Origin of the sequence: Flavobacterium sp. W21_SRS_FM6, from assembly GCF_052119645.1 — a bacterium.
GTDB lineage: Bacteria > Pseudomonadota > Gammaproteobacteria > Enterobacterales > Alteromonadaceae > Paraglaciecola.
Genome location: NZ_JBGQOM010000014.1, coordinates 1 through 115,343, shown reverse-complemented (window position 1 = coordinate 115,343; position 115,343 = coordinate 1). Strand labels below are relative to the sequence as shown.

106 protein-coding genes are annotated in these 115,343 nt (G+C 42.8%); 48 read left to right on the top strand and 58 right to left on the bottom strand.

Annotated features, from left to right (window positions below):
• The first annotated feature begins 102 nt into the window (after positions 1-102).
• From ACEN2L_RS19065 to ACEN2L_RS19035, 7 genes are all read left to right on the top strand, one after another.
• A complete protein-coding gene (locus ACEN2L_RS19065; RefSeq protein ID WP_441745724.1) occupies positions 103-1,095 on the top strand; it encodes a 2-hydroxyacid dehydrogenase in 993 nt (330 codons plus the stop codon).
• A 17-nt stretch (positions 1,096-1,112) separates the two neighbouring features.
• Entirely contained in the window at positions 1,113-2,192 is a 1,080-nt protein-coding gene (locus ACEN2L_RS19060) for a 6-phosphofructokinase (RefSeq protein WP_306023357.1), read from the top strand.
• A gap of 87 nt (positions 2,193-2,279) precedes the next feature.
• The gene (locus ACEN2L_RS19055; protein WP_306023356.1) at positions 2,280-2,477 is read left to right on the top strand and encodes a hypothetical protein; all 198 of its coding nucleotides are present in this window, start codon (positions 2,280-2,282) and stop codon (positions 2,475-2,477) included.
• A gap of 13 nt (positions 2,478-2,490) precedes the next feature.
• On the top strand, positions 2,491-2,853 hold the full coding sequence (locus ACEN2L_RS19050) for a carboxymuconolactone decarboxylase family protein (protein WP_306023355.1): 363 nt from the start codon (positions 2,491-2,493) through the stop codon (positions 2,851-2,853).
• 216 nt (positions 2,854-3,069) lie between these two features.
• Positions 3,070-3,585 (top strand): hypothetical protein, encoded by a 516-nt coding sequence (locus ACEN2L_RS19045; protein ID WP_441745722.1) that lies wholly within the window; start codon positions 3,070-3,072, stop codon positions 3,583-3,585.
• Between the two features lie 224 nt (positions 3,586-3,809).
• Complete coding sequence (locus ACEN2L_RS19040; protein WP_441745720.1) at positions 3,810-4,541, top strand: rhamnogalacturonan acetylesterase; 732 nt, start codon at positions 3,810-3,812, stop codon at positions 4,539-4,541.
• Positions 4,542-5,027: 486 nt separating this feature from the next.
• A complete protein-coding gene (locus tag ACEN2L_RS19035) occupies positions 5,028-5,933 on the top strand; it encodes a universal stress protein (protein ID WP_441745718.1) in 906 nt (301 codons plus the stop codon).
• 415 nt (positions 5,934-6,348) lie between these two features.
• On the opposite strand, the gene ACEN2L_RS19030 is transcribed toward ACEN2L_RS19035, so the two are convergent.
• From ACEN2L_RS19030 to ACEN2L_RS18985, 10 genes are all read right to left on the bottom strand, one after another.
• A complete protein-coding gene (locus ACEN2L_RS19030) occupies positions 6,349-7,737 on the bottom strand; it encodes an FAD-binding oxidoreductase (RefSeq protein WP_441745716.1) in 1,389 nt (462 codons plus the stop codon).
• A gap of 53 nt (positions 7,738-7,790) precedes the next feature.
• Positions 7,791-8,696: a LysR family transcriptional regulator gene (locus tag ACEN2L_RS19025; RefSeq protein ID WP_306023350.1), complete on the bottom strand. Its 906-nt coding sequence runs from the start codon at positions 8,694-8,696 to the stop codon at positions 7,791-7,793.
• A gap of 92 nt (positions 8,697-8,788) precedes the next feature.
• Positions 8,789-10,228, bottom strand: coding sequence for an aldehyde dehydrogenase family protein (locus ACEN2L_RS19020; RefSeq protein WP_306023349.1), 1,440 nt, complete (start codon positions 10,226-10,228; stop codon positions 8,789-8,791).
• A gap of 1 nt (position 10,229) precedes the next feature.
• Positions 10,230-11,447 carry a 3-(3-hydroxy-phenyl)propionate transporter MhpT gene (mhpT, locus tag ACEN2L_RS19015; RefSeq protein ID WP_306023348.1) on the bottom strand — a complete coding sequence of 406 codons (1,218 nt, stop codon included), beginning with the start codon at positions 11,445-11,447 and terminating at the stop codon, positions 10,230-10,232.
• Positions 11,448-11,492: 45 nt separating this feature from the next.
• The gene (locus ACEN2L_RS19010) at positions 11,493-12,296 is read right to left on the bottom strand and encodes an HpcH/HpaI aldolase/citrate lyase family protein (protein ID WP_306023347.1); all 804 of its coding nucleotides are present in this window, start codon (positions 12,294-12,296) and stop codon (positions 11,493-11,495) included.
• A gap of 29 nt (positions 12,297-12,325) precedes the next feature.
• Positions 12,326-13,129 (bottom strand): 2-oxo-hept-4-ene-1,7-dioate hydratase, encoded by an 804-nt coding sequence (hpaH, locus tag ACEN2L_RS19005; RefSeq protein ID WP_441745713.1) that lies wholly within the window; start codon positions 13,127-13,129, stop codon positions 12,326-12,328.
• A gap of 41 nt (positions 13,130-13,170) precedes the next feature.
• Positions 13,171-14,118, bottom strand: coding sequence for a fumarylacetoacetate hydrolase family protein (locus ACEN2L_RS19000; protein ID WP_306023345.1), 948 nt, complete (start codon positions 14,116-14,118; stop codon positions 13,171-13,173).
• Between the two features lie 3 nt (positions 14,119-14,121).
• Positions 14,122-14,994, bottom strand: a complete 873-nt coding sequence (locus ACEN2L_RS18995; RefSeq protein WP_306023344.1) for a hypothetical protein — start codon at positions 14,992-14,994, stop codon at positions 14,122-14,124.
• 34 nt (positions 14,995-15,028) lie between these two features.
• On the bottom strand, positions 15,029-16,501 hold the full coding sequence (locus tag ACEN2L_RS18990) for an aldehyde dehydrogenase family protein (protein ID WP_441745710.1): 1,473 nt from the start codon (positions 16,499-16,501) through the stop codon (positions 15,029-15,031).
• 385 nt (positions 16,502-16,886) lie between these two features.
• Positions 16,887-17,918: an AraC family transcriptional regulator gene (locus tag ACEN2L_RS18985; protein WP_441745708.1), complete on the bottom strand. Its 1,032-nt coding sequence runs from the start codon at positions 17,916-17,918 to the stop codon at positions 16,887-16,889.
• An 83-nt stretch (positions 17,919-18,001) separates the two neighbouring features.
• Here ACEN2L_RS18985 and ACEN2L_RS18980 point away from each other — a divergent pair, with 83 nt between their 5' ends.
• From ACEN2L_RS18980 to ACEN2L_RS18970, 3 genes are read left to right on the top strand one after another with little or no spacing between them, the layout of a single operon-like run.
• On the top strand, positions 18,002-18,202 hold the full coding sequence (locus ACEN2L_RS18980; protein WP_441745706.1) for a hypothetical protein: 201 nt from the start codon (positions 18,002-18,004) through the stop codon (positions 18,200-18,202).
• Positions 18,177-18,302, top strand: coding sequence for a hypothetical protein (locus tag ACEN2L_RS18975; RefSeq protein WP_441745737.1), 126 nt, complete (start codon positions 18,177-18,179; stop codon positions 18,300-18,302). Before ACEN2L_RS18980 ends, ACEN2L_RS18975 begins: the two co-directional genes overlap by 26 nt.
• A gap of 51 nt (positions 18,303-18,353) precedes the next feature.
• On the top strand, positions 18,354-18,563 hold the full coding sequence (locus tag ACEN2L_RS18970; RefSeq protein ID WP_441745705.1) for a hypothetical protein: 210 nt from the start codon (positions 18,354-18,356) through the stop codon (positions 18,561-18,563).
• Between the two features lie 37 nt (positions 18,564-18,600).
• Here ACEN2L_RS18970 and ACEN2L_RS18965 read toward each other — a convergent pair whose 3' ends face one another.
• The 10 genes from ACEN2L_RS18965 to ACEN2L_RS18920 form a co-directional block, all read right to left on the bottom strand.
• Positions 18,601-19,353: a sulfite exporter TauE/SafE family protein gene (locus ACEN2L_RS18965; protein WP_441745703.1), complete on the bottom strand. Its 753-nt coding sequence runs from the start codon at positions 19,351-19,353 to the stop codon at positions 18,601-18,603.
• Between the two features lie 129 nt (positions 19,354-19,482).
• Complete coding sequence (pckA, locus tag ACEN2L_RS18960) at positions 19,483-21,123, bottom strand: phosphoenolpyruvate carboxykinase (ATP) (RefSeq protein WP_441745701.1); 1,641 nt, start codon at positions 21,121-21,123, stop codon at positions 19,483-19,485.
• 107 nt (positions 21,124-21,230) lie between these two features.
• A complete protein-coding gene (locus tag ACEN2L_RS18955; protein ID WP_441745699.1) occupies positions 21,231-22,217 on the bottom strand; it encodes an aldo/keto reductase in 987 nt (328 codons plus the stop codon).
• Between the two features lie 31 nt (positions 22,218-22,248).
• Positions 22,249-23,190, bottom strand: coding sequence for a Gfo/Idh/MocA family oxidoreductase (locus tag ACEN2L_RS18950; protein WP_306020592.1), 942 nt, complete (start codon positions 23,188-23,190; stop codon positions 22,249-22,251).
• Positions 23,191-23,196: 6 nt separating this feature from the next.
• Complete coding sequence (locus tag ACEN2L_RS18945) at positions 23,197-24,036, bottom strand: class III extradiol dioxygenase subunit beta (protein WP_306020591.1); 840 nt, start codon at positions 24,034-24,036, stop codon at positions 23,197-23,199.
• A complete protein-coding gene (ligA, locus tag ACEN2L_RS18940) occupies positions 24,036-24,422 on the bottom strand; it encodes a protocatechuate 4,5-dioxygenase subunit alpha (RefSeq protein WP_306020589.1) in 387 nt (128 codons plus the stop codon). The genes ACEN2L_RS18945 and ligA overlap by 1 nt, the downstream gene beginning before the upstream one ends.
• A 15-nt stretch (positions 24,423-24,437) precedes the next feature.
• Positions 24,438-25,328: an amidohydrolase family protein gene (locus ACEN2L_RS18935; RefSeq protein ID WP_306020588.1), complete on the bottom strand. Its 891-nt coding sequence runs from the start codon at positions 25,326-25,328 to the stop codon at positions 24,438-24,440.
• The gene (locus tag ACEN2L_RS18930) at positions 25,325-26,344 is read right to left on the bottom strand and encodes an amidohydrolase family protein (RefSeq protein WP_441745696.1); all 1,020 of its coding nucleotides are present in this window, start codon (positions 26,342-26,344) and stop codon (positions 25,325-25,327) included. The genes ACEN2L_RS18935 and ACEN2L_RS18930 overlap by 4 nt, the downstream gene beginning before the upstream one ends.
• 45 nt (positions 26,345-26,389) lie before the next feature.
• The gene (locus ACEN2L_RS18925) at positions 26,390-27,472 is read right to left on the bottom strand and encodes a 4-oxalomesaconate tautomerase (protein ID WP_441745694.1); all 1,083 of its coding nucleotides are present in this window, start codon (positions 27,470-27,472) and stop codon (positions 26,390-26,392) included.
• Entirely contained in the window at positions 27,473-28,162 is a 690-nt protein-coding gene (locus ACEN2L_RS18920) for a 4-carboxy-4-hydroxy-2-oxoadipate aldolase/oxaloacetate decarboxylase (RefSeq protein ID WP_441745692.1), read from the bottom strand.
• A gap of 137 nt (positions 28,163-28,299) precedes the next feature.
• Here ACEN2L_RS18920 and ACEN2L_RS18915 point away from each other — a divergent pair, with 137 nt between their 5' ends.
• Positions 28,300-29,493, top strand: a complete 1,194-nt coding sequence (locus ACEN2L_RS18915) for a LysR family transcriptional regulator (protein ID WP_441745691.1) — start codon at positions 28,300-28,302, stop codon at positions 29,491-29,493.
• 31 nt (positions 29,494-29,524) lie between these two features.
• Here ACEN2L_RS18915 and ACEN2L_RS18910 read toward each other — a convergent pair whose 3' ends face one another.
• Positions 29,525-30,301 (bottom strand): DUF1206 domain-containing protein, encoded by a 777-nt coding sequence (locus ACEN2L_RS18910; RefSeq protein WP_441745689.1) that lies wholly within the window; start codon positions 30,299-30,301, stop codon positions 29,525-29,527.
• Between the two features lie 390 nt (positions 30,302-30,691).
• Between ACEN2L_RS18910 and ACEN2L_RS18905 the strand changes: the two genes are divergently transcribed.
• Both ACEN2L_RS18905 and ACEN2L_RS18900 read left to right on the top strand, forming a co-directional pair.
• Positions 30,692-31,147 carry a DUF1294 domain-containing protein gene (locus tag ACEN2L_RS18905; RefSeq protein WP_441745687.1) on the top strand — a complete coding sequence of 152 codons (456 nt, stop codon included), beginning with the start codon at positions 30,692-30,694 and terminating at the stop codon, positions 31,145-31,147.
• 187 nt (positions 31,148-31,334) lie between these two features.
• Positions 31,335-31,607, top strand: coding sequence for a hypothetical protein (locus ACEN2L_RS18900; protein WP_306020579.1), 273 nt, complete (start codon positions 31,335-31,337; stop codon positions 31,605-31,607).
• A gap of 58 nt (positions 31,608-31,665) precedes the next feature.
• On the opposite strand, the gene ACEN2L_RS18895 is transcribed toward ACEN2L_RS18900, so the two are convergent.
• Positions 31,666-32,550: a helix-turn-helix domain-containing protein gene (locus tag ACEN2L_RS18895; protein ID WP_441745686.1), complete on the bottom strand. Its 885-nt coding sequence runs from the start codon at positions 32,548-32,550 to the stop codon at positions 31,666-31,668.
• 137 nt (positions 32,551-32,687) lie between these two features.
• Here ACEN2L_RS18895 and pobA point away from each other — a divergent pair, with 137 nt between their 5' ends.
• Positions 32,688-33,902 (top strand): 4-hydroxybenzoate 3-monooxygenase, encoded by a 1,215-nt coding sequence (pobA, locus tag ACEN2L_RS18890; protein ID WP_441745684.1) that lies wholly within the window; start codon positions 32,688-32,690, stop codon positions 33,900-33,902.
• Between the two features lie 138 nt (positions 33,903-34,040).
• Here the strand turns inward: pobA and glgC are convergent, their stop codons facing one another.
• Both glgC and ACEN2L_RS18880 read right to left on the bottom strand, forming a co-directional pair.
• On the bottom strand, positions 34,041-35,351 hold the full coding sequence (glgC, locus tag ACEN2L_RS18885) for a glucose-1-phosphate adenylyltransferase (protein ID WP_441745682.1): 1,311 nt from the start codon (positions 35,349-35,351) through the stop codon (positions 34,041-34,043).
• Between the two features lie 117 nt (positions 35,352-35,468).
• A complete protein-coding gene (locus ACEN2L_RS18880) occupies positions 35,469-35,891 on the bottom strand; it encodes a universal stress protein (RefSeq protein WP_441745680.1) in 423 nt (140 codons plus the stop codon).
• 271 nt (positions 35,892-36,162) lie between these two features.
• Between ACEN2L_RS18880 and ACEN2L_RS18875 the strand changes: the two genes are divergently transcribed.
• Positions 36,163-36,918, top strand: a complete 756-nt coding sequence (locus tag ACEN2L_RS18875; RefSeq protein ID WP_441745678.1) for an alpha/beta fold hydrolase — start codon at positions 36,163-36,165, stop codon at positions 36,916-36,918.
• 36 nt (positions 36,919-36,954) lie between these two features.
• Here ACEN2L_RS18875 and ACEN2L_RS18870 read toward each other — a convergent pair whose 3' ends face one another.
• Together ACEN2L_RS18870 and ACEN2L_RS18865 are read right to left on the bottom strand one after the other, a co-directional pair.
• The gene (locus tag ACEN2L_RS18870; RefSeq protein WP_441745676.1) at positions 36,955-38,271 is read right to left on the bottom strand and encodes a putative glycoside hydrolase; all 1,317 of its coding nucleotides are present in this window, start codon (positions 38,269-38,271) and stop codon (positions 36,955-36,957) included.
• A 665-nt stretch (positions 38,272-38,936) separates the two neighbouring features.
• Positions 38,937-41,051, bottom strand: a complete 2,115-nt coding sequence (locus ACEN2L_RS18865; RefSeq protein ID WP_306020569.1) for a TonB-dependent receptor — start codon at positions 41,049-41,051, stop codon at positions 38,937-38,939.
• 619 nt (positions 41,052-41,670) lie between these two features.
• Between ACEN2L_RS18865 and ACEN2L_RS18860 the strand changes: the two genes are divergently transcribed.
• The 3 genes from ACEN2L_RS18860 (at position 41,671) to bfr (ACEN2L_RS18850) (ending at position 44,319) form a co-directional block, all read left to right on the top strand.
• Positions 41,671-43,242: a cation:proton antiporter family protein gene (locus ACEN2L_RS18860; protein ID WP_306020567.1), complete on the top strand. Its 1,572-nt coding sequence runs from the start codon at positions 41,671-41,673 to the stop codon at positions 43,240-43,242.
• Positions 43,243-43,372: 130 nt separating this feature from the next.
• On the top strand, positions 43,373-43,849 hold the full coding sequence (bfr, locus tag ACEN2L_RS18855) for a bacterioferritin (RefSeq protein ID WP_306020566.1): 477 nt from the start codon (positions 43,373-43,375) through the stop codon (positions 43,847-43,849).
• A gap of 2 nt (positions 43,850-43,851) precedes the next feature.
• Positions 43,852-44,319, top strand: coding sequence for a bacterioferritin (gene bfr / locus ACEN2L_RS18850; protein WP_306020565.1), 468 nt, complete (start codon positions 43,852-43,854; stop codon positions 44,317-44,319).
• A gap of 35 nt (positions 44,320-44,354) precedes the next feature.
• On the opposite strand, the gene ACEN2L_RS18845 is transcribed toward bfr (ACEN2L_RS18850), so the two are convergent.
• A complete protein-coding gene (locus ACEN2L_RS18845; protein WP_306020564.1) occupies positions 44,355-44,828 on the bottom strand; it encodes a hypothetical protein in 474 nt (157 codons plus the stop codon).
• Positions 44,829-45,054: 226 nt separating this feature from the next.
• Between ACEN2L_RS18845 and ccoN the strand changes: the two genes are divergently transcribed.
• The 9 genes from ccoN to uspE all read left to right on the top strand — a co-directional run bounded on the left by ccoN (position 45,055) and on the right by uspE (position 53,094).
• Positions 45,055-46,488, top strand: coding sequence for a cytochrome-c oxidase, cbb3-type subunit I (ccoN, locus tag ACEN2L_RS18840; protein WP_306020563.1), 1,434 nt, complete (start codon positions 45,055-45,057; stop codon positions 46,486-46,488).
• A 12-nt stretch (positions 46,489-46,500) separates the two neighbouring features.
• Entirely contained in the window at positions 46,501-47,106 is a 606-nt protein-coding gene (ccoO, locus tag ACEN2L_RS18835) for a cytochrome-c oxidase, cbb3-type subunit II (RefSeq protein WP_306020562.1), read from the top strand.
• 1 nt (position 47,107) lies between these two features.
• Positions 47,108-47,281 carry a cbb3-type cytochrome oxidase subunit 3 gene (locus ACEN2L_RS18830; protein WP_306020561.1) on the top strand — a complete coding sequence of 58 codons (174 nt, stop codon included), beginning with the start codon at positions 47,108-47,110 and terminating at the stop codon, positions 47,279-47,281.
• On the top strand, positions 47,274-48,227 hold the full coding sequence (ccoP, locus tag ACEN2L_RS18825; protein ID WP_306020559.1) for a cytochrome-c oxidase, cbb3-type subunit III: 954 nt from the start codon (positions 47,274-47,276) through the stop codon (positions 48,225-48,227). Before ACEN2L_RS18830 ends, ccoP begins: the two co-directional genes overlap by 8 nt.
• Before the next feature lie 85 nt (positions 48,228-48,312).
• Positions 48,313-48,810: a FixH family protein gene (locus ACEN2L_RS18820; RefSeq protein WP_441745673.1), complete on the top strand. Its 498-nt coding sequence runs from the start codon at positions 48,313-48,315 to the stop codon at positions 48,808-48,810.
• Between the two features lie 3 nt (positions 48,811-48,813).
• Positions 48,814-51,183 carry a heavy metal translocating P-type ATPase gene (locus tag ACEN2L_RS18815; protein ID WP_441745671.1) on the top strand — a complete coding sequence of 790 codons (2,370 nt, stop codon included), beginning with the start codon at positions 48,814-48,816 and terminating at the stop codon, positions 51,181-51,183.
• 13 nt (positions 51,184-51,196) lie between these two features.
• Positions 51,197-51,403, top strand: coding sequence for a cbb3-type cytochrome oxidase assembly protein CcoS (gene ccoS, locus ACEN2L_RS18810; protein WP_441745669.1), 207 nt, complete (start codon positions 51,197-51,199; stop codon positions 51,401-51,403).
• Positions 51,396-52,070, top strand: coding sequence for a sulfite exporter TauE/SafE family protein (locus tag ACEN2L_RS18805; protein WP_306020554.1), 675 nt, complete (start codon positions 51,396-51,398; stop codon positions 52,068-52,070). Before ccoS ends, ACEN2L_RS18805 begins: the two co-directional genes overlap by 8 nt.
• Positions 52,071-52,164: 94 nt before the next feature.
• Positions 52,165-53,094, top strand: a complete 930-nt coding sequence (gene uspE, locus ACEN2L_RS18800) for a universal stress protein UspE (protein WP_441745667.1) — start codon at positions 52,165-52,167, stop codon at positions 53,092-53,094.
• 27 nt (positions 53,095-53,121) lie between these two features.
• Here the strand turns inward: uspE and ACEN2L_RS18795 are convergent, their stop codons facing one another.
• Both ACEN2L_RS18795 and ACEN2L_RS18790 read right to left on the bottom strand, forming a co-directional pair.
• Complete coding sequence (locus ACEN2L_RS18795) at positions 53,122-54,384, bottom strand: ABC transporter permease (protein WP_441745665.1); 1,263 nt, start codon at positions 54,382-54,384, stop codon at positions 53,122-53,124.
• Positions 54,385-54,397: 13 nt separating this feature from the next.
• Positions 54,398-55,060, bottom strand: a complete 663-nt coding sequence (locus tag ACEN2L_RS18790) for an ABC transporter ATP-binding protein (RefSeq protein ID WP_441745663.1) — start codon at positions 55,058-55,060, stop codon at positions 54,398-54,400.
• Positions 55,061-55,217: 157 nt separating this feature from the next.
• On the opposite strand from ACEN2L_RS18790, the gene ttcA reads away from it, so the two are divergent.
• Positions 55,218-56,129: a tRNA 2-thiocytidine(32) synthetase TtcA gene (ttcA, locus tag ACEN2L_RS18785; RefSeq protein ID WP_441745661.1), complete on the top strand. Its 912-nt coding sequence runs from the start codon at positions 55,218-55,220 to the stop codon at positions 56,127-56,129.
• A 24-nt stretch (positions 56,130-56,153) separates the two neighbouring features.
• Entirely contained in the window at positions 56,154-57,176 is a 1,023-nt protein-coding gene (locus ACEN2L_RS18780) for a patatin-like phospholipase family protein (protein ID WP_441745660.1), read from the top strand.
• Between the two features lie 91 nt (positions 57,177-57,267).
• Here the strand turns inward: ACEN2L_RS18780 and ACEN2L_RS18775 are convergent, their stop codons facing one another.
• From ACEN2L_RS18775 to cobB, 5 genes are read right to left on the bottom strand one after another with little or no spacing between them, the layout of a single operon-like run.
• Complete coding sequence (locus ACEN2L_RS18775; protein WP_441745659.1) at positions 57,268-57,900, bottom strand: DUF2987 domain-containing protein; 633 nt, start codon at positions 57,898-57,900, stop codon at positions 57,268-57,270.
• Complete coding sequence (locus ACEN2L_RS18770; RefSeq protein ID WP_306020546.1) at positions 57,897-58,754, bottom strand: glucosaminidase domain-containing protein; 858 nt, start codon at positions 58,752-58,754, stop codon at positions 57,897-57,899. The genes ACEN2L_RS18775 and ACEN2L_RS18770 overlap by 4 nt, the downstream gene beginning before the upstream one ends.
• Positions 58,747-59,496, bottom strand: a complete 750-nt coding sequence (locus ACEN2L_RS18765; RefSeq protein ID WP_306020544.1) for a hypothetical protein — start codon at positions 59,494-59,496, stop codon at positions 58,747-58,749. Before ACEN2L_RS18765 ends, ACEN2L_RS18770 begins: the two co-directional genes overlap by 8 nt.
• A gap of 35 nt (positions 59,497-59,531) precedes the next feature.
• Positions 59,532-60,176 carry a LysE family translocator gene (locus ACEN2L_RS18760; protein WP_306020543.1) on the bottom strand — a complete coding sequence of 215 codons (645 nt, stop codon included), beginning with the start codon at positions 60,174-60,176 and terminating at the stop codon, positions 59,532-59,534.
• A 10-nt stretch (positions 60,177-60,186) separates the two neighbouring features.
• Entirely contained in the window at positions 60,187-60,930 is a 744-nt protein-coding gene (cobB, locus tag ACEN2L_RS18755) for a Sir2 family NAD+-dependent deacetylase (RefSeq protein WP_441745656.1), read from the bottom strand.
• Between the two features lie 102 nt (positions 60,931-61,032).
• On the opposite strand from cobB, the gene ACEN2L_RS18750 reads away from it, so the two are divergent.
• The 7 genes from ACEN2L_RS18750 (at position 61,033) to ACEN2L_RS18720 (ending at position 69,397) form a co-directional block, all read left to right on the top strand.
• Positions 61,033-61,851, top strand: a complete 819-nt coding sequence (locus ACEN2L_RS18750) for a MurR/RpiR family transcriptional regulator (RefSeq protein WP_441745654.1) — start codon at positions 61,033-61,035, stop codon at positions 61,849-61,851.
• A 203-nt stretch (positions 61,852-62,054) separates the two neighbouring features.
• Positions 62,055-63,245: an amidase gene (locus ACEN2L_RS18745; RefSeq protein ID WP_441745652.1), complete on the top strand. Its 1,191-nt coding sequence runs from the start codon at positions 62,055-62,057 to the stop codon at positions 63,243-63,245.
• The gene (locus ACEN2L_RS18740; RefSeq protein ID WP_441745651.1) at positions 63,242-64,813 is read left to right on the top strand and encodes a gamma-glutamyltransferase family protein; all 1,572 of its coding nucleotides are present in this window, start codon (positions 63,242-63,244) and stop codon (positions 64,811-64,813) included. The genes ACEN2L_RS18745 and ACEN2L_RS18740 overlap by 4 nt, the downstream gene beginning before the upstream one ends.
• Before the next feature lie 12 nt (positions 64,814-64,825).
• Positions 64,826-65,647, top strand: a complete 822-nt coding sequence (locus ACEN2L_RS18735) for a sulfite exporter TauE/SafE family protein (protein ID WP_306020537.1) — start codon at positions 64,826-64,828, stop codon at positions 65,645-65,647.
• A 10-nt stretch (positions 65,648-65,657) separates the two neighbouring features.
• On the top strand, positions 65,658-66,881 hold the full coding sequence (locus ACEN2L_RS18730; protein WP_306020536.1) for a pyridoxal-phosphate-dependent aminotransferase family protein: 1,224 nt from the start codon (positions 65,658-65,660) through the stop codon (positions 66,879-66,881).
• Entirely contained in the window at positions 66,878-68,113 is a 1,236-nt protein-coding gene (locus ACEN2L_RS18725; protein WP_441745648.1) for an allantoate amidohydrolase, read from the top strand. The genes ACEN2L_RS18730 and ACEN2L_RS18725 overlap by 4 nt, the downstream gene beginning before the upstream one ends.
• A 363-nt stretch (positions 68,114-68,476) precedes the next feature.
• Complete coding sequence (locus ACEN2L_RS18720; RefSeq protein WP_306020534.1) at positions 68,477-69,397, top strand: GGDEF domain-containing response regulator; 921 nt, start codon at positions 68,477-68,479, stop codon at positions 69,395-69,397.
• Between the two features lie 53 nt (positions 69,398-69,450).
• Here ACEN2L_RS18720 and ACEN2L_RS18715 read toward each other — a convergent pair whose 3' ends face one another.
• A complete protein-coding gene (locus tag ACEN2L_RS18715) occupies positions 69,451-70,431 on the bottom strand; it encodes an NAD(P)H-quinone oxidoreductase (RefSeq protein WP_441745645.1) in 981 nt (326 codons plus the stop codon).
• A 74-nt stretch (positions 70,432-70,505) separates the two neighbouring features.
• Here ACEN2L_RS18715 and ACEN2L_RS18710 point away from each other — a divergent pair, with 74 nt between their 5' ends.
• Positions 70,506-71,693: a class I SAM-dependent rRNA methyltransferase gene (locus tag ACEN2L_RS18710; protein ID WP_441745643.1), complete on the top strand. Its 1,188-nt coding sequence runs from the start codon at positions 70,506-70,508 to the stop codon at positions 71,691-71,693.
• A 38-nt stretch (positions 71,694-71,731) separates the two neighbouring features.
• Here ACEN2L_RS18710 and ACEN2L_RS18705 read toward each other — a convergent pair whose 3' ends face one another.
• The 3 genes from ACEN2L_RS18705 to ACEN2L_RS18695 all read right to left on the bottom strand — a co-directional run bounded on the left by ACEN2L_RS18705 (position 71,732) and on the right by ACEN2L_RS18695 (position 76,500).
• On the bottom strand, positions 71,732-72,034 hold the full coding sequence (locus tag ACEN2L_RS18705; RefSeq protein WP_306020531.1) for a PilZ domain-containing protein: 303 nt from the start codon (positions 72,032-72,034) through the stop codon (positions 71,732-71,734).
• 74 nt (positions 72,035-72,108) lie between these two features.
• Positions 72,109-76,017 carry an ATP-dependent RNA helicase HrpA gene (hrpA, locus tag ACEN2L_RS18700; RefSeq protein WP_441745641.1) on the bottom strand — a complete coding sequence of 1,303 codons (3,909 nt, stop codon included), beginning with the start codon at positions 76,015-76,017 and terminating at the stop codon, positions 72,109-72,111.
• A 63-nt stretch (positions 76,018-76,080) separates the two neighbouring features.
• Positions 76,081-76,500, bottom strand: coding sequence for a CBS domain-containing protein (locus tag ACEN2L_RS18695; RefSeq protein WP_306020528.1), 420 nt, complete (start codon positions 76,498-76,500; stop codon positions 76,081-76,083).
• A gap of 146 nt (positions 76,501-76,646) precedes the next feature.
• Here ACEN2L_RS18695 and ACEN2L_RS18690 point away from each other — a divergent pair, with 146 nt between their 5' ends.
• The 3 genes from ACEN2L_RS18690 (at position 76,647) to ACEN2L_RS18680 (ending at position 80,731) form a co-directional block, all read left to right on the top strand.
• Complete coding sequence (locus tag ACEN2L_RS18690; protein ID WP_441745639.1) at positions 76,647-77,396, top strand: hypothetical protein; 750 nt, start codon at positions 76,647-76,649, stop codon at positions 77,394-77,396.
• A gap of 139 nt (positions 77,397-77,535) precedes the next feature.
• The gene (gene sbcB / locus ACEN2L_RS18685; protein ID WP_441745638.1) at positions 77,536-78,966 is read left to right on the top strand and encodes an exodeoxyribonuclease I; all 1,431 of its coding nucleotides are present in this window, start codon (positions 77,536-77,538) and stop codon (positions 78,964-78,966) included.
• A gap of 109 nt (positions 78,967-79,075) precedes the next feature.
• The gene (locus ACEN2L_RS18680) at positions 79,076-80,731 is read left to right on the top strand and encodes a DUF342 domain-containing protein (RefSeq protein WP_441745636.1); all 1,656 of its coding nucleotides are present in this window, start codon (positions 79,076-79,078) and stop codon (positions 80,729-80,731) included.
• A gap of 19 nt (positions 80,732-80,750) precedes the next feature.
• Here the strand turns inward: ACEN2L_RS18680 and ACEN2L_RS18675 are convergent, their stop codons facing one another.
• Positions 80,751-81,614, bottom strand: a complete 864-nt coding sequence (locus ACEN2L_RS18675) for an NAD(P)-dependent oxidoreductase (RefSeq protein ID WP_441745634.1) — start codon at positions 81,612-81,614, stop codon at positions 80,751-80,753.
• 74 nt (positions 81,615-81,688) lie between these two features.
• Here ACEN2L_RS18675 and ACEN2L_RS18670 point away from each other — a divergent pair, with 74 nt between their 5' ends.
• Positions 81,689-82,177, top strand: a complete 489-nt coding sequence (locus tag ACEN2L_RS18670) for a glutathione peroxidase (protein WP_441745632.1) — start codon at positions 81,689-81,691, stop codon at positions 82,175-82,177.
• Positions 82,178-82,253: 76 nt separating this feature from the next.
• Here the strand turns inward: ACEN2L_RS18670 and ACEN2L_RS18665 are convergent, their stop codons facing one another.
• The 5 genes from ACEN2L_RS18665 to thiI all read right to left on the bottom strand — a co-directional run bounded on the left by ACEN2L_RS18665 (position 82,254) and on the right by thiI (position 88,553).
• Positions 82,254-83,006 carry a methyltransferase gene (locus ACEN2L_RS18665; protein ID WP_441745630.1) on the bottom strand — a complete coding sequence of 251 codons (753 nt, stop codon included), beginning with the start codon at positions 83,004-83,006 and terminating at the stop codon, positions 82,254-82,256.
• A 9-nt stretch (positions 83,007-83,015) separates the two neighbouring features.
• On the bottom strand, positions 83,016-83,774 hold the full coding sequence (locus ACEN2L_RS18660) for a Nif3-like dinuclear metal center hexameric protein (protein WP_306020519.1): 759 nt from the start codon (positions 83,772-83,774) through the stop codon (positions 83,016-83,018).
• A 39-nt stretch (positions 83,775-83,813) separates the two neighbouring features.
• Positions 83,814-85,232: a cryptochrome/photolyase family protein gene (locus tag ACEN2L_RS18655; protein ID WP_441745628.1), complete on the bottom strand. Its 1,419-nt coding sequence runs from the start codon at positions 85,230-85,232 to the stop codon at positions 83,814-83,816.
• Between the two features lie 62 nt (positions 85,233-85,294).
• Positions 85,295-86,617: a 23S rRNA (uracil(1939)-C(5))-methyltransferase RlmD gene (gene rlmD, locus ACEN2L_RS18650; RefSeq protein ID WP_441745626.1), complete on the bottom strand. Its 1,323-nt coding sequence runs from the start codon at positions 86,615-86,617 to the stop codon at positions 85,295-85,297.
• Between the two features lie 481 nt (positions 86,618-87,098).
• The gene (gene thiI, locus ACEN2L_RS18645; protein ID WP_441745625.1) at positions 87,099-88,553 is read right to left on the bottom strand and encodes a tRNA uracil 4-sulfurtransferase ThiI; all 1,455 of its coding nucleotides are present in this window, start codon (positions 88,551-88,553) and stop codon (positions 87,099-87,101) included.
• Positions 88,554-88,960: 407 nt separating this feature from the next.
• Between thiI and ACEN2L_RS18640 the strand changes: the two genes are divergently transcribed.
• Entirely contained in the window at positions 88,961-90,133 is a 1,173-nt protein-coding gene (locus ACEN2L_RS18640; RefSeq protein ID WP_441745623.1) for a GAF domain-containing sensor histidine kinase, read from the top strand.
• 242 nt (positions 90,134-90,375) lie between these two features.
• Here the strand turns inward: ACEN2L_RS18640 and sohB are convergent, their stop codons facing one another.
• A complete protein-coding gene (sohB, locus tag ACEN2L_RS18635) occupies positions 90,376-91,398 on the bottom strand; it encodes a protease SohB (RefSeq protein WP_441745621.1) in 1,023 nt (340 codons plus the stop codon).
• A 100-nt stretch (positions 91,399-91,498) separates the two neighbouring features.
• Positions 91,499-94,084, bottom strand: coding sequence for a VolA/Pla-1 family phospholipase (locus tag ACEN2L_RS18630; RefSeq protein WP_441745619.1), 2,586 nt, complete (start codon positions 94,082-94,084; stop codon positions 91,499-91,501).
• A 260-nt stretch (positions 94,085-94,344) separates the two neighbouring features.
• On the opposite strand from ACEN2L_RS18630, the gene ACEN2L_RS18625 reads away from it, so the two are divergent.
• The gene (locus tag ACEN2L_RS18625; RefSeq protein ID WP_441745617.1) at positions 94,345-95,085 is read left to right on the top strand and encodes a YciK family oxidoreductase; all 741 of its coding nucleotides are present in this window, start codon (positions 94,345-94,347) and stop codon (positions 95,083-95,085) included.
• A gap of 77 nt (positions 95,086-95,162) precedes the next feature.
• Here ACEN2L_RS18625 and glnS read toward each other — a convergent pair whose 3' ends face one another.
• Positions 95,163-96,830: a glutamine--tRNA ligase gene (gene glnS / locus ACEN2L_RS18620; RefSeq protein WP_441745615.1), complete on the bottom strand. Its 1,668-nt coding sequence runs from the start codon at positions 96,828-96,830 to the stop codon at positions 95,163-95,165.
• A 274-nt stretch (positions 96,831-97,104) separates the two neighbouring features.
• Between glnS and ACEN2L_RS18615 the strand changes: the two genes are divergently transcribed.
• Positions 97,105-98,139, top strand: coding sequence for a LacI family DNA-binding transcriptional regulator (locus tag ACEN2L_RS18615; RefSeq protein WP_441745613.1), 1,035 nt, complete (start codon positions 97,105-97,107; stop codon positions 98,137-98,139).
• An 18-nt stretch (positions 98,140-98,157) separates the two neighbouring features.
• Here the strand turns inward: ACEN2L_RS18615 and ACEN2L_RS18610 are convergent, their stop codons facing one another.
• The 9 genes from ACEN2L_RS18610 to ACEN2L_RS18570 all read right to left on the bottom strand — a co-directional run bounded on the left by ACEN2L_RS18610 (position 98,158) and on the right by ACEN2L_RS18570 (position 107,753).
• Positions 98,158-99,849 (bottom strand): alpha-amylase family glycosyl hydrolase, encoded by a 1,692-nt coding sequence (locus ACEN2L_RS18610; RefSeq protein WP_441745611.1) that lies wholly within the window; start codon positions 99,847-99,849, stop codon positions 98,158-98,160.
• Positions 99,850-99,855: 6 nt separating this feature from the next.
• Positions 99,856-101,370 (bottom strand): MFS transporter, encoded by a 1,515-nt coding sequence (locus ACEN2L_RS18605; protein WP_441745609.1) that lies wholly within the window; start codon positions 101,368-101,370, stop codon positions 99,856-99,858.
• A 316-nt stretch (positions 101,371-101,686) separates the two neighbouring features.
• Positions 101,687-102,142: an acyl-CoA thioesterase gene (locus ACEN2L_RS18600; RefSeq protein WP_441745607.1), complete on the bottom strand. Its 456-nt coding sequence runs from the start codon at positions 102,140-102,142 to the stop codon at positions 101,687-101,689.
• A gap of 27 nt (positions 102,143-102,169) precedes the next feature.
• Positions 102,170-102,853, bottom strand: coding sequence for a rhomboid family intramembrane serine protease (locus tag ACEN2L_RS18595; protein ID WP_441745605.1), 684 nt, complete (start codon positions 102,851-102,853; stop codon positions 102,170-102,172).
• A gap of 90 nt (positions 102,854-102,943) precedes the next feature.
• Complete coding sequence (locus ACEN2L_RS18590) at positions 102,944-103,549, bottom strand: nucleotidyltransferase family protein (RefSeq protein ID WP_441745604.1); 606 nt, start codon at positions 103,547-103,549, stop codon at positions 102,944-102,946.
• A complete protein-coding gene (locus tag ACEN2L_RS18585) occupies positions 103,546-104,553 on the bottom strand; it encodes an XdhC family protein (protein WP_441745602.1) in 1,008 nt (335 codons plus the stop codon). Before ACEN2L_RS18585 ends, ACEN2L_RS18590 begins: the two co-directional genes overlap by 4 nt.
• Positions 104,554-104,566: 13 nt before the next feature.
• Complete coding sequence (locus tag ACEN2L_RS18580; protein WP_441745601.1) at positions 104,567-105,721, bottom strand: RDD family protein; 1,155 nt, start codon at positions 105,719-105,721, stop codon at positions 104,567-104,569.
• Positions 105,722-105,735: 14 nt separating this feature from the next.
• On the bottom strand, positions 105,736-106,917 hold the full coding sequence (locus ACEN2L_RS18575; RefSeq protein ID WP_306020495.1) for a vWA domain-containing protein: 1,182 nt from the start codon (positions 106,915-106,917) through the stop codon (positions 105,736-105,738).
• Positions 106,917-107,753 (bottom strand): AAA family ATPase, encoded by an 837-nt coding sequence (locus ACEN2L_RS18570; protein WP_306020493.1) that lies wholly within the window; start codon positions 107,751-107,753, stop codon positions 106,917-106,919. Before ACEN2L_RS18570 ends, ACEN2L_RS18575 begins: the two co-directional genes overlap by 1 nt.
• Before the next feature lie 186 nt (positions 107,754-107,939).
• Between ACEN2L_RS18570 and cysK the strand changes: the two genes are divergently transcribed.
• A complete protein-coding gene (gene cysK / locus ACEN2L_RS18565; RefSeq protein ID WP_306020492.1) occupies positions 107,940-108,902 on the top strand; it encodes a cysteine synthase A in 963 nt (320 codons plus the stop codon).
• Positions 108,903-109,004: 102 nt separating this feature from the next.
• On the top strand, positions 109,005-109,448 hold the full coding sequence (locus ACEN2L_RS18560; RefSeq protein ID WP_306020491.1) for a hypothetical protein: 444 nt from the start codon (positions 109,005-109,007) through the stop codon (positions 109,446-109,448).
• A 40-nt stretch (positions 109,449-109,488) separates the two neighbouring features.
• Here the strand turns inward: ACEN2L_RS18560 and ggt are convergent, their stop codons facing one another.
• Positions 109,489-111,192: a gamma-glutamyltransferase gene (gene ggt / locus ACEN2L_RS18555; RefSeq protein ID WP_441745598.1), complete on the bottom strand. Its 1,704-nt coding sequence runs from the start codon at positions 111,190-111,192 to the stop codon at positions 109,489-109,491.
• A gap of 219 nt (positions 111,193-111,411) precedes the next feature.
• Between ggt and rrtA the strand changes: the two genes are divergently transcribed.
• The gene (gene rrtA / locus ACEN2L_RS18550) at positions 111,412-112,020 is read left to right on the top strand and encodes a rhombosortase (protein ID WP_441745597.1); all 609 of its coding nucleotides are present in this window, start codon (positions 111,412-111,414) and stop codon (positions 112,018-112,020) included.
• A 13-nt stretch (positions 112,021-112,033) separates the two neighbouring features.
• On the opposite strand, the gene ACEN2L_RS18545 is transcribed toward rrtA, so the two are convergent.
• Positions 112,034-114,529 carry a prolyl oligopeptidase family serine peptidase gene (locus tag ACEN2L_RS18545; protein ID WP_441745595.1) on the bottom strand — a complete coding sequence of 832 codons (2,496 nt, stop codon included), beginning with the start codon at positions 114,527-114,529 and terminating at the stop codon, positions 112,034-112,036.
• 150 nt (positions 114,530-114,679) lie between these two features.
• Here ACEN2L_RS18545 and ACEN2L_RS18540 point away from each other — a divergent pair, with 150 nt between their 5' ends.
• Positions 114,680-115,219, top strand: a complete 540-nt coding sequence (locus ACEN2L_RS18540) for a glutathione peroxidase (protein ID WP_441745593.1) — start codon at positions 114,680-114,682, stop codon at positions 115,217-115,219.
• Positions 115,220-115,343: the final 124 nt, after the last annotated feature.

Sequence of the window (115,343 nt, the reverse complement as noted above, 5' to 3'; positions counted from 1 at the left end):
CCTCAACAATGTCGTATAGACTTGTCTTAAGTCAATGTTTAGTTAACTCTTTGCTCTACACTACCTTGCTAACGTTCATATCATTACTTGAGGGAATAAATTGTGAAAATTGCATTCTATAATACCAAGCCTTACGACCAGCGTTATTTTAATCAGGTCAATTTGACTCATGGTCATGACATTCACTACATTTCAGCTCATTTGAATCTAGAAACCGCCAAGCTCATTCAGGACGAAGAGGTCGTTTGTGCGTTTATTAATGACAAACTTGATGCCGACGTACTTACGACTTTAAAAAACCAAGGGGTAAGGTTAATTGCGCTGCGTTCGGCCGGATTCAATCACGTCGACCTTTCTGCTGCCAAAACCTTAGGTTTGCCAGTGGTTAGAGTGCCAACATATTCTCCTTACGCCGTTGCTGAGCACGCAGCTGGCTTACTACTTTGCTTAAACAGAAAAATTCACCGTGCGTTTAATCGAGTACGCGAAGGTGATTTTTCTTTGCATAACTTAATGGGCTTTGACCTACATGGTAAAACGGTAGGCGTTATTGGTACCGGTAAAATTGGGCAATGTTTCATTAATATTATGGTAGGTTTTGGCTGCAGAGTGCTTGCCTATGATGTGTGTGTAGACGAAGAATGTCAGGAGAAAGGCGTTGAATATGTCAGCCTAGAAAGCCTATTTGCGCAATCAAGTATTATTTCCTTGCACTGCCCTTTGAATGATGCGACCCAGCACCTGATTAATCATGAGTCACTTGAGCTGATGCAAGACGGAGTTACCATTATTAATACCAGTCGCGGTAAATTGATTGATACCAAAGCCATTATAAAAGCGCTTAAACAAGGCAAGGTTGGCTTGTTGGGCTTGGACGTTTACGAAGAAGAAGAAGCCTTATTTTTTGAAGACTTTTCTGACAGTGTAATCCAAGACGATCAGCTCTCTCGCCTATTAACCTTTCCAAATGTGATTGTCACCAGCCATCAGGCTTTTTTTACCGAAGAAGCCATGCAAAAAATTGCACAAGTGACCCTAACAAATATCACTGATTTTGCCCAGCAAGGTCTCATCCGAAACGAAGTCACACTATAAGTTAAGGAGACAAAAACATGCGTGTTGGTATTCTCACCGGCGGTGGAGATTGTCAGGGTTTAAATGCAGCCATCAGAGCGGTGGCCAAATCCTTGTTGCTGAATGAACAAGCCGAGATCGTAGGTATTGAAGATGGATTCGCTGGCTTAATTGAGCGCCGCGTAAGACCGCTTACCTACAGTGACTGTAGCGGTATTTTGTCCTTAGGCGGCACTATCTTAGGTACCAGCAATAAAGCGAGTCCCTTTAACTACAAGGGCAAAGATTGTTCAGTTGCTGTTGTTGAGTACTACCATGAGTTAGCACTAGATGCTGTTGTAGTCATTGGCGGTGATGGATCGATGTCTATTGCTTACGAGCTATCTAAACTCGGTATGAAAATAGTGGGTGTGCCAAAAACCATCGACAACGACCTAATGTGCACAGAACGAACCTTTGGTTTTGATACTGCAGTGTCGATTGTCACCGATGGACTTGATCGCTTGCGTACTACGGGACACTCTCACAAACGAGTTATGATCCTCGAAACCATGGGCCGGTATGCAGGCTGGATAGCCCTATATGCAGGCGTTGCGGGTGGAGCTGACGTGATTTTACTGCCTGAATTTCCCTATGAAATCGATGAAGTAGTGCGTGCATGCAAGTTACGAGCAAGCGATCAACAATACTCTATTATCGTGGTGGCTGAAGGCGCTACGGCTAAAGATGGCACCTTAAGCGTTCAGCAGCACGTTGAAAATAGCCCAGAGCCCATTAGACTCGGCGGCATTGGTGAACGATTAAAACAACAACTGGAGCAGCATTTACAAGCAGAGGTTCGCTCTACATCCTTGGGCCACATTCAAAGAGGCGGCTCACCTAACGCCAGTGACCGGATATTTGCCACGAATGTGGGGCGCTATGCGGCCGATTTAGTTGCTCAGCACAAATATGGGCGAGTGGTTGTGCAGCAAAACAATCGTTTAACCAGTGTATCGTTAGCGCAAGTGGCCAATCAAAGTAGAGGCCTTACTTTGTCTGATACCACCTTAAACAGTGCTCTGGCCTTGGGCATCAGTTTCGGTTGCCCCGGATTAAATCGCGAGGACAAGGCCTAAATTTATTGCCCCGACCTTTGATCTGTATCAAAGGTAAACACCATAGTTTAGGGCATGCTTGCCCTTCAATTTACTCAGGGCAAAGCAATGAACCTTAAACAAGTCAGTGAAATAGCAAAAGCCAAGGGGATCCCCCTTAAAAAACACAGCAAAACTCAACTTATCCACCTTATCCAACATAAAGAGGGTAACTTCCCTTGTGTTGCCAGTGCCACTCAGGGCTGTTGTGATCAAAGCGAGTGCCAGTGGCGCAAAGATTGTTTAAGCCCCCGCTCGACACATTAAGAGGCACACTGCAATGACCCCCAACGATCATATTAGTAGCTATGAAAAATTACGTAATCTTAGCGCCAAACTTATCACCGAGATCCCCGATACCATGGCAGGTTTTGGCCAATTACATGCCAGTGCGATTAGCAAGGGCGCTCTAGACACCAAAACCAAAGAGCTCATCGCCCTTAGTATCGCGATATCAGTGCATTGTAACGGCTGTATTGCGTTTCATGTGCATGATGCGTTAAAAGCAGGTGCCAGCCATCAAGAAATTGTCGAAACCATCGGCGTAGCCATATTAATGGGTGGCAGTCCGTCCATGGTGTATGGCTGTGAGGCACTTGAAGCCTTAGAACAATTCGAAAAAAATCAAGACCTACCTTTGTAATTTAAGCGCCAAATACCTTGGATAAGCAGCGACTGTAGCATGATTGACCCAGGAAGTTTTTTCGTCAATGCGCTTGCTTTACTTAAGCAGGGCGAGCGTCAACATGACAGGCTTAGTATTTAAATTCTGTAACATTTTCAAACTACTGATACACACATAAAAGCGGCACACTTACTTGTCTAGATCAAGCCAACTATCGATAAGTGAGGATATCTCGTGAAGCAGCTCATTACCCTACTTTTAGGCGCTTTTGTTTTTTCAACCTTTGCCAGTAACTATCAATCAACTGGATCTGTACGCCACTACAACATGCTTACGGTGTATAAACAATTAAACAGTGCACACGGCCAATTAACTAAAATTGAAACCTTATTTAATTATGACCCCCATGCACATACCTTGAAAAAAGTATTATTTGTTAGCACTACGTTTATAGATAGCAAAAGAATTTCCACCACCATAGCCCCGCAAAATAGGCTGTTAAAAACTCAACTTACTGAGTTTACTCCCCCCAAAATTACGACTCTCAATGCCTTCGACTCTGAACCATATTCGGCCAATATTAGCCAACAAAGTACAAATTTTAGTGCGATGCCTCCAGCGCCAGATGAACAGGAAATCCACACCGAGCCGTTCTCCGCTGGTTTATATGAGGCCAATAATGTGCGGCAGAATAATTTATTATTGAATCAATATTTGTCGCCCAGAAAACCCGGAGAAGTGATGTTTTAAGGTTATGCGTAACCTATTTTTAAGTTCATTGAAATCTTCTATCTCAATGAAAAATATCTATTATTTATTCATATTAGAAGAAAACGATAGAATTCGCTTGGGTAAGGAATAATTCGCGTTAGGATGCTTAAATTAAGCTAAAAAACGAGAGTTATTCTGTGCATTATTCCAAGCTAAACGTCTACCCTACCTACATTCTTTTATTGTTGATAGTTGGTTCACTAATGCAAAATTTGCGAGCCGAAGAAAATTCGGGCTTAAAAATTCTTATGGCTGGGGACTCAACCATGGCCATCAAAGATTTGAAAGATTATCCTGAAACTGGTTGGGGCATGCCCTTCGCGACTTTCTTTAATGAGAGCGTTGCAGTACACAATTTTGCTAAAAACGGACGCAGCACTAAAACGTTTAGAAGCGAAGGTTTGTGGCAAGAGCTCATCGATTTGTGTCAGAGCGGCGACTATGTTTTTATTCAATTTGGCCACAATGATGAGTCTGAAAGCAAAGTTGATCGATATACTACGCCGGCACAATATCGGCAAAATCTGATTAATTACATCAATGAAGTACGCTTTAAAAAGGCCCATGCCATTTTACTTTCGCCGGTAACACGACGTAATTTTAATGAACAAGGTAGCATCAAGTTCACTCACCCCTATTCCGAATTAGTCAAACAAGTGGCCGAAGAAACGAAAGTCGAATACATCGATATGGATACCCTAAGTCGCGATTATTTTACTCAGCTAGGAGAGCAAGATTCCCTTGTGCGTTTTATGCATATCGCCCCCGATTTACACCCTAATTATCCTAATGGGGTAAAAGACAATACCCATTTTAATGAACTAGGCGCAAGAGAAGTCGCCCAGTTAGTCTTGACTGAGTTAAAGCAGCGTAAGCACCCCCTACTCCAACATCTGCGCCCAGTGGATCCAAAGCACCTCTCTTTACACTACTAGGCAATGAGATGGCTTAGCTGGTCATTAATCGTTAAAGGATTTTTCAGGCTAAGCCGAGGCAGTGTGACTTTATTATTCACTGGGTACGACGGCGTCGCGCATCACTGTTCTGCCAAGGCAAAGCCACCTAGCTACTCACTACAACCTTTCCATGTTTATATTTTGACCATATTTTTTTTTAAAAACGACTTGCAGAAAGCATCGGCCTACCCTTGATTTTTGCCCGCTCCCAACACAACCCCCTGCCCTAACCTTATCCACACTTTTACTTGTTAAAAGCAGGTCTCAAAGCATTGAAATATAGAATTAAATTAAATCTTATACACAGTTGTTTCATATAATTCCTGTCTTAAAAGATTAATACCCCACCTGTTTCATGGTGTTTCACCTGAGTGTAAAGTCGGTCTACTTGATGTACATCAAAATCTAATATGAGTTTGGGTCTACACTGAGTATTGAACTCCTTTACGTGAAACGAGACCCTCCATGAAAATGCCACATCACATCTTGGTCATCATCAGCGGTAAACATAAAGAACATGAGGCGCTACAACGGGCAATAAAATTTGCGGAATACAGAGATATTCATATTCATCTTTTAAGTACCAACTATGAACCTGCCCTCGATTTAAACGAAGTGCTGCCCAGCGAACAGCGAGATCAGCTTAAAGAACAACATTTGGCAGATAGAACGTTTTATTTGCAGTCGATTGCCAAAGAGGTAAAAAGTCAGGACATTGAGTGTTCTGTTATCGTCAAATGGAGTCCGCATCTGCATGAAGTAATCGAAGAGGTGGTGAAAACGTTGCAGCCAGATTTGGTGATTAAACGAGTCAGTGCAGAGCCACTCAGTATCAATCCTTTTGCCCTGCCCACAGACAGACACCTAATTAGACATTGCCAGGCCCCATTGTTGTTAGTTAAACATTCGAGTTGGACCAACGACCCAATTCTTGCGGCGGTGGACGTACTTACCACTGATGCTGATCACATTGCCTTAAACAGTGCCGTTATCGCATCAGCTAAGCTGTTTTCCCATATTCAACTGAGTTCCTTGCATGTAGTTAATGCATACACAACTTACGCGGTGAGTGCTGCAATGGATTTTCCTACGCTGGATGTTAAGCAGCTCAACAGTAATACCGAAAATTACCATCGAGACAAACTCAATCAACTCCTCGAACAAAATCAACTCGTGCCTAAGCCCAGCCAACTTCATGTGGAGTCGGGCTTACCTGATCTCGCCATAGCTAAAGTGGTTGGAGAGCTTAAACCACAGTTAGTGGTAATGGGCAGCGTTGGACGTAAAGGTATTTCTGCAGCACTCATGGGTAATACCGCAGAATCAGTCTTGGCACGATTAAATTGTGAAGTGTTGTGTTTAAAACCATAAATCAATTTGCCTAACACGGTCAGCGGCTTGCTGACCGTTTTATGAAGCGCCAAGAAAAGCTATTTCGCTCTATATCGCGCCTCATTATTTTGAAACAACTTAGTCGGCTTTAACTGCGCTGGACGTTTTTTTAATTCATAACCACATCTTATTCAGTAAAATGGCGTTTCTCTTAATCACGGTACAACTCCCTGTGTATGTTCAATTTTCTGCCTTTGAAAAAAAATAAATTTGTGGAAAGACGGAATACTGCTTAAATCGATAGGGTTAAATAGGGTAAGAAACGAGGTGTTCGGTCTTCGCTATGTCTAACGAAGCAAGTGACTTTGCGTGAATACAGCAGTTTTACTCTTTTTCTCAAGCACAAACAGCCCATTTAGGCTTATTGTAAAATCAGTGATTCTCTTAGCAACTCTTAGATATTTAATACCCGACCAACGTTAAGTATATTGTTGGGGTCCATCATGTTCTTCATGGCTTTCATTAACGCAATTTCACTGTCGCTGCGTGAATATTTCAAAAAGTCTTTTTTTACCACGCCTATACCATGTTCACCGGAAATTGATGCGCCCATCTTCCCTGCTATTTTTAATACCTCGTCTTCGATAGCATGCAGTTGTTCTGGGTGCGGATAACTAATGGTTAAGTGCAGGTTACCGTCTCCTAAATGCCCAAAAGCAAAATATCTGGCCTTTGGATACTTATCAGCCACCCGTTGTCTACTGGTATTCACAAAATCTTGCATGTCGCTAATGGGCATGCTGATATCAAACGCAATAAAGGGTTTTACACGACTAAGTAACTCGGCTATGGCTTCTCTGATAGCCCATATATCAGCGTTGTCTTGTAACGATTGGGCAATAATAACGTCTTCCACTAAACCCTGTTCTATGGCTTCACCTAGCAAGGTTTCGCTCATGGTTTGCAGCGCGGCCTTATCTTGGCCTTGAAACTCAACTAAGGCATAAATGGCATAATTAGCAGCAAAGGGTTTACGAGCAAGTTGCTGTATATCAATCACTGCGTCAAAGTAATCCGCCCACATGACTTCAAATGCCGAAAGATTTTGCGCGTTTTCTCGGCGCAATTTGCTCAGTAATAAGATGAGATTATCCAAACAGGTAGCAGCGCATAACACCACAACTGATTCGTCGCTGCGCGGAACGAGCTTAAGTACTAATTGAGTTATAATGCCAAGGCTGCCTTCTGAGCCAATAAACAGGTGTTTTAAATCGAATCCGGCATTATTTTTCATCATGCTATTCAGGCCACCCACAATATTGCCGTCAGGCAAGACTGCTTCAATCCCCAGCACTAAATCACGCATCATGCCAAATTTTATTACGCGATTACCGCCTGCATTGGTGGCTGCATTTCCACCAATGGTGCAGTTACCCCGAGCACTTAAATCAAGCGGAAAATCAAGGCCATACCCGAGTGCTTTGTTTTGTACTTGTTCTAGCGTTGCCCCTGCTTCTACGGTCATGGTCATGGCTTTTTCATCAACACTGACAATGTGATTCATGCGCTCCAAGCTCAGCACTACTTCATTACGCTGCGGTGTGGCGCCACCACATAATCCAGTTCGTCCGCCTTGAATAACGATATTGATGGCATGTTTATGACAGTACTGCATAAATTTTGCGACCTGAGCACTGTTGCGGGGTTTAACCACCGCCAAGGGCAATTGCGCTGGTACCGAACTCCAGTCTTTGCTGTAAGCCGTTAACATGTCTGGGTCAACGTTAAGCGCGTCATCCCCAAGTAAGGTTTGAAGGCGCTGAATATGGGAGGAATGCAACATCGGTAAATCCTATTAGGTGCGCATGTGCTTGCATCAATCGGTAGGTTTAAGGGCTAATTAAAGTGTTTAGTCGCAACAAATTGTTTAACAAAATCCGCAAAACCTTGCACCGGATCAGAAACCCACATGTCGCTTTGACTATAGAGTACGTAGTGTCTTGATAACGTCGGCTGGCTCAATGGCAACTTACGTAAGTGTTGATGGATACCCAGCTGATCAACAAATTCAGGCGTCATGGTTAAAGCGATATTTTGCGAGACTAAACCCAGTGCCGTGGTGACGCTCTCCACAATATCAGATACGTGAAAACGCTCACTTGGCTCTAGGGTATTTAATATACTAGCAAGACTTTGCTCGTGGTCTGAACCAGCCGCACATATCACATAAGGACGAAGTTCTGACCATTTCACCTCGGTTTTCGCAGATATTGGATGATCCGGATGACACCATAAAATCCAGCGACTTTGAAAAAGTTGGGTCACTGAAATACCCTGATTAACTTGTTGCTCGGGGCCAATAGCAATATCCGCAGAGCCGTTAATAATTTGATCTGACAAAGAAATAACCGCAGCGTCAACAATGTGTACACGAATATCAGGGTGGGTTATTCGGTAAGCCGCAATGATTTCAGGTAACAACGTAGCAGCTACCACTTGCGGGGCAGCCACCCTCACGATCCGAACGTTGTTGTCTTTTAGCTCAATAGCTGCGGCTTCAGCAACTTTCATTTGCTGCAATACCGATACTGCATAGGCTAAAAATTCTCGGCCACCAGTGGTGAGCGATACCTTACGGGTCGTGCGGTCAAACACCGCAAAACCTAAACGATCTTCTAGTTCAGCAATCAAGTTACTGATGGTAGACGAACTTAAATGCATATAATCGCCGGCTCGATTAAAGTTTTTTGCATCTGCTACAGCCACTAGCGCTTCTAACTGCCTTAAAGAAAATCGTGCCATATCACATCGCTACTCTATTCATATTATCCCCAAGAACACAAACTATACTCAATCCCCTTTTACTTATAAAGCGTGTCACTAAAGCGCTGATTTTACGAAGCAATATAAGCGGTTTTTACCGTGGTATAAAACTCAGCGGCATAGCGCCCCTGCTCTCTAGCACCATAACTCGAGCCTTTGCTACCTCCAAAGGGCACGTGGTAATCTACTCCAGCGGTTGGTGCATTGATCATGACCATACCACTTTTGGCATGACGCTTATAATGGTTTGCGTACTTCAGCGATGTAGTAACAATACCGCTTGAAAGACCAAATTTAGTCTCGTTTGCCATGGTAAGTGCCTCTTCATAGTCTGCCACTTTCAGCACACAGGCGACCGGTCCAAAAATCTCTTCTTTGGCAATGCGCATGTCTACCTTTGTTTCAGTGAAAAGAGCCGGCTGCAAGAAAAAACCCTGAGTCTTTCTTTGTAATACCTCACCACCAAAAGCCAGTTTAGCGCCCTCCTGCTGACCTAATTGAATATAGTGGCAATCTATGTCTAATTGATTTTTATCCACCACCGGTCCAATTAAGGTATCTGCCGCCAAGGCATGGCCGACTTGTAGTTTACGCATTTTTGCCATTACCGCGTCGACAAAACGGTCATGAATACCACTTGTAACGATAAACCGTGATGAAGCGGTACAGCGCTGTCCAGTTGCATAAAAGGCGCCATTTACTGCCACTTCTGCGGCTATTTCTAGATCCGCATCATCCAGCACAACTAAGGGGTTTTTTCCGCCCATTTCCAGTTGCACTTTAGCCATGCGCCCCACTACTTTAGCGGCAATATTACGTCCTGTATTCTCCGAGCCAGTAAAACTAATCGCAGCAACATCAGGATGATTGACCAGGGTTTCACCCACCACAGAGCCACGCCCAGTCACTAGGTTAAAAACACCCGCTGGTGCGCCTGCGCGATGAATAATATCGGCTAAAGCCCATGCAGAGCCAGGTACAAGTTCTGCAGGTTTAAATACCACCGTATTACCATATGCTAACGCCGGTGCTATTTTCCAAGCCGGAATAGCAATAGGAAAATTCCACGGCGTGATCAAGCCCACAACGCCAATAGGTTCTCGGGTAATTTCGATTTCTATGCCTGGTCTGATGGACGCTAGTTTGTCGCCAGTTAGACGCACACATTCTCCAGCAAAAAACTTAAAAATTTGCCCAGCTCGCGTTACCTCACCTAAGGCTTCGGCTTTGGTTTTGCCTTCCTCAAGGGCTAGTAGCGTCGATAGTTCGTCTTTACGCGCTAAAATCTCGGTGCCAACAGTATCGAGCAGATCAAAACGTTGTTGAATAGAGCTCACAGACCACGATTTAAATGCGGTTTTAGCCGCGTCAATGGCATGTAGCGTTAGATTTTCATCGGCCTGTGCATATTCGCCAATCACATCACTGGTATCGGATGGATTAATATTGGCGCTTACTGCTTTACCAGCAACCCACTCGCCGTTGATAAGTAGCTTAAATTGTTGCTGCATATTATTCCTCACTCTCAGATTTGGGGCAGAAAAAGAGCAACTGAATCGCGCCGCCAGCGACTAACACAAGAGGTAAGATATAAAGAAGTACCTGAGAAGGACTTACATCGGCGCTTAATAACACACCGGCCATGAGAGGCCCAATGATGGCGCCCATACGACCTACTGCAACAGCCGAGCCGACACCGGTGCCACGAAAACGTGTGGGGTAGTACGCCCCCGCTTGCCCGTATAGCAAAAACACTAAACCGTTGGCAAAAATCCCCACCACCAAACCGGCTAAAATAGCATAGGCCATGTTGTGTTCAAGTCCAGCAAGACTAATGAGTGCAAGTGCAATGGCTACGGTAACAAAGGCAAATATCCAGCGGGGGCTGTAGCGAGTAATTAAATAGCCAAGTAATAGTGCGCCAGTTGAACCACCCACATTAAATACCATTTGTACTTTGCTCGCTTGGGCACTACTGAAACCTTTACCCACTAATAATAGCGGTAGCCAGTTAAGTAATAAATATAACACCGCCACTGAACATAAAAAGCCCAGCCAAATATACAGTGTGGGCATGGCTCTTTTTTCACCAAACAGGGCATTGCTGACGCTAATACTGGGCGCATTGTCAGTATTATTTCGAGCTTGTTGAGCATCGGTAAATACCTTTGATTCTTGTAAATACTTAACCAAAACAGGGACCAACAATAAAGGAGCAAGGCCACCGACATAAAAGATGTTACGCCACTCATCTGACGCTAAAGCAATAAAGGTAGCAATAAAACCGCCTATAGGTGTGGCGCAATACATCATGGTCACCACCCCTGCTCGACGTTTAGGATCAACTGCTTCGGCGGCAATGGCGATGATCATTGGTAAAGCACCACCCATGCCTAAGCCGGTACCAAAACGAATAGCGATGAGTGAATTTGGATCCCAGGCAAAAGGCGTGAGTACCGACAACGTTCCAAAGGCGACTACTGACCAAATAAGCACCCATTTTCTACCAATATAGTCAGACACCATGCCGCCAAACAGCGCACCAATGAGTAATCCCACTGAACTTGCACTGGCAATTAAGCCCATTTCGTTGGAGTCTATTGCTAATTCTGCCACTATTTTTGGCGCTGCAACGCCCATTGATTGCAAATCCAAGCCTTCAAAGATGGTGGTAACAAAACACAAAGCCAGTGTTAACCAGTTGGTTTTTTGTTGAATACTATTTTCCATAACTACGCCTTTTCGGTCGATTATCTGTACCTATCACCCGCAAAACTAATATGCGGATGGGGATGTGGTTTGAGTAGATGACTTGCCTTTGAATGTTGCACACAAATGTTTGGCAGCATTGACCAATAAGGTCGTATCCACTCCCACCGCAACAAATAAAGCTCCGTTTGCTAAATACGCTTGTGCGACTGCAGGGTCAGTCGCTAATACTCCAGCAGCCTTGCCGGTTTTTCTCACTAATTGAATGCCTTCAATGATGGCATCTACAACTTGTTTGTCGTTTTGTTTCCCCAGCAAACCCATTGAAGCCGATAAGTCAGCCGGACCAAAAAATACGCCGTCTACTCCCTCTACCGCGGCAATGGCGTTTAAATTTTGTAAGGCAGTGACAGATTCAACTTGCACAATGACACAAATCTCCTGTTGGCATTGCTCGAGGTAGTCATCAACTTGATTCCAACGAGACGCACGGGCTAAACCGGCCCCTACTCCCCTTATTCCCTGAGGAGGATAACGGGTTGCCGCCACAATTTGTTTAGCTTGTTCTGCGTCCTCAACCATGGGGACCAACAAGGTTTGCACCCCCAAATCGAGGTATTGTTTGATAAGCGCGGTATCACCGATTGGTGGTCTGACTATGGCTTGAATAGGATAAGCCGCAACGGCTTGCAGTTGCGTTAGTACACTGCGGGTGTCATTGGGTGCATGCTCGCTGTCTATGAGGAGCCAATCAAATTCTGTATTGGCAATTAGCTCAACGCTATAAGCGCTCGCCAAAGCAGCCCATACACCGATTTGTTGCTGGCCTGCTTTAATTTGCTGTTTAAAACTATTTTTCGGTAGCTTCATTTCATTGTTCTTATTTTATATTGCCACGCTCAAATAAAGCGACAAGACACATTGCCCAATGCACCGTAATCCACCACAAAGGTATCACCCGCTTGGGCGGCCACGGGCCGCGTAAATGAACCACTGAGTACCACATCCCCCACATTTAATTGCTCATTATAAGGCGCTATTTTATTGGCTAACCATGCAACCCCTATGGCAGGATGATTTAATACACCTGCCGCTAAGCCCGTTTCTTCGATAACCGCATTTTTGTACATCATGGCTCCTACCCAGCGCAGATCTACCGCATCGGGTTTGACCGGCTGACCGCCCATCACAATACCTGCATTGGCGGCAAAATCTGAGATAGTATCAAATACCTTACGCGGCGCCTTGGTGTCGCGGTCAAGCTGCTCAATACGAGCGTCAATAATTTCTAATGCGGGGATCACATATTCTGTGGCTCTTAGCACATCAAATAGTGTCACATTTGGGCCCTTAAGGGGGCTTTTTAAAATAAACGCTAGTTCGACTTCAATGCGAGGCAAAATAAACTGCGAAATATCAATATCGGTGCCTGAATCAAAAAACATGTCATCCATTAGTGGGGCGTAATCTGGCTCGGTGATCTGTGCTGACAGCTGCATAGCTCTTGACGTTAACCCAATTTTACGCCCTTTCACTACGCGGCCATCAGCGATTTCAAGTTTGACCCATTCACGTTGAATGGCGTACCCATCCTCAATAGTCATCTGTGGGTAGCGCTTGGATATGTGGCGCACTTGTGTGCGGTTTTTTCGCGCTGAATAGAGCTCTTGGGCCAATTCACTAATAACATCGTGCGACAACATGCTTAATTCTCCCTTACTTATTTGTGAGCGTACTTAAACCGCTATTTTTTGCTTTTCGCTACTTTTAAAGCGTGAGGAAAGCGTGGCTCGACATTTTCATCAAAACCTAAGGCAACCCGTCTTACTTCATCGCTGTCTGTGGGTTGATGACCACAATCAAGGGCGGATGCCCGTGGTGCGGGAATCGCTTTTACCGTACCTTTTATACGGCCAATATTGGTAATTTCACACTCAACAACATCACCAGGATCCACCGAACGAGAATGACAAGGCGTACCCATCAAAATAACGTCTCCAGCATTGAGGGTAATATGGCGCGCAATATCAGCAATGGCGTAATGTGGGCCCCAAATGGTTTCATCGCCTACATGGGCTTGTTGCACGACTTCGCCATTAACGTAAGTTGTCAGGGTTTGGTCAAATAAATTAACGCCGCGCACAATGCCGGGGCCAATGGGTAATAAGGTATCTGCACCTTTCACTCGTAACATTGAACCTTGGTCGGTATCACGGAAATTTTGCAACCCCATATCTAAAGCCGGGCAGAATCCTTCTATATAGTCCCAGGCTTCGTCAGGTAGTACATTGCGACAGGTTTTACTGATTACTACCGCGTACTCACCTTCATAATTGAGATACTGGCAATCATCTGGCTTGAGAATTTCTCCATTGTGGCCATTAAGTGCCGTCGGAGGTTTGGTGAAATATGTTGGATAAGCGGTTGGTTTTGGACGCTTGCGGGTCTCCATACTTCTTGAGGTGTAAGAGATATGAATAGCGATAATTTTACTTGGCGCAACAGGCGGTAAGTAAACGAGGTGTTCCGTTTCAAGCACTCGACCATCATCTAATCTGAGTTTACCCTGTTCATTACCACTTTCAATTATGGTGCCCCAATAGGCACTGCCACCGATTAATACCCGTCTTCTTTCAATGCGTGGGCCAATCATCACTTGTGGTGTATTTTTTAATGGAAATTCAAAATTCATTGCTTATTCCTTAACATCAAACCATATTTGCACATTACCGGTGCCTCGCGCGTTTTCGTAGTCAGACATAACCGTTCCCTTAGCCTTGCAGTTTACGCCACCTAGGGCGCCTAGCATTTGTAAGTAATGACCGCCAAACGCCTCCCAGTTACGTTGTTTATATTCGCTTTCCCAGTTGTTAATGATTTGTTCATGATTGCCTTGTTCCATCAACGCAATAGCCACCTTGTCACTGGCCACGTTTTCAGGGCTGGAGACATTGGACTCATGATAAATCCGCGGATTGACCGGCTCCCAATCAATATTGTTAAAACGATGACTCAAGGCTCCTGAGGCAATTAACACCACTTTGGCATCACTGTTTTTGATACCTTGAGCGATGGTTTCGCCGGCTGGCAAGAACTGATCCCAACGACAATTTTGGCAACAGCTAGCAGACACTACTTTGATACCTAAACGCTCTAGATGCAGCTGCTTGATAATATTAATGGTGGCGTATTCTTTGTGCATACCATCATTAGCGGTAGATCGCACTCTCACCCCCATTTCCAAACCCGCATCATTGATGTGATTGGCAAGCTCTGGGTTACCGTTAAAGTCGTAGTCCACACCAAATAAATACCATGGCATTTCAGAGCTCACGTAGTTGCCCTTAATGCGCCCTCGGCCATCGACTAAATGAAAGCCCGTGGTAAACCAATGACTATCAAAAATAATTACGGTATCGGGCTTTAATGCTTCAATTTTTTTACGCACTTTGGCATAACCCGCAATCAGATCGGAGTCTGTTCCTGCGCCCATTAACTTGCGCATTTCTTCGTTTTGCATCAGCCCAGGGTGATGAGATAGCAATGCGGCTCCAACTATTTGTCCCATAAAATGATTCCTTATACTTATTTTAAAACGCCAATTAGCGTTGACTAAAACTGGCTCTAAATGGTTTTTTGGGCACCACTACATCTTTGATGTCGCAAAAAAATTCGAAGCTCCAGTTGCCCCCTTCGCGGCCTATACCCGAGCGTTTGATGCCACCAAAAGGCGCTTCTAAATCACGAATTCCAAAACTGTTCACCCAGATAAACCCGGTTCTGACACGTTTGGCAATCTCAGTCGCATGTTGTTGTTCGCCGTAACACACACCACCAAGCCCATAGTCAGTGCCATTCGCCATGGCAATGAGCTCGTCGTCATGGCTAAAGGTTTGTAAGGTCAACACCGGACCAAACACTTCGTTTTGTACAATTTCGTCATCTTGTTTAACGTTGGTCAGTAAGGTGGGTTTAAAATACAGTTCGCCAAAAGGGTGTTTTTCTGCGCCCCACAACACGACTGCTCCGGCCGCTTTGGCGCGCTCAATAAATCCAGCGACACGCTCAACTTGACGCTGATGAATAATAGGCCCCACTTCTGTAGCTGGATCTCGCGGGTCGCCCACGTTTAAGGCCTCGACATAGGCGCGCATCGCCTCAACAAATTCATCTTTAATGGATTCATGCACCAGTAAACGCGTGCCGGCCAAACACACTTGTCCGGCGTTTCGATACATCAATGCGGCAGTAGCGGCGGCGTTATCGATATCCGCCGTGGCTAATACAATAAAAGGGCTTTTGCCGCCTAACTCTAAGCTGCACGGCACTAAATTTTGCGCGGCAGATTGCGCGATAAGTTTTGCGGTAGGCACCGATCCGGTAAAGGACACGCGCGCAATTCGTGGGTCGGCAACCAGGCCAGCACCTGACTCAAGACCCGTGCCCTGCACAACATTAAAAACACCTGGCGGTATACCGGCAGCCTGCGCAGCATCGGCTAACAATGAACTGGTGCACGGCGCCCATTCTGGCGCTTTTAATATACACGTATTGCCTGACGCCAGCGCTGGACCAAGTTTCCATGTAGATAACATCAACGGCGCATTCCAAGGGGTGATGATAACGACTACCCCAGCAGGATCATGACGAACTAAGTGTTCAGCTTGCTTGGTATCAATGCTGTGATTTTGCAAACGTAGGGCATGTTCTGCAAAGTGGCGAATATTAAGTTGCGCTCGGCCCACAACGCCATGTTGCATACGAGAAAACAATACCCCTGCATCGGTACTTTCTGTCAAAGCAAACTCATCAGCACGTTTGCCAATTTCATCAGCAAACTTGTCTAAGTAAACTTTACGCTCGGCGGCGCTTAAGGCAGCCCACGCAGGAAATGCACGCTCAGCAGCTTCGATAGCTTGATTAATTATGCTAGGACTGCCATTAGCAACCTGGCCGAGTACTTGACCATCGATGGGAGAAAACACCTCTAGATAATGCTCTGCTGCGACCCGTTGACCGCCGATGTAATGATCCGATGAAATAGTTATCTCATTAATCTTGATAAACTTACTCATTAATCAAATTCCTTGAATTATCTGTTGTATGAAGGCAAAAAAATGAATTAAACAAATCAATGCTTTATTTGTAAGTCAACTGAACGCTTAACAAGTAAATGCGATTTTGTTTACATTATTTAAACAGATGTTCAGCCATAATAGCGCCAACAACAAACGTTATTTACCAAACAATTGATTTGCAAAAATGGACAATTAGGCTGAGTAAACAAAAATTAAGCTTAATATCTAGACTGTTTCAATCAAGAAAGGCAGCCTCAATACTTAGGATTAACAAGATAGTTAGGAGGATGAGGTGGAAAAGTTAAATGAATCAGTTCAGACCTCAGGTAAAAATGCGACCGACCAGTGACACCAAGAATGGCATGATAGATTTAGTGGTCCATTAAGACGTAAGCTCTCGATTAAAATTATCTCGGTATTGACGTGGTGAAAGGCCCGTCCAACCTCTGAATGCACGAGTAAACACGGCAGGATCGGAAAACCCGACTTTTTCTGCCACCTCTTTAACAGGCAACGAGTATAAGGTTAATAAATTAATGGCTTTATCACGGCGCACTACATCTTTGATTTGTTGAAAAGACGACCCTTCATCTTTTAAGCGCCGCATGACCGTACGACTCGTCATGTACAGGATGGCTGCAATATCATCTATCGAATTATTACCTTCAGTGATATTACTTTTAAGGATACGTTTTACTTCAGCTGACACGCTATAATCCGCTTTGTACTGGCGAAATAACTCAAGTGGACAATTGTGCATAAACGACTTAAGCGACGCTTCATTTTGTTTTACGGGGCGTGATAAATACGCGCTAGGAAACACCAAGCTGAGTGAGTCACAGTTAAATTTATGGACCCCCGGAAACAGATAGCTGTACTCTCGGGCGTGCGGTGGATTGGGATAATTAAAACGCGTTTCGATTAAAGGCAACGAGTCAACAATCAGCCAAGACGCATAACGATGCCACGCTAATAAGCACATCTCAGCAAACAAATGTCCATGATCGTCTTGCGGTTTAACCTGATTGAATGACATCAAGGTCACATCAGGACCGACTTTTAATTCAATAAATGAAAAACGGGTGACTAAATTATAAAACCTCGCACCTAACTCAAGGGCTTTTTGCAAGGTAGGTTGATTAACCGTTAATTTACCCATCATATAATAGGTGCCTAGTTCAAGTCTGACGGGCAATACCCCCATACTTTCTTCTTTTGCTGCATCCCAGCAGGCTTTTTGAAAAGCCGACAGATCTTCAGTTCTAACACGTACATCAGGCTTGTCTATCACGTCTTGCAGAATATTGGCCGACGCGAGTAAGTTATCAGCGTCAAGGCCAATTTTGCGCGCTCGATGATACAAGGCACTAATATAGTGGTTAGACGCTGAGCCATATTCACCTTTGTTTTGCATCTGTTCTTCCTGTAAGCACCGTTGGTTATTTCATTGTATAAAAGCATGTCTTGCGATGATTTAACACCACAAGCTCATATTTTATGAACCTTACATATGCAGGCCATTGCTCATTGCAAGTTGCCGAATCACTCATCAGACAAAACTTCGATATGACAAGTTTTAAAGATGAAAGTCGACCATGTTTGCATCGTGCCCATGAACCTAATGATGCGTCACTTAGCAAGTTGGCCATGCAAGTTACTGGCGTTGCGCTAAATACGGTCCCCTCTAGCAAGTGCTAAACGATGTGTTGCCTTACCCAAGGCACTGCGTAAGGCAGTGAAAAGTTACCCTGAAAACAGAAGAGGAGTTATTCTTGGCACAGGCAGTTTATCTCATTGATTACAAGGCGAATGAGCGAACCTGATAAACCCCGGTTTTGCTTTGCAGCGTATGGATGACATTATTAATGACCCAGAAAAACTGTGTGAATTGAGTAATCCCCCGATCATGAAAAAAGGCGTCACCGAAGCTATTAAAGTGATTACGTGGCTGGTGATGCCCGGTGCGCTTGGCCCAAACGTAAATTCACGGCATAAACACTATCATGCACCCCTATCACATACAGGGTGCGAGCGTGCTATTACTCGTGGTTACTCATGACTAGTCAGATGTTACGTTAAAAACCTGGCTTGGGTGTTTAAAGGCTGGCTATAAATTGCCAGCCTAATTGTATTGATAAAACAGTCAATATCACTTTAAAAATAAAACTGAATTTTTGCTCAGGTAGCTTCTTCAGCAAGCGCAGACCCAACCACGTGCCGAGGGTTCCGCTGAGGATCATGGCAATCACCAGAGGCAACCATTGCCAAAAAGAAAAACCAACTACGGTATACACAATGGCCTTCACACTATGTTGAAAGGTTAAACAGCTTGAAAATGACGCGGTAAAACGTAATTTGTCATAGCCCTTGGAGAAAAGAAAACTGCCCACTAATGGTCCGCTGGCTCCCACAAACATTGATAGAAATGTCGTGAATAAACCATATATTCCATCAACCAGATGTGAGCTTGGCGCAGTGGATGGGGGCTTGAGCCACAGTATATAGAGCACAAATATTGCGATAAAAACCTTCATCATTTCAAGCGGTATCAGCATCACTAAATGTGATGACAACAGCGCCCCAAAGCTACCGCCCAACGAAAAATACAGCAATAACTTGTAATCAATATGGCGAAAAGTCATCACCGCTCTGTTGGCATTAGAGCCTAATTGCACTAGTCCATGCACCGGTATCACCACGGCCATGGGTAAGATAGAGGCCATTACGACCAATAATAACAAGCCCCCGCCAGCCCCAAAAGCCGCGGTTATTAAGGAAGTAAAACCCGCTAGAATGATCAAGCCCGCGGCCACCGCGGGCCCTAACATATCGTTGCTTAAAAACTCCATAGAATCAGCGCGCACCCTCTCAATAAAAAAGGTTAATGCCGTATTGTCTGTTCAAAAACAATTCAACATTAACCACGTTTAGCTTGTTGAAGCCTGCGCCCCACCTGCTTTGGCGGGCAATAAGACCGATCAGCTATTAAGCTGTGGTCCACAGGCCACCAACGCTTTGCCATTGTCCACATCAGTAAACTTAACAAAGTTACTGATAAACTGGCCGGCTAAGTCTTGCGCTTTATCTTGCCATTGCTGTGCACTGGCGTAGGTATTACGGGGGTCAAGTACTTGGGTATCGACACCTTTAATGGTTTGCGGGATGCGTAAATTAAAAATAGGTAAATTACTGCTTGGATGCTGCTCAATCGAATCATCTAATATGGCATCAATAATTGCCCGGGTATCTTTAATAGAAATCCGTTTACCCGACCCATTCCAGCCCGTATTAACCAAGTAGGCTTGTGCCCCTGAGTCTTGCATGCGCTTACGTAATACTTCGGCGTATTTGGTCGGGTGCAAACTTAAAAATGCGGCGCCAAAACAACTTGAAAAAGTCGGGCTTGGCTCGGTAATTCCGCGCTCTGTACCAGCAAGTTTAGCGGTAAAACCAGACAAAAAATAATACTCTGCTTGTTCTGGTGTTAGTTTTGATACCGGCGGCAAAACCCCAAAAGCATCGGCGGTTAAAAAGATAACTTTATTAGCATGACCGGCTCGTGATACGGGTTTTACAATGTTTTCAATATGATACAAGGGGTATGAAACTCGGGTATTTTCGGTTTTCGAATTATCATCAAAATCGATATTACCTCTATTATCCACTGCAACGTTTTCTAACAGCGCATCGCGACGGATCGCCTGATATATATCGGGTTCGTTCTCTTGACTGAGATTAATGGTTTTTGCATAACAGCCCCCTTCAAAATTAAAGATACCGTTATCATCCCAGCCGTGCTCGTCATCACCAATCAGTTGGCGTTTAGGATCCGTTGATAAGGTGGTTTTGCCGGTGCCCGATAAGCCAAAAAAGATCGCCACATCGCCTTTTTCGCCTACGTTGGCACTGCAGTGCATTGAAGCGATACCTTTTAGCGGTAAAAAGTAGTTCATCATCGAGAACATACCTTTCTTCATTTCGCCGCCGTACCAAGTGCCACCAATGATCTGAATCTTTTCACTTAAGTTAAAGGCAATAAAATTCTCAGAATTTAAACCCTGCTCCTGCCATTTGTCATTGACAACTTTGGCCCCATTCATCACCACAAAATCGGGTTCAAAGGTAGCTAACTCGGCATCACTAGGGCGAATAAACATGTTTTTTACGAAGTGAGCTTGCCACGCTACTTCAGTAATAAACCGCACGCTTAAACGCGTATCTTGATTAGCGCCACAATACGCATCAACCACAAACAAGCGTTTACCTGACAATTGGGTAGTCACTAAGCCTTTTAAGTGTGACCACGTATCAGGAGACATCGCTTTATTATCATTTTTACCTTGATCAGACCACCAAATGGTATCCCGGGTCGTGTCATCTAGTACGATGTATTTATCTTTAGGTGAACGGCCTGTAAATACCCCTGTATCTACAGAAATTGCGCCTAGTTCAGTGACATAGCCTTTTTCGAAACCTGTTAAATGGGGCGCGGTTTCTTCGATAAATAGCTGCTCATAACTGGGGTTATACAGAATTTCGCTAGTATTATTAATGCCTATAGAAGACAAATCGATGGGTTGTACGTCACTGTGGTCGACGGATTCTCGCAAAGCACTCATAGTGATAATTTCCTTTTTGTAGTTGGGTACAGAGGTTAATTTTTGGTTTTTATTATTTTTATATGGGTTTACTTTCTTATTATCGTCGAGTGCCAATTAGGCAATTTTTAGAATTCTTCAGTATCAATTTCTAATTGGGTAGCCGCTGGATAACGCGGTCCACTAATACATTCTGGAGCAAATAGCTGATTTAGTTTCTCTATGTGTACTTGCTTAAGCGTGACTTTAGAGGCGCCGATATTGTCACGTAAATGCCCCACATTTGTGGTGCCCGGAATAGGATGAATATGCTCACCTTGACCTAATAGCCACGCTAAGGCGAGTTGGGGCATCGAGCAATGTAATTCGTCACTAAGCATGTTAAGTTCAGTAAGCAGAGGCAGATTCTTTTGCATATGCTCGGCTTGAAAGCGCGGCATTCCCTTACGGATATCCCCATCAACTAAGTCATTTTTATCTTTTACTTGACCACTCAAAAAGCCACGAGCCAATGGTGAGAACGCCACAAATGCAGTGCCGAGCTGCTGACAGGTTTCGAGTACTGAAATTTCAGCATTGCGAGTCCATAAGGAGTATTCAGTTTGCAGCGCAGCAATCGGGTGCACCGCATGAGCCTTGCGTAAGGTCGCTGAAGAAACTTCGCATAAACCGATCGCTTTTATTTTACCTTCAGCCACCATATTGCTTAACTCTCCTACGCTGTCTTCAATGGGGACTTCCTTATCCCAGCGATGCAAGTAGTACAGGTCCAGCACGTCAGTTTGTAAGCTTGTTAGAGCTTGCTCAATGGTTAAACGTAAAGTGGCTGGTCGACCATCGATAACCCGCTTGCCGTCTACGCCTGTCATACCGCACTTGCTGGCTAAAAAGAGATTATGGCGCTGCGCCTTAAGTAATTTACCTAACAGTAATTCGTTTTGGCCAAATCCATATAGGGCAGCCGTATCAAAGTGTGTTACACCAATATCGAGGGCTTCATTGACAACCTTAGCGGCTTCGCTTTCTGTTAAAGGATGACCGTAGGCATGGCTTAAATTCATACAGCCCAAACCTATTTCTGATACCCATTGTCCGGCAATAGCGCGTTGTTTCAAAATGAAGCCCTTCTTTGTTTTGTTCTAAAAATTAAGCCAATTGTTGTTCAAGATCATGTAGCACTTTATAACAAGCCAATACTTGACCCACACTTGAATTAGGCTCACGGCCTTCTTTAATAGCGGCAAAAAATTCCCGGTCTTGTAACTCAATGCCATTCATCGATACGTCAACATTCGACACATCAATCGCGCTTTCTTTGCCATCAACTAAATCGTCATACCGGGCAATGTAAGTGCCGTTATCACATATGTAGCGGAAGAACGTCCCTAAGGGGCCGTCGTTATTAAAAGACAGTGACAAGGTACAAATGGCGCCGTTTTCAGCTTGCAGTTGAATCGACATGTCTAGTGCTATACCTAACTCAGGATGTATCGGCCCTTGTATAGCATTGGCTTTGACAATCTTACTGCCAGCCTGATAAGCAAATAAATCAACTGTATGGGCAGCATGGTGCCACAACAAATGATCGGTCCAAGATCGCGCTTCGCCTTTGGCATTAATATTTTTGCGTCGGAAGAAATAGGTTTGTACATCCATTTGTTGAATGTTGAGTTCGCCCGCAGTAATACGCTTGTGTATCCATTGGTGTGAGGGATTAAAGCGACGAGTATGACCAACCATGCAGGTTAATCCGGTCTCTTGCTGCGTGTTAACCACCGCTTGTGAATCAGCCCAACTATCCGCAAGAGGGATCTCAACCTGAACGTGTTTACCCGCTTGCATACACTGAATGGATTGTTCTGCATGTTGCTGAGTTGGTGTACACAAGATAACCGCGTCAGCGTCAATTTTAAGTGCTTCAGCCAGGTCAGTAAAAACCTGTGGAATGCCATAGTCATCCGCGACTTTTTGGGTTTTCTCAGCAGAACGACCCACAAGGGCAACCACTTCTACGCCGTCAATATTTTTAATACCATCTAAATGTTTGATACCAAAGGCACCTGGGCCTACCACTATTACTTTCATCATCAACTCCTAATCATTTTCTAAAATAAGATGGCCAACCGCAGTATTAGACGCAGGAACATGATAGAAACGTTTTTTCAGCTTCACTTTGTCGTTTAAGGCGCCGCGCATAATCAGCCACATCACTAATTCAACCCCTTCAGAGCCCGCTTGATTGAGATAATCAAAATGGGGCATGTCGGCCAAACTTTCAGCGTCATCCACGATACGGTCTAAAAAGGCATTATCAAATTCTTTATTAATTAATCCGGCCCGAGGCCCCTGCAACTGGTGGCTCATACCACCTGTGCCCCAAATTTGCACATTCAGATCTTCGTCAAAACTGTCAACAGCTTTGCGGATTGCCTTTCCTAAGTTGTAACAGCGTTTTCCTGATGGGGCGGGATACAACACCACATTTACGGCCAGTGGGATCACTCTACAAGGCCACGCTTCTGGCTGACCAAACATCAATGACATAGGCACGGTTAATCCGTGATCCACATCCATTTGGTTAATAATCGTTAAGTCAAAATCTTGTTGAATAACCGACTGAGCAATATGCGAAGCCAATTCTGGATAACCCATAACACTGGGCACTGGACGCGGCCCCCACCCTTCATCGGCAGGCGCAAAAGTTGGCGCACAGCCCAATGCAAAGGTAGGAATAATGTTCATATCAAAGGCAGAAGCGTGATCGTTGTATACCAAAATCACCACATCGGGCTTTTGCTGCTTTATCCATTCTTTACCAAAATCGTAACCGGCAAACAAGGGCTGCCAATACGCATCTTGAGTCTTACCATTATCAATGGCCGCCCCAATGGCAGGCACATGAGAGGTAGCAACACCTGCAGTAATTTTTGCCATTAAATGTCTCCTTCATACATGTTGCCCTGAGGCGAACGACCGCCTTGCAGCATCATTTGTGCATAGTCTGGTTGGCTCATGCCTGTCATCGTGGCAGCAGCAAATTGAAAACTTAAACCGTCACTTGAAAATATTTTTGCTAAAAAATAGATGTTGCCACCAGTGGCCATCATCCGGTTGTAATCGCGCGCCATGACTGCTAATTTTTGTTCTTCGCTCATAGGCCATTCATCAAGGTAAACGCGCTCATTGGCTTTAAAACGGGCACGGTTTTCTGCTTTCATTAATGACATGCAAAATTGATTTAAGTGATAACCCAAACGCCCCATTTCAGCATCGAAAATAGTGGTGCCGGGAATATTCTTATAAGGTTTAGCTAATGACATGTTTACTCCTTTCTCTTAAGACCAGTAGAGGCGCATGGGATTATCCACTAACAACTTGTGTTGCAACTGGGCGGTTGGCGCAATCATTGGGATCATATCAACTAATTGTCCATCATCAGGCATATGAGTTTTCATATTCGGATGTGGCCAGTCGGTGCCCCATAAAACGCGATCAGGAAACTGTTCAACCACGGTACGCGCAAAAGGCACCACATCAACATAATGCTTTGTTGGGCCAAGCAGCGACAAGCGTTCTGGACAACTTACTTTTGACCAAAAGTTTTCGTTATCACCCATCAGCTTTAAAAACAGGGCAAATTCTGGACCATCAATCGGTTTACTCACATCAGGCCGACCCATGTGATCCACCACGACTGTAGTAGGTAAACTGGTAAAAAAGTCATAAAGCTCCGGCAGCTCTTGTCCTTCAAAATAAATCACGATGTGCCAATCTAGCTCTTTAATACGGGCGGCAATACGCTTCAACGAATCAAAGGGTAAGGCATCGACTAAGCGCTTTACAAAGTTAAACCGCACACCGCGCACACCCGCTTGATGTAAGGTTTCAAGTTCAGCATCAGTAATACTTTCTTTGACGGTAGCAACGCCTCGAGCCATGCCATGGGAGGCGTTTAGTGCGTCAACTAAGGCACGGTTATCGGCGCCATGACAGGTGGCTTGCACCACGACATTACGGCTAAAACCAAGATAATCGCGCAAGTTCCAAAGCTGGGCTTTGGAGGCATCACAAGGCGTGTATTTGCGCTCAGGGGCAAAAGGGAATTCAGCGCCTGGGCCAAACACATGGCAATGAGCGTCGACCGCGCCTGGTGGCACAATAAACCTTGGTTTAGAGGGAGATGGATGCCAGTCTAACCAGTCTGCATCTTTTGTAAAATGTGTCATAAACCCATTCCTGTTAATTTACGACCGAGGCCGGGGTACACACGGCGCGCATTGCCTGAATACACTTTGGTCCGGTCTGCATCAGACAGTTTCAGACTGTCAACGTAACGTTTAGTATCATCAAAATAGTGACCGGTTTCAGGGTCGATACCGCGCACAGCGCCAATCATTTCTGAACCAAACAAAATATTTTCGATATCAATCACCTTAAACAATAAATCGATACCCGGCTGATGATAAACACAGGTATCAAAGTACACGTTTTTCATCACATGTTCGCGCAGCGGAGGTTGTTTAAGCATATCCGCTAAACCACGATAGCGTCCCCAATGATAAGGAACAGCACCTCCGCCATGAGGAATAATAAAACGTAATTCTGGAAAGTCTTTAAACAAATTACCTTCTAAAAACTGCATAAAGGCCGTGGTATCAGCATTCATGTAGTGTGCCCCTGTGGCATGAAAATTAGGATTACACGAGCCAGATACGTGAATCATGGCAGGCACATCCAGCTCTACCATTTTCTCGTAAAAAGGATACCAACTGGGATCTGTTAAAGGCGCTGAGTTCCAGTGACCACCTGAAGGATCAGGGTTTAAGTTACAGCCAACAAATCCTTTTTCGACGACGCAACGTTCTAATTCTTCGATAGAATTTTTAATGGGAACGCCTACAGACTGTGGCAACTGACACACGCCAATAAAACGCTGCGGATATAAATCCACCACACGGGAAATTAAATCATTACATGCCGAGGTCCATTGTTTTGATACTGCTTCATCGCCGATATGATGGGCCATCGCAGAAGCTCGAGGTGAAAAAATTGTCATATCTAAACCACGTTCATCTAGCAGTTTAATTTGATTCTTGTCGATGCTCTCACGAATTTGGTCGTCTGTGATATGGGGCACTTCGGGTAAGGCTTTTCCTTCTTTAAAGGCTTTTATCTGCGCTTCTCTGAACAATTGTAAGGGCTCAGGCGCGGTCGTATAGTGACCATGGCAATCTATAATCATGGGGTTGTCCTCTTAATTCGGGTAGTGATTCAGTCGCTCATTGGCTTAGCTTATTGACGCCATGGCTTCACCGCGCATTAACATGCGAGCGGTTCGTAATAAAGCGGCGCGTTTAACGGTAAATTGCCGGATATCCGCACTGCCAGCTACATCCATCTCAACAATAAATTGACCGGTTGGATGCTCAACGGCTATTTCGATACTGCCATCAGCAAATTCTTGTTTAAGTAAATCACAGGCCACAGTGCCTTTGAGTACACAAGCGGTAGCCACACTGACAGAGCCAAGCACGCCAATAGCGTCATGTACACGGTGTGGAATAAACGTTCTAGTATTCACAACACCTCCGTGTAAAGCCGGTGAAATCAGACTCATCTTAGGAACGGTCTTTTTACTGACATCACCTAAGTTCATGCGTTTACCCGCCTCTAAACGAATCGCTTCAATTTGTTCTTTCAGTTCTAGGTTAGCCTCAAGCTCAGCGGGCGATTCAGCGCCACTCAAACCAAACGATGCGGCGTTTAACAGCACCACAGGCATGCCATTATCGATACAGCTTACTGCGACGTTATTAATCATGTCTTGGGCATTACCGGTAGGAAAAAGCGCACCACAACTTGAGCCAGCCACATCCAAAAAATCAATTAAAATAGGGGCCGCACTGCCGGGTACACCATCAATTGCCGCCTTACCTGCGTAATTCACGCGACCATTAGGCGTTTGTACTCTTGCTATTGCATTTGAGCCAGTATTAAGCATATGGATACGCACGTCAGTCGTGTCGTCGTTTGCACCAACCATACCTTGCTCAATAGCAAACGGCCCTACCCCAGCAAGAATATTGCCGCAGTTTTGCGCGTCACTGACTTCTGCTTTATCCACTACAACTTGTAAAAACAAATAATCGACGTCCGCATCTTCGCGTGTTGACGGACTGACAATAGCCACTTTACTGGTCAGGGGATGAGCGCCGCCTAAGCCATCAATTTGCCGTTCATCTGGTGAGCCCATCAAATTAAGTAATAATGCATCTCGCTTGGCGCTGTCAGACGGTAGATCTTCAGCCAAAAAATACAGACCTTTTGATGTGCCACCGCGCATAATAGAACAAGGAATGGGGCGTAACATTTACCCTTCCTCACCCTGTTTTACATAAATAAGGCCTTTTTCAGCTAGCCGCTCACGCATTTTGTATAGGTCTAAACCTAAGGTGCCGTTGGCTAAAATTTTGCGTTTGTGCTCTTCATTAGCCACCCGTTTTTGTACATTGTCATCTACGGCATCAGCTTCTTCGCGTTTCACCACCACCACACCATCATCATCAGCCACGATTATATCGCCAGGACGAATATAGGCGCCGGCACAAACCACTGGCACATTTACATTCCCTACGGTTTCTTTTACCGCACCTTGGGCAAAAATGGCCTTAGACCACACCGGAAACTCCATTTCGGTGAGCGTGGCCACATCGCGCACACCACCATCAATAATTAAACCGAGCACACCTCGGGCTTTTAATGAAGTAGCGAGTAAGTCACCAAAAAAACCATCAACGCAGGGGCTGGTAGGCGCGACAACGAGAATATCACCCGGTTGGCATTGCTCAACCGCAACGTGGATCATCCAATTATCTCCCGGCGCAACTTCACAGGTCACTGCGGGACCCGCGATGCGCGCAGGACGAAATATAGGACGCATATATTCAGCTAATAATCCCTTACGGCCCTGTGATTCATGCACCGTAGCGACTTCAGCATTTTTAAACTTTGCCACCGTCTGGTCACTAGGACGTGCGATATCGGTAATACAAACAGGCATAATTTATCTCTATGTAGTTTTGATGGACTGAGTATGCGTTAACTAAAGGTAAAAAAAACTTTAGAAAGCTGTCATGCTCCATTAGATTTTTCTATAATTAGAAAATAAGTATTAAAGCTGATTAAGGTTTTTCAATCGTGAATTTCAATACCCGGCACCTAATGTGTGCGTTAAAAATCAAGGAATTTGGCACATTAAGCCAAGCCGCACAGCAAATTTGTCTTAGCCAATCAGCCTTAACACAGGGTATTAATAAGTTGGAAACTGAACTGGGGCATGTTCTTTTTGACCGTTCTCACTCAGGCATGCAGACTACCGAGGTAGGCGAACGTTTTTTAACGCGGGTGAGTCGAGCCTTTGAGCAACTTCAAGAGTTTAGCAGCATCCTATTTGGCCAAGATAAAGCTAAACGCTCAACCTTTATCCGCTCTGTAAGTACTCGTCAGTTAAGGGCCTTAATTCATATCGTTGAATTACAAAGCTACACTGGTGCAGCAGTGAGATTGGGCTTATCACAACCCACCTTGCATCGCAGCATTAAAGATCTTGAGCATGTGTGCGAACAAAGACTCCTTCAACGCTCCCCTACAGGTGTGGAACCCAGCTGGCGAGCAAAGCAATTGCGCCGCTACGCCAGTTTGTTTTTTGTGGAATTACAACAAGGTGTTGAAGAAATCAATGAAACGATGGGCCAAATGGATGGTTCGTTACGGGTGGGTAGCTTACCCCTCGCTCGTACCGATATCGTGCCCTTGTCTGTTTTACAACTCAATAGTGAGTTTCCTGATGCAAGAATTTCTATTATCGATGGCCCTTACAGTGAGCAATTTAACAGTCTGTTGCACGGCCAATTAGACGTTATTATCGGTGCCCTTCGTCCGTTACAAGCCCAACAAGACATGCGACAAATTCATCTGTTTGATGATCAGCTGAGTATTGTGGTGAAAGCGGATCATCTATTGGCGAATCGCCAAAGTATTTCAACTGCCGAATTACAACAACTTGATTGGGTCGCACCAGCTAAAAGCACACCTGCACGCCATGTATTTAGCCAAATATTTACCGGGCGAGGCTTAAGTCCACCCTCTCATGTTATCGAATGCAGTTCGTTAGTTGCTGTGCGTGGTATATTGCTTAACAGTGAACGGGCAGCCTTGCTTCCTGCCCGTCAGGTTGAAGTGGAAGTCCGTGCAGGTTTACTTGCAGTTTGTCCGATGATTTTACCTGGAACTCATCGTGAAATTGGCCTTACCCTAAGAAAAAGTTGGCACCCCACGCAAATGCAGAGTCGTTACCTTGATATTGTTAAGCAGTTATTGGCGCATGCTTAAACCTTAAGTGACAGAGTAAGTAAATTGAATATTAAATTCGACGATAAAGCGCCTCAAGCAAACTGTATAAGCCAAACGCCATTAGGCCAAGTGCCATGCCTCCCAGTAACCACGCGCCTGCGTAATTTTCAGACACACTCTGCAGGACATCTTGCATACCTTTAATATCATTCTCTTTTGTTACCATAGCTGATTGATACAACAACAGCGCCAAGATCAACCACGCAACGCCCCTAGCAATCAAGCCTGACCGGCATAACGGCATGATCCAAACTCGCTGTTGAGATGGTATATCCATGTAGTCATCAAACTTCGCCTTCCACGCTTTGATTAGATGGGCAATCCCAACAATGACGACCACTATGGTCATAGCAAGGAGTGCGGTTTGTGCATAATCAGCACTCAGCCAACTTCCCAATGGCTTTTGATCCTCAGAGGAAGACACGATGCCTAAGGCGACTTTAATCGACCAGTAACTTAAAAAGGTATAAGAGAGACCACTACCAATAAGGCCAAGTCGGATAAACAAGCCTTTAAAATTGGTTCCATGATTATCGGTATCTTTTATTGCTTGATAAAAACGCCAAGCCACGTAGCCGATTAGTCCCATTATCAGTGTAATAAGCAAAAACCAGCCAAAAGGTTGTTCTAGCAAGGTGGAGATAGCCCCTTTGGTATCGGTTTTTTTACCCCCAATCCCGAGCGCAACCATCAAGGCTAAACTGCCAATCATGAAATAAACAACACCACGAGCGCAATATCCTGATTTTGCCAAATATCGCCAAGCTTTCGATTTAACTTCCTGCATAAAATACTTCCATTGTTTTACAAAAATCGCAGCTTTGCTGCAAAGCGTTGCTCCTACTTTTAGCTGACTAATAAAAGCTCAGCTTGTTAGGTAGACACCAGCTTCTAGCCGTCAAAAGCTATTAAATTTCGCGAGTGAGCGACTAATGTACAGGCAATTATAATGCGCTGAAACCTATTACAGCTCAAATTTACTAATTTAAGCCCAATCGTCCTAGCGCTTGTACAAAAGGTAAGCAAAATTGATGAGCAGATCCTGTAATTAGGCTTAGCAAGCAAGAAAAAAAGCCTTGCTACGCGGCGTAAATTGAAGGTCGCGGGTCACGTGGACATCCTATACAATAAACAAGTGGCCAAGAAATGGCTGAATAACAAAATGTGAGGACGATGCATGAGGTTATGGTTCACACCAATTTTACTTTTATCAATTGGTTTGATGTATTCCTTTTGGAACGGCTATACGCCGCTATTACTTTGTGTTGTATATTTGTTCGCTAGTGTGGTGTCGTATTTTCTTTATGCAAAAGATAAAAGAGCCGCGACTAAAGGGACATGGCGAGTACCAGAGAAAAATTTACATATTTCGTCACTGCTCGCGGGCTGGCCAGGTTCAATTATTGCGCAACACACCTTACGTCACAAAACCCAAAAAACATCATTTAAAGTTGTATTTGTCATCATGTTGTTTCTTAACTTATGTCTACTGATTTGGTTCCATACTTCCAGTAGCGCACGTTTATTTCATTCGGCCCATAATCGCATTTTGCCTTGGGTTAAAGAGCACTGTGATATTTCGTTTTGCCAAGTGGTTATACCTGCCTTACTAGAACTTCATCGAAGTCATTAGTACAAATACCCCAAGTAAACTGAAAAACGACACTGAGTTTAGGGAGCAATATTAACCTGTACACCAGCTTAAAAACTGTGCTAAAACACCGAAGTGTCATCATAGACAATGTAAATTTTGAAGTAGTCAATCGATGTAAGGCTTAGTTCTGTTACCTTGGGTACACCGTCGAAGTAAGGAGAAAGAAATGTCGGTTAAAATTAATCACTACGCGCAGCCAATAAAGACCAATATTAAAACTAACATCGAAGCAGGTTTTATTGAGTTTTTCATCGGCCTAATCTGCGCCGCTTTTGCCTACTACACCTATGGGTATATGGTCGTGCTATTTTTGTCTACTGCATTTATCGCGGTGATCTGCTTTGCGTTAACTATTTATAATGTGTATGCGATTATTCAAGACGTCATTGCTCAAAAGCACAGTAACAAAGTGCAAACCAGCGCCGACAATAAGCAGTAAACCGCAGGCTATCTCGTTGTTTAGCTTTGCTCAATTCTTGTAAATATCAACACGTCACTTATTCGTTGATATTACCCTGTTGGCGAAAACACCCTGCAGTGGTGCCCACCAATTGTTTAAAAAATCGACTAAAATACGCAGGATCACTAAACCCCAACTCTTCTGCTATCTCTTCCACGCTTTGTTTGGTGTAGATCAAACGGCGCTTTGCTTCAATCACTAAGCGTTGGTGAATAATGGCTTTAGGAGAGTTATTCAGTAATGTTTGGCACAAACGATTGAGTTTTGAAACTGAAATGTGTAAACGCGCAGCGTAGTCTTTTACCGCTAGATGTTGATTATAATGTTGCTCTATTAAGGCCCGAAAATTGAGTAACACTGTAGACTCGCGACTCACACTGCTGACCTTCATAGCCTCTAATCGTTGTTGACGCAGTATGGTGAGTAAGATTAATTGCACCAATTGGGAAACTGCCATATTTTGCGCCAATTCATCCGCGTTTAACTCATGTTGTAGCAAATTAATGTAAGTACAAAAACGCTTTATCTGCTGTTGATCTTTAAATTGAACTGCTTGTGCTTGCCAAACTAAATCTGCAAGAGGCTGCGTCTCGTCTCCTTGCTTACCACTTACTAATGCATCGTTGATTGAGAGCACAAAACCTTGAGTATTTGGCGCAAAATGAAAACTATGTACAACTCCTGCAGGGATCAACACCAACCAATTGCCACTGAGTTGATGGGAAGTATCGTCAAGATCCACCGACCAATGATTGTCAAAGACCACGACCACTTGGGAAAGGCGATTGTGCCGATGAGGTGCAATTTCCCAGCCTAAACCGCGACTGCGATAGGCAATATCCTCTACATGCACTAAATTTGGCTCTTGGCGAATAAAGGCCTCGCCATACAGATCGTAAAAAGGAATAGGACTTTTATTCATTAACTTTACCCTTAACCTCATTTTCTACCCATGCTTAATATGACGCAAAAGTACAATAAGTTAACGCGTATGTGAATTAATAGTTGTCGATAAAAAAAGCATGATAAACCTAGGTTATAAAACGAGTTGGATAAAAAATGCAATCAATCAAAACTAACGTTGCCATTATTGGGGCGGGCCCCTCAGGTTTGTTGTTAGGTCAGTTATTGGCTAAGCAAGGCATCGACAATATTATTATCGAACGGGTCGCTGCTGATTATATTCTTGGCCGTATTCGCGCTGGGATCTTAGAGCAAGGCTTAGTGGATCTGCTTCATGAGGCTGATGTGTATCAGCGTATGGATGAAGAAGGCCATGTGCATGATGGTTTTGCCATTAGCTATTACGGTAAAGCTTATCGCATCGACCTGCATGAACTAACAGAAGGTAAAACCGTCATGTGTTACGGTCAAACCGAAGTAACCCGTGACTTAATGGCCGCACGCCAAACCTCAGGATTAAGCACTTATTACAGCTCATCTAATGTTACCTTGCACGGCATCGAAACAGCACATCCTTGTGTGACATTTGAACAAGACGGTGTGAGCTATAAACTTGAGTGTGATTATATTGCGGGTTGTGACGGTTTTCATGGCGTATCACGTCAAAGTATACCTGCAGATAAACGCGAAGAATTTGAACGAGTCTATCCCTTTGGATGGCTTGGCGTATTGAGTGATACCCCACCCGTTGCAGATGAATTGATTTACTGCAAAACCGAGCGCGGATTTGCTTTAGCCAGTATGCGTTCATCAACTCGTTCACGCTATTACCTACAAGTACCACTGTCTGACAAAGTAGAACAATGGGATGATCAACGTTTTTGGGATGAATTGAAATTGCGTTTACCACCGGAATCTGCCGCCAGTTTGGTAACCGGACCGAGTATAGAAAAAAGTATCGCTCCCCTGCGCAGTTTTGTCTGTGAGCCAATGCAACTGGGTAAGTTATTTTTAGTGGGTGACGCGGCGCACATCGTCCCGCCCACTGGGGCCAAAGGTTTAAACTTGGCCGCCTCGGACGTGGCGATATTGTATCGCCTACTCAACAAGGAATATAACGAAAATCAAGCAAACGCCAGTCAACGATATTCAGAATTAGCCCTAAGTCGCGTATGGCAAGCAGAGCGCTTTTCATGGTGGATGAGTAATATGCTGCATGACTTTAAAGATGATGCGGGAAAGGCAAACAATATGGATCAAAAGACCTTTGAACGTTTTATGAAATCTGAATTAGATTTTTATCTCAATAGCAAAGCGGGTCAAAAGGTCATTGCCGAGCAATATGTTGGTTTGCCTTATCCAGAAATTTAATTTGATAGAAAGCGATTGTCTGGGGCGAGCAAACCACTTTATGTTTACTCGCCCCGCTATGCAAAGCATTAAATGCTTGAGACGTAACTCAGGCGATTAGCTCAGGTGTTGATGTTTTTTGCCACAAAGTCCTCTGATTTAAACGCTGACAGGACTGTTTATTTTTACTTTGTGGCTTATCGAGTTATCTATTTCTAAGGCATCTAACATACCTTGTGTAACCAGAACGACTCCTTCTTGGCTGATGCGAAACCCTCGTTGAATGTCAGCATCTCGGTCAATACCTATTTCCATACCACTAGGAATATTGCAGCCAGAATCAATGATGGCGTGTTTAATTTTGACATGTCTGGCAATATTGACTTTAGGCATAATGACAGATTCTTCAATATGACTGTAAGAATGCACGTGTACATCAGAAAAAAGTAATGAACGTTCTATCATTGCGCCAGAAATAATACATCCACCTGATACGGTGGAATCTACCGCAAATCCTCGCCTAGTTGGCTGATTAAAAATAAACTTTGCTGGTGGTGATTGCTTTTGATGAGTCCAAATAGGCCAACCATCATCGTATATATTAAGTTGCGGTGTTACGGCAATTAAATCCATATTTGCGGCATAAAATGAATCAATGGTACCTACATCTCGCCAATAAGGCTGTTGATGGTTTTCAATATCATGAAACCGAAATGCTAAGACCTTGTTGTTGTCGATAGATGCCGGAATAATGTCTTTACCAAAGTCATGTTCTGAATCGGGATTGCTTGCATCTTTGAGTAGCTGTTCAATCAGAAACTCCGTGTTAAATACATAATTTCCCATAGACGCTAAGGTGTAGCCTGCTCGTTCATCTAACGTACAGGGATGCTCAGGTTTTTCTTGGAATTTCAGGATGCGGTTACCCTTATTAACGCACATCACACCAAAGGCCCCGGCGGCAGCTTCGATTGGAACCTCAATACATGAAACGGTCAAATCTGCGCCAGTTTGGACATGTTGAGCCAACATATCCGCATAATCCATTTTATATACGTGATCTCCAGAGAGCACCAAAACCTGTTTAGGATTATGCTCACGAATAAATTCAATATTTTGATATAAAGCGTTAGCTGTGCCTTCGTACCAATGCTCAGACTGTTGTTGTGTGGCGGGCAACAATTCAACAAATTCACCCAGATCACGATTCATATGCCCCCAACCACAGGCTAAATGACGAATCAGTGAATGCGCTTTGTATTGGGTCATCACGCCAATTTGTTTGATACCAGAATTGACACAATTAGACAGTGGAAAGTCAATTACTCGAAATTTACCACCAAAATGTAAGGCAGGTTTGGCTTGAGATTGCGTCAGTTCGAACAGACGACTGCCCTTGCCTCCAGCGAGAATCAAAGCCAATGTGTTTCTGGTAAGTTGGCTAACATATCGTGTATTTGAAGAAACCATTTTAAGCCCTCGAAAGCGTTGCTAGGCACCTGACTTCTCAATAGGCGAGTTGTTAATAACAGGGCGTTTATCGCCATATTAGCTGTCAGCATTCAAGCCGATATGACCATTAAACACCTACACTTTTACGGCAAGTACATCGCATTTAACACCATGTAACACGCCGTTGGCAGTTGAGCCTAAAAGCAATTTTAAACCGCTGCGACCATGCGTACCCATCACAATAAGATCAGCATTAATGTCTTGTGCAATAGTATGTATTTCATCGGCTGGATTACCCACAGGACTATATATTTGCGCAGTAGGAATAGCATAAGTCTGAGCAATTTCTTTTAATTTTTCTTTGCTCTGTAAACACAGATCATTAAAAAAATCACCTTCATACGCCATACCAAAAGGTTGATAGTTAACCATTGGCACGGTGACATAGATAATACTTAGGTTTTTAGGGGACTTTGCAATATTTAATGCTTTTTCAATGACCACATTACTTTGGGCAAAAATATCGACTGCAACAAGAATGTTTGAATAATAACTCATGTAATACCTCACCGTGATGGTTTGTTAAACAAGCATACCAATAGATAGATTAGCCTATTTATTGTACCGTTATCTTATTAGATACCTTATTGGCCAAAAGATTTTGATCCAAATCAAAAAGATCCAGCACAATAAGCTAGTTTTACAGAAAAATGACTTGATTAAACTGCTGCGAAAGGGATACTTTTCCATCCTTATCGTTTCTCTTGTATCTACTTATTAATAAGATCCATGGAAGAAAAAACTTGCTGTAAAAGGACGATTAAAGTCATTGAAAAATCATATCTCATATGAGGCCCCGACGTTGTTATTATTGCCTGGCATCGACGGCTCAGGGAAATTGTATGCCCCCTTACTTGATGTATTACCCAGTAATATTAAGGTACAACTCGCACCTCTCCCTGAGGCGTTATTTACGGATCACAGTGAAATTGCGAATCACGTTTTAGCCACGCTAAGCGATAAACGTTATGTGATTTTAGCAGAGTCTTTTTCTGGCCGAACCGCCTATGAATTATGCCGCTTAGCACCCAAGAAATTTGTCTACGTTGTCTTTGGCGCAAGTTTTATTACCCAACCCTCACGTTTACTATCATTCGCTCGCTTTATGCCGCTGCGTTTATTGAACACAACATTTCTGGCTAAAGTTTTGGTTGGTGGTTTAGCAATGAAACTGTTGCTAAAAAATAAACTGACGAATCCCTTTATCCATAATTTAACGGCATTGCCTGGGGCATTTTTAAAAAATAGACTGAGGTTAATACATCAACTACCACAACCAAATTTAATCATGGATGTGCCCTGTTTGATCGTTACCGCTAAACAAGACAGACTAGTCAGTTGTGAGGCGTCAGCAGCTATCAAACGGGTTTTTAGCCAACATGCTGAGCAAAAAATCAGAGGCCCACATTGTTTAGTGCAAACTCGGCCAAAGCACTTTGCGAAAGTCTTTCTTACCTTGTACCGAGGATTAGCAGATAACCCGATACGTACGCCTGCTAAACAAGTGTTCTGTAGAACAATGTAAGCATCACCGCCGCTTGCATGAAGTGGTGAGCAGACTTTACTCTTTTTTCCGGACATACTGATCAACAAAAGGCCTAAGTTGTTTGGCCCATACCTCGTATCCTAACGCTTTGGGATGAAGGAGATCCGGCATCATTTCTTTTGTTAAAGTGCCATCTACGCTTAAAAAATCGGCATTGAAGTTAGCAAACAGCAAGCCTCGTTTTTTAGCTAATTCTGCGATTAAATCACTCGCCACTTGATTGTTAAGTCGCATTGCTGAATCAGGCTCTGCATCTCGTGGAAATATTTCGAGTAACAGGATTTTAGCCTGTGGTAATTGTTGTTGTAGCTCATCAACAATTTTCGTCACACCGGCGGCAATGGCTTGAGGGGAATCCATTCTGTGACCGGTATTATTGGTACCAATCATCATTACGACGAGCGCAGGGTCAGTGTTACCTAACTCACCGTGTTGTAAGCGCCACATTACATTTTCGGTACGATCACCGCTATAGCCTAAATTTAACGTTTTAATATCAGCAAAGTACTTGTTCCAAACCTCTTTGCCTTCATTTTCCCAACCATGGGTTATTGAATCTCCAATCATTATAAGTTCAGCACTACCTTGTTTGGCTTGTGCCACTTTTTGGTTGTGACGTGGTAGCCACCATTCAACTGACCAATATTCATTTAAGGTACTGGGGGTGGTTGCCAGCTCTATTGCACTTGGGCATGGCATATTACTGTGACCCTGTGCCTTGAACCTGACATTGGCAAATGCAATTTGTCCTTCTCCACCAGTACTTAGCTGAAACGGGCGACGAACATGGCTAAGATCATCGGCTTCATCGATCAGGCAACTAAGGTCGATTGATAGATGCTGCCAACCCTGTTGCTGATGTGTTTGTGCCCACTCCCTCAGTCGGTAGGCTTTTGTGCAATGCATTTCACAATTGACGATTAAATCAAGTTTGCCTTTTTCGATTTGATCAATTTTAAGATCAAATTCCAGGGTACCTTCTTGTCTATAATCCCTTAAGTCTAGACTGCCATTAGTGAAATATGTGCCAGAAGACCAAGCCTCATTGAAGTGAAGTTGTAGTGCATCATTTTCTTTTAAATAAGCAGCTAAATCTAACATAACCTTGCCATTAGCGAATTGAGCAGGTAGTTCATCGACTAACAACTGTTGTTCGTTAGCTACGAGGGCTAATTTCCACGGAGCTCTATTTGACGAGTTAACGAGTTCAATTTGTTTGATTGAGATCTCTTGCTGGTTTGCTCTGGATAAAGTAACACCTTGATTTGAGCAAGCAAAAAGTAATGAGTAACAGACCAATACTATTAAACAAATTCGAGATTGCGTTCCCATACAATATTCCTTAATCTTTTTTTAACATTGAGCATCAAACGTTACTTTTTTAAAAGTTATCTTGCTAAAAAACAAAATTTTTTAGGGTCAAAACTACTTTTACATAATACAAACAAGTGGTTTAGCAATTAATTTTGTTTATTTTGAACAAGCTGGGGTTTAACAATCTTTTAGCAAATAGCACATTTTTTTGTAGACTCTCGCCTTCAAAAATTTCTACTACGATTTTTTTATGCCAATCAAATAAAAATAAGAATTAGGCAGCTTCAGCAGATGTGAAGTGGAAAGTCTAATACGGAACAAGTTGATGTAGTCAAGCAACTTATCCGTCAAAACAACTAGTAAAATGCAGTTCTCACCTTTGAGCAATGCACGCAAATGGGATTGAGTGCGAATATTTAATCCTTAGGACGGTTTGCAGAAAACTGGAGTTATTAGATAGCGCGGAACGCAATAAACAAGCCAAACATGCCCCCCATAGCGCTGCTCGTCATTCTTTGAGTTATGCGCAGGTAAAACGGCGTGAGACGGAAATTACCTTTGAGTTAGGTGAGCTAAAAATTCGTGAAAACAAACTGTTAGACGAGTGAAACGCTTTATCTACATTGCTTGATGTAAAACACCTTAATGAAAGGCGGATAACTTTCGCTAACCGCCTTTTATCATTAGAACCTAGCTCTTACACCAATTGAAAAAGCACGTCCAGGTAAGGGCGCCTCGTCTTTTAGATATGAAGAATGCACTCGACCTTCTTGGTCGGTTAGGTTGTCACCTTTTAAATAGATAGTCATGTCTACAGCGTCTAAATCAAGATAATAATTAGCGGAAGCTGACAGCATGGTGAAGCCATCGGTATCTGTTTCGTACGCCGCGACTTTATCCTGCTTACTATTGCGAATCACTTCAAGCTCGGCATGCCAATTGTCATATTCGTAATGCAATGAACTGCCTATTCTCATCGGCGGAATGCGAGGAACATTACCTCCAGAATCCAATTTGGCTCGAGTGTAATCTGTAAAAACTTCTAGGCGTAATTCTTCGTTTAAATGCCAATCGAGCTGCGCTTCAAAACCATAAAGCCTAGCATCTTGTTGACTGAAAATAATAACCGGCAATCCTGCCGCCTCATCTTCTGGTTCACCGTTTTCAAGGATAGTTTGGGCAAATGCGGCTTCGGTAACTAGTACTTCGCCATCGAAGACCAAATCGGTGCGTTGTTCAAATATATAGTCACTTACCTGATTATTAAATAGACTAAAACTGGCATTCCATACTTGTGCATTATAGCGGTAAGTTACGTCGATATTATTTGATACTTCTTTGTTCATGTCAGCAGCGCTCTGAACCACGGTGTATTCATCGTTTAGCTGGGCTAATTCAAAGCCTCCACCTATTTCAAAGGTTTTTGAGCCGATATGAGGACCATAGGAAAAGATTTCTGAAGCAGATGGCGCGCGTTCCGAATATGCATAATTAAACGCTAAAGAATTTTGCCCATCAATACTCCATACTACCCCTGCAGAGCCAGACACCGCGGTATAATCTTTTTTATCAAAAGAAACGATATCTTGGGTAGGTTTTTCTGCAAAGAAGTCATTATCTACGTCATGACTCGATTGCTCAAGCCTCGTGCCTAATTGCCATAACAAGGGACCTGCTTTGCGTTCCTCCATTAAAAACACAGCAACACTGTCGGTTACTGTTGGAGGCGTAAAGGCTTCTTCACCAATGGCTGAAAAATCAAGGTGGTTGTAGTGAACACCTGCCACACCTTTCCAACCATTAATTAAAGCGTGTTCGGCCCACAATCTCGATTCAAATGATTCATTCTTAAAAGTGGTACCAATCTCATCCCCTTCAAATTCAGAATGCTGGTAATCGGTAAAACCATTCTGCCAATGAACCGAATTGAAAAAACCAGACAAATTATTCCAATCAACGACACCTTGGTAGCGGTCTTGCTTGAGTTTAATGAAGACGCCTTCTTCGCCTACAATGCCATATTCAGAATTCATACGACCATATGACAAAGCAGCGCGAGTATTATCATTAATCCATGCGCCACCAAGGGTAAACCCATCTGCATCAAGGGCAGAATTCTTTAGCGTTGAACGCCCGCCAGTCTCATTAATGTCGGCAGGAACAGGAATGGTAAAATCACTAGTGCTACGATCATAGGCATCAAAATGCCATGCAAGATTGTCACTGCCACCATTAATATCGGTAGAAAACGTTGTTGCGTCAGCGACATCATTGTACTGAGCAAACACTTCTCCACTGAAGCCTTCAGAACGAACTAGGGGTAAGCGGTTATCTACCACATTCACCACACCACCAATAGCACCACTCCCGTAAAGCAGGGTTGCAGGGCCCCGCAGGACTTCTATCTGACTCGCTGTTGACGTTTCACTTGCAACTTGGTGATCCGGCCCAACTCTGGAAGCGTCAGATGCATCAAGTCCATTTTGTACCACTTTAATCCGAGGGCCATCTAGTCCCCTGATGATAGGGCTACTGGCAACTGGACCAAAATATGAGCCATGGACGCCAGGTACATTTCTTAGGGTTTCACCTAAGGTAGCCGCTTGATTCTGATCGAGTTCTTCACCACTGATGATTGTAACCGGGGTACTTGATTCTAATACGGTGCGTTTTAAGGGAGAGGCACTGATTATTAAGGTTTCGACGTCATGCTCGTCTTTTTGAATGTCTTTTTCTTGCGCTTTTGCGCCAAACGCAGCAATTACTGCCACTAGAATGGCGGAATATTTCATGTTCATTTCGTGATCTCTTTTACATATAAACGACTCGATATGCGCTAACGCAACCGAAAAATAGTGAGTAAACCGTAAATTAAAAAAATCAGTTGAACTGTGGTGGGTCTCTATTGCCGAAAGTTAAAGGCAGCGATGCTATAACGTGCTGTTGTGCCTTAAATTGTTGGATAAACGTTTGCGCAAGTACGTTTGATTTGAAAGCATTAAATAACACTGCGTGATCTAAGTTATGCGAGGTTAAGCACAACACGCAATGCTGATCGGCTTTTGCGATATGGGAGGAATCATGCCTTGCAGTGATATTGCCCATTAAAATCAACAATACAGCCGACAATACCAGTGCATATTTCAGCACCGTGCTTGATTTTCTGTATTGATGTAAAGTATGAGCTTGCATAGATGTTATAATATAACATCATATAAATTCCGCTGTCGACTCCCTTTAAAAATTTTTTTATTTAATTGATCGTAAACAACCTTTTCATTCAGAAAATACATATACTGCAAACCGATGTAGCTAAAAATCCACATCAGTTCGGCTATTTTAAATAGCAAAATATCAACTCGTTAATGCAGGTTAAGGTTCAACGTTGACTGACCTATCCATTAAAAGGAGCACAAATTGGAATTTGTTTTTATATTAGTCGCTTTTATCTGTGGCTTAGCCATAAAGATGGCCGGCTTCCCTCCCCTAATCGGATTTTTGATGGCTGGTTTTGCTTTAAATTTCTTAGGATATGAAGCAAGTCCCTCCCTAGAGGTGTTAGCTGAACTCGGTATCACTTTGATGCTCTTCACCATCGGTTTAAAATTAAACGTCAGAGACTTGTACAAAAAAGAAGTGTGGCTTGGCAGCATTAGTCATTCCATCATTTGGATTACGCTGCTTAATATTGCAGTAACTGGTTTGGCGTGGCTTGGCTTAAATGCTTTTACTGAACTGACATTATTCGATATCACTTTATTAGCATTTGCCCTTAGTTTTAGTAGTACAGTGTGTATTGTAAAAATATTAGAAGATAGCGGTGAAATTAAAACCCGTCATGGCAAAGTTGCCATCGGCGTACTTGTTATGCAAGACATTATCGCGGTGCTTTTTATGGTAATAGCGACCGGAAAAATACCTTCAGTATGGGCTCCACTGCTTCTTTTATTGTATTTTGCCAAACCTTTCTTCAAGAAATCCTTAGAAATAGTTGGTCACGGAGAATTACTCCCCTTAAGTGGTTTTTTGTTAGCCTTGGGTGGATACGAATTATTCGAACTTGTCGGGATTAAAGGTGACTTAGGCGCTTTGATTATTGGTATGTTCTGGGCGCCACACAGTAAAGCAGCTGAATTATCTAAATCACTCATGAGTTTCAAAGATTTATTTCTCATCGGCTTCTTTTTAAACATAGGCTTTACCGCGCTACCAACTTTTGAGTTGGTTGGCATGGCACTTTTATTATGTTTGTTTATTCCTATTAAGTTTATTTTATTTTTTAGGTTGTTCACTTGGCTTAAACTCCGTGCGCGTACCTCTTATTTAGCTAGTTTAGTGCTATCAAACTACAGTGAATTTGGATTAATCGTGGTCGCCCTTTTGGTCAGCACCGGCGTATTAGAGGCCAAATGGCTGGTAATATTAGCCTTAGCATTGTCCTTCTCATTTTTACTCACCGGCCTGCTATACCGTAATTCACACAACCAATACAACAAACTCAAGGCATATTTAAAAACCTTTGAAAGTCCGACCAGATTAGCCGAGGACACCTATGTGCAACCAAAAAATGCTGAAGTACTGGTTTTAGGTATGGGCCGTGTAGGTAAAGGAGCCTATTCATCATTGAACAATATGTTAGGCGAAAAGGTGTGGGGAATGGACGCTGATCCTGTCCGCATTGCAAAATTGCAAAAAGCGGGGCTACAAGTTTTGGTAGGTGATGGTGAAGACATCGATTTATGGGACAACATGGATCTAGGCAAAATTCAATTGATCTTACTTGCCCTGCCGTCGATTGAAGATATCTGCAACATTACGGAACAGCTTCAGCATGCCAATTACCAAGGCAAAATAGCCTCTATTGCTCGCTACGAGGATGAGATTCAACCACTCATAGATGCTGGCTCAGACAAAGTTTTCAACTTTTTTACCGAAGCAGGAACAGGTTTCGCCGAAGAAAGTGTGCAACTTTTAACATCCGAGGCGTAACACCCTTTTAGTGATTGGCAATGGTAACCATTATCATTCTTTATCACTTTGTTTTATAAGGAATTTATTGGTTTTATCATTATAATAACGCTAGAATGCATGCATTAACTACCGAGATAGGAATCGTATTATGTTAGGTGATAAAACAGTCATCGCGAGCCTCAATGAGGTATTGACCTTTGAGTTAACCTCAATCAATCAGTTTTTTTTGCATGCTCGTATGTACAAAAACTGGGGATTCAGTCAATTAAATGAAAAATGCTACAAAAAATCTATTTGCGACATGAAACAAGCCGACGAGTTAATTGAGCGTATTTTGTTTCTTGAGGGGCTACCCAATTTGCAAATGTTAGGCAAATTAATGATCGGTGAAGAGCCACTAGAAATGCTGCAATGCGATCTGACCTTTGAGCTTAGTCAAATTCCTTTGTTAAAGAAGGCGATAGCACTGTGTGAAGAGAAGCAGGATTTTGTATCACGGGATTTACTCAGTAAGATCTTACACGGCGAAGAAGACCATATTGATTGGCTAGAAACCCAACAGTCGCAAGTTAGTAGCCTAGGTGCGCAAAATTATCTGCAAACACAAGTTCACGATGAGGATTAAACATGAAAGGTAATAAAAACATTATCGACCAGTTAAACGCCCTATTAGCTTATGAATTAGCCGCGATGGATCAGTATTTTATTCATTCTGAAATGTATGCTGATTGGGGCTTTACAAAACTATATGAGCGTATTTCTCATGAATTTGAAGATGAGAAAGGTCATGCTAAGAAACTAATCGAACGAATTCTATTTTTAGAAGGCACTCCTGACATGGTTACGCGTGATGGTTTACACATCGGTAACGACGTACCTTCAATGTTAGAAAGTGACTTACGAGTAGAATATGCCGTTGCCAGTAAACTCAAAGAAACTATGGCACTGTGCGAAGTTGAAAAAGACTATGTGACGCGAGATATGTTACTTGAATTGCTAGACGACACAGAAATGGATCACGCGCACTGGTTAGAACAGCAAATACGTATGATTAAATTCATTGGTTTGGCTAATTATTTACAATCGCAAAGTTAAGGAAAATACTATTTTTGCGGCTAGCAAAACCAAAACTACGGAAACTCAGTACTAAAATTAACAAAGTAACGTTCAGGTTTTTTAGTGAGCTTATTATCCAATTCGATAATCAGTTGCCACCGCATCAGTGGCTCACTACAAGACCCGATAAAAAAGCTTAAGTTATGTTTGTCTGGGTTTTCTTGGGCTCTTTGATCAGTATTTATCACGGCTATTTTACCCATGTACATGTTCACACCTTGAATCCAAGCATGCGCTAACTCTAGGTTTTCAGACATGATAAGCTGAAATTGATTTTGCTCTTCAACTTGCACTTTACCAAGAAACTTGACTATAACTTGAGCGGCATCTGTATCCACAGAGTTAAATTGGCACATAAGAGTGGTGTCGAGAGAACATTGTTTACCAGTGGTTTCTGTCGTTTTTTCTAAACCTGTTAGAAAAACAGCAAGCGATATGAGCACAACAAAGGCACCCAAAAATAATATGGATTTAATAGACTGATTCAAGGCAATTTTTATCTTTATGTTTATTTTGCTTTGGGTAAGTTTGCGGTAAATAAAGATTAGGAACAAGCTTGTTTTTTCTTTCTTTTTTAGGCCTATACCATTATTATTTATAGGGTTTTTAGCCTTAGTAATATTTAAAATTCAAAATCAGGTTAATTGTTAAAATTAATACGTTACGATGTAAATATTCAGTGGCACTTCATTAACAAATTGGAAGATTCATTAAATGAGTGATGCAATTCAAGTACATCCCGAATATAACTACAAAGTTATTCGGCAGTTTGCAGTGATGACCGTTATTTGGGGGATCATTGGTATGAGTCTAGGCGTTTTAATCGCCGCTCAACTTTATTGGCCCGCTTTAAATTTCGATACTCCCTGGTTGACCTTTTCTCGCCTTCGTCCTCTGCATACCAACGCGGTTATTTTTGCATTCGGTGGTTGTGCCTTGTTTGCTACTTCCTATTATGTAGTGCAACGTACATCGCAGGTTCGCCTGTTCAGTGACAAGTTAGCCTCTTTTACGTTTTGGGGCTGGCAAGCTGTTATCGTACTTGCTGTTATTACACTTCCTTTGGGTCTTACCAGTAGTAAAGAGTATGCAGAACTCGAATGGCCGATTGATATTTTAATCGCCTTGGTATGGTCTGCTTATGTAGTGAACTTTTTTGGCACAATGGTGATCCGCAAAGTTTCACATATTTACGTCGCAAACTGGTTCTTTGGTGCTTTCATGTTGACTGTATTAGTTCTGCATGTCGGTAACAGTATGGCAATCCCCGTCTCTATGACTAAGTCATATTCTATCTATGCAGGCGCTGTTGATGCCATGATGCAGTGGTGGTACGGTCACAACGCTGTTGGCTTTTTCTTAACAGCAGGCTTTTTAGGGATGATGTATTATTTTGTTCCTAAACAAGCAGGACGCCCTGTTTATTCTTACCGTTTATCCGTTGTTCACTTTTGGGCCCTAATATCACTTTATATTTGGGCGGGTCCTCACCACTTGCATTACACCGCACTGCCCGATTGGACTCAGTCACTTGGTATGGCTATGTCGATCATTTTATTTGTTCCATCTTGGGGCGGTATGATCAACGGTATTATGACCTTATCAGGTGCGTGGCACAAACTACGTACTGATCCGATTTTACGTTTCTTAGTGGTTTCATTGTCTTTCTACGGTATGTCTACGTTTGAAGGCCCGATGATGGCCATCAAAACAGTTAATGCGCTATCTCATTACACTGACTGGACGATTGGTCACGTGCACTCTGGTGCATTGGGCTGGGTTGCAATGGTATCGATTGGTTCTATCTACCACTTGATCCCTGTACTGTTTAATCGCGAGCGTATGTACAGCATTTATCTAATTAATGTGCATTTCTGGTTAGCCACAATCGGTGTTGTTTTATACATCGTTGCCATGTGGATGTCTGGTGTACTGCAAGGTCTAATGTGGCGTGCAATTAACGCTGACGGCACCTTAACTTACAGTTTTGTTGAATCTCTTCAGGCTTCTAAACCCTTCTATTTAGTAAGATTTATAGGTGGTTGTTTTGTAGTTGTTGGTATGTTGATTATGGCTTACAACTGTTACCGCACAATCAAGGGTGATACACAAGAAACCGTTGATAATAAAGCGCTACAGGCAGCCTAAGGAACAAAATTAATGAAAAATGCACATGAGTTAGTTGAAAAAAATGTGGGCCTGTTAACTATCCTAGTATTGATTGCTATTAGTTTAGGTGGTGCCGCACAAATTACTCCTTTGATGTTTCAGCAACAAACAATGACACCTGTCGATGGTTTGAAGCCTTATACCGCTCTAGAAATGGAAGGTAGAGACATCTTTATTCGTGAAGGTTGTGTGGGTTGTCACAGCCAAATGATCCGTCCATTTCGCTCTGAAACTGAGCGTTACGGCCATTATTCTGTGGCCGGTGAATCAGTTTGGGAACACCCCTTCCTGTGGGGTTCGAAACGTACTGGGCCAGATTTGGCGCGAGTTGGTGGCAGATACAGTGATGAGTGGCATAGAGTGCACTTAATCAATCCTCGTAATGTTGTTCCTGAGTCTAATATGCCAGGCTTTCCTTGGTTAGCTGAAAACAAATTAGACGGTAAGTTAACCGCCAAAAAACTGTCTGTATTCCGAGATTTTGGTGTGCCATATACTGATGAAGATATTGCAGGGGCGCAAGCTGCGGTTCAAGGAAAAACTGAAATGGAGGCTATCATTGCCTACCTTCAGTCTCGCGGCACAGCGTTGAAATAATATGGATTACGCAGTCAGCGGTAGTATTTTTACAGTATTAGTATTTGTTTGTTTTATTGGCATAGTGTTGTGGGCATTTAGTAAAAAATCAAAGAAGCGCTTTAAAGAAGCAGAGAATTTGATTTTTGATGACGAGCCACGGACTAACAAGCAGGAGTCAAAGCTAGATGAGTAGTTTTTGGAGCATTTGGATCTCAGTAATTACACTGGGAAGTATTTTGGGTTGTTTTTTACTGTTACGTTGGTGTTTATCAAATAAGACTGGCGTTAAAGAAGGCGATGATATGCATCATGAATTTGACGGCATACTCGAAATCAATAACCAATTACCCCGTTGGTGGACGATACTTTTTTATATTTGTATCGTTTGGGCACTACTATATTTACTGCTTTACCCGGGATTAGGTAACTTCAAAGGTCTATGGAATTGGCAAAGTTCAAATCAAGGTATTTTATCGTTAGCTGAATCCAGAGCAGCTGTAGAGAAAAATAAAGCTGACGGCGTTATCAGTCAGTACGACCGTGAAGTTGATCAAGCCAATGAGTTATTCCAACCTATTTTTGACGGCTACTATGCGAGGCCCATTACGGAACTTGCAAAGGACGCAGAAGCTTTGAAGGTTGGGCAGCGATTATTTAGTCAAAATTGCTCACAGTGCCATGGCTCTGATGCTCGTGGTCAAAGAGGTTTCCCTAACCTTACGGACAACGACTGGTTGTATGGCGGTACACCAGAAAAGATTACTGAGACGTTAATCAACGGTCGTAATGCCATAATGCCTGCTTGGTTTGATAGCATGGGCGCTGACGGTATTGAAGAAGTGGTTAACTACGTTCTAGGATTAAGTGGTCGTAAGGTGGACGAGTCATTAGCGGCAAAAGGCAAAGACAGATTTGTTGCCTGTGCTGCCTGTCATGGTCCCGATGGTAAAGGCAATCAAGCCTTTGGTGCTCCTAATCTAACAGATGACATTTGGTTATATGGCAACAGTCACGAAAAAGTCACTGAAACGCTAACCTACGGGCGTAACGGTGTCATGCCTGCTTTCAAAAACACCTTGGGTGAAAAGAAGATCCATTTAGTCGCAGCATACGTTTACAGTCTTTCACAAGACAAGTAATAATTGATAACTAAAATAAGCCTCGGTTTATCCGGGGCTTTTTTATGTTTTATTCTACAAATTCATTTTTATGATGGAAACTTACATGCAACAACATGCTGAAAAGCAGGCTTGGTATAAACAGTTTTGGCCATGGTTTTTAATCGTCATTCCCCTGTCTTCGATGGTTTTAAGTTTTACCATGATGAACTTTGCTTTTAACAGCGAAGATAGCTTAGTAAAAGATGATTATTACAAAGAAGGACGGTCTATAAATCTTGATATTCATAAAATACAAGAAGCGAAAGTCCGCCAAATCGAGGCTCATGTTGTGTTTAGTGACACCAATGTTGTGCTTGAACTCGTTTCAGGCAACGTTGATGATGGTGCGGCATTAACCATGGATTTTTTCCATTCAACACAACAATTCAAAGATTTTAAAACGGTGTTACTCAAAGATGCTGCAGGACAATACAAAGGTGAGATAGAACACCCTTTACAGGGCAAGTGGCGGATCAGTTTGCACCCGTATGACGAGCTGTGGAAAATTCAACAAGTCGTTCATCTACCACAGAGCACTCCTGTAGTTCTTAAACCCGAGTAGAACATGCAGCAAAGTTGTTATCATTGTGGTACCAAAAATCCGAGTGCAGCCTATTCTTCTGTGGTACTCAATGAGATGCGTTTTTTCTGTTGTCCAGGCTGTCAAGCTGTTGCAGAAGCGATCGTCAGCAATGGGCTAGAGAATTATTACAGCTTTCGCAGTGAACTGGCTGATAAAGTGTCAGATAAAAATAATGACATACTTGAATCCCTACAACTGTTTGATGAAGATAATATTACCGAAGAGTTTGTATATCAGTCAGGTGAAAATCGAGAGATTCAATTAAGTATTGCCGGAATTAATTGTGCAGCTTGTGGTTGGTTGTTAGAAAAACAGCTAAGTAAACTGGGCGGGATACGCAGTGTTGGTGCCAATGTCACCACTAAGCGCCTGATCGTGATTTGGGACGACAAAGCGCTCAAACTCAGTCAAATACTGCAAAAGATTCAACAAATAGGTTACCTAGCGAAACCCTTTCAAGAAGAACAACACGAAGCTTTGCATCAACAGGAAAACAAGCTACTGCTTAAACGCCTGGGCCTAGCAGGTCTCATGACCATGCAAGTTATGATGTTAAATCTGGGTGTTTTTTTCGATCTATTTGGTCAGATTGACGCCCAGACTAAACAATATTTCAATTGGGTTAGCCTCGTGCTAAGCACCCCTGTGGCACTTTATTCTGCGATAGGGTTTTATTTAAGCGCTTGGCGCGCGTTAAAAGCTCGCTCAGTGAATATGGATGTCCCAATCAGTTTTGCCCTAATCTCGATCTATGTTTCTGGTTTATACGCCACCACCACAGCACAGGGTCAAACCTATTTCGAGTCGTTGTGCATGTTTGTGTTTTTATTATTGATTAGTCGTTTTCTTGAACAAAATGCTCGTTTTAAAGCCGCACAAATTTCATCCAATCTTTTTAGCCATATGCCGACAACTGCAACCTTAATTAATGAAGATAATAGCCATCAGAGTGTGTTAGCCAAGCACTTGAAAATTGGCCAACTCGTTCTAGTTAAGGTTGGTGAGATTATTCCGGTTGATGGCATAGTACGACAGGGCAATGGTCAAGTTAATGAATCCATGTTAACAGGCGAGTTTCAGCTGATAACTAAACAGCAAGACGATAAGGTGTATGCTGGAACCATCAACGAAGTAGGTACGCTGGTTATCGAAGTGCTTAACGCTTTGCATCACTCTGTGGCAAATCAAATCAATCAACTACAAAATCGTGCTCTACTCTCTAAGCCACGGCTCGCTAACTTTGCCGACAGAACCGCTCATCAGTTTGTAATGTTTGTGCTTATTATTGCTGGCCTGACTTATGCAACTTGGCTTTTTATCGCCCCTGATCTTGCGTTTTGGGTCATGATTTCAGTGTTAATTGCCACCTGCCCTTGTGCACTAGGTTTAGCCACGCCAGTGAGTTTAACGTGTACCGTAGGTTATCTGAACAAACGCGGTGTATTACTCAAACGAGCAGATGTATTAGAGCAATTAACCCAGGTAGATTGGGTAGGCTTAGACAAGACGGGCACCTTGACCGAAGGGAAGTTTATCATCAAGCAGCTTACTAATTTCAGTGACTTAAACGAGCAAGAAATACTGAAATTAGCGTCAAGTTTAGAGCAATATTCTTCTCACCCTATTGCAGCGGTTTTTAAAGAGTTCAGTGCTAGCGATATTGTAAAGGATGCCCAAGAAACCATCGCCAATGGGGTCAGTGGCGAGATCAATGGCAAAACCTATCGCATAGGTTCTGCGCGGTTTTGCCAAGTCACCAGCAAGGATGAATTGGCTTCATTCAACGTGTTTTTAACCTGTGGCGATACACTATTAGCGGCATTTTTGTTAGCCGACGCGATCCGCCCAGAAAGTGCTCGTTTAATTAACAGTTTAGCGCCGAAGTACGTTAGCTTACTCAGCGGAGATAATGAGCTAGCGGTAGAAAAATTAGCCCAAGAACTGAATATCAAACATTATCATGCCCATCTAGAGCCCGCGCAAAAACTTTCAATCATTCAACAAGCACAACATCAAGGTCATACTGTTCTGATGATTGGGGATGGTATCAATGATGCACCGGTTTTAGCACAGGCTGACGTATCTATTACCTTAGGTCTAAGTACTGATCTAGCGAAATCGTCAGCGGACATTATCTTGCTAGATAACGCCCTTGATAAAATCCCAGTGATTATTCAGCAAGCAATACGAACCCAACGTAATATAAAACAAAACATCGCTTGGGCTACTGCTTATAATTTGTTAATTTTACCTCTTGCTGTTACTGGCTCACTCAGTCCGCTAATTGCGGTTATCGGCATGTCGGTAAGTTCACTCATTGTGGTAGCTAATGCCACACGTTTATTAAGGTAATAAGTCAAATATTATGAGTGTTATCTACGTATTGATCCCCTTAGCAATCGTATTAGTGTGTCTTGCTATTGCTATCTTTTTTTGGGCGGTAAAATCTAATCAGTTTGATGATTTAGAGCGCCATGGCCACAGTATTTTATTTGACGATGACGTTAAGAAAGTAGAACCCAACCTTCAACAAAACGAGCAGACCAAGACTGATCCTAAACAACATGACTGATCTGAGTTTTTTATCCGCTTTTTTGATTGGGATAGCCGGTAGTGTGCACTGCGTGGGAATGTGCGGAGGAATTGTCGGCGCACTAAGTTTCGCGATCCCCAATAACCACGCTAATTATCCCTACATCTTAGCTTATAATATGGGTCGCATCCTTAGTTATAGTATTGCTGGAGCCCTAGTGGGCTTACTTGGCCAATTCGTGAGTCATCATAGCCTAGCGGGTGTGTCAGTACTGCAGTTTATTAGCGGTGTTTTTTTAATGGTACTTGCGTGTTATATCGGTGGTTGGTGGCATGGTTTACTATTTGTAGAAAAAGGCGGAAAGCACTTATGGAAATACATCAGCCCTCTGTCTAAGCGTTTTATCCCATTTCGTTCACCCATCAGCGCCCTACCCTATGGTATGCTTTGGGGTTGGTTGCCATGCGGCTTAGTGTACTCAACATTAACTTGGGCGCTTGCCAGTGGGGAGGCTATTGCCGGGGCTAAAATTATGTTTGCCTTTGGTTTAGGTACCTTACCGGTTATGGTACTCATGGCCCTTGGCTTTAAAACACTTCAGCACATTGTTACCCACCCTTTGTTTAAACAAGTAATAGCGGTAAGCTTGTTGTTATATGGTTTATTTACTGTTTTAAAGGCTGTGCAGCTACTTGCTAATCATTAAATCTTTCACTTAGTTATTGGCGAAAAGTGCGATAGCTTCATACACTTAGCTCATGATTAAACACTTTATTGGTTAATTATTTGAGGTAATGGGTATGAACTTTAAAAAGATTCTAGCGGTTATTGATAGCAATACAGAACAGCAGAAATCCTTATCTAGAGCCCTTGAAATATCGGAAAAAACGGGCGCCAGTGTTACTGCATTTCTTAACATTTACGATTTTTCCTATGAAATGACCACCATGTTATCCATGGATGAAAGAGAGAATATGCGTCAGGCCGTGGTTGACGATAGAACAGAATGGTTGACGAATGTCATTAAAGAAGCGTTTAGCGAGACTGATCATAAAATTGATATAAAAGTCGTATGGCACAATCGGCCATACGAAAGCATTATCTACGAAGTGATTGAAAAAGGGTATGACCTGATCGTAAAAGGCACTCAACAACATAGCTTACTAGAGTCGGTCATCTTTACGCCAACAGATTGGCATATTATGCGCAAAGCGCCTGTACCCGTGCTTCTGGTTAAAGAACATGATTGGCCTATGGGCGGCAAAATTATCGCAGCGTTAAATTTAGGATCAGATATTGAAGAGCACCAATCCCTCAACCAACAAATCACCAAACACGCCTTACACTTCACTAAATTATTAGGTTCTGAACTGCATCTGGTCAACGCCTATCCGGGTACACCTACCAACATCGTCATTGAAATACCTGAATTTGATCCTACCCAATATAATCAGACCATCCGTCAACATCATATTGACGCCATGCAAAACCATGCGCAGCAACATCATATTTCGCCAGCACAGTGCCATATTGATGAGGGCCTACCTGAATACGTTATTCCTCATTGCGCAGAACAACTTGACGCAGAGCTTGTGGTGCTTGGCACGGTAGGTAGGCAAGGTATATCTGCAGCATTGATAGGCAACACCGCAGAACATGTTATTGATAAATTAAACTGTGACGTATTGGCGATTAAACCTGAAGGGTTTGTTTCCCCTATTCGGATTTGATTCAAACAAAGAAAACACCCTGTACCATTATGGAAACCGCAGGCCGCCTGACAAACTCTTTTTATAGCTGAGCAATGCAGGTATTAAGGCCAACATACCTGCTAAACCCAAGGCAAGGCCGGTAAAGCCAAGAAATGTTAGAGGTTCAGGAAAACGAGCAATGTTAAAAGCATAGTGATGAAGCAAGACAGGCTGCAGACACGTTAAACCTAAACTCAGAAAGACATAACCTAAAATGCACCCTAATAAGGTAATCAATAATGCTTCGACTTCTACCAACCATATTAACACCCAAGGCCTCGCGCCAAGCGCTCTAAGAACCGACAATTCACGCTGGCGCTCACGCATTGAGGCCAACAACATGGTTGTCATTCCGATTAAAGAAGCAAACAAAACCAAAACTGCGATTACCTTTAAACTCAATTCAACCACAGACATCATTTGCCAAAGTTCATGTAAAGCCACATTTGGTAAAATCGCGGTTAGAGGCTCTGTTTTGTTCTGGCTGACAATCCTTTGTAGACTAAGCAAAGCGATTTTACTGTTGACACCTACTAATGCAGCACTAATTGCCTGTGGATGCTCAGCATGGTTATGATGTTCTTGAACGCCATCATATTCGTGCCCATGTGCGTGAGAATCTTGCTTACTGCTGCCACTACCATGCAAACTATCCACTGCTTCAATTGGCATGTAAATAGCGCGATCCATAGGTGTGCCTGTGGCATTTAATATCCCGACGATAGTAAAGGGATGATTTTTATGCTGGCTAAAACTGACTTTGCCCGCGCCATGTGACAGCACTATCTCATCTTGAAGTTGATAGCCTAAATCTCGAGCCACAGTCGCACCTAATACAAGTTGCTCATTGTGCATAAACAGCTTACCCTCTTGTAAGCTTAATTTATCTTGTTGAGCAAATTTGACGTGCTCGAAATAATCTAGGGTGGTACCAACCACAGCATAACCTTGGTGCGAATCACCCAGCACAATAGGCACTGCCCACGAAACTTGTTTGTTAGAGGCTAACTCAGCAAAACTTTGCCATGCCATATTATTGCTGGGATTCCCCAAGCGAAAGATTGAAAATAACAATAAGTTTAATTGACTGGTTCGGCTGCCAACAATTAAGTCTACACCGGATACTGACCGCTCGAAGTTTTGTCGCACCTGCGTTTCGATATGCGCAACACTGGCTAACACTAACATGCTGATTGCAATAGAAAAACAAGTCAAAAAAACCATAGGCTTACGTGAAAATAAACTCGCTATACTAAGGTTAAACAACATAAATATGGTCGCCCTATTGAGCTAGAAGGTCAGCAAAATTCACTTGCTGAGAAAAATGATTGGCGAGGCTCTTATCATGACTGACAAAAATGACCGTACTTTTTTGCGCACATTCAAGCAATAGTTGAATAAAGTGATCACGTAATTCGCTGTCTAATGCTGAGGTTGGCTCGTCTGCAATAATAAGTTGAGGTTGATTGATCAAGGCCCTAACAACCGCCACTCGTTGCTGCTGTCCTACACTCATTTCACTGGCCGCTTGCGCGAGCAATGATCCACTCAACTGAAGTTTATCGGTCAATTGTTCGAGTAATTGTTGTTTACTGTCTGAGTTGCTCGAAGAAAAATACTGACCTAACTGAATATTTTGCAAGCCGCTTAAATATGGTAATAAATTAAATTGCTGAAATATCATACCCACGTTATTCGCTCTAAATTGGTCTCTTTTAGCTGCCGATAAGCTGTTTAGGTCTTGCCCTAAGATTTCAATCGAACCGGAATATCCGCTCACCACAGCACTTAAAAGATTCAATAAAGTAGACTTGCCACTACCTGAATTACCATACAAAAATAGGTGCTGTGCTTTTTCTACCTGCCAACGACTAATATGTAACTTAAACATACTCTGTTTTTGCCAACTAAAATTTAAGTCTTTGATGTTTATCGCTAATTCCATAGAGTCCAATTGCAACTTTTTTAATGCCTTAAATCGAATAATTTTAGCCCCTCGATTGTCAAGGCACAAAATCACTGATTTTTATTGCTGTATTTTCCGTTATAATTGCCCATCGAGTTTAGCGTTTCAAGCAATAACAGCATTTAAAGACGAGCCAATGAGCCAGATTTCAGCATTAGATTCCAAAAAGAAATACAGTTTTAACAAACTTCAAAAAAGAATACGCCGATTTACCGGCCAAGCCATTGCCGATTTCAATATGATTGAAGATGGTGACAAGGTTATGGTGTGTTTGTCAGGTGGTAAAGACAGCTATACCATGCTTGATGTATTGCTATACATGCAACGCGTCGCGCCTCTCAAATTTACTATCGTCGCGGTTAATTTAGATCAAAAACAACCGGGTTTTCCAGAGCACGTCTTACCCCGTTACTTATCTGAACTGGGCGTCGACTATAAAATAGTCGAAGAAGACACCTACTCTATCGTGCTAGATAAAATACCTGAGGGAAAAACCACCTGTTCTTTATGCTCTCGTTTACGGCGGGGGATCTTGTATCGTACTGCGACAGAATTAGGTGCCACTAAAATTGCATTAGGTCATCACCGTGACGATATATTAGAAACGTTATTCTTAAATATGTTTCACGGTGGACAGTTAAAAGCCATGCCGCCCAAACTTGTCAGTGATGATGGTAAACAAATGGTCATCCGCCCTTTAGCCTATTGCGCCGAAAAAGACATTGCGCGCTATTCGAGTATTCTGGAGTTTCCTATCATTCCATGTAATTTGTGTGGTTCACAAGACAACTTGCAACGAGTGGCAATCAAAGGCATGTTAAATGATTGGGATAAACGCTTTCCAGGTCGCATAGAATCGATGTTTAAAGCTTTGCAGAATGTAACGCCCTCCCATTTAGCCGATACTAAGCTGTTTAACTTTGCTGAACTGGCGACACAAGCCACGCCCTATGAAAACGGCGATCTTGCTTTTGACCCTCCTACTTTTAACCCGAGGCTATTGGTAGACGAGCAGGAAGAATCGAGCGTAAAAATTATAAATTTGTAAGTGTGGGAATCAAGGAGAAAAGGCATGAAAATTGGGTTAGCGCTAGGTAGCGGTGCCTCTCGTGGTTGGGCTCACATTGGTGTTATTCAAGCTTTAGAAGAGCTTGGTATTGAAATAGATATCGTAACGGGCTGCTCAATTGGCTCTTATGTAGGTGCAGCTTACGCCTCAGGAAAATTAGCGCCCTTAGCTGAATGGGTAAAAAGTTTGACTGAGTGGCAAGTATTCGCGTTGATGGGGGTGGGGTTTTATCGAGGTGGACTGGTAAGTGGCTTAAAGGTTTTTAAAGCCTTAGAAGATAATTTTGCCTTTGACACCTTTGATAAACTACACAAACCCTTTGCGGCTGTAGCGACGGATTTGTATAGCGGTCGCGAAGTCGACTTCACTCAAGGGTCTGTTATTCAAGCGGTAAGAGCATCATGCGCCATTCCTGGTTTGTTTCCACCGGTTTGCATCGACAATCGCTGGCTGGTGGATGGTGGTGTGGTGAATCCCGTACCCGTCAATTTATGTCGTTTACTCGGCGCAGACATCGTGTTTGCCATCAATCTAAGCGCAGATTTTCGGCCACAATCCTTATTGCAAAACCAGCATGAACATGAAAAAAATCAACAAAAAACCTCTGATTTTTTTAAACGCAGTCAAGCACAAATTCAAAATTGGTTTAAAAAAGGCAGTAAACCAGATGCAGAAGGAAGTGAATATTTAGGTGAAGAACAACAACAAGATCTCAAGGTCGAAGGTGAAATTGACATTCTTGAACAAGCCAACGCTGAGGTGCCCAGTGATCAAAGTAATCCGACTACTAGTGCATTGCCCACCCCGTCGATTTTGAATGCGATGTCAGGCTCCTTAGACATACTGCAAGGCAGAGTCACCCGTTCTCGACTTGCCGGCGATCCTCCAGACATTCTGATTGAGCCGCAATTGCGAGACTTTGGTATGATGGAATTTTACCGAGCAGAAGAACTAATCGAAGAAGGTCGAAACAGTGTAAAACGCATTGCTGACCAAATTAAATATCAACTTAGATTAAGTAATTAGTCAACGCTCTTGTGGCGTATAATGCAGGCAAATAAACCCACTATTTGCCTGTTACACATTTTAAAACATCAGAAACTGGCGGTAAAACCAATTACTTTGACATTAATGCATTGATTCTGAGGGGTTTAATATTTAGTTTTAAACCATCCGTAGCATGTTCAATTGTGTCATTGTGCAGGTCAATTTCTTTATTTTTAAGAGCTAAGCCCTTTACATTGTTTTCTATGCCGGGCGTATCCTCGAAGCTAAATCGTAATCCTTCAGTACCGGGCATCATAAACGATAAAAAACTGCCCATATCACTAAAAAAAGTCGCGTACTGATCAGATAACATTTTTAACTCTGCTTGCGAATATTCTACTTTTAAATATTCTGTTTTAGTCTCTAATTGCACTGACATGTCGCATTGGTTTGCCGGTTGTTTTATATCAACTGATATATAGGCATCAGCCAATTTTAAGGCCTTTTCAGTGGGTAAGGTGAATCTTTTGTCTTTACTAATAACTAAAGGAATAGTTTGTTTCTGCGTAACGATAATGGCGTTATCGATATCACATAACCACTCTTCTTGAACTTTTTTAAAGCCAAAAGAGAACTGCAAAGCGTTCAATTCTTCTTTGTCTATTTTTTTTAAATGGCTATAAAAGCGAGAATATTCCACCTCTATATGCTCAGCAAAACACGCTTGACTTAATAGAGCGAAGGTTAAAACTAATTTTTTCATACTGACAACTTCATGTATTTACGGTTAACTCGGATCATACTCAAAATCTCGTCAATATAATCTTGACCTCGAATTGAATAACTGTGCAGGCCTTTCGCTAGGGCCTCTGCGGTAATGGGACGATTTTTAACTCTTAAATTTGCTCTAATATCACGCAATTCAGCATAGGCATAATGTCTATTCAGATTACGAATGTAAGTCATAACCGCATGAGACAAACTGCGAAACTTTGCCACTTCGTGGGCTTCATCATCGTCTCTGAGAGTAGGCACAAAACCACAACCTTTTCTAAAACACCACAAGCCAAAAAAATTATAACCATTTTGGGCAAACCGTGAAGTGCCCCATGCAGATTCATTGGCCGCCTGCACTAAAATTAAAGCGGGAGGAATAATATCGACCCGTTTCACTAATTCTCGCAATAAAGCAGGCGTTGACTCCTCATCCTCTAATTGATATTTGGCCGCTAGTTTATCTAATACAAGCCGATGACGAGGACTTAAAGTAGGCGATTGAGCAAACTGGTTAGACAGTGACATCACAATTTCTCGCTCACGCAGTACGATAGTGTTTTGCCGTCTTATTTCCGGTAACAGGTAAGCAAAAAATTGCTTCTTTTTTTCGACAATATCTTCAATTTCAGAAAAATTAGGTACCGGTTTATAGCTATTTTCTAAGGGGGGGACTTCCATGTGTTCCATGCTAACGATGTCATTCGACACATCAGTTGGTTCAACTTGTGTTTTAAACAAAATGGCAGTAATACCTAGCACTATAAAAATAATTAACAAAAAAAACCGCATACCCAGCTTATTATGCGGCTTGTTTTTCTTATGTTTTTTGATGTTAGGCATGAAAAATAGAATCCACCGATTTCTCTTTAGTTAAGCTAGCATCTTGTATTTTAACTTTGATACCAAATAACTCACGGTAGAGGACCCCCTTCATATTGAAATAAAATGGAATAATCCAGATATAAGCAATACCAAAGGTGAATAAACCGACGATAAACAGCACAAAAGCGCCCACGTAAAACAAACTTAACTGAGTCCAATAGCGATTAAAAATACGAATAGACTGCAAAATAGCTTGGCCAGGTGAAAGCTGCTTCTCTACATATAACATCATGGAAAAGCCCGTAGCAAAGCCAAGATAAATCCCGGGCAAAATAAATAATGCTGAGCCTAAGTAAACAATAACCAAGACTAGCATGGCTAAAAAAATCACTAAGGCTGAATTAATAATTCGTTTGAGAACCACCGAAAAAGCCGGTCTTTCACCAACACTATGAGATATACCTGTCATAAACATGGCCGCGACTAAAGGTGCGGTAATGATAGTAACGACAATTTGTAAAGCAAGTTGCGCATTAGGTGGGGCAACAGCCCAATCTTGCACCTCAAAAAGGTGTTCTAACACCGCAATGCACAGTAAAACCAAACCAAAAATAAGGAGAGAGCCTTGCAGTAAACTGCCTTTTCGCGTTTGACTCAAATTCCATGCTTCTTTGGCTAACACTGGCATATTGAGCTTGGTTAGACCTTGCAGGCTATTTTCAATATTACCGCCTACATTGTCGTATTCATGTTGATTCACATCATTACCTTTTTAAACTGAAGCTTTATTATGTATTAGGCTGTAAAAGCCAGTTTAGCTGCCAGTAAAATAAGTACGGCACCCATAATTCGATCAAACCAATAACCTTTAGCGCTCAAAAACCCCCTGACTTTGCTTGAGCTAAGTAAATACGATAAGCCACAAAACCATACGCCAGTGGCCACTGATAAATAAAGGCCATAGACCAACTTTATGTGATTAGGGGTTTGGGCAGACACAGCAACCGCAAAAACAGATAAGAAAAACAAGGTTGCCTTAGGATTTAAACCATTAGTTAAAAAGCCTACCCAAAAGGCTTTCTTATCTGACATGGTTTGAGTACTTTGTTGAGTATTTAGCTCATTGGTATTTTGTGGCGCCTTACTCCTTATCGCGCCCCAGCCGATGTATAAAAGATACGCAGCGGCTGCATAACTAAGCAACGAAAATACCCCCGGGGTATTTTGTATTAACAAACCAATGCCCAACAGTGAATATGCCACGTGTAACATGATAGCTAAACCAATACCTATACTGGTGTAAATCGCCACTCTTCGCCCATAACTAATGCTATGTTTTAGGACAATCGCAAAATCGGGACCAGGACTAGCAACTGCCAATATATGCACACTCGCAATAGTCAAAAACTCTAACCAGTATTGTGAAAAAGCATCAAACATCTTGGCTACTCTATTTCATACTTGCATTAAAAAATTGCGGCACTATAACACTTGCCAGTCCATAGTGGTGCTCTGCAAAGTTATTTTTACCCGCACTCGGTTCTAAATTAAGCTCCACAGTATGTGCACCGTGATTCTTAGCAAGCTCTACAAAGCCTGCAGCGGGATAAACATTACCTGAAGTGCCAATAGAAACAAATATATCACATTGGCATAAGGCTGCTTCTATTTGACTCATGTACTGTGGAGTCTCTCCAAACCACACGATATCAGGGCGCAGAGCCTGTGAGGGGTGACAACACGTACAGTGATGGTGTCCATCAATATCACCTGTAGTAGTGATTGTTTTTCCACTTCGTACACATCGGGCTCGTTGTAATTCACCATGCATATGCAGAACATCAGTATTACCTGCCCGTTCATGCAAATTATCAACGTTCTGCGTAATTAAAACAAAACGCTCAGCAAATCTCGACGCTACGTTTGCAAGGGCTATATGAGCCTTATTGGGTGTAACGTCAGGACTTAACAACTGTTTTCGCCTAGCGTTATAAAAGTCGTAAACAAGTTGAGGATTTCGCGCAAAACCTTCAGGAGTAGCCACATCTTCGATCGCATGGTTTTCCCATAAGCCATTGCTATCTCTAAACGTTTTTATACCCGATTCAGCAGAGATCCCTGCTCCGGTTAATACAACAACACGCTTAAATTTCATGGCTAATAACAACGATACATTTTTGGCAAATATTACCATCGCCAGTGATGAAAGAATAGTTGGCCTGCTTAATCATAGGCATTGTAGTCATAGCAAAAGCATTTTATCCTTCTTTTAACTTTACTTAGGGTCATGACTATTTTGCCTCCATCTCCAATGCCATTTACTCAAAGAATAGAAAGACTGTATAGCGAGCTGTCGCCCAATGGTCGAAAACTTGCCGATCATTTGATGCATCATTCACAGGACGTAATTAACTGCACCGTTGCAGAACTAGCAACCATCACGCAAACATCCAAAGCAACGGTGAGCCGTTTTTTTAGGCAGTTAGGGTATGAGTCGCATTTTGATGTGAAACAGGAAATGAATGAATTACGGGCTGCGGGTTATCCAATCAGTACGCATTCTTCTGATGTAACGGGTTACAAAGCCGAACTCACTCGCTTAAAACAAACTTTTGAAAATATTGATAATCAGCAGTTAAGCCATTTTATCGATGATATAATTCAAGCCAAACGTATCACCTTGATCGGTTTTCGGAATAGCTATCCGGTAGCCTTGCATTTTCGTCAGCAATTACAACAGATTAAAACTCAAATTAGGGTTTTGCCCTACCCTGGTCAAACCCTAAGCGAAGATTTACAGGATCTCGAGCCCGACGAACTCATTATTGTATTTGGGTTCAGACGCCGACCTAAAATTTTTGCTGAGATGCTCCAGCACGTAAGTCAGCATAAAGTGGCGCTATTTGCTGACCCCTCAGGACAAATTTATAAAGCCAATACTGATTACTTATTTATTTGTCAGCTTGGTCAAGAACAAGCCTTAGATAGTTATGCCGCGCCCATGAGTCTTATTGCGATTATAAGCAATAAAGTGCTAACAAAATTAGCCAGTCAAGGGCAAAAACGGGTAGCAAGTATCTCTGACCGTTTTAGGCTTCTGGATGAATTAGAATGATTAACGGTCACTATTTATGTTTTCGTAGTTGATAGTTAATCACTTCAACTTTGTTAACAGGATAAACAGAGAGCTGAATGTTGGTGGCGCTAATCTATTCAGCCCCTCCAAATATATTTTTGTTGAAACCATTTGTTTCACTTGACTCGATAATGAAACAGTTGTTTCATAAGCATATCTTCTTGCCCTTAAAACGATAGACCATGCAACACCACAGCACTGACTCCCCCTATATTATCGAGTTCTCACCCGCTTTAGCTGGTAATGGTTCTTCCTTAAAGCAATTTCGCGTGGCGGTAAAAGACTTATTTGATATTGCAAGTTACCCCACCACAGCAGGTAATCCTGATTGGGCTAACACCCACCCTATTCCACACTTTACGTCACCGGTTGTGAGTGCTTTGCAAAATGCAGGTGCTAGCATTGTAGGGAAAACCATCACCGATGAACTGGCCTACAGTTTAAATGGTCAAAATATACATTTTGGCACGCCACTTAATCCCCGGAACGCCGAGCGCTTACCTGGTGGTTCAAGTAGTGGTTCGGCTATTGCTGTCGCTCAAGGCAGTGCAGATATTGGTTTAGGTACGGATACAGGCGGCTCAATCCGTGTCCCCGCTAGTTATAATGGTTTGTATGGATTGCGTCCCAGTCATGGCGTTGTGTCAACGGAGCATCTAGTGGGATTAGCGCCTAGCTTCGATACAGTGGGTTGGATGACACGGGATATTCATACCCTAAACGCAGTAGCTAAGGTGCTACTAGCAGACTTACCGGCAGTTTCCATTAACAAACCCATTAAAGTGGCTTATTCCGCGAGCATTAACGCACAGAGTAGTCAACATGCAGAACTTGCGCAGTTACTTGTAACCTTACAGAAGCTCGAAAAAATAGACGTGCTTGACCTTTCATCCATATTGACTCCTGCTGATTTACAGCAAGGCGCTGAAGCGTTTAGGATCTTACAGGGTGCTGAAATTTGGTCAACTCACGGGGAATGGATAACAACGTGCCAACCTACATTCGCCCCTGATATAGCCAATCGTTTTGCATGGTGCAGTACCATAACTCCAGCACAGCAGTTGGAGGCTTTAAAAATCCAACAACAATTTAATCTCAAGTTAAAGCCTTTATTTGAACAAGCAGACTGCTTATTGATACCGACTACACCGGGCAGCGCCCCCTTGCTAACCATGAATGACGATGAACTTGCGCATTACCGCAATACGTTATTGTCGATGACCTGTATAGCGGGGCTTGGAGGCTTACCACAATTACAACTTCCCCTAAGTGGAAAAAATGACGCGCCCGTGGGCGTGTCGCTTATCGGCGCAAAGTACCACGACCAATTTTTAATCGATTTTGCACACACAGTATTGGAATCAATAATATGAATAATAAATCCGTTGCCTTTACAGCCCCGCACTATGCAGCAAGCCAAGTTGGGCAGAAAATTTTGGAACAAGGAGGCACCGCTGTTGAAGCCATGGTCGCTGCCGCCGCTTCGATTGCCGTGGTTTACCCTCACATGAATAGTATGGGGGGTGATGGATTTTGGCTAATCAGTGAGCCAGGTAAAGACCCTATTGGCATTGATGCCAGCGGTACAGCTGCCAAAGGGGCTACCTTTGATTTTTATAAAGGCCATACGGCCATACCGGCCCGTGGCGGACTAGCAGCCTTAAGCATGGCAGGAGCAGTCGCTGGCTGGCATAAAGCCTTAGAGTTAAGTCAAGATTGGCAAACCGCAATTCCCTTAGCCGAATTACTTGCACCCGCTATTGGCCAGGCGCAATGGGGCGTAGAAGTCACTCAGAGTTTACAAGATGCCAGTGAAAAAACCTTTGAGGCCCTATCGGAATTTGAGCACTTTGATCAATTTTTAATTAAAGGGAAATCTCTTAAAAAAGGCAAAATAGTTAAGTTACCGTTAATTGCCAACACCCTCAGCCGTCTGGCAGAAAACGGACTCATGGATTTTTACCATGGTGAAATTGCTAAGGATCTCGCACAAGACTTAGCCGATGCAGGTTCGCCAATTGAACTCAGTGATTTTAAAGATTATGCGGTAAAGAAAGTCGAACCATTAACGGTTAGTACCTCGGTGGCCAAGCTCTTTAATTTACCTGCACCGACACAAGGTATTGCATCACTGCTGATATTAGCCTTATTTGACAAGGTCAAAGATCAGGCAAAAAGTGACAGCGACTTTGTCCACTTATTAATTGAGTGCACTAAACAGGCCTTTATCGTCAGAAATCAGTATTTGACCGACGCTTCGCGCCTCGCTCGTCCGCTCGAAGCTTTCTTAACGGAAGATGAACTCAACAAAGCCATCACTAACATCAGCTTAGACAAGGCGTTAAATTGGCCACATGAAGCCAAACAGGGTGACACGATTTGGATGGGTGCATGTGATGAGCAAGGACGCATGGTCAGTTATATTCAAAGCATTTACTGGGAGTTTGGTAGCGGCATTGTTTCACCCAAAACGGGGATTGTATGGAATAACCGCGGAACCTCTTTTAGTCTAGATCCCCAACATCTCAATGCCTTAGCACCAGGTTTAAAGCCCTTTCATACCTTAAATCCTGCTTTTGCAGAGTGTCTTGATGGTCGCCGAATGGTCTACGGCACCATGGGCGGAGAAGGACAACCGCAAACTCAAGCCGCTTTATTTGCTCGCTACATGTATCAAAATAAACCACTGAGTCATGCTATTTCAGAAGCCCGCTGGTTATTGGGCCGCACATGGGGCGATAACAGCCACAACCTGAAAGTCGAAGAAGACTTACCAGCTAAGATTATTGAGCAACTTATCGACAGAGGCCACGATGTCGCTATTGTTGCCCCTTGCAATGAACTTATGGGGCACGCGGGTGCCATTGTACTAGGGCCCAATTTACTCACCGCAGCCACCGATCCTCGTAGTGACGGCAAAGCCTTCGCCCCTCTGATATAAATAGGAATAAAGATGAATTTTTTGTTAGAAAATCTCCCAACCGTACTTGCTTTAGCGACCACAGGTGTCTTTGCTGGCCTATTAGCAGGTTTGTTAGGTGTGGGCGGCGGTATCGTTATCGTGCCCGTGTTGTATTTTTTGTTTCAGCGCTTTGGTGTATCGCCACAAAGTGCCATGCTTATCGCTACCGCCACGTCTTTAGCCACCATCATTCCCACCTCAATCAGTTCGATTAAAGCCCATATGGCCAAAGGCAATGTAGACTTTGACTTATTAAAAGCTTGGGGCCTATTTATTCTGTTAGGGGTGCTCGTTGGCAGTAGCGTGGTCACCTTTATCGGTGGGCAGTGGTTAAGTTCATTGTTTGGCATTGTAGCCAGTTTATCAGCCTTGAATATGTTGTTTCGTACCGGTAAGTCAGCCATTGTTGAGCAATTACCTGGCAAGGCTGGCCAGAGTATTATGGCCTCTTGTATCGGTTTTTTTAGCTCCATGGTAGGTATTGGTGGCGGCACTTTGTCTGTACCCATTTTAACGGCCTGTAATTACCCAGCTCACAAAGCAGTGGGCACTGCAGCAGCCATTGGCTTAATTATCTCCCTTCCTGCAGCGCTTACCATGTTGATACTGGGTCAAACTCCTGTTGATGCGCCTGTCGGTACTTATGGCTTAGTCAATCTTGTTGGCTTTATTTGCATCGTACCGCTTACCGTTCTTTTTGCGCCATTAGGCGCCAAGTTAGCGTCGATTATGGATGCAAACCTGCTTAAAAAAATATTTGCCGTGGTGTTACTTATCACTGGCGCCCGTATGTTAATCCAGTCTTTTATTTAGGAGCCTCGTCATGAATCGACTTAATCCCCCTCCCCGTTTGTTAATGGGCCCTGGCCCGATCAATTGTTATCCCCGTGTATTAAGTGCCATGTCGACCCAGTTAATCGGTCAATACGATCCAGTGATGACGGGTTATATGAATGAAGTGATGGGTCTTTATCGTCAGGTATTTAAAACAGAAAATCAGGCGACCTTACTGATAGACGGCACATCGCGAGCAGGCATTGAAGCGGTATTGGTGTCATGTATTGAGCCAGGCGACAAAGTTTTAGTGCCAATTTTCGGCCGTTTTGGGCATCTGTTAAAAGAAATCGCCGAGCGAGCTGGTGCAGAAGTACACTGCATTGAAATTGAGTGGGGCCAAGTATTTTTACCCGAGCAAATTGAAGATGCCATCAAAAAAGTGAAACCAAAGTTATTGGCTATTGTGCAAGGTGACACCTCTACCACGATGCTACAGCCGCTAGAACATCTGGGGGAAATCTGTCAACGGTATGGTGTTTTGTTTTATTCTGACGCCACTGCATCTATCGGCGGTAACCCTTTTGAAACAGACAAGTGGCAGTTAGATGCAGTGTCGGTAGGTTTGCAAAAATGCTTAGGTGGCCCAAGTGGCAGTGCTCCTATCACGTTGAGCGAACGGTTTGTAGACCTTGTGCGTCAGCGTAAGCACATTGAAGCAGGAATCAGAGCCGATCATCATGAAGCAGGCTCAGGTAGCCGTATTCGCTCAAACTACTTTGATTTATCTATGATCCTTGATTATTGGGGCCCGGAACGCCTTAATCACCATACTGAAGCCACAACCATGCTTTACTGTGCCCGTGAATGTGCATTTAACTTACTTGAAGAAGGCATTGAGAACTCAATCAATAGGCATAAGGTTCACGGCGACGCTATGTTAGCGGGTGTCAAAGGCTTAAACCTTCAACCTTTTGGAGATTTAAAACATAAAATGCACAACGTAGTGGGTGTCTATATTCCACCCGGTATCCACGGCGACGAGCTAAGAATGCAGCTACTTAATGATTTTAATATTGAAATCGGCACCAGTTTTGGTCCTCTGCACGGTAAAATTTGGCGTATTGGCACCATGGGCTATAACGCACGAAAAGACACGGTATTGCACACTCTACAGTCAATGGAAACATTACTTAGACGGGCGGGTCATACCATGACCGCTGGTCAATGTGTAGACAATGCGTTGGCCGTTTATGCAGCGAGCAATCTATGAATGATTTAAGCGCTTACGCCGCTTTAACTTATCAACGGTGTGATGAGTTGGCCGAACTTAGTCAAGATCCAACGTGCATGGACAGGCGTTACCTAAGCAAAGAACATCAATTAGCCAATCATCAGGTCGCGAAGTGGATGGAACAAGCTGGAATGAGAGTTTGGCAAGATGCGGCAGGTAATCAGTGGGGCGAATTAAAATCTGCCTCACCACATGCCCCAACCTTAGTGATTGGCAGTCATTTAGACACGGTGCCTAACGGCGGCAAATACGATGGAATACTCGGTGTATTATTACCTTTAAGTGTATTGCAGTATTTATACGATACTCAGCAAAGCCTACCCTTTACTCTGCAAATTGTAGGCTTTGGTGATGAAGAAGGGACGCGGTTCGGCGCGACACTGTTAGGCAGCCACGCTATTGCTGGAACATGGCAAGAAGATTGGGCTGATTTAACCGACAGTGACGGTATATCGCTCAGTCAGGCGATGCAAGATTTTGGTCTTGATATCAATCGTGTGAATGAAAGCATACGTCACGATATCAGTGCCTTTTTAGAAGTGCATATTGAGCAAGGTCCTGTATTAGAAGCACAGGATCTTGCGGTCGGTATCGTCAATGCCATTGCCGGAGCTCGTCGCTTCAAATGTGTGGTGACGGGTATGGCAGGTCATGCCGGCACCGTGCCTATGACTATGCGTCAAGATGCCCTAGCCGGTGCAGCTGAGATGATCCTGGCCATCGAGCGTAGTGCAAAAGATTTCGATGTGGTCGCCACCGTTGGTAAATTAAGTTGCTTATCGGGAGCGACTAATGTGATTTCAGGGAAAACTGAGTTTTCAATTGATATACGCAGCGAAAACGATCAACAACGTGATGATGCCTTTAGTGACATTGCAAGCCAGTTGAGTGATATTGCAACACGTCGTCAGTTGCAACTCACTGTAGTACAAACTCACTCTGCCAGTGCCGTCCAGTGCGACGCACAATTACAATCTATCTTAGCAAAAGCGATTTCAGACACGCACATAGTGCCTTATACACTGACCTCTGGAGCGGGGCATGACACTATGGCCATGGCTAAAATATGTCCCGTAGGCATGTTATTTATGCGCTGTGATAAAGGTATTAGTCATCACCCCGCAGAAGCGATTGAAATTTCTGATATCGAAAAAACCATGCAGGTTCTATTGCACTTTTTTACTGAATATGCGCATTCTTTTCATCAGTAAACGGTGAAATGTCATGATTTGAACACAAATTGAGCAACAAGAGACTTGCTTTACGTTTTCGCTCAAAACTATTTAATGAAAGGTTTCTATCTAGCATGCTAATCTAGGGTAAATTAATGGGCGTGTTTGCCCTGATTTTTATTTTCACGTTATAAATTAATGATATAGGAGATAAAATTTAGTTGGCCAGAAATGGCGAAATAATCAAATTGCAATAAAATGATAGCTATAGTCCGTTATTTGTTGTGATGCTCTTTAGTCGTAAAGCGAGCAAGTAAAACCAAATATAATGTTTGACTAACAATTTCCTCAGATTTTGAGGGCTTAAATTAACACAGCAACGATCTAAATGAGGATGCTATTTTGTTAGAATTGTTAAGCGCGGAACGAACCAAACCCCATATTTTGTTGGTAGATGACCAAAGTTCGTCGATGGTTCAACTCAATGAGATATTCAAGCATGACTACGAAGTCTTTATGACTACTGATGAAGGCTGCGCCCTTGAGTTATGTAAAAAAGTGTTGCCCGATGTCATTTTGTTAGATGTGATGATGCCTAGCATTAATGGTTACGAACTATGTGAGCAAATTAAAGCAACACCGGGATTACATCATATTCCAATCATTTTTATCACGGCCTCAGAAGATGCCCTAGGCGAAGTGCAAGGTTTTACCTCGGGTGGTGTCGACTATGTGCATAAACCAATCGATAGTAAAATTGCGTTAGCACGGGTCAAAAACCAAATAGAACTCAAACGTCAATCAGACAAGTTACGCTCGTTGGCTATGGTAGATGGTTTAACTGGTATTGGTAACCGTCTTTTACTAGAAGAGCGTTTTGTGGAAAATTGGCTCTCAAGTATTCGCATTCAAAAGCCTATTTCTTTATTAATGGTGGATATTGATAACTTCAAAAAGTTTAACGATCACTATGGCCATGTTAATGGTGATGAGTGTATTAAACGGGTGGCCAATGCCATTAAAACAAGCTTAGAGCGTCCTCTTGATTTGGTGGCTCGTTATGGTGGTGAAGAGTTTTTATGTATTTTGCCTAATACTGAATTAGAAGGAGCCATCAACGTCGCGCGTTGTATATTGCAAAATGTACAACAATTAAATATCCCCCATCACCTGTCTAATGCAGCCCCCGTCGTGACAGTCAGTATTGGCGCCGCTAGCTGTTTGCCACAAATTCACGACGATCATCAACATTTATTAGAAAAAGCTGATCAGCATCTTTATAAAGCCAAGTCATCCGGTAAAAACACGGTCTGTGCTACATAAGAACACGCAGTTTTACTGATAAAGGTAAAATTGCGTGTAATACATATCATCTTTTACCAGTGGACCACTAATTTACCGGTGTTGAGATTATTCTCCATGCGGGCATGAGCGGTATTGATTTCATCCACTGAATAACAGAACTCTATATTAGGCTTAATGAGTTGCTTACTCAATGTCTCGCCAAACTGCTTGGCAAACTCAGCCACTAAATGGGCTTTATAGTCACCTGTCCGACTCCTTAACGTTGAGCCTTTTAAGGTAACTCGTTTACCAAGCAATTGGGCCATATCAATTTTTTCTGCATAGCGCCCGCCCAACATGGCTAACTGGATAATGCAAGCATCCTGATTGGCAACAGACAAATTACGGTTAACATAGTCAGCGCCAATAAAATCGATAATTAAATCTCGTTTATCATGGGCCTTTAGTGCTTCAACAAAGTCTTGTTGTTTGTAGTTGATCAGTAAAGCCGCCCCGTTGCTTTGACACACGTGTAATTTTTCGCTGCTAGAGGCGGTTACTGCAATATGGCAGTCCCATTGTTTAGCCAACTGAGTGGCCGCCAAGCCGACGCCACTGGCCCCCGCGTGGATCAACACCCTGCTCTTTTTTGCTAAATTGTATTCAACAAACATGCTTTGGTAGGCAGTTAAAAAACATTCTGCGACCCCTGCAGCTTCATCATCTGTTAACGAGCTTGGCGTTGCTAATAAATGCTGCACATCCACCGCCACATACTCTGCATAAGCACCGCCCGCCACTAAACCATACACTCTGTCGCCGATTTTAAACGATGAAGAAGTCATGAGTTCAGCCGGCATTTCGACAATCTCACCAGCCATCTCTAAACCCAGGATGGGGCTTTCACCTGCAGGTGGTGGGTATTGGCCCTTTTTTTGCAAAATATCCGCACGATTAATACCAAACGCCGCGACTTTTACTAGCACTTGACCTGGTGCCAACTCAGGCACTGAGGTTTCATTAATAAATAACGTATTCGTCTCGTCTGCACTGTTAAAATCAATAAAACGCATTTAATTACCTTATTGTGTGTAGCTTGCTGTAAACCTTAGGTACAATTTACGAAAATTTAAGAGTGCTCTACTTTATGTCTTCTAGTGTTATTTTGCAGCCCGAAAGGGAAAAATCTTTATTGCGTCGCCATCCTTGGATATTTACCCGAGCCATCGACAAACAAGTCGGTCGTTTAAATTCCGGTGATACTGTTGATGTGTTTAGTTCAGAGGGTGCTTGGTTGGGCCGCGGTGCGTGGTCACCAGAATCACAAATTCAAATTCGTATTTGGACCTTCGAACAAAAAGAAGTGATTGATAATGGTTTTTTCCAACGTCGTATTGCCCGAGCTCAGGCGGGACGTGAGGATATTATCGCCCGTCATGGTCTGACTGGCTATCGCCTTATTGCAGCCGAATCTGACGGTCTACCCGGTGTCACTATCGATCGCTACAACCATGTCTTTGTATGCCAGCTTTTATCTGCGGGAGCAGAAAAGCACCGCGACAAAATCGTCTGGGCCCTATTAAAAGAGTTTCCTGATGCGATTATTTACGAACGTAGTGATGTATCTGTGCGTAAGAAAGAAGGGTTGCCAGAGTTAATGCAGGTATTGCACGGCGAGGTTCCTGACGAAGTAATCATCGAAGAAAACGGTATCAAAATTATCGTCAACGTAAAACAAGGGCACAAAACTGGATTTTATCTCGACCAACGAGATAACCGTGCGATTGCCGCTAAATACGCACGCAACAAAAAGGTCCTTAACTGTTTTTGTTACACTGGCACTTTTGGCAGTTATGCTCTCGCTTCAGGCGCAGAGCATGTGACCAATTTAGACGTCTCTGACCTAGCCCTAGAAACAGCTAAGCGCAACGTTGAAGTAAACGGTCTTGACACGGCAAAGTGTGATTTTATCAACGCCGATGTATTTCAAGCCCTTCGTGACTACAAACAAGAGGGCCGAAAGTTTGAACAAATCATCCTCGACCCACCCAAGTTCATAGAGTCTAAAAATTCTTTAGTCAGAGGCTGTCGAGGGTATAAAGATATTAATATGTTAGCCATGCAAATTATGGAGCCCGGTGGCATATTATGTACTTTTAGTTGTTCTGGCTTATTGTCATTTGAACTATTTCAAAAAGTAGTCGCAGATGCGGCCTTAGACGCAGGAAGAGAAGTGCAATTTATTGAGCGCTTAGGACAAGCTGCTGACCACCCCGTAGGTTCTGCCTATCCAGAAGGATTTTATTTAAAAGGATTAGTATGCCGAGTCATTTGAGGCCTTAATACTTAAGACCTCAACCTTAGGTGTTGAGCTTATTTCATCTCGATAATTTCAACACCTATAACACAAGAATTTTCACCGTTGGCTTCACACCGTACCACTCTGGCACTGGCAGACAAAGAAGGGATCTGACTGCTGGTAGAGGCTATATGTACATTAACAAAAGTTCCTATTTCTAAAGAACTTTCGTCCAATTCAAACGACATCCCTGTAGCACTAATATCTTTACACACTGTTTGTAGGGACCGCGTTGACTCATCATCACTTACCACTATTTCACATGGCGAGTTAATCATCATCCGAAAAAAATTGCGCTTATCGTCATAACCTAACATCAGATACCTCTTCCTGTTTTATTATTGCACCCCCTGTTTATAGGGTGAGTGTAAAATAAAGTCAACGACTTAAATTAGATACTTGCCAGCTGATTTGCGATACGTTTTGTTGAAATAGGCACATTCGTTCCTAATTGCTGCGCAAAAAATGAAATTCGCAACTCTTCAATTAGCCATCTCACTTCTGCTAACTCTGCGGGTATCTCTTTTCCTAAAGGGATTTGTTGACATTTTTTTAAGTACTCAGCCTGTACTTTCTCGATATTAAGTTGATGAAGTTTATCTTTTATCGGATCGATAGGCAGTTTTTCAAACCGGCGCTTTATGCCCTCGATATAACGCTGCCAATCCACTAGCTTATCTACGCCAATGACACTGACAAATTGAGGAAAAACCAAAGAGTCCAAATGTTGCTTAATATCGCTGTGAGCATGGATCATAGTTAAAGGTACATTGCCCTTCATTTTTTTATTGATACCGTGAGCGGTAGTCAAACCTACCTCAACCTTGTTGGCGATAGCCAAAACCAATTCATTAATGTCTTGGCGGACATAGTCACAACACGCTAAAAATTCATTTTTACTGCGTATGTCAGTTGCGTTCTTTTGGCTAAAATCGCCGATAAGTTTATCAACACCGGCATTAATACAGTCGTCAATTAAGGTTTGAATTTGACCAAATGGATTAAAATACAAGCCCAGCTTAGCTTTATTGGGTAGCTTTTCTTGCAAGTACTTAATGGGTGATGGAATAGCGAGTACCACCAGTTGACGTAATCCTATTTTATGTGACGATTTAGCGAGATGAGCTTGTTCAAACAGTTTTATTCCAACGGTTTTACCTTCGTTAACTAAAGCGGGATAAGCTTTAATTTCGTAACCGGCACTCTTGCTGATATATTCTTTGGGTAAAACATCAAAAGCCCACTCACTGAGTCCTTTTTGCTCTAAATCAGGCGTTGCGACTTTTTGTAAGCTCTGCTTAACCTTACCTTGTAAGCTGTGTTGCAATTCGTGCAAATCCCGTCCTTGGCGCAGCAACTTACCTTGCTCATCTAGTACCTTAAAATTAAAGCGCAGATGTTTGGGTAAACTCGCCACTTGCCACTCTTCATCACTAACTTCAATACCTGTCATTCTCTTTAATTTTAAAGATAATGCCTCCAAAAACGGAACAAACTGCCCCTTTTTATCAATAGGGCTTAAATCAGCCAAACAAGCATCTGCGTAATTTGGAGCTGGCACAAAATTTCGTCTTAATCGCTTGGGTAAGCCCTTAATCAGCGCCACAATTAACTCATGGCGTAATCCAGGAATTAACCAATCAAAGCCTTTATTTTCTAGTTGGTTCAATAGCGCCAGCGGCACTATTAAACTAACGCCATCATCAATGTCTGTTGGCTCAAAATGATATTGCAGGACCAATCGTAAGTTGCCTTGGCGATAGGTTTCTGGAAAAGAGTGGGCATCAATATGCGAGGCATCTTTTTTAATTAAGGCTTCAGGATCAAAATTTAAAAACGCAGGCGCCACTACACTCTGTTTTTGCCACCATTTTTTAAAACTCGCATCACTGCATACATGTTCGGGAAGTCTTTCAGCATAAAAATCAATTAAAGTGTCTTCGTCAACTAATAAATCACGGCGACGACTTTTTTCTTCTAAGGCTTCAATGTCAGCAACGATTTTTTGATTGTGTTGTAAAAAAGCAAAGGTTAACTTGGTATCTAGATTTACTAAGGCTTCACGAATGAAAATCTCTCTGCTGATCACCGGATCAATGGTGCTATAGGTGCGTCGTCTTTGCGCTACAAGAACTAAACCAAATAAGGTGACTTTTTCAAATGCCTGCACTACGCCTTGTTTTTTTGACCAATGAGGCTCTGAATATTCTGTTTTACTTAAATGTGAGGCTAAAGGCTCAATCCATTCAGGCTCAATTTTAGCGGCCACTCGGCCAAATAAACTCGAGGTTTCAACGAGCTCCGCCACCATCGTCCACTTAGGCTGCGTTTTTGACAAACCAGAGCCCGGAAAAATCATAAAGCGAGTGTTTCTAGCGCCCAAATATTCGCGGTCTTTGTCTTTAAAGCCAAGATGAGACAATAAACCGGATGCCAACGCTTGGTGAATAGCCTGATAATCTGCCTCAGCATGGCTAATACCAAAACCCAATTCAGCGACGGACTTTTTCAGTTGGCTAACGATGTCTTGCCATTCACGCATACGTAGATAGTTGATAAAGTGCTTTTTGCACCAAGTACGTAATTGATTTGCACTCAAGTCTTTTTGCTGTTGCTTAAAATCCTGCCATAACAACAAAAACCCGACAAAATCAGACTCTTTACTGCGATAATCGCTGTGCATCTCGTCAGCCGCTTGACGTTTATCTTGTGGGCGCTCTCGGGGGTCTTGAATACTTAAGCCCGCAGCAATAATCAGTACCTCTGATACACAATTTAACCGCGCCGCTTCTACCACCATACGCGCATACCGAGGATCCACGGGTAAACGTGCGAGTTGTTTACCAATAGCAGTGAGTTCTAAGCGACTGTGTTTAGAGGCTACTGCACCTAATTCTTCAAGTAATTGAAAGCCATCATTAATGTTGCGGGACTCTGGGGCCTCGACAAAAGGAAAATCATCAATTTTACCTAAACCCAGCGACATCATTTGCAAAATTACCGAGGCTAGATTAGTGCGCAGTATCTCCGGATCAGTAAAGTCTGCCCGAGCAGTGTAGTCATCTTCACTGTATAAGCGAATACAAATACCATCAGACACACGACCACATCGCCCTGCCCTTTGATTAGCCGATGCTTGTGAAATAGCTTCGATAGGTAAGCGCTGCACTTTACTGCGCGCGCTGTAACGGGATATACGGGCAAAACCTGGATCTATGACATACTTAATACCCGGAACAGTCAATGATGTTTCAGCCACGTTAGTGGCCAGTACAATGCGACGGCCAGAATGGGATTGAAATACTTTATTCTGTTCGCTCACACTTAAACGTGCATACAGCGGAACCACTTCTGTATGGCGAAATTGCTCTTTATTTAAGGCATCAGCAGTGTCGCGAATTTCACGCTCACCGCTTAAAAAAACCAATATATCGCCGGGCTTTTCAGTCGCCAGCTCGTTAACCGCATCAATAATTCCCTGGGTTTGATCATTATCTTGACTGTCTAATGGACGATAACGCATTTCTACCGGAAAGGTACGGCCACTCACTTGAATAACGGGGGCATCATCAAAGTGTTTCGAAAAACGCAGAGGATCAATAGTAGCAGAAGTAATAATAAGCTTTAAATCAGGTCGCTTAGGTAGCAGTTGTTTGAAGTAGCCCAAAATAAAATCGATGTTTAGGCTACGCTCGTGTGCCTCGTCGATAATGATGGTGTCATATTGATTTAAAAACCTGTCTTGTTGAATTTCAGCCAACAAAATCCCGTCAGTCATCAGTTTGATATAGCTGGTTTCACTGACATTGTCTGAAAAACGGATTTTAAAACCGACGTGCTGGCCTAATTCACTCTGTAACTCTTGTGCAATACGCTGTGCCACCGTGCGGGCTGCAAGTCGTCTTGGTTGGGTATGGCCGATTAAACCATGTATACCACGACCCAATTCCATGCATATTTTCGGAATTTGCGTGGTTTTACCCGACCCTGTTTCACCCGCCACAATGACCACTTGATGAGCAGAAATCGCTTCAGCAATTTCTTGCTTTTTTTCGCTGACGGGCAAATCGGGATAATCAATATTGGGTCGATTCAGCTGTTTACGCTGCACTACCGATAGTGATTGTTCAATATCAAGCAACACGCTTTGCAGTTTTTCACTGGTTTTTTCGTAATCAGCCTTGTCTAGGCGTTTTACTCGTTGCCGAAATTTAAAACGGTCTTTCGATAAACACTGATTAATCTGTGCATATATAAGCTTTGAAGTAATAGCAGGTGATATGTTTGCGCGGTCAGACAATGGAGCTTCTCTTAGTTAACGACAATGTCGATCGTAAAAGAAGCGCCTATAAATTACCAGCGATTAAACCGCGTTTTTGTAACCATCACGTAAATGTAAATCAATGGCATTTAGCAATGCGGAGCGATTAATGGTACCCAATAAAAAGCCATCATCGTCCACTATGGGATACACTTTCGGTTTTTCAGTTAACATACGTTGAGCTAATTCGATAACTGACAAATAGGGCTTAACCGCAATAACTTCAACTCGCATCACATCCTTTACATGGGCCACCTGTTCTCGATAATAACTTGACTCAAGCATCTGAACTAAACAGTCTTGCTCAGATAAAAAACCGATTACTTTATTTTGCCCATCAATAACAGGGCCGCCTGTCTGACGACTCTGCAGCAGTTTTTCAACCGCTTCTGCTACGGTCATTTCGCTATTAAAAGTGACAGGACGAAGATTCATGTGATCACTGACATTTAAAGATTCCATTGATACCACCTATTTTTATGGGTAAATTTAACACTCTGGTGTTAAGGTAAGTCTGGTCGCAAACACGGTATACCTCACTGCAACAACTTATACATACGGCGCGGGTGACAAAACATTGATTCGTCTACTATAGCTCAGGAATGATAATGTCTAGTTTGTTAAGCACCATCACTCTTTTTGCCGTCGTCTACTTTTTGAGTGCAGACCTTAAAAGTGAAGTTCAAGAAAGCCAAACTTTCAAGAAAATAAGCCCAACAGATGCATTAACAGATGAACGCCTATTTGACCTCATTTCAATCGGGATCAGTAAGGTCGACAAACAGCAGTTAAGAGCCGACTTACTCAGCATCCAACCTCAAGTAAATGAGCTTGATAACCAAGCACAAGCCTTTTATTGGTATAATGTTGCCATAAGCGCCAGATTAGCAGGCTTATCCTCCTACGAGGTTATCACGCCGATACAAACCGCCCTGAGTTTTAATAAGATGCTTAGCCCGCATCAGCAATTTAAAATGTTGGTTAAAGCCATCCATTTATGTCGTGATTACCAACAGTATGAGTTATTAATAACCTACATTGAGCAATTAAGACAATTAACCTTAAACGAACTCGACCCTGCAACCCAACGTTTACCTGAGGAATATGAAAATCTAAAAGCCCGCGCTTATTTTCAAACCGGTCAATTAGAAGAGGCAGAATTACTGTTAGAACAACTGATATCTCAAGCAGAATCACACAATAGCCCGCAAAATATCAATTGGTATTCGTTATTAAGCCAAATACACCGCGTCAATAAGGAAGACGTCAAACGATTCGCCATCTTACAAAAACAGATGATTTTTTTCCCGAGCAAAAAACTGGAAGAGGAAATAGTGGCTTTACAAAGAAAAGATTAAGTTTTTGCCCTTACATTTTTACAAACAACGACATCGCTTTACTCTTCATCTGCCAAGACGTTTACCCAACCTCGCCTTTAGTTTAGTATCCAAGCCTGTAAATTTATTAGCAAACTGCGAAACGAGATAAAAGCTAGGCATGAACCAAGCAACAATTTACTGGCACGATTATGAAACGTGGGGAGTCAGTCCACAAAAAGACTTTCCATGTCAATTTGCTGGTGTAAGAACCGATTTAGACCTTAATATTGTCGACAAACCTTTGATGATATACAGTCAAATACCCAACGATTACATCCCCCAACCGCAGGCTTGTTTAATTACAGGGATAACACCTCAATTAACCCTGCGTGATGGGATCAGTGAAGCCAGTTTTATTCAGAAAATTTATGAGCAGTTCAGCCAAGCTAATACCTGTGTGGCGGGTTACAACAGTTTACGGTTTGATGATGAGGTAACTCGCTACACGCTATACCGTAACTTTTACGATCCCTATGCTCGCGAATGGCAAAATGGTAATAGCCGATGGGACATTATTGATTTAGCCAGAGCCTGTTATGCACTTCGGCCAGAAGGCATAGAATGGCCATTAAACGACGATGGAATACCGAGTTTTAAACTGCAAGCGTTAAGCTCAGCCAACGGTTTAGAGCACAAGGCCGCGCACGATGCGATGTCGGATGTTTACGCCACCATTGCCTTGGCTAAATTAATCAAGGAAAAACAAAGTAAGCTTTATCAATTTTCCTTTGAAAATCGCAGTAAAACCAAGGTAGCAGCGCTAATTGACTGTGAAAATTTAACGCCCCTCGTTCATGTATCTTCTAAATTGCCTGCGGCTCAGGGATGTTGTACGTGGATAAGTCCGGTAGCGCTTCACCCTACTAATAAAAATGCGGTGATCGTACTTAATTTAGCCTTAGATCCCAGACCATTGACTACCCTAAGCGTTGAAGAAATTAGACAAAAACTATATCAGCCGAGCAGTATGTTGGCTCAGGACGAGCAGCGCTTGCCCCTTAAATTGATACATTTAAATAAATGCCCTTTTATCGCGCCAGCTAAAACACTAACAGAAGAAAATGCTTCTCGGCTCGGCATCAATCGCAAAGAATGTCTAGAAAACTTACAATGGATTAAATCCAACACAGACATAGTGGCGAAGCTAAAAGCCGTATTTACTGAGCAATATAGTGAAAGGTCATCGGATCCGGAACATGCCCTGTACAGCGGTGGTTTTTTCAGTTCAGCAGATAAGCAACTTATCTCTCAAGTTAATCAAGCCACAGAGCAGCAGTTAATTGACTTAGTGCTGCCCTTTGAAGATCCGAGATTAAGCACGTTGCTGTTTCGTTACAGAGCCAGAAACTTTCCCCAAACTCTGAGCCAAAAAGAAATTGAAAGCTGGCAACAATACAGAAAAACTCGTTTGATGGAACCAAATTCAGCCGCTTCGATTAAATTACCAGAGTACTTTCAAGAGTTAGAACACCTAAGCGTTGAACATGCTAAAAACCCTAAAAAATTGGCTATCATCACGGCCCTTTACAAATATGCGCAAAATTTATAACAATGGCGGTAAGGTAAAATCTGAACTAGCCGATATTTAATTTGAATTGTAAGCAAAACGTTTTGATTATATTGTGAAATCAATGTTTCACACGGACAAGGTGATTTAAATGCTAGGTATTACCCTTAAGGTAGATGAAAACAAGCAATTTTTGGATGTGGTGTTATCGCCCAAAATGATCCAAAAGCCCATCGATGCTAAAACCATCCAAGAAATTCTCCAACGAAGTGAATATAGCCAATGGTTTATTTTTGAACAAAATATTGTTGATGCCTTAAATCACTATCAAACTGCCTTGAAAAACGGCAACAAAGATGACTCAACTCACCGTATTGCTGAGCGCAAAGAAAGCGACATTAAATGCAAGATTCAAGAAGACGAGTTAGCTGCAAGCTTAATTATCACCAGAGGCTATGGTGGAGCTGCTCTCACAGCAGATCACTTAATGAAAACCTTGAAAGAACACAGTATTGTTAAAGGTATCAGTAAAAAACGCTTAGAAGCCCTTGCCAAAGAGTGTAATAACGGAGTGCCAGGACAAACCTATCAAAATATCGTTGCTAAGGGTTTAACACCACGAAATGGCCGCTCGTCTAAACTACAGCCTTTGGTGCAAAATGCCCTAGAACGCATCCTACAACCACAGCAAGTTGGTAGCGCCCGCGTAGATATGCGTAATTTGGGTGACGTTATTTGCGTTAAAAAAGGAACAGAGTTGTTGCGCCGCCTACCACCAGGTAAAGGCCGCATCGGCGTGACTGTGACCGGCGCTAGAATTGAGCCGAAACCCGGCGAGTTACTGCCTATTAAACCTGGCGAAGGGACGGCTATCAGTGAACGAGATGAAAATCTTCTGATCGCTGACATTTCGGGGATGCCTAAGTTTAAAGATCAAAAAATGTGGGTAGATGAGACCTTTATTTGTAAAGGGGTCAACGTAGGAACGGGCAACATCAATTACGATGGCGCGGTGTTGGTAAACGGCGATGTAACAGAAAAAATGCAAATCATTGCCTCTGGCGATGTCACTATCAATGGCTTTGTTGAATCAGCTCATATTCAGGCTGGCGGTGACATCATTATTACTGAAGGAGCTATGGGTAAGGTTAATGACAATGTCACCGAATACAGCTCTCAGCTATTTGCCAAGGGCAGCGTGCACGTTCAACATGGCCAGGGCCTAGATATAAATTGTAATGGCAATGTAACCATTGGCCGTCAATTAGCGTATAGCCGAGTAACCTGCAAAGGCGAAGTAACAGTAGGCGCTGTTGACAAACCCACTGGTAATATTTTTGGCTGTACCATTAAATGCAATAGTAAGTTAGCGGCTGGAACCGTAGGCGCTATTTCAGGCAGTAGTTTAAGTATTGATTTTAGCGACGGTTTTAATAGTTTGTTAGAGCGCAAGGATACGCTTGACGAACTACTGCGCCAAATTAAACAAAATAATACCCGACACCAACAACGAATGAACCTGATCAACGGAAAATACATCCCCGAAGATATGAAGGGACGAGTAGAAGAAGCCAATGAAATGGTGCAAAACGAGTGGCAATTATTAAAATGGCTAGAAAGCAAAGCCGAAGAAATGAAAAATTCGAAAGACAGCTATCAAACAAATATCAAATTATTAGCTAATAAGAAAATTTATCCGGGAGTCATTCTAAAACTCAATAACCGTACATGGCGTGCGGAACGAGAATATGAAAAATCTCAAGTGTCGTTTTTGGGACACCAATGGCAACATGAGCCATTGGTTTAGTTTCTGCGACGAAGTCAGTCTATAGTCGTGCTAACAAACTGGAGGTATCCCAACGGTTACCTCCTAGTTTTTGAACATCAGCATAAAATTGATCAACCAGCGCGGTTAAGGGTAAGGAACTCCCGTTATTCTTAGCTTCTTGTAGGGCGATATCTAAATCTTTGCGCATCCAATCCACCGCAAATCCAAAATCGTATCGCTGCTGCAGCATCGTGGCTGAGCGATTTTCCATTTGCCAGCTCTGTGCCGCCCCTTTAGAAATAACATCGATTACTGCTTGGCAATCTAGCCCTGCGTTTTGGCCAAACTGTAAGGCTTCTGCCAAGCCTTGTACGATGCCTGCGATGCAGATCTGATTCATCATCTTTGCTAATTGACCACTGCCTACAGGCCCTAATAATTGACTAAATTTTGCATAGGCATTTGTTACCGCTTTAACCTTAACAAAGTGTCCCTCATCACCGCCTAACATGATGGTAAGCAGCCCCTTTTGTGCGCCAATTTGTCCGCCAGATACGGGCGCATCATAAAAAGAAACACCTAAGGCTTCGCATTCTGCCGCCATCTCTTTAGCCACTTTGGCTGATGTGGTGGTGTGATCTACAACAATTTTTTCAGGGCTGATACCTGCAAGCACACCTTGCTCCCCGAGCATGATTTCACGTAAATCTTCATCGTTACCCACACAAATAAAAATAATTTCTGCTTGCTGAGCCGCTTCTCTAGGAGTAGCAACGCACTGGCCAGCATACTCAGTTAACCAACGTTCTGCCTTAGCTGATGAACGGTTGTACACGCTCACTTGATGACCTGCAGCCGCTAAATGTCCAGCCATGGGATAACCCATAACGCCTAAGCCGATAAAAGCTACTTTTTGCTTCATGTTATGCCCTTTAATACTTGAATGTACCGTTAAACCTGACAATATAAACTACTACTCACGATGCAGGAACCTTCATGACAGATACCCTTTATCATTTTAACCTTACCTTAAATAATGGCCAACAAACCACCCTCGAACCGTATCAGGGGAAGGTGTTGTTGATTGTTAATACTGCCAGTAAATGTGGTTTTACGCCTCAATATGAAGGCTTACAACGCCTGTACAGCACCTATCACGCCCAAGGTTTGGTTGTCCTGGGTTTTCCTTGTGACCAATTTGGCCATCAGGAGCCAGGTTCAGACGAAGAAATTGAACAATTCTGTAGCCTTAACTTTAATGTGAATTTTCCCTTGTTTCAAAAAATTGACGTAAACGGAAGTCAGGCATCACCACTTTACACGTTTCTCAAGTCAGAGGCCCCTGGCGTATTGGGCAGCAAAGGGATTAAGTGGAATTTTACTAAATTTTTAGTGGATAAAAATGGCAAGGTAATTAAGCGTTATGCACCAACCACTAAACCCGCAGATATCATCACCGATATAGAGGCATTGCTCGCTGAGTAAGCACTACACACAAAGGGCAGGTAACCCTGCCCTTTGTGTTAAGGGCCAAGTTACATGGGTTGAGCCCTTGCTCAATTTATATAGTTCGCTGCGCAATTAGCATAAAATATTTACCAAACCACAAATAGGGCTGTTGCTCGCCATATTGTAATTCTAGTCGTTTTAACTGCTCGTAATGACTGGTTTGCTGGGTCTTATCTTTTAAATAATCGTGAAAACACCGAATACCTGCCTGCTGAACAATATTTACCGGCAAATCTTGCATAAAAGCCAAAATATCTTGCGGACGCTGTGGATTATTAGGATTTAAGCGTACTTGATTTTTTACCTTCATGCCTTGCTCAACATAATCAAAATTACCGTAACAAATATTACTGAAACGCTGCGCATCTTGATTAAAAAAGCTTAAAGACAAATACCCAGCGGGCTTAAGCAAGGCCACTAATTTTTGGATAACAGGAAAAGGGTCGCTTAACCATTCTAAAACCGCATGACAAATAACAAGATCGTACTGCGTTTCAGGCAAGCTAAGTATATCTTGATGACACAATGTCAGCTTGTCATTGGTGGCAAACTTAGCTTTAGCAATGGCTAAGGTTTCTCCAGAAATATCCGTAAGTGTGACCTCATGTCCTAGGGCTAACATGGCTTGAGTCATGGTGCCAGTACCGCCACCTGCATCAAGTATCCGCATAGGTGAGCTGCGCAAGTCGATGATGTTGGTTAAATGATGTAAAAATAGTTCGTGCCTGAGTTTCCCCTTGGTTGAACCATGGATATTGTGCTCAAACTTCGTGGCAATATCATCAAAATTTTGGTCGGCTTTCATTTTTTAATCTTAGGCAGGATTGGGAATATCAATAAATTCAACTGTCACATCAAGGGTCTTTGCTAAATAGTCACCCACTGCTTGGGCACCAAATCGCTCAGTTGCATGATGGCCTGCAGCGAAAAAGTGAATATTCATTTCTCGTGCAGTATGGATGGTTTGCTCGGAAACCTCACCCGTGATAAACGCATCAATACCTTGGCTGGCAGCTAAATCGATGTATTTTTGTCCACCACCAGTGCACCATGCCACGGAACTGATTAGCGCTTTTTGCGCGACTTCAACTAAGGGGGATTTGCCTAGCACTAAATCTAAACGCTGGGCTAATTCACTTGGGGTAAGCGCTGTTTCAAAGTTGCCTTTTAAGGCAATACTGATCCTTCCTCCTTCAAGGTTTTCGATATTTTTTATGTCTAAACGCTGAGCCAGTTGCACATTATTGCCAAGGCTAGGATGCACATCTAAGGGTAAGTGATAAGCAAATAAACTTATATCGTGTTGCAGCAAAGTGGCTATCCGCTTTTTTTTCATGCCGCTTAAACAAGGATCTTCGCCCTTCCAAAAATAACCATGATGTACAAAAATGGCGTCCGCCTCGGCTGCTACAGCTCGGTCGATCAATGCTTGTGACGCTGTCACGCCTGTCACAATTTTACGAATGATAGGCTTACCCTCTATTTGCAAACCATTTGGGCACCCGTCACCCATCAAATGCGGCTGTAGTAAGTCATTTAGGGTGTTCAGTAATTCAGTTCTTGAAACGCTCATATTTTAAAGGTCTTGGTCGCTTAATTTTTTGTCTTTGCTTTACTGCTGCTGGGCATCGATAAAGCTTTTAAATAGTGCTTTTGTTCGAGACACAGAGCTGGCGTGGTCAACGATAGGCACATAGTAACCGAGTTTTATGACATCAGTATATTTACTTGGTTGATGAATTTGTTTTGCTGTCAGCTTACTCAGCTCTGGCACCCAACGTTTTATAAACGTGCCCTGCGGGTCGAAACGTTCACTTTGTGAAGTAGGATTAAAAATACGAAAATACGGTGCAGCATCCGTTCCTACCGATGCACTCCACTGCCAACCACCATTATTCGACGCAAAATCACCATCAATCAATTGGCTCATAAAATAGTCTTCAGCCCAGCGCCAAGGCAAAAACAAGTGTTTGCAATAAAAACTAGCTACGATCATTCTCAAGCGGTTGTGCATCCAACCAGTGGCTTTAAGCGCGCGCATCGCAGCATCAACAATAGGGTAGCCTGTTTCACCCTTTTTCCATGCCTCAAAATGCGCTTTGTTATCATCCCACTTAAAGTGGTGGTATTGCTTTTGAAAAGGCAAATTCTTATTTACATGGGTAAAATGAAACGCCACATACCGGTAAAAGTCGCGCCACGCGAGCTCTTTTAACCACACGTGCGCGCCGTGATTTGGCTCAGAGATTTTTTCACCATATTCTTGTTGTAAAACAAATGCACAGTGCTTAGCGCTAAGGCCTCCAATCGAAAGCAAGTGGGATATCTGACTGGTGCCATCCACTGCTGGAACATCTCTGTTGTCAGCGTAATCAGGGGCTTTTTGCTCAACAAAGGCTATCAGTTGCTTATACATATCATCACTAGACGCAGGCCAATCTTCTACATCAGTGTTCTGTTTACAATATGTTAAATCACCATTATCTGGCGTTATTTTTGTGGACTTTGCCGATGAGGTAGCCGTGGGATATGGAAAATGATCTAACAGCTCAGTTAACCACGTTTTAAAGTAAGGTGTAAACATCTTATAGGGCGTGTCTTGTTTGCTCATGATGACTTCAGGGCGAATAATGCAAGTATCATGAAACTTGGCAACCTTAATGTCCTTTTCATCACATAATTGCTTAAATTTTTTGTCTCGAACTCGTTCATCCCATTCGTATTCAGCGTTGAAGTAAACGGCACTCATTTGATGCTTAACGCAAAATTCAATAAGGTCTTGGGGAGTGTGGGCAAAATCTTCAGTGTTTATAATGAACAAGGGTACGTTTCTTTGCGCTAATTCTTCACGAAGTGCCGAGAGGCGATTAATAATTAAATTAATTTTGCAAGGGGCATAATGATAATGCTGCCACTGCGCTGGTGTTAAGCAATACAGTGCACACACCTGCTCATGATGTTCAATGGCATAATCTAGAGGGCTATGCCAATTCGCACGTAAATCGCTTCTTAACCAAACCAATGCAGTCATTTTGTTGTCCTTAATTTTTTAACCTAACACGTGGCTACGTACCTGAGCACTAATATGATCACTCACTGGGAAAGCCGTTCTAGTAACATCATAGTTTCAACGTGAGATGTTTGCGGAAACATATTCATCATTGTTACGCGTAACACCTTGAAGCCTTTTGAAACGAGGTACTCTGTATCTCGAGCTAAGGTTGCTGCATCACACGAAACATATAAAATTTGCTGAGGTTTAATGCCTATTAGGGTATCTAAAAAGGCTTTTGCTCCTGCTCTTGGGGGGTCAAGTAATACTTTAGTGACCGACATGGCCGTCAATTCGTTTGTCACGGTCTGGCTCAAATCAGCCGCTACAAATTGCAGGTTTTCTAGTTTGTTTTCTGAGGCGTTTCGTCTGCCAGCGGCGACCATGCTTGCTTGCACCTCAACACCTACCACCTGTTTCGCACGCTTAGCTAAGGGCAATGAAAAATTACCTACCCCACAGAACAAGTCTAAAATCACGTCGTCTTGACTGGGCGCTAGCCATTTCATCGCAAGAGCCACCATTTTGCTATTCATCTGCTCATTTACTTGGATAAAGTCTTGTGGATGGTAACGTAGCCTAAGATCATCAACATCGTAAAAGCGTAGGTCACCTTCCTCTACCTGCACGCGTTTTTCTGCTGGATCCTGCCAATAAATGACAAACGAAAACGTATCTGCCCATTGCATCCATTGCGCTTTTAACTCGGGGCTAATCATCGCGGTTAATCGAAACAATACTGACACACCGCGGCTATCTTCAAGTAATTCTATATGCCCTAAATTTGCTGCTAAGCTATCGCTTAACAAACGTTGTTTGAGCTTGGCGAAAATCTGCTGCAACGCTGGGGTCAGCACAATACAATTGTCGATATCGATAATGCGGTTTGAGGCTTTACCACGAAAGCCCATGATAGTTTTACCTTCACTATAAATGAAAGCAACTCTTGCTCGGCGACGATACCCATAATCCTCGGCACTTAAACGTTCTATGGGCAGTTCGCCGATGACTTTGCGTAACTGACCTTGCAACCACGTTTGTTTGGCAACTAGCTGCTGCTCCATAGCTAAGTGCTGAAAACTACAACCACCACACAGGTCGTAATGCGGACAAAGGGGGGTTAAACGATAAGGGCTGACTTCAATGATTTGATTCAAACTAGCGATGTCAAAGCTTTTGCCCGGCTTAATTACCTGAGCGATAACTTTTTCATCAGGTAAGGCCCCTTCAATAAAGGTCACTTTGCCGCTCAACCGGGCCACGCCCCTAGCGTCATGTGTTAACCCCTCAACCTGAAACTCTTGATTAGGTCCTACCGCTACTGTGTTAACTTTACGACGTCGTTTCTGATGCTTATGTTGCAAATTTTAAACTCTGTTACTGATTATAAGGCCTATTCTATCTAACTTTTTAAATGCTGTTGTTTTTTACTTAACATTTATTTTTGTCGTCAAGAGTTGGTGCTTGTCGACATGCAAACAAGCCTTATCGCATAGTTGAATTTAAGAAGCTTGAGCATTCAACCAGCAAGAGAATACTTTGAGGTTTCAGCGATAATGGGACGAAACGGTGCCAAATTTCTCTTTAAATGTCTAAATTGTACCGCCTCCACTGCCAATAACACTGTGCAAGGATTTAGTTAAAAAATTAAGTTTATCTTCTCACTCTTAGCCTTTACTAAGCTAAAACTCGGTATGTCTCTGAAGGGGCTGAGTACACAGACGTTGAGTAGATGTCAGGTATGCTAATAGAAGCCGATAACGCGCTATACCAGGCAATGTTGAAAGAAAGAGAGCGTATGGATTTTTGATGGGTTATCGGGCAATTAATAAAAAAATCGATGAATCAGGGCCTATATACTTGCACATTGCTATGGCCCTGCTCCAGCAAGAGCAAGGCCTGTAGCTGGCTCATTACACCTTTTTCGCAATATAAAAAATACTCAGTTTTCGCGTCTAATACACGTACCTGATTAGCCAATTTAAAAAACGGAATATGTTTTACTTCATTGTTTTTCAAGACCAAAGGCTTAGCTTCTTGTTCGTCAAAAGAGCGAATATCAATGACTACCGCACCATCAGGTAGTGTCTGTGTGTTGTTGACGGTTTTAATAAGCTGTTGGGTTTCGTCTAGTATGCTACGAATATCGTTAAAGTTTGCTTCTTCAACGGCGAGCTTTAGTAAATTACCATCAATTTTAGCCTCTTCATTTACGATAGTAGATAACAGTGCTTTAACCGTGGGTTTACGAGAAACTACTCCGCAATATTCTGGCATGACTCTGGCAAAATCCTCAGTGCCAATCTGACGTGCGATATTGATAATGTCACTTTTATCCATGCACACTAAGGGGCGAATAATGAGTTTGTCTGTGGCTTGGTCGATAATTTGCAAATTACTGATGGTTTGACTGGCAACTTGCCCTATACATTCACCCGTAACCAAGGCATTGATATTAAGTTTATCTGCCACCATTGATGCTGCGCGCACCATCATACGTTTAAGCACAACGCCCATTTGATTATTGTCAACCTTTTCAACAATCTCGTTAACCACCTTTGAAAAGTCCAGCATCACAAATTTGACCTTGTGTGACTCACTATAACGTTGCCATAAATAATAACTGACCTGCTTTACACCAATTTCGTGCTCCCTGCCCCCTAAATTAAAAAAACAAAAATGAGTACGGGCACCACGACGAATTAATTGATAGCTGGCGACCCCAGAGTCAAAACCTCCAGAGATCAAGGACAAAACATCTTCCTGACTCGGCAAAGGCATACCACCAAGGCATTTAATGCGTTGATGATTAAAAATTAAGGTGTTGTCAGTAATATCGAGATCAATAGTGATATCTGGATTTTTTAGTTTAATTTGACTGCTTGCACAATGCTCTTTTAGCCTTCCACCGATGTAGGCGGCTGCTTCAAGCGAGCTAAAATTATGTTGACCACGGCGTTTTACTTTTACCGCAAAACGTAAGCCAGCCAATTTATCCTGCCAGATGCCTTTCACTTGCTGATAAATATCTTCAAGATCAGTAAATTGACTCTCTTGTACATCTAATATTTGATCGATACCAGGAATACGTTGCAGCAATGCGATCACTTCATCTAATCGTTCAATGGCTTTAGGATTAACCAACAACACCAGCTTATCCCACGAATGACGTACTTCCACCGACAGCTCATTACGTTTAAACACCAAACGAATATTCCCTTCCAGCAAGCGGGTAAAACGTTTACGCACGGCCTTACTCTTAATTAAAATCTCAGGGTGTAGTTTGATTATAAACTTCATGATGGAGCAGCTCTTTATGGTGCAGGAAAACCTAATTCATTGAGGTTTTATCAAAAGGCGCGGATTATAACCTTAGGCAGCCATATTGCAATGCAGGTTAAACGCGGTATTTACCTAGAGTAGTTTGCCGCGTATCACGGCAAAAGATGAACACCATCGCCGTGAAAATAGTATGCTGCGCCCCTATCTTATGAAGGCATTTGGCCGACTATTATATGATTTGAAAGCACAGCCATATGAATGTCATTGAAAACAAACGCAGGTAATGTTACAAGTTTAGGCTAGCCGCATCACTTTTTGATTTAACTCAATACGATAATAAGCGCAAAGCCAATATGTCAAATGAATGGCAAAATATGAGCTCTGTAAATAATGAAGATGGACAAGCGCAAAATAAAGAGTAGTTAATGAACGCCTTAATCGAAAAAGATATCCGTACTATCCAGTCTATCGAGGCTGTTCCTTTCATCATGAAAATGTTAGCAGACGCGACAAGTCTACGATTTATCTGTATCGCTAGAGTAACTCACGACAACTGGACCACCTGTGCAGTATTAGATAGGGTTAATTTTAATCTACAACCAGGTGATGAGCTGGAGATACAGACTACTTTTTGTAACCAGGTTAGACAGTCGAGTACGCCAATCATTATAGAGCACGCGCAGAATGACGAGTATTATAACAGTAGTACGATCCCAAGCATGTATGGATTTGAAAGCTACTTTTCCTTCCCTATATTCAGTAAAAATGGCCATTTTTTCGGCACCCTCTGCGGTCTAGATCCGCTACCAGCAAAATTAAAAACCACTGAGATCAAACAACAAATTAAGTCTTTTGCAGAATTGATTTCGAGACAGATTGAAGCTGACGAAAAACTCAGTACGGTTGAGTCTGATTTATTTAATGAGAAGACGGCCGCCAAATTACGAGAACAATACATCGCCATTCTGGGTCACGATTTAAGAACGCCTTTGTCTGCTCTTACCATGGGCGTGAATTTTCTGATGGAACAGGTAAAAGATGATACCTCGCAAAAAATTCTCGCTCGCATGGACAATAGTGCAAATAGAATGAAACGTTTGATTAGTGATGTGATGGATTTGACCCACGGAAAAATGGGCAATGGCATCGAATTGCAAGTAAAGCCGGTTAACAATTTACAAAATATTTTATCCCACACTGTCGCTGAACTCGCAGCTTTGCATCCACAACAGACCATTCAAACTAGCATTAATGTTGAGGGATTGCTTAATTGTGATCCTGAGCGAATCGCCCAATTGTTATCTAACCTTTTAATTAACGCCATCGTGCATGGCGACCCGGCACAAATCATCGAGGTAACATCAACCATCATTGAGGGTGTTTTTACATTGACTGTCAGTAACGGGGGCTCTCCTATCAGCCCAGAGACAGTTGATAAGCTATTTCAGCCTTTTTGGCGCAATGAAAGTAACAAGAAAACCGGCGGTTTGGGTTTAGGTTTGTTCATAGCCTCTCAAATAACCTTGTCCCATAACGGATCGCTGACGGTAAGTTCAAATGAGAGCAGAACTGTTTTTACCTTCCAAGCAAGCCTTTGAGCCTTCAGTGTTATCACTGCGCCGCAGATAAAAATGTTAGAGAGTGCTTAACAGCTTAGCCGCAGCAATTGTCTCAATATCTGAGCTCATAAGGCAAATGTAAAAACACATAAGACATGGGCTTATCAAGTTCAACATCATCTGAAATTAGGCATCAATAAAAAAGGCAAACTACCTTGCAGCAATTTGCCTAACGCTAAGCACTAATCAACGATGAGCTTGCGCGAATAGTGCGCTACGGATTATTTAAACAAGTTGTTCTGCATTGACCATAATTTCACAAGCACCGACTCAATCGCGGTACTGGCGGCAAAACCTAGACGTTCAGCGATATTCTTTTTCATGGAATATTTAACGCTATAGATTTTACGTTGCTCATTGGCACGTAATAAATAATCGTCTGAAGTTTGAATTTCATCAACCAAACCTAGTTCTAAGGCTCTACTACCATACCAGTATTCACCGGTAGCCACTTTACTTATGTCTAATTCAGGACGATGCTCTTGTACAAAGCCTTTGAACATTTGATGAACTTCTTCTAGTTCTTCTTTGAATTTTTCGCGACCTTGCTCATTGTTTTCACCAAACATGGTTAATGTGCGTTTAAATTCTCCCGCGGTGTGTTGCTCCCACTCGATATTACTTTTTTTCAATAATTTATTAAAATTAGGCAATTGAGCAATGACCCCAATCGAGCCAATTATGGCAAATTTTGCAGCGAGTACTCTATCCGCAACACACGCCATCATGTAACCGCCACTGGCAGCGACCTTATCAACTGCAACCGTGAGTTTGATCTTTTTATCGCATAATCGTTGAAGTTGAGATGCGGCAAGTCCATAACCGTGCACTACTCCGCCGCCACTTTCTAGGCGTACCAGCACCTCATCTTCTGGTTTGGCAATCGTCAAAATGGCAGTAATTTCTTCTCGTAGATATTCTACTTCATGGGCATCCATTGAGCCTTTAAAGTCGATAACAAACAAATGGCTGCTTACTTGGTCTTCGGCACTCTTCTTTTGTTGTTTTTCTGCTTTTTTCTGTTCTTTATTATGCTTTTTTAACTGCTCTTTGGTGAGTAGCATACTGCGAGAATAATCGGCGACGTCTTCAAGTTTTTCTGATAAGGAGGTAATTTCGAGGTGTCCTTTCCCTGACTTTTGCTTAGAGGCTAAACTGACAATTCCTCCAATTGCTAATAGTAAGGCCACAACAATGGTAATCGCCTTAGCGGTAAATAAGCCGTATTCATATAAAAATTCCAAATTGGTACTCTCCTAATTTCGTTTCACACTTTATGGGGATGAATAACTAAAAAAAAAGCCAAGTCTAAGACTTGGCTTTGTTAAATCAACTTTTTCTAACTTAGTTCGCTACAACACTGGTATCTGACACAACAATAGTGGCTTGTCCCATTAGGTCAGTCGCAAAAAACTTAGCAATTTGAGCTTGCATTTCACGAGTTGTCGCCATGCTGAGCGCGGGATTCAACAATGAGCTATGCTCGCCACTGGTAAAACGAACAATGCCATTCCCTGGTGTAGTCGACACCACTCCTTCTAATCCAATAAGCGAAGCAAGAGCCTCAGTACCGGCTAGTGGAGCAACAAAATTAGGAATAACGCGATCTGAAAGTGCTGTTGAGCCATCATCATTTGTACCACCACCAACTACCTCAGCCATGTATACCGGCGTTTCAGTTGCAGCTAGTTTTGCTGCATAGGTATTTGGGTCGCTCGAATCTAATAGCGTTTGAGCAGCAAAGGTAAATTGAGAAAACAAGGCATTAGCTGCAGCACTTTGCTCCGCGCTAAAGCCTGCAGAAAATGCTGCGTAAGCAGGCGAAATGGCGCTTTGTAGCGGCAAACTATTTTCCTGTGCAAAGGCAGCTAAAAATTGTTGAAACTCAGTGGAAGATGCTGCAAACAACGAGCCCTTCACTAAATTACCAAAGGAGGCTGATTGCATAAGGAAATTTGCCACACCACCGCCAGGAACATTTAACGCAACAGCATTAAACTTGAACATCCCATCAAAAGCAGCTAACGCCGGATTGACTTCACTCAAGCTGGTATTGGCCACAGTTACTGCCGTGCTACCGATAATCGAACCAAGAGATTGTCCGGCTAAATAGACATTAGAGGCGTCAATATCAATACTCCCACTTGCATCAGCAAGTGCATGTAAACCTAAACGTAAGCCAAGAACATCGGCGATACCTTGCCTGGTGTTATCTCGGGCGGTTAACAAGCTACTTAAGTTGAAATAATCTGTAGTGCTGCCACCAAAACCACCAGAAGCGTTAACAATAGTGCCATCTTCCAGGGTAAAACCGCGGCTACCATGTAAGGGATTATCAATCGCCACTGTGGCAAAACCGGCCAGTGATAGCGCGCCAGATAAGATCAACATATCTTCTTTTTTAGAGGTAATACCATGGGTTAAAATCACCACAGGCCAACCGGCTTCTGGCTTAGAAATCGCTGTAACAGACCCACTCAAACCGGCTAATGCCGCCACAACGGCTTCATCAGGTACGGTAATTTGTACCTGCAAGGTTTCAGTACCGTTGGTGTTTCTGCCCTGTGGTTTTACAATTGGGCTGTAACGGGTAACGTGACGCTCATCACTTATTCCCAGTGCCGATACATCTAAATCTAACAACTGACCATTAGATGCGGCCTGACACAGGGCATTATTGCTGCCCACGGGTAAGGTGCCATTGGCAATCAAACTAGGAATATTTTCTGCACCGATACCTTGCAGCGCTAAACCATTGGTACATGCTGCATGCCAAAAATCACTCAGGGGCGCAGTAGTACTTAAGTAGTAAGGTAAATCAATACTACCAGAACTTACTTGAGACGCACAAAACGGCCCTACTTGAGCGAAGGTACTTACTGCTGTTGAAAATAATGGTGAAGTGGGCGTTGCTAAGGTCGCTGCCAAGGCACTACAACTTTTCAAGCCGTATTGCTCCAGACCAGCAATTTGATCTGCGCTTAATAAAGCACCAGCAAGCACATCAAAGGCAGTAGCGTTTTGCTGTTCGGCTACAGTAATAGAAGGTAAATACTGCGCGGCCACTTGTGGGCTTACGCCCTGTGCCAAAGCACCTGCAAAACCTGCAATTTGAATGCCTTTCATGGTATTAAAAATGGTATCAGTGGTTTGCGTAGTAAAGGTAGAAGTGAATATGATGGAATCAGCGTCTACCCCACCTTGACTCACAACCACTGACTCATAGGAATTCACTAAACCTTGCAGCGCCAGTTGAGAATCGCTAGATAGAGGTTGTGTAGTAATAGGTAAACTCACCAGCTCATAAGAGGTAGATGCTTTTAGTGACTGACCATCGCTGGCCTTCAAACCATCGGTTAGTACCACGTAATAAGACGTTGAACCTTCAAATGCTTTAAGTGGAATAATCGCAATATTGTCGCCGACAGCTTGAGCGGCAAAATCGACCCCAAAGGTTAGCTCTTCATAAATCTTACAGCCCGTTAAAGGTGATGCGGTTAAACAATCAGCATCGTTTAATGCTCCGCCAATTGCCCCTTTAAATAAGCGCACTGAACCCGGGGTTGACACCGAAGCGGCGTCAAGAGAAATACCAGCAGGATGAGAAGTTGAAATACTGAATGCTTGCTGTGTAGACCAACCGTCTTGCGCACCTAAGGCTACCGATGGGCTGCCAAAGTCAGGAGCCATGCCTGCCGCTTTTGCTGCAACCTCATCTGGTACTTCTAGGGTGCCATCTTGAGTTTGTGCTGCCAATGCAAAAAGCAGATCGCTAGGAACCGGCAATACTCCAGCGCTGGGATCAAATAAAATTCTTGAAGCGGCTCGGTCGGTGCCGCTTGCACTTTTCATTTCTTCAACGGTGTCTCCACCACAACTACTTAGTCCCAAAACAGCTGAAATACTCATAGCGAGTAATAATTTTTTCATAAGGTTTCCACGTTATCCGATGATTGTTGTCTATTAATTTGGCCGTTTCTTTTATTGGTTTTGTACGAAGGGTTTATCCGTGCAAGCAACAAGTTAGACCAGTTAAACTTGTTGCAATCTTATTGACTTTATTTGCTTTTTGCAAAGCTTTGTTAATATTTTGTAAGCCAAATCTGCCAATAAATGAGAAATTGCCTAAAAGTGCAAAAGTTCATTTATCAATGATATTATCCTGCCATCACTAACAATTAAGTTACTCCATGCTCAATTACACACCTCAAACACAATATTTAAGAGACAAGGTTATTTTAGTCACAGGCGCTGGTGACGGCATCGGCAAAGAAGCGGCCCTGCAGTATGCTCGCTATGGTGCAACCGTTATTTTACTTGGTAAAACCGTCAAAAAATTAGAACAGGTTTATGATCAGATTATCAGCGAAGGCGGTAAAGAGCCCGCTATCGTGCCACTTGATTTACAGGGTGCAACTCCTAATCACTACGCGGGTTTAGCAGGTTCCATTGAACATCAGTTTGGTCAACTCGATGGTTTACTGCATAACGCGGCTAAACTGGGTAATCTCGGTCCCTTTGTTCAAATTCCAGTGGAAGAATGGCAATCTATTATGCAAGTAAATGTAAATAGCCAGTTTTATTTAACACAAGCTCTGTTACCACTGTTAAAAAAAGCGCCCGCAGCTTCGGTTATTTTTACCACCTCAGGTGTTGGTATCAAAGGTAAGGCCTATTGGGGGGCCTATGCTGTATCAAAATTTGCCACGCAAGGTATGATGGAAGTATTGGCTGATGAATATGAGAACTCGTCAATTCGTTTTAATTGCTTAAATCCCGGCGGCACCAAAACGGCAATGCGTGCATCTGCTTTTCCTGCCGAAGATGCGAGTTTACTTAAAACCCCTGCGGATCTTATGCCTTACTACTTGTATTTGATGGATGCCAATAGCTCAGCAGAGCGCGGAGAGACCATGCACGCTCAAGCTTGATTGCCCACTTTTTGAGGTTGTTTCAGGCATAAAAAAAGCAGACTACGTGTCTGCTTTTTTTGTCTTTACCCTGTGCCTTACTCTTGATCTGCTTTTGCCCAAGAATCACGTAATCCAACAGTGCGGTTAAACACCAACTGGTCAGTGGTGCTACTTTTATCCAAAGTAAAGTAACCCATGCGTTCGAACTGTAATGAGTGACCCACCTCAGCATTTTGCAAACTAGGTTCAACAATAGCCTGTTTCACTAATAAGGATTCTGGATTCAAGGCCGCTAAAAAATCGTCTTCCCCAGCTGGATTGGGCACACTAAATAATCTGTCATACAAATTAACTTGTGCTTTTAGGCCATGAGTGGCTGAAACCCAATGAATAACCCCTTTAACCTTACGGCCATCGGCTGGATCCTTACCTAGCGTTTGTTCATCATAAGTGCAGTAAATGCAAATTACATTGCCTTGTTCGTCTTTTTCAACGCGCTCGGCTTTGATCACATAGGCATTGCGTAAACGCACTTCTTTGCCTAACACTAAACGTTTAAATTTCTTATTGGCTTCTTCGCGAAAATCTTCCGCTTCGATATAAATCTCGCGGGTAAAGGGTAATTGACGCGTCCCCATCGATTCATCATTAGGATGATTCTGTGCCACCAAGGTTTCGCTAGTATCATTTGGATAATTTTCAATAACGAGCTTTACTGGGTCAAGCACAGCCATCGCCCGTGGTGCACGTTCGTTTAATTCTTCACGTATACAGGCGTCTAACATAGACATTTCAACCAAATTATCCATTTTCGTCACACCAATACGTTTGCAAAACTCAACAATCGCGTTCGGTGTAAAACCTCGTCGACGTAAACCGGCAATAGTAGGCATTCGGGGGTCATCCCAACCCGCTACATGTTTTTCTTCAACTAGTTGAATAAGCTTACGTTTACTGAGCACAGTGTATTCAAGATTTAAACGAGAAAACTCGTATTGATGAGGCACTGTATCAATGGTGATATTACTCAATACCCAATCGTATAAACGACGATTATCTTGAAACTCTAATGTACATAATGAGTGTGTAATCCCCTCAATTGCATCAGAGATACAATGCGTAAAGTCATACATAGGATAGATACACCAAGCATCACCGGTTTGGTGATGATGGGCAAACTTAACACGGTATAACGCTGGATCACGCATACACATAAACGGTGAAGCCATATCAATTTTAGCGCGCAACAAACATTGGCCCTCTTGATATTCTCCCTGTTTCATTTTTTCAAAATGCGCTAAGTTATCTGCTACAGAGGTATCTCGGTAAGCGCTATTTTGTCCAGGCGCCTTTAGCGTGCCGCGCAGCTGTCTTACTTCTTCTGGCGTTGAAAAGTCAACATAAGCCAAACCTTTGTTAATTAATTCAAGAGCAAAACCATACAACTGCTCAAAATAATCAGATGAATACCTGACTTTACCGTGCCATTTGAACCCCAACCAACTCACATCCTGCTGAATGGCATTCACATAATCGATGTCTTCTTTTTCAGGATTGGTGTCGTCAAAGCGAAGATTACAATAACCTGCGTAGTCTTGAGCTATGCCAAAATTCAAACAAATTGATTTTGCATGGCCAATATGTAAATAACCATTTGGCTCAGGTGGAAAGCGCGTTTGAACAACGCTATGCAAGCCACTTTTAAGATCGTTATCAATAATTTGACGAATGAAGTTGGTCGGACGACTGTCAGTCTCGGCCATTAAGAATATCCTCTTAGCAATGATTGGTAAAATACGAGCCGCATATTATAACAGGTTGAAGTGAGTGCATAAGGGTTTTTCTGGGCCTAAGTACGCTGATCGTATCTTTAAGCGCCAACCTGCGATTTTTGCTTAATTTTCCCGCATCGCTGTTTTCTTTTTATGTTTTTGCAGAATATTAAGGAACAAAATCATAAGCTGGTGTATAAAAGTCAAGTTCGAGTCGTCACAGTCAAATAACGCAAATAGCGTTTCAGGGAATAAACACGTAGTTATGAGAGATAAAGCAACATCTTTTGATATTGCCCACTTAGCCGGTGTATCACAGTCGACAGTTTCCAGAGCCCTAAGAAATAGCCCTTTGGTGAATAAAGAAACTCGCGAAAAAGTCCAAGCTATTGCAGCCGAGTTAAATTATAAAGTAGACAAAAACGCCAGTAACTTACGACGGCAACAAAGCGGTACTTTGGCGTTGTTGTTGTTTGAAGATCCTACGTCTGACGATTCGCTTATCAATCCGTTTTTCTTATCGATGTTGGGCAGTATTACCAAAGCCAGCGCAAAAGCGGGTTATGACTTACTTGTCTCATTTCAAAATCTAAATGACGACTGGCACGCCGAATACGAAGACTCGAACAAAGCGGATGGCATTATACTGTTGGGCTACGGTGATTATGTGGATTACCGTGACAAACTGGCCAAATTAGAAGAGCAGCAAACACATTTTGTTCGCTGGGGAGCGCATGATGTTGATCATCCAGGTGTCTCAATAGGCAGCAATAATATTCAAGGTGGTTTTGACATCACCCAACACATGATTAATCAAGGCCGTACAACCTTTGCTTTTATCGGTGGTGCCGACAAACACTGCCCTGAATTTATGGACCGCTATATTGGTTTTAGTCAAGCCTTACATGAAGCTGGCTTGGTACATAACCCCGTTATGCAAATTGAAGCAATATCCACCGAAGACTCTGGCTATCAAGCAACATGCAGTTTACTGGCAGCAGGTTTACCTTTTGATGCCCTAGTTTGTGCCAGTGATTTAATTGCGATGGGCGCAATGAGGGCATTGCGCGATAACAATATAAGCATACCCCAGCAAGTCGCGGTGGCAGGTTACGACAATATTCCTATCTCAAGTTTCGCCAACCCCGCTTTGACCACCGTGCAGCAAAACACTAAATTAGCCGGAGAAATATTGGTTGAAAGCCTAATACAATTGATTAACGGCAGTAGAGTCGAACAATATTTAATGCCAGTGGACTTGGTTATTCGTCATTCTTGTGGCCATGTAGCGCAGAGTTAAATCTGCGCGCCACTTTTCCTACTTATAACGCATTAGCGCACTTAACTCTGTGAGTAATGCTTCTTGCGTCAGCTCACCCTTATATAGCCATACTTGCACATCATGAGGCCCGACACTGCTGTTTAAGGTGTCTTGGCGGTCACTGATACTACGTTTTTCATCTGATGATTGGCGATACCATACACCCTGCTGCAAGGCCTTTTTGACGCTAAATTCCGCAGCGGTGTCGCCTTTATTCAACAACACTAAGGCAACTTGTGAAACCCCCTCTTTTACCAAGACGCGGTAGAATGCCGCTTTGTTACCCGCAAGCTCAATATTGACCTGTAAACCGTTTTGTAACGCAGGTATGTTTTTACGCAAGTTGGCGACACGGCTTAAGGCATGATGAATCGGGTGCTGTTTGGCCAATTCAATATTAGCTTGACCAAGGTAGTTACGATTACCTTGATGCTCCGCTTTACCGCGCATAAAGCCAAGCTCAGAGCCTTGGTACACCACTGGAATACCGCGACTCGTGAACAACCAATTATTCGCATCAATGAAACCCTCATCAGAGGCATTCATCCGAGGCATGTCATGATTGTCATAAAACGTGGTTAATTCATAAGGGTTTTCGTAGGGACCATGGGTTAAATACAGGACTTTTTCTAATTCTGCAAAATCGCTGTCTGGATTTTCAAACACTGACACAATGGCTTTTTGTTGCGGAAAATCCAATACACTAATTGCTCCATTTTTAGTCAAAGTATGCTGAGCAATAAAATTTGCATCGTAATTAAAACTTTCACCAAACATATAAAAGTTAGGGTATTTTGCTCTGATCCTATCGGACATCAGTCGCCAAAATGCATGTGGTACATGACGAATCGTGTCTATTCTAAATGCATCTGCGCCCTGCTCTATCCAATATAAATATGAGTTAATCAGATAGTCTTGTACTTGGGCATTACTTTCATCTAAGTTTGATAACTGCAGGATATCAGGAAACTTGTGAAAAAAGTCATGCAAGGGCTTAGCTGGGTCAAGTGCCTCTGGGGGCAGATTTTGATGGTCCGCCACCAATTTGCCATCCCTATCATACAATTCGCCAAATTTTGCTTGATCCTCAGGCATATCAAAGGAAGGCGTGCCGTGATTAGCAACTATGTCTAATACGGATTTTAAACCAAATTTTTCACGCATTTGTTGAGTAAAGGCTTTGTAGTCCAAGCCAGGCGAGCCTAAATGCTCGTCCATCTGATAAAAGTTATTGGCCCAATAACCGTGATAACCGGTTTTACCACCATCTTTAAATGCACCACCAAACGTGATTGGTTCACCACCACTAAAAGCTTCATCAGGGTTATCTAAAATTGGTGTTAACCACACAGCGGTAAACCCCATATCTTTGATGTAGGCAGCATTATTTAATACACCTTGTAAATCCCCGCCCATATAACCCACATAGGCTATGTCGCCACTCTCGTTGCTTAAGGGCAAACCAAAAGTAGGATATTTACCACCCTGTTGCGGGTGATTGTTACTTGGATCACCGTCAACAAATCGATCAGTCATCACAAAATACACGGCTTCTTTGGTAAATGGCTGACTTGAACCATAAAACTCCTGAGGTGCCAGCGTAGTGCTCGTTCGCGTAGTCGTTGTACAGGCACTTAATACCAATGAAATGGCCAGTGCTAATTTTTTTGTGTGTCTTTGCTGCATCATTTTTCCTTAACCTTCAGTTGGCACTTGTACACGTAATGTCATCAAACCTGCAATCAACATACTGCAACCACCGACAACCAGGGCATAAATAGGCTCATTGTTAAATACTTTAGTGACTAAAAAACCCAGTATGCTGGCTGCTAGTATTTGTGGGATAACGATAAAAAAGTTGAAGATACCCATATAAACGCCGAGCTTTTTAATGGGTAATGCATTCGATAATAACGCATAAGGAACCGACAACACTGAGGCCCAAGCAAAACCGACGCCTACCATGGAGAGCACTAACCAATTAGGATCGCGAATAATCAGAAAAGAAATGAAGCCTAGACCGCCTAACCCAAGGTTAATCAGATGGGCGAAACGTAAGTTAGTTAATTTTACAATGATAGGAATTAAAATCGCTGCAAAAATAGAGGTACCGTTATAAACGGCGTAAAGCACTCCCACCCAGTCAGCGCCCTCATTATAGGCTAATGAACTTGGGTCTTTACTACCAAAATGAAACGAAGCAACACCGGATGTCATGTAAATCCACATTGCGAAAAAAGCAAACCACGAAAAAAATTGCACCACGGCAAGCTGACGCATGGCAACAGGCATTGCAAACAAATCATTCATGACTTCTGAAAAACCGTTAGCGGTCGATTGCCTCTTAGCAAACCATCCTGCCAGCAACTGACACACACCAAAAGCGACTAACATGCCCGCAGCGATATACAAATTTTTATCGAGACGCTCAATATTAACGGCAATAACTAGCGCTAAAATAAGACCAAGGAGAGTAAATATCGCTCCGCCCTTGAGGTAACTGGCTGGCGAGCGAATATTTTCTACCACTTGTGCACCAAGACCCTTGTCAACTTCTGCCTGCTCAAATTCAGCCAATTCTTCTGGTGAATACTCTTTTGTTGAATACACCGTCCAAGCAACACACAGAAAAAATATGGTGCCACCGGCATAAAATGAGTATTTCACTGAGTCTGGAATAAGGCCAGCTTGCGCCACATTGGACACATCAAACCAATTTGTCATCATCCACGGCAAAGACGACGCTACTACCGCTCCTACCCCAATGAAAAAGCTTTGCATTGCATAACCCAGTGGACGCTGCTTTTTAGGCAACATATCACCAACAAAAGCCCGAAAAGGCTCCATTGAAACATTAATCGACGCGTCCATTATCCATAACATACCGGCCGCAACCCACAACGCCGGAGAGTTAGGCATAATAAACAACGCTAAACTTGCAGCAATGGCACCAAACAAGAAATAAGGACGGCGACGGCCCAAGCGGTTCCACGTTTTATCACTGAAGTAACCTATGATGGGCTGGATAATCAACCCAGTAATAGGTGCCGCTACCCACAGTACAGCCATATTGTTGTAGTCAGCGCCAAGGGTTTCAAAAATTCGACTGACGTTAGCGTTTTGCAATGCAAAGCCAAACTGAATACCCATAAAACCAAAACACATGTTCCAAATTTGCCAAAAATTCAATGTGGGTTGTGACTTATTCATTTATATTTCTCTGATTATTGAAATCTAGGTGAATACGCCTTTATCAGGCGCTGAAAAGTAGGTGTTAACTGTGATAATAGCAATGAATGAGCGCTGAGTATCAGCAACGTAAACGTATTGTTAATATTCGGTAACAGCAAATAGTCGCTAGACTACCCGTTATGACTGTTCTTCAACAACATTTTGCATACGTATTCAGTTAAATTACTCAGATTATGTTAACGATTTGACCCTGTTTATAAACCGCGAACGTTTAAAAAGTCCGTGTCCAACTCGGGGAGTATCGAGCCACTTGCGGGAGCATTCTTTAAGTGAATTAAGTGAGGTCAATGCCTGCTTGATTAACCTGTATTGGTGGGGCTTCACGACTTAGTTGCTCAATTAACCAAGGTGTTAATGGTGTTTTTTGAAAGGTTTTTGCGTCAACCAATACATAGGTTACCTGTGCTTCTACTACAGTTTGTAAAGTAGCAAACTGGCGTATCGTGACAGAATAACGATAAGAAGTATGACCAAATTTGATGGGAATGACTCGCAATTCAAGCACATCATCGAAAACCGCAGACGAGCGAAAATCGATTGTTAGATTAACCACTTGATTATCTAGCCCTCGTTCTAATAGTTTTTGAAACCCACCGATTTTGTACCGCATATATTCGGTAATCGCCAAATCGACATAATCACCATAGCGAGCATTGAATACCACTTGCTGTGCATCACACTCAGCATAGCGTACACGGATCAATAAACTAAATTCTGCTTGTTGGTCCAAAGCGACCTTCCTTATTGTGTTAGTCAGTTAGTGTGGTCCAAGCCGTGCAGAAATGTCTTGCCGCTCAGCTTGCTGACTTTCTACTTGCCACTCATCGCCGATAATAGGATCATCTTCTTGAATGACTTCCCAGCGGTAACGCTTCACAGGTGGCAGAGGGTCAACATTTCGCCACAGCAAAGCAGCTATCGCACCTGCCAGCGCGCCAAAAAAGTGATATTCAAAACTGATGTATTCTTCTCGCGGAAATATCGTCATCGTCATTCCGCCATACAGCAAAAATACTATCATCATAATAGCAACAGAGCTCTTATCTCGGCGAAATATGCTGGCCACCAATATAAAAAAGAACAAGCCATGGGCGATACCACTTGCTCCGATATGGTTAGCCTCTCTGGCAAACAGCCACACACCAAAGCCAGAAACCAACCAAATAAGCGCTAACACTCTGGCCCATACTTTGGGGTAGCCTAGCGCAAGCATGGTCCCCATAATAATCAGCGGCAAGGTGTTATTAAACAAATGCTCAAGCGATCCATGCACCAAGGGCGCAGTTAAAATACCCAGCAACCCAGACACGTCAAGAGGTCTAAGACCCATCCAATACAACGGCCAATGAAACAGTATTTCAGCAGATTTTAAGCACCATAGTAACGATACCAGTAGCGAGCTAACTATAATACTTTGACGAAAACGGCTATATTTTTTCATTCACCTTATATGTGGCGCATAACATTAATTTAAAGTTTAAAAGGTTAATTTTCTGCATTATTGACTCGGCCATTGTCTATTTAGCTGAGCCTAAGCTTTAAACTGGGCCAACGTTTTAGCTTTTTTAAAATCATCTGGAGTATCAACGTCAAACTGGGCATTGGGGATATCTACCGTCACAACATGATTGGCAAAATGTTCGAGAACACTTTTTGCCCCCTTGTCACCTCGTAACTCAGATAAATGAATATAATAGCTCCTCGGAAAAATACACGGGGCGCCCACTACATTATTGTAGCGGGCACTGATAATAGCCTCAGGAAATTCTTGATGTACTTTTATTAATCGTTGAATGTCTTCACTTTGCAATGCAATTTGATCTGCCAAACCTACTAATACATGAGTGCTTGTAGGTACGACGTTTTTGATAAAATCAGCCAAACTATGGCCCATTCCTAAGGACCAGTTAGGCGCATAATAACACTCAATATTCTGCCCGACGGCCGCAATTATTTTGTCTTGGTTAGCCCCAACCACAATCGTAAAAGCACCACGTTGTGCAAGGTAACCAAGGGCTGTTTTATAACAGTTAATACTATGTTCAAGCAGGCTCAGCCCCTTAATTTCGGCCAATTGTTTGATGCCGAAAAAGCGTTGACTGCTACCCGCAGCTAAAATGACTGTGTGTAATGTCATGGCTTTACTATGCGGCTAATAGATTGTGCGTCCGTTTTTTCTAAGAAGGCATGCACCTCAGACAACATAGACAAGGCAATTGATTCTGGTAACTCACCGCCTAAGCGCAAACCAACCGGATTCGCCAAAGGATAGTGTAAATGTTGTTTAGATAACCTAGCGTGCGCAAGAACCCGTTCGGTTCGATGTAAAGGCCCTAATAATCCCACATAACTGGCCGCACTGTGCTGCAACAAACTGAGGGCTTGTGCATCTAATTTAATGTTATGGGTCAGTACTAAAGCGGCGTCTATTTGTTGCAACCATCTTGCCTGGCTCAGTTCTTCGAATGGTTGCCTAATAATGTGCTGCGCGTCGTTAAAATACCCCTCTCGTGCGTAACCGCTGCGAGGGTCGAGCAATAGCACTTGCCAACCGAGGGCGGCGGCCATTGCTACTACAGGACGGGCATCCACCCCTGCGCCAAAAATAGCTAAGAAATAGGCACTGCGGATGGTTTGCGAAAAATAGCGTTCATTGTCAATTTGCTGAATACCACTATTTTTAAGCGCATCTTGAGTCAAGGCCTCGCTTAATTGATTATAAGGTTTTGCTTGATCAATACGCTGCACATAGGTGCCGGCTTGATTATTTTGCAGTAAGCCATAAAGAGTATGTAAGTGCAGGTAATCATTTGCCTGACTCACAGGTTGCAGAAGAATTTCGACCATCCCTCCACAGCCTATACCAAGTTGCCATGCTAAATCTTCTTCTTCGCGCATGTCATATTTAACAATACGATTTTGGGCATTATCCCAACAGCGTCTTGCTTGTCGCATGATGTCAGACTCTAAACAACCACCGCTTAACATGCCAAAATATTGGCCAAGGTCGTTAATCATCATCATGGCGCCAGCTTTACGATATGAAGAGCCTTCGGTGTTTATTATGGTAGCCAATACCCATTGTTGAGCATCTCTTTGAGGCAGCCAATGGCCAAGGAGTTTATCTAATTGATTTGCCATAATTCACTAATAGTTATGCTGACTGATTTTCAGGAATAAAGTCGATTTTAGCAATACGTAAATCGATCACGACGGTATGAGATATTTTATCTTGTATGGCTTGACGATTTGGATCCCAATACACTTGTAAAAACCCTAGCAAACCGGTGGCAAAACCCGCCCCGTAGCCACCATAACGGCCAAAGCTTTCCCAAAGATTGGGCTCTTTACCGTCAAGTTTAATGACTTTAATACCCAATAACTTTTTGCCCGGCGTTTGCCCACGAAGCCATGCGGTAAAAATAGAAAAATAAAACGCTGCCCAACCAAAGCCTAAGCCCAAATCTTCCATGATGCCTTCAAACCAAGCCAAAATACTGGGTTCTTTTTGCTCGTTTGTGGCGTCACTCTCGTCTTCTGGCGTAGGCACCGCTTGGTCGGATGCAAGAGACTCAGCAGGCATTTGACCTGCACTTTTATTCACTAATTTATTATCAAGTTCAGCTTCTTGAAACTTAAGTTGATCTTGCCATTGTCTTAACATCGCACTTTTTTCTTGTGCAGAAAGTTGCTTCTCAGCCATGTCGAGTAAACCTTCTAGTATATCGAGCGCTTCTTTTTCGGGTAAGGCTAACTCAATAAGCGATTCAACTAAGTCATTACCTAAGGACTGCCAACACAAATACGTATTAGGGCATTCACCTGAGTCTACTTTTTCTACTAGGGCATTCGCCGAGAGCATATACTTAGTGGTCACTGCCACCACAGCCAATGCTTCTTTGCCGCTTATCTCGGTATAGTCTGTCGCCCCCTCATTTTTCGATTGATTTAGTTCAAATGTATCGAACACACCAAGAGCAAATATAAACAGTAACGAAGCGGCAATAAACCTAAGTGCGAGGCGCCCAGCATTAAAACGCTTTTTTAGCTTCAAACGATTACCAGCACGAAAAAAGGTTACCGCCGCCACACCGGCTAATAGAAAACTGGCTGATTGCGATAACATTGCGATTAACAAGGCATCAATACCAATGGCAATAGCGCGTTTTATGGGCCGTGCCAACGCAGTACCAAACAACTCAGGCGACACATGAAACGCATAAGGCGTAACAATTTGACGGGTTTCTTTGCGGGTTAAATGATGTTCATCTTGCTGATTTTGCCCAAGGACTTCGTTTTCAACGTGCATGTTTTACCCAAAATTTAGTGGCGCTTAATTAAGCTTTTTATGCCCTCGCTCAGACCGTCAAGTGTTAAAGGAAACATGCGTTCATCGAGTAGCTCTCGCATGATTGTAATCGAATGATAGTAATTCCAATAGTCTTCTAATTGAGGATTTAACCAAATAGCATGTTCAAAATGATGTAATAAACGTTGCATCCACGTGGCACCAGGTTCTTCATTCCAGTGTTCGACACTGCCACCGGGATAGGTAATTTCATAAGGTCCCATGGTCGCATCCCCCACAAAGATAACTTTATAGTCACGGCCGTATTTATGAATAATGTCCCACACTGATAGGGTTTCGCGCTCTCGGCGTTTGTTGTCTTTCCATACACCTTCATAAACACAGTTGTGAAAATAGAAAAATTCGAGATGCTTAAACTCTGTTTGCACCGCCGAAAAAAGCTCCTCACATTCTTTGATATGGGCGTCCATCGAGCCGCCAACATCAAAGAACATCAATACTTTTACTGCATTGTGGCGCTCTTTCACCATATGAATATCAAGCAAACCCGCGTTTTTGGCCGTAGCACCAATGGTGGTATGAATATCCAGTTCTTCGGTAGCGCCACTGCGGGCAAATTTACGCAGTTTTCTCAGTGCGACTTTAATGTTTCGGGTACCGAGTTCGACGTCGCCCGATAAATTTTTAAACTCGCGTTTTTCCCAAACTTTTGCCGCTGAAAAATTACGATTACCTTGCTGGCCTATTCTTACGCCCTCGGGATTATAACCATTGGCCCCAAAGGGAGACGTGCCGCCAGTACCAATCCACTTATTGCCCCCTTGATGACGTTTTTCCTGCTCAGCTAAACGCTCTTGCAGTTTTTTCATTAGCTCATCAAGGCCGCCCATGGCTTTAATCTTAGCTTTCTCTTCTTCAGTAAAAAAACGATTTAAGGCATTGTTTAGCCAGTCTTCAGGAATGTCTTTACCAAACAAATCAAGACTTTGAACGCCTTCAAAATAATCTGCAAAGGCGCGATCAAATTTATCAAAATGACTTTCATCTTTGACCATGATCAACTTAGACAAATGATAAAAATCATCAACACTGGCAAAAATTACGCCTTTTTCTAAGGCTTCGAGTAAGTCGAGCAACTCACGCAAACTCACTGGTAATTGGTAGTCGCGTAATTTAAAGAAAAAATCCACTAACATTAGCGACGCGCCATAAAGACCAATTTTTCAAACAAATGAATATCTTGCTCGTTCTTAAGTAGGGCACCGTACAAAGGCGGTATCGACTTTTTGCCGTCTTTATTTTGCAAGGCTTCTGCAGGAATATCTTCTGCTACTAATAACTTCAACCAATCTATTAACTCAGATGTCGAAGGTTTCTTTTTTAAACCAGGGATATCACGAAGTCCAAAAAATGCTTCGAGGGCTTGGTTTAATAAGTCTTTTTTGATCTCAGGGTAATGCACATCAACTATTCTTCGCATTTCATCTGCGTCTGGAAATTGAATGTAGTGAAAAAAGCAGCGACGTAAAAAGGCATCTGGCAGCTCTTTTTCATTGTTTGAGGTAATAATGACGATGGGACGCTGCGCGGCTTTTACAAGCTGCTGAGTCTCGTACACAAAAAATTCCATTTTATCTAACTCTAAAAGCAAGTCATTTGGAAACTCGATGTCGGCTTTATCGATTTCATCAATTAATAAAATGGTGCGTTTAGTTGACTCAAACGCTTGCCACAGTTTTCCCTTTACGATGTAGTTGGCGATATCGTGAACTTTGTCATCGCCTAATTGCGAGTCGCGTAAACGCGAAACGGCATCATATTCATATAAACCTTGTTGTGCCTTGGTGGTTGATTTGATATGCCATTGAATGAGATCCGCTCCTAAACTTTGTGCCAATTGTTCGGCTAACATCGTTTTACCCGTTCCTGGTTCACCCTTGATTAATAATGGTTTTTCTAGTGTGATGGCGGCGTTGACCGCGAGTTGTAATTCGCGACTAGCGATGTATTTTTCGGTTCCTTTAAACGACATTCATGACCTCTAATTCAAATTAACAAATGATTAACCATAAGATATAGCGAAATAGCACTTTGAATTTACGTACTTCGCCTTAATCTTGTCATGGTAAAACAGAATTGTGCTCATTACGTATCAATAATAGTGATAAATTCCAATTGATTTGAACTGGGTTCATCTAAAAATAGCAAGGAAATAAAAATGCAAATTTACGACGATAATTCATTAGCCATCGGTAAAACCCCCTTGGTCAAACTAAATCGCGTTAGCGGTGGTAACGTTTACGCAAAAATTGAAGCGCGTAATCCAAGCTTCAGCGTAAAGTGCCGTATCGGTGCCAACATGATTTGGGATGCAGAAAAAAAAGGCATACTGACTGAAGGTAAAGAACTGGTTGAAGCAACCAGTGGTAACACTGGTATTGCATTGGCTTTTGTCGCTGCAGCAAAAGGCTACAAATTAACCCTCACTATGCCAAGCTCAATGAGCTTAGAGCGCCGCAAACTATTAAAAGCACTCGGTGCAAATTTAGTGTTAACTGAAGCCGCTAAAGGCATGAAGGGCGCAGTAGCAGCAGCTAACGAGATTGTTGCTTCCGATCCTGAAAAATTTATTCCTTTGCATCAGTTTGAGAACCCTGCTAACCCAGAAATTCATGAACTTACCACAGGGCCTGAAATCTGGAATGATACCGATGGCGAAGTCGACATTTTTGTCGCAGGTGTCGGTACTGGCGGAACCATGACAGGTGTTAGTCGCTATTTAAAAAGTAAGGGGAAAACCATTACGTCTGTCGCGGTCGAACCAGCTGATTCGCCGGTTATTACTCAAGCCAAAGCAGGTTTACCTTTAACCCCGGGCCCACACAAAATCCAAGGGATCGGCGCTGGTTTCATTCCTGGCAACCTCGACTTAGACTTGGTTGATGCGGTAGAACAGGTCACCAATGAAGAATGTATGGCAATGTGCCATCGTTTAATGAAAGAAGAAGGCATCCTAGTGGGTATTTCTTCTGGTGCGGCTGTGGTTGCGGCAAAACGTTGGGCAGAAAAGCCAGAAAACGCCGATAAAAAAGTGGTGGTCATATTGGCCAGTGCGTCTGAGCGTTACTTAAGTAGCCCGCTTTTTGCCGGTGAGTTTTCAGAAACCGAAAACGTGCAATAAGCCTAAAGCTGATATACTTAACAAAGGGAAGCTTATGCTTCCCTTTTCTTTCGTGATTCGTTATAAAACAAGGCAGATCCTACTAAAAAGAGTGTTACTTACATGTACTTAAGATTAGGCCTAGTCATGCTACTACTGACTGCAATCGTTGGTTGTGATGGCTTAGAAAAAAAACAAGGAATGGGCAAATATGGCATGATGGACCCTAACCTGCCTGAATATACCGCCATTGAATTTTTTGATCACATGTTTCACGATGATGATCTCACTGAAGCGCTGAAGCTCAGCAGCCCCACTTTGAAACGCTTAATTTCCTCTTACCATACCAACCGTAATGCACAACGGCATGTTCTAAATTTACGCTTTGATAAGGTAAAGATCACGCCTCACACCGGTAGTGCTGGCCGGAATGAATTTTCTAAAGAGTCCAAAGTCATTATCTTTTTTGAAGGTGAACTCAACGGCAAGATCCTCAAAGATATGCGCGTTGTGGATTTAATTCGTGATGGAAAAGAATGGAAAGTAGATAAAATTAGTATTAAATAAGCCTTTGGGCAGCCTCAAATTAGAAGCTGCCTTTTTATTTTTACATGCCTACTGCTACGCCCTCTCTGCGAGGATCTGCCCCACCCATTAAAGTGTTATCTTTAATCTGAATACCATGTAAACCACTATTTAAATCTATTATTTTGACTTGATGGCCTTTGGCTTTTAAACCTTCTGCCAATTCTTCTGCCATAGTCCCTTTTTCCAAGGCAGTGTAATCGTTGCGATCAGTGACATGAGGTAAGTTGATAGCCTGCTGAATATCTAATCCCCAATCAAGTACACCTATTAAGGTTTGAGCAACATAGTTAATAATGCGACTGCCGCCAGGTGAACCAAGGGCAAGAAAAAGCTGCCCCTCTTTATCGAATACCATAGTCGGGCTCATGGCACTGCGAGGACGTTTTAGCGGCTCTACACGATTTAATACTGGTTTACCCATAGAGCTGGGATTTAAGGAAAAATCTGTCATTTGATTGTTAAGTAAAAACCCTTCAACAAATACCCCAGAGCCAAATGCAAATTCAATGCTTGTGGTCATCGATAACGCGTTTCCTTCACTATCGACAATAGAAATATGACTGGTATTGGGCAATTCGTAAGCGTTATCTTGGCCAACTTTTAACATCGCATAAGGTTGTCCCGGCCTTGCTCGTCCCATGTCTTTATTTAGATCAATATGTCGTGCTCTGCTGCTTAAGTAACTTTGGCTTATCAAACCACTAATTGGCAAGCCTGTAAAATCTGTGTCCGCAATATACATCTCGCGATCAGCAAACGCTAATTTTGAAGCCTGAGTAAACAGGTGCATCGCCTCGAGAGAGTTAGGCGCATATTGCGACAAATTAAAGGGTTCTAACATTCGCAGAATCTGCAAGACATTGATGCCTCCAGAACTCGGTGGCCCCATACCACAGACTTTAAAATCTTTATAAGCGCCACATACCGGTGAGCGTTTTAACGCTTGATATTGAGCAAAATCTTCCTCTGTGATTTCGCCTGGGTTAATGGTGGTAAATTGTGCAGCCTTGGCCATGGATTTAGCCAGTTCACCTTGGTAAAACCCATCAGCGCCTGTTTCAGCTATATGCAGCAATGTCCGAGCTAACGCACTGTTTTTTCGTAACTGTCCTTTTACTAAAGGTTTTCCATCAGGATAAAAATATACCGAAGAATCTCTGAATTGGTACAAACCAGGATGAATTTTTAAGGCTAACAACGTGGCCAGTCTATCAGACACACGAAAGCCGCCCTCTGATGTATTAATGGCGTCATTAAACAATTGAAGCCAAGGTAACTTTCCAAAATCCTGATGAGCTAATTCTAAGGCTTTTAGTACACCGGGCACGCCTACCGACTTACCGCCTACCACTGCGTCAATCCAAGACATGGGTTTGTCAGGCGTTTGCATAAACATGCTGGTTCTGCTTGCTTTTGGTGCAGTTTCACGGCCATCAAATGTATGCAGCTTTTTGCCTTTATTGTCCCAGTATAGAATAAAAGCCCCACCGCCAATTCCTGAAGATTGAGGCTCAACTAAGGTTAACATTGCTTGAACGGCAATGGCAGCATCGATGGCACTGCCGCCTTTTTCTAAGATATTTTTACCGGCCCACGACGCATAAGGATTTGCCGCTACAACCATGTATTTCTTAGCATTAAAAGCGTTTTTGCTCTGTCTTCCGGTGGCGGCTTCCGGTTCCCGATCTTCTCTTTGTTGAGCCTCAAGTGGCTGAACCAACATTAACGATACCCAACAGCATAAAAATCGAAAACGTAATCCCACATCAACCTCATCATATTTGTAGTTTCGAAGGCACACACTAACGAGCAGGCTTATAGATTGCAACAAGAGCACGGCACTAAGGTAAAAATATACAATTGTTTTTATACATCTAGATTTTTTAATATTGAAAGCGTGAGATTTTAGTTACCATGCTCAAAATAGAACAATGATTTTGCTATGTTAACTTTTAATTTACCCCTTGCTAGGCAATATGTGATCGGCCCGCTAGTATTGCTGGTTGTCTGCGTTTTATTGTTTCTCACTGAACCCACCGCTAGCCATTATTTAGCCTATGACCGACTTCAGATTGAGCAGTTTGAATGGTGGCGTTTATTTACGGGCAATCTTTTGCATACTAATGCCAATCATTTAGGGCTTAACTTGGCCGGCGTGACCCTATTATGGGCCTTACATGGGCAATATTTCACTGCCCGTCACTACCTGTTTATGCTATTGATACTCAGTTTGTGTACGACCTTAGGCATTTATTTTTTTGCAAAAACGCTGCAGTGGTATGTGGGTTTATCGGGCTTATTGCACGGCGTTTTTTTACTCGGTGCCTACTTTGACATTAAACACGGGTTAAAAACTGGTTGGCTGTTAATGATCGGGGTTATTGCTAAGGTTGCTCACGAGCAATATTTTGGTGCAAGTCAAGATGTTGCCAATCTGATTGCAGCGAAGGTTGCTGTTGATGCCCATTTGTATGGCACCTTAGCCGGTTTGATTATCGTTGTTTTATTACAGCTCTTTTCAATAAAAAAGGCCTCAACTCTTAAGGAGTGAGGCCTGATAGGCGCTACAAGTTTTGCTCGAACAATTTAAAAATTCGACGATATTCATCAAGCCATGAGCTAGGCTCAACAAAGCCGTGAGATTCAACCGGGTAAATAGCCGTTTCAAAATTCTGCTTTTCTAATTCAATTAAGCGCTGTACTAAACGCACAGAATCTTGAAAAAACACGTTACTGTCGACCATAGGAGCATTAATGAGAAGTGGCACTTTAAGTCCTTGGGCAAAATAAATCGGAGAGCTGCGCTCATAAGCAATCGGATCAACATCAGGCGTATTAAGGATATTAGAGGTATAACCGAAGTTATAATGAGCCCAATCGCTTACAGGTCGCAATGCTGCCCCAGCTTGGAATAAATCAGGTGCAGTAAAGAGCGACATAAAGGTCAAGAATCCGCCATACGAGCCACCGTAAGTCCCTACCCTTGCCCGGTCAACATCAACGTTATCCACTAACCAGTTAACGCCGTCCCTTAAATCTTCTATTTCCGGTTTACCCATATGTCGGTAGATAGCAGTGCGCCAATCTCGACCATATCCAGCAGAGGCGCGATAGTCCATATCCAGTACCACATAACCTTGCTGAACTAACAAGTTATGAAACATAAACTCGCGGAAATAATCAGACCAGCCCAAATGTGAGTTCTGTAAGTAGCCTGCGCCATGATTAAACACCACAGCTTTGCGCAGCGGCTCTCCTTCTTTTCTTGGCGTGGCGTACACCCGAGCATAAATGGCCTGCTCAGTATGACTCGATTTAATAGGCACTACATCAGGGGCTAACCAGTTCATGGCCAAAAACTCTTGGCTTACTGTGTGGGTGATTTGCTCAGCCTCAGCTTGTCCTATCGTCTGGATATACAGCTCTGGTGGCATGGTTAATTTTGAATGGGTAAGCAGTAGTGAATTTTCGTCTGGGCTTAATTGATAATCAGTCATGCCGTTGAGATTGGTTAATTCCTCTGTGGTTTTATCCTCTAAAGACACACGATATATTTCGTAAATACCGGGGTGCTTTTTATTTGCCTTAAAATAAATATGCCGATCGTCGGCTGAAATCCTTGGCTCACTCACTTCAAAGCGCCCTTGTGTCAGGGCAAGCGCCTTATCATTATATGGTTTGAGGTATAGCTGACTGTAGCCACTTTCTTCCGACAAGTAATACAAGGTTTCACTGTTGCTTAACCAGCCGAAGTCATTCATTTTGTAATTAATCCAGGCATCATCGTGTAAACGGTGCTGAACACGCCATTTTGCCTCATTCACATCGATAGTACTTAGCCATCTGTCTTTATTATCAGCAGCTGCTAGCATTACAGCGACGTTGTTACCTTGGGAATGCCACTGAATAGGGCTTTGAGACCAGTACCAATCATCAATTAATCTGATGGTTCGAGGTAAACGATTATCAACGTAGGTTTTACCTTGTGCCACGGCATTTTCGCGTTTGACTGACGCGAGTACATCGTCGTTGTATCCCGGTAAATCTGTGTAAGATAAGCGTTTTGCTTCATGACGGGATAAATTGAGCAACCATACACTTTGCTCTACGGGTTTCGCATCTGCGACACGTTGACGCACTTCAACACTGGTTATCCGCCCATCATCATTTATGTAGTCAGGCATGATATCGCCTTTGTCACGATCGGCGCCGCTTGGCTGCACAACTAACAACAGCCATTGGCCATTGGGTGACAAACTCGCCTCTACTGTTGCCTTATCTTTTCCAAGGTAAAATGGCTGAGGGGTTGATGCCCTATTTTGTTGTTGTAATTGTTGCTTTTGTACAAATTGACTCTGGCGATCCGCTCGTCTTTGCGCCACAACCTTTAATAATTTTTGTTGCTCTTGGGCGAGGTAGTCTTTGGCTACATCAACTCCAACAGGCGCATCGTCAAACTCCCAACTTGCGTGCATTTCCCGCATACCGTTATGCGGATCAATAACGATAAAACTATTGCCGCTTTGAAAGCTCACTCGACCATCTATGAGAAATTGCAGGTTGTGAGGTGCTGAATTATCTTTGCTTAATTGACGGAGCCTGTTGTCAGTTAAATCTTTATAAAATACATTGCCGGCAAAAATCCATGCCGCCCCTTGCTTAGTAGGGCTCAATACTCGATTTTTGTAAGCAAATAGGTGTTGCTCTTCGAGCGTTATCACTTCTGCGTTGTTAGGCTTATCGAGTGATGTAAGCAGTAAGTTGAATAACGGACTGCCCTGCTGCTTTTGGCTATAAATAATATGTTGGCTATCATCCGCCCAAAATGCTGACATTGGTTGACGACCTAGCCAATCAGGATCGGCCATTATTTGCGTTAGACTCAGTTGAGTGGCATGGGTAGACGGGGTTTGCGCTTTTATGGTTGCTGGCAAAATAGCAGGAGGTACGGCGACATGTTGTGCTACTGTTCGCTGTTGATTGTTGGTCTGACTCGCCACACAAGCAAACAGTAAGCTGCTAGAGCAAGCCAATAAAAGACAACGTGTTAATTGATGCATAGAACCCCATAATTGATCATTTTAATAACATATAAGCGGGCTATTATTGGCAGGTTTATCTCAATGAACAAGTAAAAATAAAAACATTAAGACTGATCCAAAATCACTATTTAGATATAGTAATCAACACTTAACCCACCAAGGATTGTTATGAAAAAAGTACTTATCGCTGCCCTACTATTTTGCTCTGGTGCCAGCCAAGCAGCTGAATGTCCTGACCTCTTGAAATTCATGAAGCGTAAGTTAAATTCGCAAGAAACCGTCAATTTTTGTGAAGCTTATCAAGGCAAGACAGTGTTATTTGTCAACACTGCCAGTAAATGTGGCTTTACCCCGCAGTTCGAAGGCTTAGAAAAACTATATTCTGATTATCAAGACAAAGGTTTAGTGGTATTAGGCTTTCCGTCAAATGATTTTAAACAAGAGTTTTCCGACGAAAGTAAAACGGCTGAATTGTGTGAGTTAACGTATGGGGTAAAATTTCCCATGTTTGAAACCATAGCAGTAAGAGGCGATGATGTAGATCCGCTTTATCGCATGTTGGCTAAAAAGTCGGGTACCACACCTAAGTGGAATTTTTACAAATACTTAATGGATAAAGACGGCAACATCGTTGATTCTTATGCATCAAACACCAAACCCACCGATAAAGATTTTATTGCTGACATAGAAAAAACGTTAGCCCACTAACAAAAAAAGCCTCAAGGCCTTTCACCTTGAGGCTTTTTTTGTAGCACTGTCCCATCCTGAAATAAGTTGACATAAAGAGGACTTCTTTATGAAAACATCAAGTAATAAAAGCGCTAGACGGTCA

Coding starts and splice junctions, on each gene's coding strand:
- ACEN2L_RS19060 (WP_306023357.1), top strand. CDS start 1,113: ATGCGTGTTGGTATTCTCACCGGCGGTGGAGATTGTCAGGGTTTAAAT.
- ACEN2L_RS19055 (WP_306023356.1), top strand. CDS start 2,280: ATGAACCTTAAACAAGTCAGTGAAATAGCAAAAGCCAAGGGGATCCCC.
- ACEN2L_RS19050 (WP_306023355.1), top strand. CDS start 2,491: ATGACCCCCAACGATCATATTAGTAGCTATGAAAAATTACGTAATCTT.
- ACEN2L_RS19040 (WP_441745720.1), top strand. CDS start 3,810: ATGCAAAATTTGCGAGCCGAAGAAAATTCGGGCTTAAAAATTCTTATG.
- ACEN2L_RS19035 (WP_441745718.1), top strand. CDS start 5,028: ATGAAAATGCCACATCACATCTTGGTCATCATCAGCGGTAAACATAAA.
- ACEN2L_RS19030 (WP_441745716.1), bottom strand. CDS start 7,737: ATGTTGCATTCCTCCCATATTCAGCGCCTTCAAACCTTACTTGGGGAT.
- ACEN2L_RS19025 (WP_306023350.1), bottom strand. CDS start 8,696: ATGGCACGATTTTCTTTAAGGCAGTTAGAAGCGCTAGTGGCTGTAGCA.
- ACEN2L_RS19020 (WP_306023349.1), bottom strand. CDS start 10,228: ATGCAGCAACAATTTAAGCTACTTATCAACGGCGAGTGGGTTGCTGGT.
- mhpT (WP_306023348.1), bottom strand. CDS start 11,447: ATGGAAAATAGTATTCAACAAAAAACCAACTGGTTAACACTGGCTTTG.
- ACEN2L_RS19010 (WP_306023347.1), bottom strand. CDS start 12,296: ATGAAGCTACCGAAAAATAGTTTTAAACAGCAAATTAAAGCAGGCCAG.
- hpaH (WP_441745713.1), bottom strand. CDS start 13,129: ATGTTGTCGCACGATGTTATTAGTGAATTGGCCCAAGAGCTCTATTCA.
- ACEN2L_RS19000 (WP_306023345.1), bottom strand. CDS start 14,118: ATGAATTTTGAATTTCCATTAAAAAATACACCACAAGTGATGATTGGC.
- ACEN2L_RS18995 (WP_306023344.1), bottom strand. CDS start 14,994: ATGGGACAAATAGTTGGAGCCGCATTGCTATCTCATCACCCTGGGCTG.
- ACEN2L_RS18990 (WP_441745710.1), bottom strand. CDS start 16,501: ATGAGTAAGTTTATCAAGATTAATGAGATAACTATTTCATCGGATCAT.
- ACEN2L_RS18985 (WP_441745708.1), bottom strand. CDS start 17,918: ATGCAAAACAAAGGTGAATATGGCTCAGCGTCTAACCACTATATTAGT.
- ACEN2L_RS18980 (WP_441745706.1), top strand. CDS start 18,002: ATGAACCTTACATATGCAGGCCATTGCTCATTGCAAGTTGCCGAATCA.
- ACEN2L_RS18970 (WP_441745705.1), top strand. CDS start 18,354: ATGGATGACATTATTAATGACCCAGAAAAACTGTGTGAATTGAGTAAT.
- ACEN2L_RS18965 (WP_441745703.1), bottom strand. CDS start 19,353: ATGGAGTTTTTAAGCAACGATATGTTAGGGCCCGCGGTGGCCGCGGGC.
- pckA (WP_441745701.1), bottom strand. CDS start 21,123: ATGAGTGCTTTGCGAGAATCCGTCGACCACAGTGACGTACAACCCATC.
- ACEN2L_RS18950 (WP_306020592.1), bottom strand. CDS start 23,190: ATGATGAAAGTAATAGTGGTAGGCCCAGGTGCCTTTGGTATCAAACAT.
- ACEN2L_RS18945 (WP_306020591.1), bottom strand. CDS start 24,036: ATGGCAAAAATTACTGCAGGTGTTGCTACCTCTCATGTGCCTGCCATT.
- ligA (WP_306020589.1), bottom strand. CDS start 24,422: ATGTCATTAGCTAAACCTTATAAGAATATTCCCGGCACCACTATTTTC.
- ACEN2L_RS18935 (WP_306020588.1), bottom strand. CDS start 25,328: ATGACACATTTTACAAAAGATGCAGACTGGTTAGACTGGCATCCATCT.
- ACEN2L_RS18930 (WP_441745696.1), bottom strand. CDS start 26,344: ATGATTATAGATTGCCATGGTCACTATACGACCGCGCCTGAGCCCTTA.
- ACEN2L_RS18925 (WP_441745694.1), bottom strand. CDS start 27,472: ATGTTACGCCCCATTCCTTGTTCTATTATGCGCGGTGGCACATCAAAA.
- ACEN2L_RS18920 (WP_441745692.1), bottom strand. CDS start 28,162: ATGCCTGTTTGTATTACCGATATCGCACGTCCTAGTGACCAGACGGTG.
- ACEN2L_RS18910 (WP_441745689.1), bottom strand. CDS start 30,301: ATGCAGGAAGTTAAATCGAAAGCTTGGCGATATTTGGCAAAATCAGGA.
- ACEN2L_RS18905 (WP_441745687.1), top strand. CDS start 30,692: ATGAGGTTATGGTTCACACCAATTTTACTTTTATCAATTGGTTTGATG.
- ACEN2L_RS18900 (WP_306020579.1), top strand. CDS start 31,335: ATGTCGGTTAAAATTAATCACTACGCGCAGCCAATAAAGACCAATATT.
- ACEN2L_RS18895 (WP_441745686.1), bottom strand. CDS start 32,550: ATGAATAAAAGTCCTATTCCTTTTTACGATCTGTATGGCGAGGCCTTT.
- pobA (WP_441745684.1), top strand. CDS start 32,688: ATGCAATCAATCAAAACTAACGTTGCCATTATTGGGGCGGGCCCCTCA.
- glgC (WP_441745682.1), bottom strand. CDS start 35,351: ATGGTTTCTTCAAATACACGATATGTTAGCCAACTTACCAGAAACACA.
- ACEN2L_RS18880 (WP_441745680.1), bottom strand. CDS start 35,891: ATGAGTTATTATTCAAACATTCTTGTTGCAGTCGATATTTTTGCCCAA.
- ACEN2L_RS18870 (WP_441745676.1), bottom strand. CDS start 38,271: ATGGGAACGCAATCTCGAATTTGTTTAATAGTATTGGTCTGTTACTCA.
- ACEN2L_RS18865 (WP_306020569.1), bottom strand. CDS start 41,051: ATGAACATGAAATATTCCGCCATTCTAGTGGCAGTAATTGCTGCGTTT.
- bfr (WP_306020566.1), top strand. CDS start 43,373: ATGTTAGGTGATAAAACAGTCATCGCGAGCCTCAATGAGGTATTGACC.
- bfr (WP_306020565.1), top strand. CDS start 43,852: ATGAAAGGTAATAAAAACATTATCGACCAGTTAAACGCCCTATTAGCT.
- ccoN (WP_306020563.1), top strand. CDS start 45,055: ATGAGTGATGCAATTCAAGTACATCCCGAATATAACTACAAAGTTATT.
- ccoO (WP_306020562.1), top strand. CDS start 46,501: ATGAAAAATGCACATGAGTTAGTTGAAAAAAATGTGGGCCTGTTAACT.
- ACEN2L_RS18830 (WP_306020561.1), top strand. CDS start 47,108: ATGGATTACGCAGTCAGCGGTAGTATTTTTACAGTATTAGTATTTGTT.
- ccoP (WP_306020559.1), top strand. CDS start 47,274: ATGAGTAGTTTTTGGAGCATTTGGATCTCAGTAATTACACTGGGAAGT.
- ACEN2L_RS18820 (WP_441745673.1), top strand. CDS start 48,313: ATGCAACAACATGCTGAAAAGCAGGCTTGGTATAAACAGTTTTGGCCA.
- ACEN2L_RS18815 (WP_441745671.1), top strand. CDS start 48,814: ATGCAGCAAAGTTGTTATCATTGTGGTACCAAAAATCCGAGTGCAGCC.
- ccoS (WP_441745669.1), top strand. CDS start 51,197: ATGAGTGTTATCTACGTATTGATCCCCTTAGCAATCGTATTAGTGTGT.
- ACEN2L_RS18805 (WP_306020554.1), top strand. CDS start 51,396: ATGACTGATCTGAGTTTTTTATCCGCTTTTTTGATTGGGATAGCCGGT.
- uspE (WP_441745667.1), top strand. CDS start 52,165: ATGAACTTTAAAAAGATTCTAGCGGTTATTGATAGCAATACAGAACAG.
- ACEN2L_RS18795 (WP_441745665.1), bottom strand. CDS start 54,384: ATGTTGTTTAACCTTAGTATAGCGAGTTTATTTTCACGTAAGCCTATG.
- ACEN2L_RS18790 (WP_441745663.1), bottom strand. CDS start 55,060: ATGGAATTAGCGATAAACATCAAAGACTTAAATTTTAGTTGGCAAAAA.
- ttcA (WP_441745661.1), top strand. CDS start 55,218: ATGAGCCAGATTTCAGCATTAGATTCCAAAAAGAAATACAGTTTTAAC.
- ACEN2L_RS18780 (WP_441745660.1), top strand. CDS start 56,154: ATGAAAATTGGGTTAGCGCTAGGTAGCGGTGCCTCTCGTGGTTGGGCT.
- ACEN2L_RS18775 (WP_441745659.1), bottom strand. CDS start 57,900: ATGAAAAAATTAGTTTTAACCTTCGCTCTATTAAGTCAAGCGTGTTTT.
- ACEN2L_RS18770 (WP_306020546.1), bottom strand. CDS start 58,754: ATGCCTAACATCAAAAAACATAAGAAAAACAAGCCGCATAATAAGCTG.
- ACEN2L_RS18760 (WP_306020543.1), bottom strand. CDS start 60,176: ATGTTTGATGCTTTTTCACAATACTGGTTAGAGTTTTTGACTATTGCG.
- cobB (WP_441745656.1), bottom strand. CDS start 60,930: ATGGTAATATTTGCCAAAAATGTATCGTTGTTATTAGCCATGAAATTT.
- ACEN2L_RS18745 (WP_441745652.1), top strand. CDS start 62,055: ATGCAACACCACAGCACTGACTCCCCCTATATTATCGAGTTCTCACCC.
- ACEN2L_RS18740 (WP_441745651.1), top strand. CDS start 63,242: ATGAATAATAAATCCGTTGCCTTTACAGCCCCGCACTATGCAGCAAGC.
- ACEN2L_RS18735 (WP_306020537.1), top strand. CDS start 64,826: ATGAATTTTTTGTTAGAAAATCTCCCAACCGTACTTGCTTTAGCGACC.
- ACEN2L_RS18730 (WP_306020536.1), top strand. CDS start 65,658: ATGAATCGACTTAATCCCCCTCCCCGTTTGTTAATGGGCCCTGGCCCG.
- ACEN2L_RS18725 (WP_441745648.1), top strand. CDS start 66,878: ATGAATGATTTAAGCGCTTACGCCGCTTTAACTTATCAACGGTGTGAT.
- ACEN2L_RS18715 (WP_441745645.1), bottom strand. CDS start 70,431: ATGCGTTTTATTGATTTTAACAGTGCAGACGAGACGAATACGTTATTT.
- ACEN2L_RS18710 (WP_441745643.1), top strand. CDS start 70,506: ATGTCTTCTAGTGTTATTTTGCAGCCCGAAAGGGAAAAATCTTTATTG.
- ACEN2L_RS18705 (WP_306020531.1), bottom strand. CDS start 72,034: ATGTTAGGTTATGACGATAAGCGCAATTTTTTTCGGATGATGATTAAC.
- ACEN2L_RS18695 (WP_306020528.1), bottom strand. CDS start 76,500: ATGGAATCTTTAAATGTCAGTGATCACATGAATCTTCGTCCTGTCACT.
- ACEN2L_RS18690 (WP_441745639.1), top strand. CDS start 76,647: ATGTCTAGTTTGTTAAGCACCATCACTCTTTTTGCCGTCGTCTACTTT.
- sbcB (WP_441745638.1), top strand. CDS start 77,536: ATGAACCAAGCAACAATTTACTGGCACGATTATGAAACGTGGGGAGTC.
- ACEN2L_RS18680 (WP_441745636.1), top strand. CDS start 79,076: ATGCTAGGTATTACCCTTAAGGTAGATGAAAACAAGCAATTTTTGGAT.
- ACEN2L_RS18675 (WP_441745634.1), bottom strand. CDS start 81,614: ATGAAGCAAAAAGTAGCTTTTATCGGCTTAGGCGTTATGGGTTATCCC.
- ACEN2L_RS18670 (WP_441745632.1), top strand. CDS start 81,689: ATGACAGATACCCTTTATCATTTTAACCTTACCTTAAATAATGGCCAA.
- ACEN2L_RS18665 (WP_441745630.1), bottom strand. CDS start 83,006: ATGAAAGCCGACCAAAATTTTGATGATATTGCCACGAAGTTTGAGCAC.
- ACEN2L_RS18660 (WP_306020519.1), bottom strand. CDS start 83,774: ATGAGCGTTTCAAGAACTGAATTACTGAACACCCTAAATGACTTACTA.
- ACEN2L_RS18655 (WP_441745628.1), bottom strand. CDS start 85,232: ATGACTGCATTGGTTTGGTTAAGAAGCGATTTACGTGCGAATTGGCAT.
- thiI (WP_441745625.1), bottom strand. CDS start 88,553: ATGAAGTTTATAATCAAACTACACCCTGAGATTTTAATTAAGAGTAAG.
- ACEN2L_RS18640 (WP_441745623.1), top strand. CDS start 88,961: ATGAACGCCTTAATCGAAAAAGATATCCGTACTATCCAGTCTATCGAG.
- ACEN2L_RS18630 (WP_441745619.1), bottom strand. CDS start 94,084: ATGAAAAAATTATTACTCGCTATGAGTATTTCAGCTGTTTTGGGACTA.
- ACEN2L_RS18625 (WP_441745617.1), top strand. CDS start 94,345: ATGCTCAATTACACACCTCAAACACAATATTTAAGAGACAAGGTTATT.
- glnS (WP_441745615.1), bottom strand. CDS start 96,830: ATGGCCGAGACTGACAGTCGTCCGACCAACTTCATTCGTCAAATTATT.
- ACEN2L_RS18615 (WP_441745613.1), top strand. CDS start 97,105: ATGAGAGATAAAGCAACATCTTTTGATATTGCCCACTTAGCCGGTGTA.
- ACEN2L_RS18610 (WP_441745611.1), bottom strand. CDS start 99,849: ATGATGCAGCAAAGACACACAAAAAAATTAGCACTGGCCATTTCATTG.
- ACEN2L_RS18605 (WP_441745609.1), bottom strand. CDS start 101,370: ATGAATAAGTCACAACCCACATTGAATTTTTGGCAAATTTGGAACATG.
- ACEN2L_RS18595 (WP_441745605.1), bottom strand. CDS start 102,853: ATGAAAAAATATAGCCGTTTTCGTCAAAGTATTATAGTTAGCTCGCTA.
- ACEN2L_RS18590 (WP_441745604.1), bottom strand. CDS start 103,549: ATGACATTACACACAGTCATTTTAGCTGCGGGTAGCAGTCAACGCTTT.
- ACEN2L_RS18585 (WP_441745602.1), bottom strand. CDS start 104,553: ATGGCAAATCAATTAGATAAACTCCTTGGCCATTGGCTGCCTCAAAGA.
- ACEN2L_RS18580 (WP_441745601.1), bottom strand. CDS start 105,721: ATGCACGTTGAAAACGAAGTCCTTGGGCAAAATCAGCAAGATGAACAT.
- ACEN2L_RS18575 (WP_306020495.1), bottom strand. CDS start 106,917: ATGTTAGTGGATTTTTTCTTTAAATTACGCGACTACCAATTACCAGTG.
- ACEN2L_RS18570 (WP_306020493.1), bottom strand. CDS start 107,753: ATGTCGTTTAAAGGAACCGAAAAATACATCGCTAGTCGCGAATTACAA.
- cysK (WP_306020492.1), top strand. CDS start 107,940: ATGCAAATTTACGACGATAATTCATTAGCCATCGGTAAAACCCCCTTG.
- ACEN2L_RS18560 (WP_306020491.1), top strand. CDS start 109,005: ATGTACTTAAGATTAGGCCTAGTCATGCTACTACTGACTGCAATCGTT.
- ggt (WP_441745598.1), bottom strand. CDS start 111,192: ATGTTGGTTCAGCCACTTGAGGCTCAACAAAGAGAAGATCGGGAACCG.
- rrtA (WP_441745597.1), top strand. CDS start 111,412: ATGTTAACTTTTAATTTACCCCTTGCTAGGCAATATGTGATCGGCCCG.
- ACEN2L_RS18545 (WP_441745595.1), bottom strand. CDS start 114,529: ATGCATCAATTAACACGTTGTCTTTTATTGGCTTGCTCTAGCAGCTTA.
- ACEN2L_RS18540 (WP_441745593.1), top strand. CDS start 114,680: ATGAAAAAAGTACTTATCGCTGCCCTACTATTTTGCTCTGGTGCCAGC.